106 protein-coding genes, 6 tRNA genes and 1 pseudogene (2 of these 113 only partly in view) are annotated in these 114,308 nt (G+C 68.1%); 64 read left to right on the top strand and 49 right to left on the bottom strand.

The annotated features are described in order from the left end of the window. Positions 1–856, bottom strand: the 5' portion of a protein-coding gene (locus tag OYT95_RS02725) for a YihY/virulence factor BrkB family protein (protein ID WP_268790807.1). 317 nt of this gene lie to the left of the window's left edge; only the first 856 of its 1,173 coding nucleotides appear in the window; the start codon lies at positions 854–856; the stop codon falls past the left edge of the window. 255 nt (positions 857–1,111) lie between these two features. On the opposite strand from OYT95_RS02725, the gene OYT95_RS02720 reads away from it, so the two are divergent. After that, positions 1,112–2,872, top strand: a complete 1,761-nt coding sequence (locus OYT95_RS02720) for a DEAD/DEAH box helicase (protein WP_054246693.1) — start codon at positions 1,112–1,114, stop codon at positions 2,870–2,872. 107 nt (positions 2,873–2,979) lie between these two features. Here OYT95_RS02720 and OYT95_RS02715 read toward each other — a convergent pair whose 3' ends face one another. After that, positions 2,980–3,174 carry a DUF7455 domain-containing protein gene (locus OYT95_RS02715; protein WP_005240831.1) on the bottom strand — a complete coding sequence of 65 codons (195 nt, stop codon included), beginning with the start codon at positions 3,172–3,174 and terminating at the stop codon, positions 2,980–2,982. A 260-nt stretch (positions 3,175–3,434) separates the two neighbouring features. Between OYT95_RS02715 and OYT95_RS02710 the strand changes: the two genes are divergently transcribed. From OYT95_RS02710 to OYT95_RS02700, 3 genes are read left to right on the top strand one after another with little or no spacing between them, the layout of a single operon-like run. Beyond that, complete coding sequence (locus tag OYT95_RS02710) at positions 3,435–3,788, top strand: DUF952 domain-containing protein (RefSeq protein WP_268790806.1); 354 nt, start codon at positions 3,435–3,437, stop codon at positions 3,786–3,788. 46 nt (positions 3,789–3,834) lie between these two features. Further along, on the top strand, positions 3,835–4,317 hold the full coding sequence (locus tag OYT95_RS02705; RefSeq protein WP_037232405.1) for a cation:proton antiporter regulatory subunit: 483 nt from the start codon (positions 3,835–3,837) through the stop codon (positions 4,315–4,317). A gap of 7 nt (positions 4,318–4,324) precedes the next feature. Beyond that, positions 4,325–5,497, top strand: a complete 1,173-nt coding sequence (locus OYT95_RS02700) for a cation:proton antiporter (protein WP_037232403.1) — start codon at positions 4,325–4,327, stop codon at positions 5,495–5,497. 63 nt (positions 5,498–5,560) lie between these two features. On the opposite strand, the gene OYT95_RS02695 is transcribed toward OYT95_RS02700, so the two are convergent. Then, positions 5,561–6,934 carry an RNA polymerase sigma factor gene (locus OYT95_RS02695; RefSeq protein ID WP_005569767.1) on the bottom strand — a complete coding sequence of 458 codons (1,374 nt, stop codon included), beginning with the start codon at positions 6,932–6,934 and terminating at the stop codon, positions 5,561–5,563. 121 nt (positions 6,935–7,055) lie between these two features. Continuing rightward, entirely contained in the window at positions 7,056–7,808 is a 753-nt protein-coding gene (gene ppgK, locus OYT95_RS02690; protein WP_112299169.1) for a polyphosphate--glucose phosphotransferase, read from the bottom strand. 156 nt (positions 7,809–7,964) lie between these two features. On the opposite strand from ppgK, the gene OYT95_RS02685 reads away from it, so the two are divergent. After that, positions 7,965–8,867, top strand: a complete 903-nt coding sequence (locus OYT95_RS02685) for an inositol monophosphatase family protein (RefSeq protein ID WP_052033201.1) — start codon at positions 7,965–7,967, stop codon at positions 8,865–8,867. A gap of 7 nt (positions 8,868–8,874) precedes the next feature. Here OYT95_RS02685 and cei read toward each other — a convergent pair whose 3' ends face one another. Next, complete coding sequence (gene cei, locus OYT95_RS02680) at positions 8,875–9,564, bottom strand: envelope integrity protein Cei (protein WP_112299168.1); 690 nt, start codon at positions 9,562–9,564, stop codon at positions 8,875–8,877. Positions 9,565–10,044: 480 nt separating this feature from the next. Between cei and OYT95_RS02675 the strand changes: the two genes are divergently transcribed. Then, the gene (locus tag OYT95_RS02675) at positions 10,045–10,347 is read left to right on the top strand and encodes a DUF4193 domain-containing protein (protein WP_005240850.1); all 303 of its coding nucleotides are present in this window, start codon (positions 10,045–10,047) and stop codon (positions 10,345–10,347) included. A gap of 46 nt (positions 10,348–10,393) precedes the next feature. Here the strand turns inward: OYT95_RS02675 and OYT95_RS02670 are convergent, their stop codons facing one another. Next, positions 10,394–10,864, bottom strand: a complete 471-nt coding sequence (locus OYT95_RS02670) for a DUF3093 domain-containing protein (protein ID WP_005240851.1) — start codon at positions 10,862–10,864, stop codon at positions 10,394–10,396. Between the two features lie 86 nt (positions 10,865–10,950). Here OYT95_RS02670 and dut point away from each other — a divergent pair, with 86 nt between their 5' ends. After that, on the top strand, positions 10,951–11,472 hold the full coding sequence (gene dut / locus OYT95_RS02665; protein ID WP_174484680.1) for a dUTP diphosphatase: 522 nt from the start codon (positions 10,951–10,953) through the stop codon (positions 11,470–11,472). Positions 11,473–11,474: 2 nt separating this feature from the next. Beyond that, positions 11,475–12,347 (top strand): DUF3710 domain-containing protein, encoded by an 873-nt coding sequence (locus OYT95_RS02660; protein WP_037232395.1) that lies wholly within the window; start codon positions 11,475–11,477, stop codon positions 12,345–12,347. 23 nt (positions 12,348–12,370) lie between these two features. Here the strand turns inward: OYT95_RS02660 and OYT95_RS02655 are convergent, their stop codons facing one another. Continuing rightward, a complete protein-coding gene (locus OYT95_RS02655) occupies positions 12,371–13,084 on the bottom strand; it encodes an alpha/beta fold hydrolase (protein WP_037232394.1) in 714 nt (237 codons plus the stop codon). A 136-nt stretch (positions 13,085–13,220) separates the two neighbouring features. On the opposite strand from OYT95_RS02655, the gene OYT95_RS02650 reads away from it, so the two are divergent. Beyond that, entirely contained in the window at positions 13,221–13,598 is a 378-nt protein-coding gene (locus OYT95_RS02650; protein WP_005240856.1) for an OB-fold nucleic acid binding domain-containing protein, read from the top strand. A gap of 28 nt (positions 13,599–13,626) precedes the next feature. Beyond that, positions 13,627–14,307 carry a DUF3159 domain-containing protein gene (locus OYT95_RS02645; protein ID WP_037232393.1) on the top strand — a complete coding sequence of 227 codons (681 nt, stop codon included), beginning with the start codon at positions 13,627–13,629 and terminating at the stop codon, positions 14,305–14,307. A 215-nt stretch (positions 14,308–14,522) separates the two neighbouring features. Here OYT95_RS02645 and OYT95_RS02640 read toward each other — a convergent pair whose 3' ends face one another. Continuing rightward, positions 14,523–15,182 (bottom strand): potassium channel family protein, encoded by a 660-nt coding sequence (locus tag OYT95_RS02640; RefSeq protein ID WP_268790805.1) that lies wholly within the window; start codon positions 15,180–15,182, stop codon positions 14,523–14,525. Between the two features lie 48 nt (positions 15,183–15,230). After that, positions 15,231–15,896 (bottom strand): potassium channel family protein, encoded by a 666-nt coding sequence (locus OYT95_RS02635; RefSeq protein ID WP_037232387.1) that lies wholly within the window; start codon positions 15,894–15,896, stop codon positions 15,231–15,233. Positions 15,897–16,058: 162 nt separating this feature from the next. Here OYT95_RS02635 and OYT95_RS02630 point away from each other — a divergent pair, with 162 nt between their 5' ends. From OYT95_RS02630 to OYT95_RS02620, 3 genes are all read left to right on the top strand, one after another. Then, a complete protein-coding gene (locus OYT95_RS02630; protein WP_037232378.1) occupies positions 16,059–18,053 on the top strand; it encodes an APC family permease in 1,995 nt (664 codons plus the stop codon). Positions 18,054–18,066: 13 nt separating this feature from the next. After that, positions 18,067–19,335 carry a class I SAM-dependent RNA methyltransferase gene (locus tag OYT95_RS02625; RefSeq protein ID WP_037232376.1) on the top strand — a complete coding sequence of 423 codons (1,269 nt, stop codon included), beginning with the start codon at positions 18,067–18,069 and terminating at the stop codon, positions 19,333–19,335. A gap of 81 nt (positions 19,336–19,416) precedes the next feature. Continuing rightward, the gene (locus OYT95_RS02620; protein WP_037232643.1) at positions 19,417–19,875 is read left to right on the top strand and encodes a MarR family winged helix-turn-helix transcriptional regulator; all 459 of its coding nucleotides are present in this window, start codon (positions 19,417–19,419) and stop codon (positions 19,873–19,875) included. Here the strand turns inward: OYT95_RS02620 and OYT95_RS02615 are convergent. The 4 genes from OYT95_RS02615 to glsA all read right to left on the bottom strand — a co-directional run bounded on the left by OYT95_RS02615 (position 19,872) and on the right by glsA (position 24,235). Next, positions 19,872–20,534, bottom strand: a complete 663-nt coding sequence (locus OYT95_RS02615) for an SIMPL domain-containing protein (protein WP_037232374.1) — start codon at positions 20,532–20,534, stop codon at positions 19,872–19,874. The two genes, OYT95_RS02620 and OYT95_RS02615, sit on opposite strands and share 4 nt — an antisense overlap. Continuing rightward, positions 20,531–21,370, bottom strand: a complete 840-nt coding sequence (locus tag OYT95_RS02610) for an ABC transporter permease (RefSeq protein WP_037232371.1) — start codon at positions 21,368–21,370, stop codon at positions 20,531–20,533. The genes OYT95_RS02615 and OYT95_RS02610 overlap by 4 nt, the downstream gene beginning before the upstream one ends. Continuing rightward, positions 21,367–22,329, bottom strand: a complete 963-nt coding sequence (locus OYT95_RS02605; protein ID WP_037232368.1) for a daunorubicin resistance protein DrrA family ABC transporter ATP-binding protein — start codon at positions 22,327–22,329, stop codon at positions 21,367–21,369. The genes OYT95_RS02610 and OYT95_RS02605 overlap by 4 nt, the downstream gene beginning before the upstream one ends. 97 nt (positions 22,330–22,426) lie before the next feature. Beyond that, complete coding sequence (glsA, locus tag OYT95_RS02600; protein WP_268790804.1) at positions 22,427–24,235, bottom strand: glutaminase A; 1,809 nt, start codon at positions 24,233–24,235, stop codon at positions 22,427–22,429. Positions 24,236–24,484: 249 nt separating this feature from the next. Here glsA and dxs point away from each other — a divergent pair, with 249 nt between their 5' ends. Beyond that, positions 24,485–26,434 carry a 1-deoxy-D-xylulose-5-phosphate synthase gene (gene dxs, locus OYT95_RS02595; RefSeq protein WP_037232363.1) on the top strand — a complete coding sequence of 650 codons (1,950 nt, stop codon included), beginning with the start codon at positions 24,485–24,487 and terminating at the stop codon, positions 26,432–26,434. 68 nt (positions 26,435–26,502) lie between these two features. Here the strand turns inward: dxs and OYT95_RS02590 are convergent, their stop codons facing one another. Then, the gene (locus tag OYT95_RS02590; protein WP_037232360.1) at positions 26,503–27,900 is read right to left on the bottom strand and encodes a sugar porter family MFS transporter; all 1,398 of its coding nucleotides are present in this window, start codon (positions 27,898–27,900) and stop codon (positions 26,503–26,505) included. Positions 27,901–27,996: 96 nt separating this feature from the next. Next, on the bottom strand, positions 27,997–29,013 hold the full coding sequence (locus OYT95_RS02585; RefSeq protein WP_037232356.1) for an iron-siderophore ABC transporter substrate-binding protein: 1,017 nt from the start codon (positions 29,011–29,013) through the stop codon (positions 27,997–27,999). A gap of 293 nt (positions 29,014–29,306) precedes the next feature. On the opposite strand from OYT95_RS02585, the gene OYT95_RS02580 reads away from it, so the two are divergent. Genes OYT95_RS02580 through OYT95_RS02555 form a run of 6 tightly spaced genes read left to right on the top strand, consistent with a single transcriptional unit; the run spans position 29,307 to position 36,089 of the window. Continuing rightward, on the top strand, positions 29,307–30,086 hold the full coding sequence (locus tag OYT95_RS02580; protein WP_037232352.1) for a GntR family transcriptional regulator: 780 nt from the start codon (positions 29,307–29,309) through the stop codon (positions 30,084–30,086). After that, positions 30,083–30,310, top strand: coding sequence for a 4Fe-4S dicluster domain-containing protein (locus OYT95_RS02575; protein ID WP_005240903.1), 228 nt, complete (start codon positions 30,083–30,085; stop codon positions 30,308–30,310). The genes OYT95_RS02580 and OYT95_RS02575 overlap by 4 nt, the downstream gene beginning before the upstream one ends. Before the next feature lie 16 nt (positions 30,311–30,326). Continuing rightward, positions 30,327–31,757, top strand: a complete 1,431-nt coding sequence (locus OYT95_RS02570; RefSeq protein WP_268790803.1) for an ABC transporter substrate-binding protein — start codon at positions 30,327–30,329, stop codon at positions 31,755–31,757. Further along, positions 31,754–32,614 (top strand): ABC transporter permease, encoded by an 861-nt coding sequence (locus OYT95_RS02565; protein ID WP_112299157.1) that lies wholly within the window; start codon positions 31,754–31,756, stop codon positions 32,612–32,614. The genes OYT95_RS02570 and OYT95_RS02565 overlap by 4 nt, the downstream gene beginning before the upstream one ends. Beyond that, on the top strand, positions 32,611–33,390 hold the full coding sequence (locus OYT95_RS02560) for an ABC transporter ATP-binding protein (protein ID WP_128638865.1): 780 nt from the start codon (positions 32,611–32,613) through the stop codon (positions 33,388–33,390). Before OYT95_RS02565 ends, OYT95_RS02560 begins: the two co-directional genes overlap by 4 nt. Then, on the top strand, positions 33,390–36,089 hold the full coding sequence (locus OYT95_RS02555; RefSeq protein ID WP_037232348.1) for a fumarate reductase/succinate dehydrogenase flavoprotein subunit: 2,700 nt from the start codon (positions 33,390–33,392) through the stop codon (positions 36,087–36,089). The genes OYT95_RS02560 and OYT95_RS02555 overlap by 1 nt, the downstream gene beginning before the upstream one ends. 51 nt (positions 36,090–36,140) lie before the next feature. Here the strand turns inward: OYT95_RS02555 and OYT95_RS02550 are convergent, their stop codons facing one another. The 4 genes from OYT95_RS02550 to OYT95_RS02535 all read right to left on the bottom strand — a co-directional run bounded on the left by OYT95_RS02550 (position 36,141) and on the right by OYT95_RS02535 (position 42,341). Then, entirely contained in the window at positions 36,141–38,249 is a 2,109-nt protein-coding gene (locus OYT95_RS02550) for a 3-hydroxyacyl-CoA dehydrogenase NAD-binding domain-containing protein (protein WP_037240529.1), read from the bottom strand. After that, on the bottom strand, positions 38,250–39,458 hold the full coding sequence (locus tag OYT95_RS02545; protein WP_268790802.1) for a thiolase family protein: 1,209 nt from the start codon (positions 39,456–39,458) through the stop codon (positions 38,250–38,252). A 149-nt stretch (positions 39,459–39,607) separates the two neighbouring features. Continuing rightward, the gene (locus OYT95_RS02540; protein WP_268790801.1) at positions 39,608–40,897 is read right to left on the bottom strand and encodes a ribonuclease D; all 1,290 of its coding nucleotides are present in this window, start codon (positions 40,895–40,897) and stop codon (positions 39,608–39,610) included. A 49-nt stretch (positions 40,898–40,946) separates the two neighbouring features. Continuing rightward, positions 40,947–42,341 carry a WS/DGAT/MGAT family O-acyltransferase gene (locus OYT95_RS02535; RefSeq protein ID WP_268790800.1) on the bottom strand — a complete coding sequence of 465 codons (1,395 nt, stop codon included), beginning with the start codon at positions 42,339–42,341 and terminating at the stop codon, positions 40,947–40,949. A gap of 165 nt (positions 42,342–42,506) precedes the next feature. On the opposite strand from OYT95_RS02535, the gene OYT95_RS02530 reads away from it, so the two are divergent. Continuing rightward, positions 42,507–43,757 (top strand): alpha/beta hydrolase, encoded by a 1,251-nt coding sequence (locus OYT95_RS02530; RefSeq protein ID WP_037240586.1) that lies wholly within the window; start codon positions 42,507–42,509, stop codon positions 43,755–43,757. On the opposite strand, the gene OYT95_RS02525 is transcribed toward OYT95_RS02530, so the two are convergent. Further along, positions 43,758–44,351, bottom strand: coding sequence for a DUF3000 domain-containing protein (locus OYT95_RS02525; protein ID WP_037240540.1), 594 nt, complete (start codon positions 44,349–44,351; stop codon positions 43,758–43,760). 161 nt (positions 44,352–44,512) lie between these two features. Between OYT95_RS02525 and hemE the strand changes: the two genes are divergently transcribed. From hemE to OYT95_RS02505, 4 genes are read left to right on the top strand one after another with little or no spacing between them, the layout of a single operon-like run. Next, positions 44,513–45,580, top strand: coding sequence for a uroporphyrinogen decarboxylase (hemE, locus tag OYT95_RS02520; protein WP_174233834.1), 1,068 nt, complete (start codon positions 44,513–44,515; stop codon positions 45,578–45,580). Next, a complete protein-coding gene (locus OYT95_RS02515; protein ID WP_268790799.1) occupies positions 45,577–46,938 on the top strand; it encodes a protoporphyrinogen oxidase in 1,362 nt (453 codons plus the stop codon). The genes hemE and OYT95_RS02515 overlap by 4 nt, the downstream gene beginning before the upstream one ends. Positions 46,939–46,942: 4 nt before the next feature. Continuing rightward, positions 46,943–47,638 carry a hydrogen peroxide-dependent heme synthase gene (gene hemQ, locus OYT95_RS02510; RefSeq protein ID WP_037240550.1) on the top strand — a complete coding sequence of 232 codons (696 nt, stop codon included), beginning with the start codon at positions 46,943–46,945 and terminating at the stop codon, positions 47,636–47,638. 15 nt (positions 47,639–47,653) lie between these two features. Further along, complete coding sequence (locus OYT95_RS02505; RefSeq protein ID WP_268790798.1) at positions 47,654–50,002, top strand: molybdopterin-dependent oxidoreductase; 2,349 nt, start codon at positions 47,654–47,656, stop codon at positions 50,000–50,002. On the opposite strand, the gene msrB is transcribed toward OYT95_RS02505, so the two are convergent. From msrB to OYT95_RS02485, 4 genes are read right to left on the bottom strand one after another with little or no spacing between them, the layout of a single operon-like run. Then, positions 49,962–50,399, bottom strand: coding sequence for a peptide-methionine (R)-S-oxide reductase MsrB (msrB, locus tag OYT95_RS02500; protein WP_005264000.1), 438 nt, complete (start codon positions 50,397–50,399; stop codon positions 49,962–49,964). The two genes, OYT95_RS02505 and msrB, sit on opposite strands and share 41 nt — an antisense overlap. A gap of 58 nt (positions 50,400–50,457) precedes the next feature. Continuing rightward, the gene (locus tag OYT95_RS02495) at positions 50,458–51,795 is read right to left on the bottom strand and encodes a glycosyltransferase family 87 protein (RefSeq protein ID WP_268790797.1); all 1,338 of its coding nucleotides are present in this window, start codon (positions 51,793–51,795) and stop codon (positions 50,458–50,460) included. A gap of 34 nt (positions 51,796–51,829) precedes the next feature. Next, positions 51,830–53,386 (bottom strand): alpha/beta fold hydrolase, encoded by a 1,557-nt coding sequence (locus OYT95_RS02490; protein ID WP_442972542.1) that lies wholly within the window; start codon positions 53,384–53,386, stop codon positions 51,830–51,832. 23 nt (positions 53,387–53,409) lie between these two features. Then, positions 53,410–54,198, bottom strand: coding sequence for a pyrimidine reductase family protein (locus OYT95_RS02485; protein ID WP_268792335.1), 789 nt, complete (start codon positions 54,196–54,198; stop codon positions 53,410–53,412). Positions 54,199–54,232: 34 nt separating this feature from the next. On the opposite strand from OYT95_RS02485, the gene zapE reads away from it, so the two are divergent. Beyond that, positions 54,233–55,249 (top strand): cell division protein ZapE, encoded by a 1,017-nt coding sequence (zapE, locus tag OYT95_RS02480; RefSeq protein ID WP_037240557.1) that lies wholly within the window; start codon positions 54,233–54,235, stop codon positions 55,247–55,249. A 9-nt stretch (positions 55,250–55,258) separates the two neighbouring features. Here the strand turns inward: zapE and OYT95_RS02475 are convergent, their stop codons facing one another. From OYT95_RS02475 to OYT95_RS02465, 3 genes are read right to left on the bottom strand one after another with little or no spacing between them, the layout of a single operon-like run. After that, positions 55,259–55,789: a GNAT family N-acetyltransferase gene (locus tag OYT95_RS02475; RefSeq protein WP_037240560.1), complete on the bottom strand. Its 531-nt coding sequence runs from the start codon at positions 55,787–55,789 to the stop codon at positions 55,259–55,261. Next, on the bottom strand, positions 55,786–56,220 hold the full coding sequence (locus OYT95_RS02470; protein WP_268790795.1) for a hypothetical protein: 435 nt from the start codon (positions 56,218–56,220) through the stop codon (positions 55,786–55,788). Before OYT95_RS02470 ends, OYT95_RS02475 begins: the two co-directional genes overlap by 4 nt. Positions 56,221–56,242: 22 nt before the next feature. Further along, a complete protein-coding gene (locus OYT95_RS02465; protein ID WP_268792334.1) occupies positions 56,243–57,463 on the bottom strand; it encodes an MFS transporter in 1,221 nt (406 codons plus the stop codon). 452 nt (positions 57,464–57,915) lie between these two features. Between OYT95_RS02465 and OYT95_RS02460 the strand changes: the two genes are divergently transcribed. After that, positions 57,916–58,404: an alpha-isopropylmalate synthase regulatory domain-containing protein gene (locus OYT95_RS02460; RefSeq protein WP_128638856.1), complete on the top strand. Its 489-nt coding sequence runs from the start codon at positions 57,916–57,918 to the stop codon at positions 58,402–58,404. A gap of 73 nt (positions 58,405–58,477) precedes the next feature. Here OYT95_RS02460 and OYT95_RS02455 read toward each other — a convergent pair. From OYT95_RS02455 to OYT95_RS02435, 5 genes are all read right to left on the bottom strand, one after another. Beyond that, positions 58,478–58,552, bottom strand: a tRNA-Val gene (locus OYT95_RS02455). 17 nt (positions 58,553–58,569) lie between these two features. Beyond that, positions 58,570–58,642: transfer RNA gene (locus OYT95_RS02450), tRNA-Gly, on the bottom strand. A gap of 77 nt (positions 58,643–58,719) precedes the next feature. Then, positions 58,720–58,791 (bottom strand) — tRNA-Val (locus tag OYT95_RS02445). Position 58,792: 1 nt separating this feature from the next. Continuing rightward, a tRNA-Cys gene (locus tag OYT95_RS02440) sits at positions 58,793–58,863 on the bottom strand. A 24-nt stretch (positions 58,864–58,887) separates the two neighbouring features. Further along, positions 58,888–58,960: transfer RNA gene (locus OYT95_RS02435), tRNA-Gly, on the bottom strand. 242 nt (positions 58,961–59,202) lie between these two features. Here OYT95_RS02435 and OYT95_RS02430 point away from each other — a divergent pair. From OYT95_RS02430 to OYT95_RS02380, 11 genes are all read left to right on the top strand, one after another. Next, positions 59,203–59,274 (top strand) — tRNA-Val (locus OYT95_RS02430). Between the two features lie 152 nt (positions 59,275–59,426). After that, entirely contained in the window at positions 59,427–60,632 is a 1,206-nt protein-coding gene (locus OYT95_RS02425; protein ID WP_128638855.1) for an RtcB family protein, read from the top strand. A gap of 112 nt (positions 60,633–60,744) precedes the next feature. Further along, positions 60,745–61,170, top strand: a complete 426-nt coding sequence (locus OYT95_RS02420; protein WP_037240571.1) for a TIGR02611 family protein — start codon at positions 60,745–60,747, stop codon at positions 61,168–61,170. Positions 61,171–61,265: 95 nt separating this feature from the next. Beyond that, positions 61,266–63,323 carry a threonine--tRNA ligase gene (gene thrS / locus OYT95_RS02415; RefSeq protein ID WP_268790794.1) on the top strand — a complete coding sequence of 686 codons (2,058 nt, stop codon included), beginning with the start codon at positions 61,266–61,268 and terminating at the stop codon, positions 63,321–63,323. A gap of 5 nt (positions 63,324–63,328) precedes the next feature. Continuing rightward, a complete protein-coding gene (locus OYT95_RS02410) occupies positions 63,329–63,904 on the top strand; it encodes an HIT family protein (RefSeq protein WP_005240964.1) in 576 nt (191 codons plus the stop codon). Positions 63,905–63,983: 79 nt separating this feature from the next. Next, positions 63,984–64,649 carry a phosphatidylinositol phosphate synthase gene (pgsA, locus tag OYT95_RS02405; protein ID WP_268790793.1) on the top strand — a complete coding sequence of 222 codons (666 nt, stop codon included), beginning with the start codon at positions 63,984–63,986 and terminating at the stop codon, positions 64,647–64,649. Beyond that, the gene (locus OYT95_RS02400; protein WP_268790792.1) at positions 64,646–65,551 is read left to right on the top strand and encodes a phosphatidylinositol mannoside acyltransferase; all 906 of its coding nucleotides are present in this window, start codon (positions 64,646–64,648) and stop codon (positions 65,549–65,551) included. Before pgsA ends, OYT95_RS02400 begins: the two co-directional genes overlap by 4 nt. Next, complete coding sequence (locus tag OYT95_RS02395) at positions 65,548–66,675, top strand: glycosyltransferase family 4 protein (protein ID WP_037240582.1); 1,128 nt, start codon at positions 65,548–65,550, stop codon at positions 66,673–66,675. Before OYT95_RS02400 ends, OYT95_RS02395 begins: the two co-directional genes overlap by 4 nt. Beyond that, the gene (locus OYT95_RS02390; protein ID WP_037240584.1) at positions 66,672–67,694 is read left to right on the top strand and encodes an NUDIX hydrolase; all 1,023 of its coding nucleotides are present in this window, start codon (positions 66,672–66,674) and stop codon (positions 67,692–67,694) included. Before OYT95_RS02395 ends, OYT95_RS02390 begins: the two co-directional genes overlap by 4 nt. A gap of 151 nt (positions 67,695–67,845) precedes the next feature. Further along, on the top strand, positions 67,846–68,748 hold the full coding sequence (pdxS, locus tag OYT95_RS02385) for a pyridoxal 5'-phosphate synthase lyase subunit PdxS (RefSeq protein ID WP_011598631.1): 903 nt from the start codon (positions 67,846–67,848) through the stop codon (positions 68,746–68,748). Positions 68,749–68,907: 159 nt separating this feature from the next. After that, positions 68,908–69,729: an acyl-CoA thioesterase gene (locus tag OYT95_RS02380; protein ID WP_009480128.1), complete on the top strand. Its 822-nt coding sequence runs from the start codon at positions 68,908–68,910 to the stop codon at positions 69,727–69,729. A gap of 6 nt (positions 69,730–69,735) precedes the next feature. Here OYT95_RS02380 and OYT95_RS02375 read toward each other — a convergent pair whose 3' ends face one another. Beyond that, complete coding sequence (locus OYT95_RS02375; protein WP_112300692.1) at positions 69,736–70,359, bottom strand: hypothetical protein; 624 nt, start codon at positions 70,357–70,359, stop codon at positions 69,736–69,738. 56 nt (positions 70,360–70,415) lie between these two features. Here OYT95_RS02375 and OYT95_RS02370 point away from each other — a divergent pair, with 56 nt between their 5' ends. Both OYT95_RS02370 and pdxT read left to right on the top strand, forming a co-directional pair. After that, complete coding sequence (locus OYT95_RS02370; RefSeq protein WP_037239911.1) at positions 70,416–71,270, top strand: acyl-CoA thioesterase; 855 nt, start codon at positions 70,416–70,418, stop codon at positions 71,268–71,270. After that, positions 71,267–71,875: a pyridoxal 5'-phosphate synthase glutaminase subunit PdxT gene (pdxT, locus tag OYT95_RS02365; protein ID WP_037239913.1), complete on the top strand. Its 609-nt coding sequence runs from the start codon at positions 71,267–71,269 to the stop codon at positions 71,873–71,875. The genes OYT95_RS02370 and pdxT overlap by 4 nt, the downstream gene beginning before the upstream one ends. Here pdxT and OYT95_RS02360 read toward each other — a convergent pair. Together OYT95_RS02360 and OYT95_RS02355 are read right to left on the bottom strand one after the other, a co-directional pair. Continuing rightward, a complete protein-coding gene (locus tag OYT95_RS02360; protein WP_128638851.1) occupies positions 71,872–72,792 on the bottom strand; it encodes a hypothetical protein in 921 nt (306 codons plus the stop codon). The two genes, pdxT and OYT95_RS02360, sit on opposite strands and share 4 nt — an antisense overlap. Then, positions 72,789–73,145 carry a GntR family transcriptional regulator gene (locus OYT95_RS02355; RefSeq protein WP_037239917.1) on the bottom strand — a complete coding sequence of 119 codons (357 nt, stop codon included), beginning with the start codon at positions 73,143–73,145 and terminating at the stop codon, positions 72,789–72,791. Before OYT95_RS02355 ends, OYT95_RS02360 begins: the two co-directional genes overlap by 4 nt. A gap of 144 nt (positions 73,146–73,289) precedes the next feature. Between OYT95_RS02355 and OYT95_RS02350 the strand changes: the two genes are divergently transcribed. From OYT95_RS02350 to OYT95_RS02305, 10 genes are all read left to right on the top strand, one after another. Beyond that, positions 73,290–74,042, top strand: a complete 753-nt coding sequence (locus OYT95_RS02350) for a YebC/PmpR family DNA-binding transcriptional regulator (protein WP_128638850.1) — start codon at positions 73,290–73,292, stop codon at positions 74,040–74,042. Between the two features lie 136 nt (positions 74,043–74,178). Further along, entirely contained in the window at positions 74,179–74,748 is a 570-nt protein-coding gene (gene ruvC / locus OYT95_RS02345) for a crossover junction endodeoxyribonuclease RuvC (RefSeq protein WP_037239920.1), read from the top strand. Beyond that, positions 74,745–75,347, top strand: a complete 603-nt coding sequence (gene ruvA / locus OYT95_RS02340; RefSeq protein WP_037239923.1) for a Holliday junction branch migration protein RuvA — start codon at positions 74,745–74,747, stop codon at positions 75,345–75,347. Before ruvC ends, ruvA begins: the two co-directional genes overlap by 4 nt. Beyond that, positions 75,344–76,441: a Holliday junction branch migration DNA helicase RuvB gene (gene ruvB / locus OYT95_RS02335; protein WP_037239926.1), complete on the top strand. Its 1,098-nt coding sequence runs from the start codon at positions 75,344–75,346 to the stop codon at positions 76,439–76,441. Before ruvA ends, ruvB begins: the two co-directional genes overlap by 4 nt. 136 nt (positions 76,442–76,577) lie before the next feature. Next, complete coding sequence (yajC, locus tag OYT95_RS02330; protein ID WP_128638849.1) at positions 76,578–76,955, top strand: preprotein translocase subunit YajC; 378 nt, start codon at positions 76,578–76,580, stop codon at positions 76,953–76,955. Between the two features lie 142 nt (positions 76,956–77,097). Then, entirely contained in the window at positions 77,098–78,768 is a 1,671-nt protein-coding gene (gene secD, locus OYT95_RS02325; RefSeq protein ID WP_128638848.1) for a protein translocase subunit SecD, read from the top strand. Continuing rightward, positions 78,765–79,997, top strand: coding sequence for a protein translocase subunit SecF (gene secF / locus OYT95_RS02320; RefSeq protein ID WP_128638847.1), 1,233 nt, complete (start codon positions 78,765–78,767; stop codon positions 79,995–79,997). Before secD ends, secF begins: the two co-directional genes overlap by 4 nt. Position 79,998: 1 nt before the next feature. Continuing rightward, positions 79,999–81,735: an ABC transporter substrate-binding protein gene (locus OYT95_RS02315; RefSeq protein WP_268790791.1), complete on the top strand. Its 1,737-nt coding sequence runs from the start codon at positions 79,999–80,001 to the stop codon at positions 81,733–81,735. Next, entirely contained in the window at positions 81,732–82,265 is a 534-nt protein-coding gene (locus tag OYT95_RS02310; RefSeq protein WP_105419926.1) for an adenine phosphoribosyltransferase, read from the top strand. Before OYT95_RS02315 ends, OYT95_RS02310 begins: the two co-directional genes overlap by 4 nt. A gap of 103 nt (positions 82,266–82,368) precedes the next feature. Next, the gene (locus OYT95_RS02305; RefSeq protein WP_005241006.1) at positions 82,369–84,744 is read left to right on the top strand and encodes a RelA/SpoT family protein; all 2,376 of its coding nucleotides are present in this window, start codon (positions 82,369–82,371) and stop codon (positions 84,742–84,744) included. 70 nt (positions 84,745–84,814) lie between these two features. On the opposite strand, the gene OYT95_RS02300 is transcribed toward OYT95_RS02305, so the two are convergent. Together OYT95_RS02300 and OYT95_RS02295 are read right to left on the bottom strand one after the other, a co-directional pair. Further along, positions 84,815–85,606: a peptidylprolyl isomerase gene (locus tag OYT95_RS02300; protein ID WP_128638845.1), complete on the bottom strand. Its 792-nt coding sequence runs from the start codon at positions 85,604–85,606 to the stop codon at positions 84,815–84,817. A 21-nt stretch (positions 85,607–85,627) separates the two neighbouring features. Beyond that, entirely contained in the window at positions 85,628–86,506 is an 879-nt protein-coding gene (locus OYT95_RS02295; RefSeq protein ID WP_037239952.1) for a peptidylprolyl isomerase, read from the bottom strand. A 177-nt stretch (positions 86,507–86,683) separates the two neighbouring features. Between OYT95_RS02295 and OYT95_RS02290 the strand changes: the two genes are divergently transcribed. From OYT95_RS02290 to OYT95_RS02280, 3 genes are read left to right on the top strand one after another with little or no spacing between them, the layout of a single operon-like run. Further along, complete coding sequence (locus tag OYT95_RS02290; protein WP_174233832.1) at positions 86,684–87,364, top strand: MBL fold metallo-hydrolase; 681 nt, start codon at positions 86,684–86,686, stop codon at positions 87,362–87,364. Positions 87,365–87,379: 15 nt separating this feature from the next. After that, a complete protein-coding gene (gene hisS / locus OYT95_RS02285; protein ID WP_005260893.1) occupies positions 87,380–88,651 on the top strand; it encodes a histidine--tRNA ligase in 1,272 nt (423 codons plus the stop codon). Beyond that, complete coding sequence (locus OYT95_RS02280; protein WP_052033580.1) at positions 88,614–89,273, top strand: hypothetical protein; 660 nt, start codon at positions 88,614–88,616, stop codon at positions 89,271–89,273. Before hisS ends, OYT95_RS02280 begins: the two co-directional genes overlap by 38 nt. Positions 89,274–89,277: 4 nt before the next feature. On the opposite strand, the gene OYT95_RS02275 is transcribed toward OYT95_RS02280, so the two are convergent. From OYT95_RS02275 to OYT95_RS02265, 3 genes are read right to left on the bottom strand one after another with little or no spacing between them, the layout of a single operon-like run. Then, positions 89,278–90,672 (bottom strand): hypothetical protein, encoded by a 1,395-nt coding sequence (locus OYT95_RS02275; protein WP_268790790.1) that lies wholly within the window; start codon positions 90,670–90,672, stop codon positions 89,278–89,280. Then, complete coding sequence (locus OYT95_RS02270; protein ID WP_037239961.1) at positions 90,669–90,998, bottom strand: type VII secretion target; 330 nt, start codon at positions 90,996–90,998, stop codon at positions 90,669–90,671. Before OYT95_RS02270 ends, OYT95_RS02275 begins: the two co-directional genes overlap by 4 nt. Positions 90,999–91,058: 60 nt before the next feature. Next, a complete protein-coding gene (locus OYT95_RS02265) occupies positions 91,059–91,766 on the bottom strand; it encodes a TetR/AcrR family transcriptional regulator (protein ID WP_037239964.1) in 708 nt (235 codons plus the stop codon). A 221-nt stretch (positions 91,767–91,987) separates the two neighbouring features. On the opposite strand from OYT95_RS02265, the gene OYT95_RS02260 reads away from it, so the two are divergent. From OYT95_RS02260 to OYT95_RS02245, 4 genes are read left to right on the top strand one after another with little or no spacing between them, the layout of a single operon-like run. Beyond that, complete coding sequence (locus OYT95_RS02260; RefSeq protein WP_268792333.1) at positions 91,988–93,532, top strand: amino acid permease; 1,545 nt, start codon at positions 91,988–91,990, stop codon at positions 93,530–93,532. A gap of 1 nt (position 93,533) precedes the next feature. Continuing rightward, positions 93,534–94,379 carry an urea amidolyase associated protein UAAP1 gene (locus tag OYT95_RS02255; protein WP_268790789.1) on the top strand — a complete coding sequence of 282 codons (846 nt, stop codon included), beginning with the start codon at positions 93,534–93,536 and terminating at the stop codon, positions 94,377–94,379. Then, positions 94,376–95,032, top strand: a complete 657-nt coding sequence (locus tag OYT95_RS02250; protein WP_112300682.1) for an urea amidolyase associated protein UAAP2 — start codon at positions 94,376–94,378, stop codon at positions 95,030–95,032. Before OYT95_RS02255 ends, OYT95_RS02250 begins: the two co-directional genes overlap by 4 nt. Beyond that, the gene (locus OYT95_RS02245; protein ID WP_268790788.1) at positions 95,029–97,014 is read left to right on the top strand and encodes a 5-oxoprolinase/urea amidolyase family protein; all 1,986 of its coding nucleotides are present in this window, start codon (positions 95,029–95,031) and stop codon (positions 97,012–97,014) included. Before OYT95_RS02250 ends, OYT95_RS02245 begins: the two co-directional genes overlap by 4 nt. 6 nt (positions 97,015–97,020) lie before the next feature. Here the strand turns inward: OYT95_RS02245 and OYT95_RS02240 are convergent, their stop codons facing one another. The 4 genes from OYT95_RS02240 to OYT95_RS02225 form a co-directional block, all read right to left on the bottom strand. Further along, positions 97,021–97,644: a dihydrofolate reductase family protein gene (locus tag OYT95_RS02240; RefSeq protein ID WP_128638840.1), complete on the bottom strand. Its 624-nt coding sequence runs from the start codon at positions 97,642–97,644 to the stop codon at positions 97,021–97,023. 15 nt (positions 97,645–97,659) lie between these two features. Further along, positions 97,660–98,136, bottom strand: a complete 477-nt coding sequence (locus OYT95_RS02235; protein ID WP_268790787.1) for an SRPBCC family protein — start codon at positions 98,134–98,136, stop codon at positions 97,660–97,662. After that, complete coding sequence (locus OYT95_RS02230; protein ID WP_037239983.1) at positions 98,133–98,489, bottom strand: ArsR/SmtB family transcription factor; 357 nt, start codon at positions 98,487–98,489, stop codon at positions 98,133–98,135. Before OYT95_RS02230 ends, OYT95_RS02235 begins: the two co-directional genes overlap by 4 nt. Before the next feature lie 64 nt (positions 98,490–98,553). Beyond that, positions 98,554–99,639 (bottom strand): NAD(P)H-dependent amine dehydrogenase family protein, encoded by a 1,086-nt coding sequence (locus OYT95_RS02225; protein ID WP_268790786.1) that lies wholly within the window; start codon positions 99,637–99,639, stop codon positions 98,554–98,556. 459 nt (positions 99,640–100,098) lie between these two features. On the opposite strand from OYT95_RS02225, the gene OYT95_RS02220 reads away from it, so the two are divergent. After that, complete coding sequence (locus tag OYT95_RS02220) at positions 100,099–101,691, top strand: HD domain-containing phosphohydrolase (RefSeq protein WP_268790785.1); 1,593 nt, start codon at positions 100,099–100,101, stop codon at positions 101,689–101,691. A gap of 38 nt (positions 101,692–101,729) precedes the next feature. Here OYT95_RS02220 and OYT95_RS02215 read toward each other — a convergent pair whose 3' ends face one another. Then, complete coding sequence (locus OYT95_RS02215) at positions 101,730–103,418, bottom strand: ABC transporter ATP-binding protein/permease (protein WP_268790784.1); 1,689 nt, start codon at positions 103,416–103,418, stop codon at positions 101,730–101,732. A 273-nt stretch (positions 103,419–103,691) separates the two neighbouring features. Here OYT95_RS02215 and OYT95_RS02210 point away from each other — a divergent pair, with 273 nt between their 5' ends. Continuing rightward, positions 103,692–104,816, top strand: coding sequence for a serine hydrolase domain-containing protein (locus OYT95_RS02210; RefSeq protein ID WP_268790783.1), 1,125 nt, complete (start codon positions 103,692–103,694; stop codon positions 104,814–104,816). Positions 104,817–105,189: 373 nt separating this feature from the next. Here OYT95_RS02210 and OYT95_RS02205 read toward each other — a convergent pair whose 3' ends face one another. Continuing rightward, entirely contained in the window at positions 105,190–106,533 is a 1,344-nt protein-coding gene (locus OYT95_RS02205; RefSeq protein ID WP_037239997.1) for an NAD-dependent succinate-semialdehyde dehydrogenase, read from the bottom strand. A gap of 514 nt (positions 106,534–107,047) precedes the next feature. On the opposite strand from OYT95_RS02205, the pseudogene OYT95_RS02200 reads away from it, so the two are divergent. Beyond that, positions 107,048–107,471: pseudogene (locus tag OYT95_RS02200) on the top strand (MmcQ/YjbR family DNA-binding protein). Positions 107,472–107,908: 437 nt separating this feature from the next. On the opposite strand, the gene OYT95_RS02195 reads toward OYT95_RS02200, so the two are convergent. After that, on the bottom strand, positions 107,909–108,490 hold the full coding sequence (locus OYT95_RS02195) for a TetR/AcrR family transcriptional regulator (RefSeq protein WP_268790782.1): 582 nt from the start codon (positions 108,488–108,490) through the stop codon (positions 107,909–107,911). 165 nt (positions 108,491–108,655) lie between these two features. On the opposite strand from OYT95_RS02195, the gene OYT95_RS02190 reads away from it, so the two are divergent. Together OYT95_RS02190 and OYT95_RS02185 are read left to right on the top strand one after the other, a co-directional pair. Next, positions 108,656–109,807: a carboxylesterase family protein gene (locus tag OYT95_RS02190; RefSeq protein WP_268790781.1), complete on the top strand. Its 1,152-nt coding sequence runs from the start codon at positions 108,656–108,658 to the stop codon at positions 109,805–109,807. Between the two features lie 391 nt (positions 109,808–110,198). Next, the gene (locus tag OYT95_RS02185) at positions 110,199–111,167 is read left to right on the top strand and encodes an arabinofuranosidase (protein ID WP_378494048.1); all 969 of its coding nucleotides are present in this window, start codon (positions 110,199–110,201) and stop codon (positions 111,165–111,167) included. 213 nt (positions 111,168–111,380) lie between these two features. On the opposite strand, the gene OYT95_RS02180 is transcribed toward OYT95_RS02185, so the two are convergent. Both OYT95_RS02180 and OYT95_RS02175 read right to left on the bottom strand, forming a co-directional pair. Next, complete coding sequence (locus tag OYT95_RS02180; protein ID WP_268790780.1) at positions 111,381–111,587, bottom strand: three-helix bundle dimerization domain-containing protein; 207 nt, start codon at positions 111,585–111,587, stop codon at positions 111,381–111,383. 667 nt (positions 111,588–112,254) lie between these two features. Beyond that, positions 112,255–112,542 carry a hypothetical protein gene (locus OYT95_RS02175; RefSeq protein WP_218027719.1) on the bottom strand — a complete coding sequence of 96 codons (288 nt, stop codon included), beginning with the start codon at positions 112,540–112,542 and terminating at the stop codon, positions 112,255–112,257. A gap of 161 nt (positions 112,543–112,703) precedes the next feature. Here OYT95_RS02175 and OYT95_RS02170 point away from each other — a divergent pair, with 161 nt between their 5' ends. Both OYT95_RS02170 and OYT95_RS02165 read left to right on the top strand, forming a co-directional pair. Next, on the top strand, positions 112,704–112,979 hold the full coding sequence (locus OYT95_RS02170) for a hypothetical protein (protein ID WP_268790779.1): 276 nt from the start codon (positions 112,704–112,706) through the stop codon (positions 112,977–112,979). 479 nt (positions 112,980–113,458) lie between these two features. Further along, positions 113,459–114,308: the 5' portion of an aldehyde dehydrogenase family protein gene (locus OYT95_RS02165; RefSeq protein WP_268790778.1), read on the top strand. The gene runs 635 nt beyond the window's last position; the window shows 850 of its 1,485 coding nt (coding positions 1–850); it begins with the start codon at positions 113,459–113,461; its stop codon lies beyond the right edge, outside the window.

Genomic DNA, 114,308 nt, shown 5'->3' with positions numbered 1-114,308 from the left:
CGAAACCGAGGAAGAACGTGAACAGCAGGAACGCGATCGGTGTGGCCAGCGCCCCGTACGTGTACCCGGTTCCGGCCACCCAGGAGAGGTAGCGGCGCAGGCAGGTGCTCGCGCCGAGGAAGAAGATCCCCGCGACGAGCGCGCCGCCGAGGAGTCGGTGCCAGGGCAGCGACCGGGGGAGCGCCACCTTGTACAGCGTCGTCAGGCCGACGATGAGCAGCAGTCCCACGCCGGGGTAGTAGAACGTGTCGACGATCTCGGTCCCGATCGTGCGCCAGGCCTCCGGGAGCACCCTGCCGACGAGTGTCGGCCCCAGCGCGACCAGCGGCAGGGTGAACACTGCGAGGATCAGGAACATCACGTAGAGCAGCAACGCGAACACGCGCTGCCACACGGGGTGCCGCGCCTCCTGCTGGCCGTGGGCCTCGACGATCGAGTCCACGAACGTGGAGATGGCGGACGACCCGGCCCACAGGGACAGCAGAAAGCTCAGTGACACGATCTCGGGACGCCCGCGTTCGAGTACGTCGCCGACCGTCGGGCGGATGATCTGTTCGACGACGCTGTCGCTGAACACCGTCCCGCTGAAGTTGATGATCTTCGACTGGATGATGTCGACGGTGTCGGGTCCGAACCACCCGCCGACATAGCCGAGCATCCCGAGGAGCCCCAGCAGGAGCGGGGGCAGCGACAGCGTCTGCCAGAACGCCGCCGTGGCCGCCTTTCCGAAGATCGAATCGTCCCAAGCCTTGCTCGCTGTGCGACCGATCACGCTCAGTGTGCGACGTAGCGGATGCCACCCGGACCGGGGTGGGTCACCGCCACTGCGCGGCGTTGTCGAGGGTGTTTCGGTCATGATGTTTCCAGCATCCCTGACGACACGCCCGGTTGCCCACCGCTGCTGTCCTCGTGTCGCGACAAATCTGTCACTATCGGAACTCGCGAATGCGGTTCGCGTCGGATCCGGGCGCTAGGCTCCTTGACGGACAGCGCCTTCGGGTCTGGACCCGGACATGTCGATCGAATACCGAGGAGTGCGAGCAAACAGTGCCATGCCAGCGGAGGGCAGCCCGTGAGTGCTGAGACAGTGGGCTCCCAGTCGGCGCCGAGAATGGAAACCGAGGCCGCGCAGATCGTGGGCACCGAGGCCTACCTCGCACAGACCGAACCTGCCAGACCCGCAGGATCGCTGCGCGCCTGGCAGCGTCGTGCGCTGACGAAGTATCTGTCCACCGGACCGCAGGACTTCCTCGCGGTCGCGACGCCGGGCGCCGGTAAGACCACGTTCGCGCTGCGGGTCGCGTCGGAGTTGCTGCGCGACCGCACCGTCGATCAGGTGACCGTGGTCGCGCCGACCGAGCACCTCAAGCACCAGTGGGCCGAGTCCGCCGCGCGCAACGGCATCGCGCTGGACTCGTACTTCTCGAACTCGACCGGGCAGACGTCCAGCGACTACCAGGGTGTCGTGGTGACGTACGCGCAGGTCGCCTCGCACCCGTTCAAGCACCGGGTCCGCACCGAGAGCCGGCGCACGCTGGTCATCCTCGACGAGATCCACCACGGTGGCGACGCGAAGAGCTGGGGTGACGCCATCCGGGAGGCGTTCGGTGACGCCACCCGCCGTCTGGCCCTGACCGGTACGCCGTTCCGCAGCGACGACAGTGCGATCCCGTTCGTGACGTACGAACCCGACCGCGAGGGTCTGATGCGGTCGAAGGCGGATCACTCCTACGGGTACTCGGACGCCCTCGCGGACGGCGTCGTCCGGCCTGTCGTGTTCCTCGCGTACTCCGGCGAGGCACGCTGGCGGAACAACGCGGGTGAGGAGTTCTCCGCGCGACTCGGCGAGCCGCTCAGCGCGGAACAGACGGCCCGGGCGTGGCGAACCGCTCTGGACCCGTCGGGCGACTGGATTCCCGCGGTCCTGCACGCCGCCGACACCCGGCTGGGCCAGCTGCGTACAGGCGGCATGCCCGACGCCGGAGGTCTCGTGATCGCGACCGACCAGACTGTGGCCCGTGCGTACGCGCAGACACTGAAGGCGGTCACCGGGGAAGACCCGGTCGTGGTGCTCTCCGACGACCCGACGGCGTCCAAGCGGATCGCCGAGTTCGGGGCGAGCACCCAGAAGTGGATGGTCGCCGTCCGCATGGTGTCGGAAGGCGTCGACGTTCCCCGCCTGGCCGTCGGTGTGTATGCCACCAGTGCGTCCACCCCGCTGTATTTCGCGCAGGCGATCGGGCGTTTCGTGCGGTCCCGCCGCAAGGGCGAGACCGCGAGCGTGTTCCTCCCGTCGGTTCCGGTGCTGCTCGACCTGGCCAGCCAGCTCGAGGCGCAGCGCGACCACGTGCTCGGCAAGCCGCATCGGGAGAAGGACGGCTTCGACGACGACCTCCTCGCCGACGCGAACAAGCAGAAGGACGAGCTCGGCGAGGAGGAGAAGGCGTTCACCTCGCTCGGCGCGGACGCCGAGCTCGATCAGGTGATCTACGACGGATCGTCCTTCGGGACGGCCACGTTCTCGGGCTCCGACGAGGAGGCCGACTACCTGGGTCTGCCCGGGCTGCTCGACGCCGATCAGATGCGCGCGCTGCTGCGTCAGCGTCAGTCGGAGCAGCTGGACAAGCAGGAGCCTGCACCCGCGCCCGTGCACACGCCCGTTCCTCAGGTCGCGGACCGGGTGGCTGCCGCCGGACAGCTCGCGCAGCTGCGCCGCGAACTGAACAGTCTCGTCGCGATGCACCACCACAGGACGGGCAAGCCGCACGGCACCATCCACGGCGAACTGCGTCGTGTCTGCGGGGGACCGCCCACGGCGATCGCCACCGTTGAGCAGCTCACCGAGCGGATCTCCACCCTGCGCCAGTGGTGACCGGCGTCATCCGGTGACTCGAACGCAAAGAGACCGGCGAGTGCATCGCACTCGCCGGTCTCTTTGCTGACGAGGTGAGCCTGGGACGGGTCACCCGGGCTGACGTATCAGATTGCAGCTTCGGCTTCGGACACGATCGTGGCGTTCATCTCGCGAAGACGGTCTGCGTGCTCGTTGGCGTGGTGACCGCAGAAGAGCAACTCTCCTCCGGTCGGAAGAACCGCGCGAACGCGGGCTCCCGCACCGCACCGGTCGCACCGGTCGGCTGCGGTCAACGGGGGGCTGGTCAGTGTTCCGGGCATGACTCCTCCGTACTGGCTTCGACTGATGCCGAGTGCCTGGGGCCTTGGTCCGCCGCGTCGGGGGTGGCGCGGTGGATCTACTCTGTCAGACGTTTGGGGTTTACGCGTTGTTCCCGTCGGCGTTTCTCAGTGTTGCATCACACACGAAACGCGCCGGAAACGCGCCGTCAGGGACGTGACGAGCGCAGATGTGAACAGACCGCACGGTCCGAGTTCGCTGACAGCTGATTCGTTTTCAGGCGTGACGCTAGTCTCACCGAGTGAAATCCGAAGACCAGCTGGTCCACATCTGCAGCCGCGACGAATGGCGCACCGCGGAACGCGAAGGCACCCGAGTGCCCGCGACGTTCGCGACGGACGGTTTCGTGCACCTTTCGACGCCCGCCCAGGTACATCTGCCCGCCAACAGGTTGTTCGCCGGCCGCACGGACCTCGTTCTGCTGAGACTCGACCCCGCCGCGCTCAGTGCGCCGGTGAAATGGGAGCCGGGCGTACCGGCCGATCCGGCGTCGATGCTGTTTCCACACCTGTACGGGCCGCTGCCCGTCACGGCGGTCACCGCGGTCGAGGAGTACCGCCCCGACGCCGACGGAACGTTCCCGGCCCGGCGCTGACGCGAGCCTTCCGCGGTGGGCACACCGATCGGTCTACCGTGGAGGCATGAACGTTGAAGTGACGCCACTACCGGGTATCGGGGTGCGTAAGGACTTCGAACTCGCCGCCGGTCGCCGCATCGGTGTCATCACCCATCGCGACGGTCGCACCGATCTGATCGTCTCGAAGGCCGACGATCCCGATGCGTGCGCTGCGTCCGTGCCGCTCACCACCGAGGAGGCGGCAGTCCTCAGCAATCTGCTGGGGGCACCGCAACTGGTGGCGCAGCTGGAGGAGGAGCACCGGGACCTGCCCGGCATCCGCACCAAGCAGCTGTACATCAAGGAGGACTCCCGGTTCGACGGCCGCTCGCTCGGCGACACGGCGATGCGCACCCGCACCGGGGTCTCGATCGTCGCGGTCATGCGGGCCGGTCAGGTGTACCCGTCACCGAAGCCCGACTTCCTGCTCACCTCCGGTGACCTCCTGGTCGCCGTCGGAACCACAGACGGACTGGACGCGTCAGCCAAGCTCCTGGCCAACGGCTGACGGTCCCGTGAACACCACCACGCTCGCGCTCATCGAACTGGGCGCGGTGTTCTTCGCGCTCGGATTGCTGGGCCGTCTGGCCGCTCAATTCGGCATGTCGCCGATCCCGTTCTATCTCCTCGGCGGACTCTGCTTCGGCAGCGGCGGATTCGTCAACCTCGGCGACATCAGCGAGTTCAGTCACCTGGCGAGCGAGATCGGGGTGGTTCTTCTCCTGCTTCTGCTCGGGCTCGAATACACCGCGTCGGAACTCGTCACCGGGCTGCGACGGTCGTGGATGGCCGGTGTCGTGGACGCCGTCCTCAACGCCGCGCCCGGCGCGGTCGTCGCCCTGATGCTGGGGTGGGGGACCACCGGCGCGGTCGTGATGGCCGGCGTCACCTACATCTCGTCGTCGGGCATCATCGCGAAGGTGCTGAGCGACCTGGGTCGGCTCGGTAACCGTGAAACGCCGGTCGTGCTCTCGATTCTCGTGTTCGAGGACCTCGCGATGGCCGTCTACCTACCGATTTTGACGGCCCTCCTCGCCGGCGTCAGTTTCGCCGGTGGACTCGAGGCGGTGGGCATCTCCCTCGTCGTGATCTCGGTCGTCCTCGTGATCGCCCTGCGGTACGGCCGCTATGTTTCCGCTCTGCTGGACAGCCCGGACAGCGAGACCCTGCTCCTGAAACTGCTCGGTGCCGCACTACTCGTGGCGGGGATCAGCTCGGCGATGCAGGTCTCGGCCGCGGTCGGGGCGTTCCTCCTGGGGATCGCGATCTCCGGTACGACCGCCCACAACGCGAGCCGTGTCCTCGAACCGCTCCGTGATCTGTTCGCGGCGATGTTCTTCGTGGTGTTCGGGCTCAACACCGATCCCCGTGCGATCCCGCCGGTGCTCGGCTGGGCCGTCCTCCTCGCCGTCGTCACGGCGCTGACGAAGATGATCACCGGCGCGTGGGCGGCGAAACAACAGGGCGTCGGGCGGCTGGGCCGGGCCCGGGCCGGAGTCGCGTTGATCGCGCGCGGCGAGTTCTCGATCGTCATCGCCGGCCTGGCGTTGTCGGCCGGAGCGGTGGAGAGCGAACTCGTGGCACTCGCCACCGCGTACGTCCTCCTGATGGCCGTCATCGGCCCGGTGGCGGCCCGCGTCGTCGAACCGGTGGCAGGTGTCTGGATCCGGGTTCGCACCAGCGCGTAGCGGGCCGCAGACGACAATGCCCCCGGACTCGCTCGGAGTCCGGGGGCATCGAGGTGTGTTTCGTCAGTCCAGGTAGTCGCGCAGCACCTGCGACCGGGACGGGTGGCGCAGCTTCGACATGGTCTTGGACTCGATCTGACGGATGCGCTCACGCGTGACCCCGTAGACCTGGCCGATCTCGTCGAGGGTGCGGGGCTGTCCGTCGGTCAGGCCGAAGCGCAAGCGCACGACGCCCGCTTCACGCTCGGACAGCGTCTCGAGCACCGACTGCAGCTGATCCTGCAGCAGGGTGAACGACACGGCGTCGACGGCCACGACGGCCTCGGAGTCCTCGATGAAGTCGCCGAGCTGGCTGTCGCCCTCGTCGCCGATCGTCTGGTCGAGGGAGATGGGCTCACGAGCGTACTGCTGGATCTCCAGCACCTTCTCGGGCGTGATGTCCATTTCCTTGGCGAGCTCTTCGGGAGTGGGCTCACGGCCCAGGTCCTGCAGGAGTTCACGCTGGATGCGGCCGAGCTTGTTGATGACCTCCACCATGTGCACCGGGATGCGGATGGTGCGGGCCTGGTCGGCCATCGCGCGGGTGATGGCCTGACGGATCCACCAGGTGGCGTAGGTCGAGAACTTGTAGCCCTTGGTGTAGTCGAACTTCTCGACGGCACGGATGAGGCCCAGGTTGCCTTCCTGGATCAGGTCGAGGAACGCCATGCCGCGGCCGGTGTAGCGCTTCGCCAGCGACACGACGAGGCGGAGGTTCGCCTCGAGGAGGTGGTTCTTGGCGCGGTTTCCGTCGCGGCAGATCCAGCTCATGTCCCGGCGCTGGGCGGCGGGGAGCTTCTCGCCGGAATCGGACAGCTCCTGCATGATCTGGGTCGCGTAGAGCCCGGCCTCGATCCGCTTGGCGAGCTCGACCTCCTCTTCGGCGTTGAGGAGGGCGACCTTGCCGATCTGCTTGAGGTAGGCACGGACCGAGTCGGCGGACGCGGTCAGTTCGGCGTCCTTGCGGGCCTGGCGGAGTGCTTCGGACTCCTCCTCGTCCCACACGAAGTCGCCGGAGGCCTTGTCCTTCTCGGACGGCTCCTCGGTCTCCTCGTCTTCGCCGACCGCGACGACCTCGACGACATCGGACTCGACCTCGGCGAGGTCGCCCTCGGTGATGTCGATGTCTTCCATGTCGGCGGAGTCTTCGTCGACGTCCTCGCCGTCCGCGCCCTTACCGGCCGTGGCCTTCTTGCCGCCCGCCTTCTTGGCTGCCGCCTTCTTGGCGGGAGCCTTCTTCGCTGCTGCCTTCTTGGCGGGAGCCTTCTTGGCCGCCGGCTTCTTCGCGGGAGCTTCCTCGGCTGCCGGAGCAGTGCCGGTGGCTGCCGCTCCGACTGGTGCTTCCGGTCCTGACTCCGAAGTCGAATCAGCAGTCTGACGTGTATCGGTGGCTGCCACGTACGCCCTTTCGTGACGGTGTCGTGCGGCGTCACGCCAGAGTGGTCATCCGGCGGAGAGGTCTACTGGTTTCGCCGGCGCGCAGCCGGGCTCTTCCATTGTAACGACCCATCCGAATTAGTTACGGAGCGATGCCCGTTTCCACTGCGAGCGCAGCACCGACGATGCCTGCCGTATTCAGCAGCGCAGCAGGTACGACGGGTGTCCTGTTGGTCAGATGCGGGATCCACTTCTCGTTCTTCCGGCTGATTCCGCCGCCCGCGATGAACAGATCCGGCCACAGGAGGTTCTCGAAGCGGGTGAGGACACGGCTCACCTCGCCGGCCCATTCCTTGTACGACTGATCCTTCTTCTCCTTGACCGAGGAAGCCGCCCGGTGCTCGGCTTCCTTGCCGTCCACCTCCATGTGCCCGAACTCGGTGTTGGGGAGCAGGACGCCGTTGTGGAGGATCGCCGAGCCGATGCCGGTGCCGAACGTGAGGAGGATGACGACCCCCTTCGCGTCCTTGCCGGCGCCGAGCGCGTCCTCCGCTATCCCCGCGGCATCCGCGTCGTTGAGGACGGTGACGAGCCGGCCGCCGAGTGCGTCGGAGAACAACGCGCGGGCGTCCGTCCCGATCCACTTCTTGTCGATGTTGGCGGCGGATCGCGCCACACCGCCGGTGACGACGCTCGGCAGGGTTATACCGACCGGTCCGTTCCATTCTGCCTGGCGGATGATCTCGGCGACGGTCTCCGCAACCGCCTCCGGAGTGGAAGGCTGGGGAGTGAGAAGCTTGATGCGGTCCCCGACCAGCTGGCCAGTCTCGAGATCCACGACGCCACCCTTGACGCCACTGCCTCCGACGTCGACACCGAACCCCGTTTTGGTCATGGCGTGTGCTCCTTCGTGTCGACGACGACGTGTTCTCCGGCGCTCTGCTGCTGTCCGTCACACTAGTGTGTCGGCGCGTGTTCGGTGGGCGATGACACCAGCTGTGCGAAACGTCAGCGGTGGTGTGAGGCAGCGAAAGTGTGTTCCGATGGGTGGGTGCATGCAGCCCAGAGTTCAGAGTCCGCGCCAGGCCATGTCGGCACCGATCCCCGGCGACTGCTCGAGGTCGCCGTGGCGGTGGCCGAGGAAGCCGCCGCCCATGTCCGGGCGCGACGGCCCGAGGTCTTCGGAAACGTCGGGAAGCGAGCGGGATCCGGCGATTCCGTTGCGTCGAAGAGCACCCCGACCGACCCGGTCACGGTGGTCGACACCGAGAGCGAGCAGGTCATCCGCGACCGGCTCGCGGAGCTTCGCCCCGGCGACGCGATCCTCGGCGAAGAAGGTGGGGGAGAGGAGGATTCCGCCGCCGAGGTGCGGTGGATCGTGGATCCGATCGACGGCACCGTGAACTTTCTGTACGGCGTCCCGGCGTACGCCGTCTCCGTGGCCGCCCAGATCGACGGCGTGTCCGTCGCCGGGGCCGTCGTCGACGTGGCGGCCCGATCGACCTACGCGGCAGCACGCGGCGGCGGGGCAACCCTCACCGACGCGGACGGACGGGTGAGCAACCTCCGGTGCAACCCGGTCACCGACGTGTCGATGGCGTTGCTCGCCACCGGATTCGGGTACGGCGCGGCGCGGCGCGAGGCGCAGGGCGCTCTCATCGCGGACATCCTGCCGAGGGTGCGGGACATCCGCCGGATCGGCTCGGCGGCCCTCGATCTGTGCATGGTCGCGGCCGGCCGTGTCGACGCCCACTTCGAACACGGGCTGAGCCCGTGGGACTGGGCCGCGGGGTCGCTGATCGCCACCGAGGCGGGGGCCCGCGTGCGAATCCCCTCCCCGCAGACGTCGAGTGCGGACGGCGACGTGGTGGTGGCCGCGGCCCCCGGGATCGCGGACGCGCTGGACGCGCTGTTCGCCGAGATCGGGGTGGACGCCCCGATCCCGGAAGGGTGACCGCCGGTCAGCAGCGGGCGGTGCGCGCCGCCTTGAGGAGGTCGATGTCGAGGGGGGCGGGCTGGGTTCCGGGCGGCGGATCCTTCAGGGACCGCAGGACTTCTTCGGCGTCGGTGTTCGGCGAGATCTTGCGGAAGTAGGTGCCGAGGGCGAGGTCGACCGTGTCGTCGGTGCGGGTGTCCTGGATGAGTTCGGCGCACGGGGCCACCAGCCAGAGTGCGCTCGCGGCGGCGGCGCCGTCGGGTCCGAACCGCAGCTGCCCCTGGCACTGCATGTTCTGGTCGACGTAGACCGGGTCGTTGCCCGCCTGGACGTCGGGTGCGCTCGCGAACCCGTAGTCGCTGAGCTGTGCGGCCACCTGCGCCGCCTGGCCGTGCTCGCCGTTGGCGTTGAACACGCGCACCTTGGTGGCGGACAGTGCGGCAGGCTCCACGTCCCGCAGGGTCGAACCGTCGACCTTCTCGCCCAGTGCCTGCTGCGGCGGGGCGGCGGGGTCGACGGGCTGCGCGGCCGGCTGCGGAGGGTTGCAGTCGACGGTGGTGGCCAGATCCTCGTCGTCGCCGAGGACGCCGATCCACACGACGGCGCCGAGCAGGGCGAGGACGGCGAACACCACGAGGATCGGCATCGCCCGCCGCCGCCGGAACGGACGACCCTTGTCGTCGAGCGGGCTGCCTTCGGTGATCAGTGAAACCACAGTGTGCCTCGACCTCTCCTACGAACTGCGCTTCGTACGTTGCACCCGTACAGCGCACCGATACAGGGCCCGGCCACACGTCGTGGCGCAGGTTCGGCACCTACCTTAGATCCCTGGCACGTCATAACCCCGAACCCGTCCCCGTTGTGGAATGTCACAGCTTGCTGTGGTGTTGGTGACGATTAGCAGACAATTTGCGCGATCGGTCGATTCGGTTACGACTTTTGTACTTCCTTCGGCTACTGTCTGGCGGCCCCAGTCGTTCAAAGCGTGCAGAACGAGGGTCGGCAATAGATGACAAAAGAGGCGTAGATCATGTTTCCGGGGCCTGGTTCCGGGCACGAACCCATCCGCTGCAGCGTTGTGCAGCCGCAGGGTGTGATCTGCGCCGAGGCGGTTTTCGTGTGGGCGGTCGACCGGCAATCGGTTCGACGTACCGCACGGGCCGGGATACACGGAAGAGGATGAGGGGAAGGCGACATGGCAACTGACTACGACGCACCGCGGCGAACAGAGTCCGACGAGGTTTCGGAGGATTCGCTGGAGGAACTGAAGGCGCGACGCAACGAGGCTCAGTCGGCTGTTGTCGACGTCGACGAGTCCGACACCGCGGAATCGTTCGAACTGCCCGGCGCGGATCTGTCCGGTGAAGAGCTCTCGGTGCGGGTCGTTCCGAAGCAGGCCGACGAGTTCACGTGTTCGAGCTGTTTCCTGGTGCACCACCGCAGCCGGCTCGCCAGCGACGCGGGCGGAGTGCTGGTGTGCAGGGACTGCGCGGCCTGAGCGGCGGCGAGTACGAGAGGCGGACGGTGGGAGGCCCACCGTCCGATCAGTCTCCGTCCGCCTGCGGGCGGGCACGGTTGACGGCGGCCAGCAACTCGGCCGGCCGTCGTGTGCTGATCAACCAGTAGGGGGTCGGGTCCTCGGGGTCGTCGAGCACGATCAGTGCCATCGGCTTGACCCAGACCCGGTGTTGCACGAAGGCGGCGGGGTCGAGCTGGCGACCGAGAGCCGCGCTCTTCGCCGAACCGGGAACCTCGGCGACCCGCGCGATGACGTCCAGCGGCAGATGCGCCTGTCCGACCCGCAGGTGGACACCGTTCGGTTCCTCCACGACCTCGACGCGGAGACGGCTGAGCCAGACGAGGCCCCACACGGGCAGAGGGAGCAGGAGGACGTACGGCAGCCACGCACGCAGTCCCGGCGCACCCATGTGCACCTCCGCAGCGAGCAGACCGGCGACGAACAAGCCCACTGCCCACCACCAGACGGGCACCCACAGGCGCTCGGAGTACAGCACGGGCGAGGTGTTATCGGTGGGCGCGACTTCGGGCCGGGACGTTTGTGACACCCGACCAGGATAGTCGGTGTCTGAGAGTAGGCTCGGTGCACGTGAGCGACCTATCTCCCGGCCATTCTCCCGCCGCGACCCCCGCCCTTCCGCCCGTCGCCCTCCAGCGGCTGGACCCCGACATTCCGGTCCCGCAGCGTGCGCACGACGGCGACGCCGGTGTCGACCTGTGCAGCACCATCGACGTGACCATCGAGCCGGGGCGCCGAGTCCTCGTCGGAACCGGCATCGCGATCGCGCTGCCCCTGGGCACGGTCGGGCTGATCCACCCCCGATCCGGGCTGGCCGCAAAATCGGGTCTGTCGGTGGTCAACACCCCCGGCACCATCGATGCCGGGTACCGCGGCGAGATCAAGGTGTGCCTGATCAATCACGATCTCGAGACCCCGATCGAGATCCGCCGGGGCGACCGGATCGCCCAGCTTCTCGTGCAGCGTGTCGAACTGGTGTCGTTCGTCGAGGTCCAGTCGCTCGACGGCACCACCCGCGGCAGTGACGGGCACGGGTCGAGCGGAGGCCACGCCAGCCTTGTCGGCAATGCCAGTGAAGGAGTCTGATCATGTTCGGACGTCGTAAGAAGAAGGAAGCCGAGGACGACCGGTCCGGTTTCTTCGAGGACGCCGAGACGGACGCCGCGGCCGGCGACGGCGACGCGGATTACGAGGAGGCGGATTACGAGGACGACTACGACGCCGTGACCGAGGTGGACGGCGGTCCGTACGACGCCGACGACCTCGAGTCGGGCGCCGATCTCACCGTCGGCGAGGTGGGAACCCGCCTCGACCTCGGTTCGGTCCTCGTGCCGATGCCCCAGGGCGCCCAGTTGCAGGTAGAGATGGCGCCGGACGGTTCGCCGCAGGCCGTGCATCTCGTCACCCAGCACGGGCGCATCACCGTGGCGGCGTATGCCGCCCCGAAGTCTCCCGGCCAGTGGCGGGAAGTCGCGGGCGACCTCGCCGAATCGCTGCGCAACGACAACGCGACGGTGAGCGTCGAGAGCGGACCGTGGGGGCGCGAGGTCTTCGCCGTCACCCCGAACGCCGACCTGCGCTTCATCGGCGTCGACGGCTACCGGTGGATGGTGCGCTGTGTGGTCGCGGGACCGAGCGGCGGCAACACGGCCGACTCGGAACTCGTCGCGACCGCCAGGGCGATCCTGCGCGACACCGTCGTGAAGCGGGGAAACGAGCCGAACCCGGTGCGGACCCCGCTGCCGGTGGTCCTGCCCGAGGCCCTCGCCCAGCAGCTGGCCGCCGCACACCAGCAGCAGTTGGCGCAGCAGCAGGGTGCCGTTCCGCAGCAGCCCGCTCCGCAGCAGCCGGCTCCGGCGGGTCCGCAGGGCGAACAGCAGGCGCCGCCCGCGGAAGCCCCGGCTCAGCCGCAGCAACGTCGCGGCGAATCGGGTTCGGCGATGCAGCAACTCGGTCGCTGATCCCGGCCCCGGAGATTCGCGGCTCAGGTCGTGTGCAGGACCGAGTCGAGCGCACTGAGGGTGGCGTAGCCGAGAACCGCCGGGTCGGCGCCGATCTCGTCCAGCGACACCGTGACGAGGCCCGCGTGCGGTAGTCGTTCGGACCACGTGCGGGCGACCTCGAGGGGATGCACGGCGTCGTCGGTGGCGGCAGCGATCCCCACCGGCGCCGTGATGCGCTCGAGGTCGCCCACACCGGGGGCGTGATACTCGGACGCCTCGTCCAGCGCGGCGGGAAGGTGCGGCCACTGCGATCGCCAGGATTTCGCCAGTTCCCGGCCCAGCCAGGCCGGGCTGGAGGCGATCATCTCGGCGGTGACCTGTTCGAGGCCGTCCGCCCGCAGCCGGGCCGCGGTGAACCGGGCGCTGGCGGCGGCGGGAGCGTCCGCGGCGGTCCCGGTCCACGCGGGCAGCGCCGCGAGAACCCCCGCGACGCGATCCGGGTGTGATCCTGCCCACTGCAGCGCCACGGCGGCCCCGATGGAGACCCCGCCGACGAGGATCCGCCCGTGCTGCGCGGCCGCGGCGTCGAGGGCGTCGACGTAGCTTCCGACGACTCGACGGGGATCGGGTTCGACTGCGGCCGTGTGAACTCCACGGCAGGTCAGAGGCTCGGTGAAGGCGCGGGCCACGAAGTCCGCGTCGGATCCCGTACCCGGGAGCACAACGGCCACGGACGGCCGATCATCAGAGGGCATGAGATGATCCTGCCTCGTCCGTCACAGCGCTCTTCCGGTGGTGTGGTTGACGGGAACCAATGGGTCTACAGTGGCGAATACACAGCCCTACGAGCGGCGCGAAGATCTCGCGTCGCACATGCTCCAGGAGCGCGCAATGGCACCCGCCACGGCAGGATATTTTCGTCGGCTGACTCGCAGGCTCACCGAGGACCTCGAGCAGCTGGACGCCGAGGAAATGGCCGAGACGTCTCAGGCGTCCGGCGCACAACGTGCCTGCGACTGCAGCCGCGGCGAAGAGGTCACCATGCTGGGACGGCTCCGTAGTGTCGAAGCCTGTCCGAAGTCCGGGAACGCCAGCATCGAAGCCGAATTCTTCGACGGCACGGAACAGATCAAGTTGGTGTGGATCGGCCGACGGAGAATTCCGGGCATCGAGCCGGGGAAGACCCTGCTCGTTCGTGGCCGTGTCGGCGAACGCGACGGCCAGAAGGTGATCTTCAACCCGTATTACGAGCTGCGCGGCGAATCGTAGCGGCCGTCTCGTGTGGCACTCTCGTTGAGTGACCGAAACGAAGCAGCAATCCATACTCGAACAGCTCGGTGGGATCAGCGGGCTGATCTATTCGACCCTGCCCATCCTGGTCTTCGTTCCGGTCAACGGTGTGTGGGGCCTGGGTCCGGCGATCTGGGCGGCCCTCGGTGTCGCCGTTGCCATTCTCGTCTGGCGCCTCGTCCGCCACAGCCCCATCCAGCCCGCGGTGTCCGGGTTCTTCGGTGTCGGCATCTCCGCGTTCATCGCCTACCGCACGGGCGATGCCAAAGGGTACTTCCTGTTCGGGATCTACACGAGCCTCGCGTACGGGGCGGTGTTCCTGATCTCGATTCTTGTGCGCTGGCCGCTCGTCGGCCTGATCTGGGGATTCCTCAACGGCCACGGCAACCTCTGGCGGCGCCATCGCGGCGCGGTACGTGCCTACGACGTGGCCACTGCCGCCTGGGCGCTGGTGTTCGCGGCCCGGTACCTGGTGCAGTCGCAACTCTATGATTCGGACCAGACCGGCTGGCTCGCGTTCGCGCGCATCGCGATGGGCTGGCCGCTGGCGGGATTGGCTCTCCTGGTGACGATCTGGGCTGTGCGCCGGGCAGACCGGATCGTCGAACCGGGACCCTCGGACGACGCCGTCGAGCCGACGGACGACACGGAATCGGGCGGCCCCCGCGACGAGCCCGGCCGCACCTGAGCGCGGCCCTCGGCGGGGACCGCGGGGGCGCAGACCGGTTGTGCCGGAGACGAAGTCGCCGAACCGATCAGGCCACGAGGTCCTGGCACTCGGGATGCTTCGACGCGAATGTCATGACGTAAAGGCACACCGGGTGCACCCGCAGGTGACGACGGTGCTCTCGGGTGTTGCGGCGGTACTCGACGGATCCCGGGTGTCGATCGGTCCCTGCCGGATCAGGAGAGCCCGACGGCCGTGCGCAGGTCGTCCTCGACGTCCACCGACGCGACGAACAGCAGTTCGTCGCCGCCCTCGAGCGGATCGTCCTGCTGCGGCACGATGACCCGTCCGCCGCGGAGGATGGTGACCAGTGCGGCATCGCGGGGCAATTGCAGCTTGCGGACGGGTTTCCCGGCGAGCGGGGTGTTGTCGGGCAGCGTGACCTCGACGAGGTTGGCCTGCCCCTGGCGCAGCGTCATCAGCCGCACGAGGTCGCCGACCGACACCGCCTCCTCCACCAGTGAGGCGAGCATCCGGGGGGTGGAGACGGCGACGTCGACTCCCCAGGATTCGTCGAACAACCACTCGTTGCGGGGGTCGTTGACGCGGGCGACCACACGGCTGACCCCGAACTCGGTCTTCGCGAGGAGGCTGAGGACCAGGTTGGCCTTGTCGTCACCGGTGGCCGCGATCACCACCTCGTAGGTTTCGAGGGACGCCGCTTCGAGGCTGCTCAGCTCGCACGCATCGGCGTGGACCCAGGTCGCCTCGGGCACCGACTCCTGCTCGACGTGCTCGAGCTTGCGCTCGATAAGCATGATGTCGTGTTCGCTGCGGACCAGTTCGCGCGCGATCGAGCGTCCGACTGCGCCGGCTCCTGCGATTGCGACTCTCATCGATTGCTTCCGTTCGGGTGGTCGATCGTGAACATTCTCACTGCCGTCTCAGTTGTCCGAAGGCGGGGGATTGCCCGCGAGCGCGACGGCCTCCGCCACCGTTCCCGACACAGCCGCGATGTACACCTGGTCGTCGGCCTGGAAGACGGTCTTGCGGTCGGGAAGGACGCCGGTGCCGAAGCGGATGATGAACGCGACACGCGAATTCGTCGCGGCCTCGAGTTCGGCGACCGGCCTGCCGATCCAATCCTCGTGCAGGGACAACTCGGTGACCGCGACGGTTCCGGACGGATCGCGCCACTTGGCGGTCTGGCTGTCGCGGGTGAGGGTGTGCAGGAAGCGGTCCGTCGACCACGGGACGGTCGCGACGGTGGGGATCCCGAGCCGCTCGTACACGGCGGCACGCTTGGCGTCGTAGATCCGGGCGACGACGCGTTCCACGCCGAACGTCTCCCGGGCCACACGCGCGGAAATGATGTTGGAGTTGTCTCCGGACGACACCGCGGCGAATGCCTCTGCGCGCTCGATACCGGACTTGACCAGCACATCACGGTCGAACCCCATCCCGACGACGGTATGGCCGGGGAAGTCGGGTTCGAGACGCAGGAATGCGGCAGGGTCGCGGTCGATGACCGCGACCTCGTGGCCGATCCGGGTCAGCGAGCCAGCGAGGGATGAGCCGACCCGGCCGCATCCCATGATGACCACATACACCTTGTACTCCGTTCATGGGCTCTGGCGTCACGTCTCGAGTACGTGCGTACCGAATCGAACCGTACAGTGCCCAGGCGGAAGAGCAACCGAGACAGAGATCGCAATCCGGACACATTGGTGGGTGAGGGTCCAGGTTTTCTGCGGACGGCTTACGCTTTGGCAGTGTCAAAGCTCTCGACCGCCACAAAGCGGCTACTGCTAGGCAGACCCTTCCGGAGCGACAAGCTCGGGCACACGCTGCTTCCCAAGAGGATCGCCCTCCCGGTCTTCGCCTCCGACGCGATGTCGTCGGTGGCCTACGCCCCCGAGGAAATCTTCCTCGTGCTGTCGGTGGCGGGCATCTCCGCCTACGCCTACACCCCCTGGATCGGACTCGCCGTCGCCGCGGTGATGGCGGTGGTGGTCGCCAGTTACCGGCAGAACGTGCACGCCTACCCGTCGGGCGGCGGCGACTACGAGGTCGCGACCGTCAATCTCGGTCCCAACGCGGGTCTGACCGTGGGTAGCGCCCTCCTGGTGGACTACGTCCTCACGGTGGCGGTCTCCATCTCGTCGGCCGCGTCCAACATCGGTTCGGCGGTGCCGTTCGTGGCCCAGCACAAGGTGCTGTTCGCGGTCGCGGCCATCGTGCTGCTGACCGCCATCAACCTGCGGGGCATCCGTGAATCCGGTGCCGCCTTCGCGATCCCGACATACGCGTTCATCGCCGGCATGGCGCTCATGCTGCTATGGGGGTTCTTCCAGATCTTCGTGCTGGGCGACGACCTGCGCGCCGAATCGTCCGGATTCGAGCTGGAGGCAGAAGACTCCCACCTGTACGGGATCGCGTTCGCGTTCCTGATCGCGCGGGCCTTCTCCTCCGGCTGTGCGGCACTGACCGGTGTCGAGGCGATCAGCAACGGTGTTCCCGCGTTCCAGAAGCCCAAGTCCCGCAACGCGGCCACCACGCTGCTGCTGCTGGGATCGATTGCCATTGTGCTGCTGATGGGCATCATCATCCTGGCCCAGAAGATCGGGATCGTGTACGCGCACAGCCCGGCCGAACAGCTGATCGGTGCCCCCGCCGGGTATCACCAGAAGACGCTGATCGCGCAGATCGCGGAGACGGTGTTCGGCGGGTTCCCCATCGGCTTCTACTTCATCGCCATCGTGACGGCCCTGATCCTCGTGCTGGCCGCCAACACGGCCTTCAACGGATTCCCCGTGCTCGGCTCGATCCTCGCGCAGGACCGCTACCTGCCCCGTCAGCTGCACACCCGCGGCGACCGCCTGGCGTTCAGCAACGGCATCCTGTTCCTGTCCGGGGCCGCGATCGCGTTCGTCGTCCTGTTCGGCGCCGAGGTGACCAAGCTGATCCAGCTGTACATCGTCGGCGTGTTCGTCTCGTTCGTGCTGAGCCAGACGGGCATGATCCGGCACTGGACCCGGCACCTGAAGACCGAGAACGACCCGGCTCAGCGCCGGCGGATGCATCGCTCCCGGGTGATCAACTCCATCGGCCTTGCCATGACCGGAGCCGTCCTGATCATCGTGCTCATCACGAAGTTCGCGGCAGGCGCCTGGATCGCGATCGTGGCCATGGTCGCGATCTTCGTCGTGATGAAGATGATCCGGAAGCACTACGACAGCGTCGCCCGGGAGCTCGAGGAACAGGAATGGGACGGGGTGCTGCCCAGCCGGACTCACTCCATCGTCCTCGTCTCCAAGCTGCACATGCCGACCATGCGCGCGCTCGCCTATGCCCGGGCCACACGGCCGGACACCCTCGAGGCGATCACGGTCAACGTCGACGAACCCGACACCCGGGCACTCGTGCGCCAGTGGGAGAAGAGTGACATCGCGGTGCCACTCAAGGTGATCGAGTCGCCGTACCGCGAGATCACCAAACCCGTGCTCGACTACGTGCGGCGCGTCCGGAAGGACTCACCGCGGGACGTCGTCACCGTGTTCATCCCCGAGTACGTGGTGGGGCACTGGTGGGAGCAGATCCTGCATAACCAGAGTGCGCTGCGGCTCAAGAGCCGCCTGCTGTTCCAGCCGGGTGTGATGGTCACCAGCGTTCCGTGGCAACTGAACTCGTCCGAGAAGGCGAAGACACTGAACATCGAATACACGGCCGGGGCCTCACGCCGCGGCTACGAACCCGACGACAAGTGACGGGTGAGAAGCGTTGAGTGAGAACTGGTCGGACCGCCGCCTCGAACTGCGGCTGGGAAATCCCGGGCACGGCGGTTTCGTCGTCGCCCGGCACGAGGGCCGCGTGGTCTTCGTCCGGCACGGACTACCCGGCGAGCGAGTGATCGCCCTCGTCACCGAGGACCGCGGCGGGTCTTACTGCCGGGCCGACGCGGTCGAGATCCTCGACGCGTCCCCGGAGCGGGTCACCCCGGTGTGCCCGGTGTCGGGTCCGGGTGGCGCGGGATGTTGCGACTTCTCGCACGCGAGCCTGCACGTGCAGCGGGACATGAAGGCGCAGGTCGTGTCCGAGCAGTTGGCTCGGCTCGCGCGATTGCAGTGGGAAGTGGACGTCGAGGAACTGCCCGGCACCGGCGACGGCACCGGCTGGCGCACGCGGGTACGGCTGGCCGTCGACCCGGACGGCCGCCCCGGCTATCACCGCCACCGCAGTTCCGGGATCGTCACGGACCTCGCGTGCCCGCAGATCGAGTCGTCCGCCTACGACGGTGTGGGCGAGCATGATTGGAAGCCCGGCAGCGAGGTGCAGATCGTTGTCGACGGCGCGGGGGAGCGGCACGTGGTCGAGATCGCTCCGCCGAAGGTGTCGCGGACCGGCCGCACGAGTCCCGGGCGCCGCGGTGCCATGGCCCGCCGCGCTGCCAGCGGTGCGCCACGCGCCGAGCGGGTGGTCGTCGGATCGGGTCGCCCGGTGGAGCGGGTGCGCGACCGCGAATGGGCGCTGGCCGCCACCGGGTTCTGGCAGGCGCATCGCGGGGCCGCGGAGACGTATTCGGCCGTGGTCTCCGAATGGGCCGGGATGTCCGGGGGCGAGACCGCATGGGACCTGTACGGGGGAGTGGGTGTGTTCGCCGCCGCCCTCGCCCACGGTGCCGGGCCGGCCGGTCACGTGGATTCCGTCGAGTCCTCGCGCCAGGCCGTCTCGGACGGGAAGGCCGCGCTCTCCGACCTCCCGCAGGTACGCTTCCACGCGGATCGGGTCGAGCGCGCGATCTCCGGACTCGCCTCCCCGCCACGGGTCGTAGTGCTCGATCCGCCGCGTGCGGGTGCGGGACGTGAGGTGATCGAGGCGGTCGCCGCCGCGGGCGCCGAACGGGTCGTGCACGTGGGGTGCGACCCGGCGTCGTTCGCCCGTGACATCGGTCTGTACCTCGCGCAGGGATATCATGTCGACGAGCTGCGCGCGTTCGATGCGTTCCCTCTCACCCACCACGTGGAGTGCATTGCGTTGCTGGCGCGCTGACACCGGCGCATCGATGTTTACCGAACGCAACAAAACGCTATAGTCGGCCCGCAAGTAGTGGGTGTGTGGGACGGGGACTGGATGTCGGTACAGGCAGATACTGCGCAAGCGCTCGTCGATGCGGTGTTCGCACTCGGGCGATCACTGCGGGCGGTCGTCTCCGCGAGCGGCGAGACCCCGATCCCGCCCGCGTTGACGAGCGTGCTCTTCGTGCTCGCCGCACGGGGGGAGTGCCGCCAGAACGAACTGGCCGCCGACCTGTGCGTCAGCCAGTCCTCGCTGAGCAGGCAGATTTCCGAACTGGTCGACGCGGGATACGTGTCGCGCGCCGCCGACCCCCACGACAAGCGTGCCTCCCGCATTCGGGTGTCGCCGAACGGGATGGACATTCTGCGCGAGACGACCGAGCGCCGGGCCGAACGGCTGCGCGGCATGCTCGAAGGCTGGTCGCAAGAACAGGCGCTGGCGGCGGTGACGTCGCTGACTCAGCTCAACGACACGTTCTCCGCGTCGGTCCAGCAGCGGGGCCCCCGGGTCTAGGCGAGACGCCACCGCACCCGAACGTCGACCCGGGTCGGCTTCTCGCCGCGTTCGACGGCGATCGGGGAGTCGGCCGCCGCGAACGCCTTCGCGACCGGCCGCGGGGACACGTCACCGATGTCGACTTCCGAGACGTCGAGCACCTCGCCCAGCACACGACGTGACAGCGAGGCGTACTGCTCCGCCTTGGCGAGAGCATCGGCCCAGGCCCGGTCCCGGGCGGTCGCCGTCAGCGCGGCAGGATCGGAGAAGTCGAATTCGAGTCCGCCGAGACGGATGGCGTCGCCGCCCGCGCCGACACAGGCCGCCACCACCTGCGCCGGTGACGATGCGGACGCTCCGGCCTCGCGGACGGTGATCTGCAGCGTCGTCGCGGCGGTGTAGCCGGTCACCTCGCTGCCCCGGCCCTCGGTCCAGGTGGTCTCGGAATGCACGGAGAGCCCGGTGGTCGCGAGGTCGGGCCCCGAGACGCCGTACCCGCGCAGGGTGTCCGTGACGGCAGTGGTGGACCGGGCGACGGCCTCGAACGCCTCGGCCACCGCGGCACGTGTCGCGGTCACGGTGACGGTGGCGCGGACGAGATCTGGAACCGCCGAGACGATTCCGGATCCCCGTACCGTCACCGATCTCTCGGCGTGATCGGTCGTCGCCACCGTCACGACTTACGGTTGTACAGGCGCATCGTGAGCGGTCCGAAGATCACCACGAACCCGGCGCACCACCCGAACACGATGGCGAGATCCGCCATCTCCACCGTCCCGGCCATGAGCCCGCGAATGGATGTCACCAGCATGCTGATCGGGTTGACGCCGACGAACGCCTGCAGCCAGCCCGGCATGGTCGCGGGGTCGACGAAGATGTTGCTGGCGAATGTCAGCGGGAACAGGATGAACATCGAGACGCCCATGACGGCCTGCTCGGTGCGCATGAGCATCGCGAACATCGTCCAGATCCAGGACAGGCTGAACGAAAACAGCAGCAGCAGGCCGATCGACGCCACCACACCGACGAGCCCGCCGTCCGGGCGGAACCCCAGCACGAGCCCCAGGATCAGGACGATGATCGAGGCGATCGTGTAGCGGACGACGTCACCGAGCAGCGCGCCCACCAGTGGGGAGGGACGCCAGATCGGGAGCGACCGGAACCGGTCGAACACCCCCTTCTCGATGTCCTTGTTGAGCGTCAGCCCGGTGTACATGGTGATCATGACGACCGTCTGCACGAGGATGCCCGGCAGCAGGAACTGGACGTAGGCGCTGGTCGAACCGGCCAACGCACCCCCGAAGAGGTACGTGAACATCAACGTGAACATGATCGGGAACATCGTCACGTCGAACAGTTGCTCGGGGACGTGCTTGATCTTGAGCAGAGCCCGCCAGCCGAACGAGAGGGACGTGGACCACGCGGTGGGTCGTGCGGGCCTCGGGCCGGGCATCTTCAGGACGTCGGCGACAGCGGTGGCGGTGTCGGCGGTCCGGTCGGTGGTGGAGGTCATGAGGCATGCTCCTCGGTGGGTCGGCCGGTGAGGGAGAGGAAGACTTCGTCGAGGCTCGGTTGCCCCAATGCGAATGTGCTGACGGCGATTCCGGCGTCGTCGAGTGCGGGCAGCGCCCGCGAGACCCGGGCCGGGTCGTCGATACGGGCGGTGAGTGCGGCCGGATCGGCTTCTTCGGTGATCGGCACCTCGAGCACGTCCCGCAACAGCGCCGCCGCCGCCGGACGGGTCGCGATGTCGGTGACCCGCACGTGCAGTGCACCCGATCCGACGGAGGCCTTCAGTTCGCCGGTGGTGCCCTCGGCGATCACCTTGCCGTGGTCGATGACGGCCACCCGGTCGGCGAGTTGATCGGCCTCGTCGAGGTACTGCGTGGTCAACAGCACCGTCGTTCCGCCGGCGACCAGTGCGCGGACGATCTCCCACACCTGGTTGCGGCTGCGGGGGTCGAGACCGGTGGTGGGCTCGTCGAGGAAGATCATCTCCGGAGTGACGATGATGCTGGCCGCGATGTCGAGCCTCCGGCGCATGCCGCCGGAATAGTTCTTCACCTGCCGGTTGCCTGCTTCGTCGAGCCCGAAGGCGGTCAGCAACTGTTCGGATCGGGTACGCGCCGCCGCGCGGGTGTACCCGTACAGCCGGCCGAGCAGCAGCAGATTCTCGCTGCCCGTCAGATCCTCGTCGAGCGAGGCGAACTGTCCGGTGAGAGAGACCTTGCTGCGCACGGCGTCGGGCTCGCTCGCGACGTCGTGCCCCAGCACGGTGGCCGTTCCACCGTCGAGGGGCAGGAGCGTGGCCAGCATCCGAATCGCGGTGGTCTTGCCCGCGCCGTTCGGTCCGAGTACGCCGTACACGCCCCCGAGGGGGACGGCCAGATCCAGACCGTCGACCGCGTGGGTGGATCCGAATGTCTTGACGAGTCCCGTCGTCTCGATGGCCAGCTTGTCCGCTGTGAGCATTGCACCCTGCTTTCGATTCGAGCGTCGTCGATTCCGAGCCCCAAGCCTGTCCGATTTTTCCGATTCGGGCAATCGGATTTCCCGTGGCGTTCCTCGATCAGGGCCGCAGCAGCGACCGCAGCATCACGTCGAGTTGCTCGTAGGCACCGGCGGCCAGTCGTTCGAGGAGAGCGAGTTTGAGTCCGGGCTCGGTGGCGGCCATGTCGGCGTACCGGTCCGCGGGGAGTACGGCGACGGTGACCTCGGAGTCGGCGCACACGTCATTGAGAAAGCGCAAGTCGAGCAGCATCGTCATCTCGCCGAAGGTCATGCCCGTCGACAGGGTCATGATCCGGTACACGGCGCCCCCGGAATCGGCGACTCTCATGCTGACGCGGCCCGACAGGATCAGGAACAGCCCGCAGGCCTTGTCGCCCCGGTGGATGATCTGTTCGTCGCGAGCGAACGTGCGGATATCGAAGTCGCGGGTGAGTCGCCGCAACTGCTCCGGTCGAAGCCCGGCCAGCACCGGATGTTGCGCGACGTCGATCGCTGCCGGTTGGCGAAGGGCGGCGCAGTGTCGATCGAGGAGGGTGTCCTCGGACCACTGCAGTGCGGCTTCGAGGTCGGCGAACACGCGGCCACTCGTACCGCTGAGATCCGAATGCGTGTAGCCCAGCATGCCCGCCGGATCGACGAGAGCGACAGCGCAGCCGCGACGGGTGAGTTCGTCGCGCAGACTGTCGAGCATGCGGCCCGCGATGCCGCCGACGTCGTCCACCCGCCGGACGTCGACCACCACGACCTCGAGTTCGGTCTCGACCCCGCCGATCTCGCGGACCGCGGACTCTGCACCGGCGAAGAGCAGGTCCCCGTGCAGCTCGTAGATCCGGCTGCGCTTGCCGACGTCGTCGAGAGCGGCCCGCTCGGCGGGAGTGCGCCGCATCCGCGACGGACTGTCGACGACGGAGTAACTGGCACGGATCGCGGAACGGGCGGCACGGGTGACATGGAGGAAATGCAACTCCAACTCGGCCGACAAGGCCCGGCACGCCTCCACCCCGCGCACGCTGTTGCCGTGCTCGTCGAGGCGCGGCGAGTAGACGGCGATGCCGATCTGTCCCGGCAGGACCGCGATGATGCCGCCGCCGACGCCGCTCTTGGCAGGCAACCCCACCTCGTACACCCACTTGCCTGCGGCGTCGTACATGCCGCACGTCGACATCACGCTCAGGACCCGCTCGACGAGGGCCGGTTCGAGCACGGTCTCCCGGGTGACGGGGTTGACGCCGTTGTTCGCCATCGTCGCAGCCATCACGCTCAGGTCCCGGCACGTCACGTCGATGGAGCACTGGCGGAAGTAGAGGTCGACCGCCTCGTCGGGGTCGCCGGTGATGATGTCGAACGAGCGCAGCATGTGGCCGATGGCCCGGTTGCGGTGCCCGGTCCGAGACTCGGACTCGTACACCGACCGGTTGAACGTCAGGTCCCGTCCCGCGTACCGCGAGTACGTGGCCCGGATCCGTTCGAACCGGGTGTCCAGGTCCGGCCCGGCCACCAGCGACGCCGCGGTGATCGCCCCGGCGTTGATCATGGGATTGCGCGGTCGTTCCGTCCGCGGGTCGAGGCTGATCTCGTTGAACGGTTCCCCGGACGGTTCGACGTCGATCTTCTCCGCGACGGCGGCGGACCCGCGGTCGGCGAGCGCCAGGGCGTACGTGATCGGTTTCGAGATGGATTGGATCGTGAACGGCAGGCGGGTGTCGCCGACCTCGTAGACGTAGCCGTCCACGGTGGCGATGCAGATTCCGAACGAGTCGGGGGCGACCGCGGCGAGTTCGGGAATGTAGTCGGCGAGCTCGCCGCTGCGGTTCTCCCGGGTCGCGGCGAAGACGTTCCCGATCAGCGCGTCCACGACGGTGCTCATGAGTCGACCCTAGAGGCTGTTGACGACGCTGTCGGGTGTTCCGAGGGGCCCGTCCGGCGTCACAATTGTGTGAAGCCGGTCACGGCCGTGGCCGGGATGCCCGAGGACGAGCCCGCGATATGGGGCCGCACCGGCCCATACCGCGTGTCCCGCACTCCGGCGGCTCCGTAGACTGGTTCCACTGTGACGTGACACGAAGCCACGGCAGAGGCACGCAAGGCGGCGTGCATCACGGAGGGAGCGATCTCGTTGGGTGTTCTTGCCCGTATCCAGACGCCTGACGATCTTCGTCAGCTGAATTCGGCGGAGATGAAGCAGCTCGCCGCGGAGATTCGTGAGTTCCTGGTGCAGAAGGTCGCGGCGACCGGTGGGCATCTCGGCCCCAACCTGGGCGTCGTCGAGCTGACCCTCGCGTTGCACCGCATCTTCGAGTCGCCCGCCGACCCGATCATCTTCGACACGGGCCACCAGGCGTACGTCCACAAGATCCTCACGGGCCGCAAGGACGATTTCGACTCGCTCCGCAAGCAGGGTGGCCTGTCCGGGTACCCGTGCCGGGCGGAGAGCGATCACGACTGGGTCGAGTCCTCGCACGCGTCGGCTTCGCTGTCGTACGCGGACGGCCTCGCGAAGGCCTTCGAACTGACCGGTCAGGACCGCCACGTCGTCGCCGTCGTGGGTGACGGTGCGCTGACCGGCGGCATGTGCTGGGAGGCCCTGAACAACATCGCGGCGGGCAAGGACCGCTCGGTGGTGATCGTCGTCAACGACAACGGCCGCTCGTACGCGCCGACCATCGGTGGTCTCGCCGACCACCTCGCCGCCCTCCGCCTCCAGCCGGGATACGAGCGCATCCTCGACAGCGGTCGCCGGATGGTGAAGAAGCTTCCGTGGGTCGGCCGCACCGCCTACTCGGTCCTGCACGGCATGAAGGCGGGCCTCAAGGACGCCGTCGCCCCGCAGGTGATGTTCACGGACCTGGGCATCAAATACCTGGGACCGGTCGACGGGCACGACGAGGCCGCGCTCGAATCCGCGCTACGCCGCGCGAAGGCGTTCGGTGGCCCGGTCATCGTCCACGCCGTCACCCGCAAGGGCATGGGTTACGCGCCCGCCGAGAACCACGTAGCCGATCAGATGCACTCGACCGGCGTGATCGACCCGCTCACCGGTAAGTCGGCCGGATCGGCGTCCGCCGACTGGACGTCGGTGTTCTCGGCCGAGCTGATCGATCAGGCGAGTCACCGGCAGGACATCGTGGCGATCACCGCGGCGATGGCGGGCCCGACCGGTCTCGCCGCGTTCGGCGAGAAGTACCCCGACCGGATGTTCGACGTCGGGATCGCCGAACAGCACGCCGTCACGTCGGCGGCCGGCCTCGCGCTGGGCGGTCTGCACCCGGTGGTCGCGGTCTACTCGACGTTCCTCAACCGCGCGTTCGATCAGCTGCTGATGGACGTGGCGTTGCTGAAGCTTCCCGTCACCCTCGTTCTCGACCGCGCGGGTATCACCGGCAACGACGGCGCCAGCCACAACGGCATGTGGGACATGTCGCTGCTGGGCATCGTCCCCGGTATGAAGGTCGCGGCTCCCCGCGACACCGCCACCCTGCGGGAGGAACTGGACGAGGCACTGGCCGTCGACGACGGCCCGACCGCGCTCCGGTTCCCGAAGGGCACGGTCTGCGAGGACGTGCCCGCGGTGAGCCGCCTCGACGGCGTCGTCGACATCCTTCGCGCCCCCGCCGGTCGGAACGACGTGCTCATCGTGTCGGTCGGCGCGTTCGCCGGCCTCGCGCTCGCCGCGGCGGAACGCCTGGAACAGCAGGGCATCTCGGCGACCGTCATCGACCCGCGGTGGGTCCTTCCGGTCCCGGAGTCGTTGGTGAAGCTCGCCGAGGACTACACGATGGTGGTCACCGTCGAGGACAGCGGACTGCACGGCGGTATCGGTTCCACCGTGTCCGCCGCGCTGCGGTCGGCCGGGGTCGACGTCCCCTGTCGTGATCTCGGCGTTCCGCAACAATTCCTCGACCACGCCTCGCGCGCACAGATCCACGCCGAGCTGGGCCTCACCTCACAGGACGTCGCCCGGCAGATCACCGGATGGTTCGCCGGCCTCGGGAACCTGCGCCCCGAGCAGCAGAACGGCGTCGTCGCCGACCTCGACGCGCAGCGCGCGGAGAACAGCGGCCAGTAGTACCGAGCCCCCACGCAGAAGTCCGGCCGAATCACACTGTGATTCGGCCGGATCCGTATGTGCGTGGGTCAGGTGTGCATCTCCTCGAGCTCCATCCCCTTCGTCTCCCGGACCTTCGACCGGACGAAGAAGAAGGACAGCAACGCGAAAAACGCGAACAGGCCGTACAGGAACCACAGCCCCACCGAGCGGGTGAGCGGCGGGAACGCCAGCGTGACCGTGAAGTTCGCGATCCAGTTCGCCGCCGTGCTGATGCCCAGTGCGTAGGCGCGCATGTTGTTGGGGAACATCTCGCCCAGCATCACCCACATGACCGGGCCCCAGGTGGAGGCGAAGAAGATCACGAACAGGTTGGCGCCGATCAGGGCGACCGCCCCCCACGGGCTGGGGAGCACGACGTCGTCGCCGCTGCCCGTCGCCTGGGAGAAGGCGATTGCGGCCATGAGCAGGCTCGCGAACATGCCGAGCGAGCCGACCATGAGCAGGATGCGCCTGCCGATCCGGTCGACGAACAGGATGGCGACGAACGTCATGCCCACGTTGATGATCGCGGTGATCACCGACGTGGTGAACGACTCGTTCTCGGTGAAGCCCACCGACTTCCAGAGCGTGGTGGAGTAGTAGAAGATCGCGTTGATACCCACGAACTGCTGGAAGATGGCCATGAAGATGCCGACCCAGACGATTGGCTGCAGCCCGAACTTCGGGCCGCGAATATCGTCGAACGACGCCGTCGATTCGTGGCGGAGGGTCAGCCGGATCTCGGAGACGCGCTCCTGCGGGTCGACCTCGCCGGTGATGTTCGCGAGGATGTCGGCCGCTTCCTGATCGAGGTGCTTGCCCACGAGGTACCGCGGAGACTCGGGAATGAGCAGGGCGAGAATGCCGTACACGACCGCGGGGACCACACCGACGATGAACATCCAGCGCCAGGCCTCGAGGTTCAGCCACAACTCGTTGGAGGCGCCGCCCGCGGCGTTCTGCAGCACCGCGTCCGAGAGCAGCGCGGCGAAGATGCCGAGAGTGATGGCCAGCTGCTGCAGCGACGCCAACGCGCCGCGGTAGCGGGCGGGTGCGATCTCCGAGATGTACGTGGGCGCAATGACCGACGCGATACCGATGCCGAGGCCGCCGAGGACGCGCCACAGCATCAGGTCGGGGACGCTGAACGCGAGACCCGCTCCGAGCGAGGACACGACGAACAGCACCGAACCGAGCAGCATCACTTTCTTGCGGCCCCAGCGGTCCGCGAGGCGACCCGCAAACCACGCGCCCACAGCACATCCGAGCAGGGCGATCGCCACAGCGAAGCCCGTGAAGAACGACCCCAGCTCGAAATGGCCCTGGATGGAGTCGACGGCGCCGTTGATGACCGAGCTGTCGAAACCGAAGAGAAATCCACCTACCGCGGCGGCGACGGTGACGCCGATGACCTTCGCGGTGTGTCTTTCGGACATCTGCGTCATCGCATACCTGCTTTCGGCGAGCGTTCCTGATGCGGGCACAGCGGAAACTTGTGTCCCGGATTACGCTACGCCCGACACCGCCTGTCAGGCGGGAGTTCAGGCACCCGCTTTCTTCGCCGCCTCGCTCAGCTGCGGTGTCAGCTTGTCCAGAACCCACGGAGTCGCGAGAACGCTGGTCTGGCTGAGGCCCGAGATGATCTTCGTGTCCGACAGCGCGACCGCGGTTCCACGCCCGATGGCACCGAGATTCGCGTAGGCCGGGTTCGCGGCAACGGTGGTGTTCTCCGGGACGAACGCGACCACGACGTCGGCGTCCACATCGGAGATGTTCTCCACGGAGATGTCGGCGAAGAACTTGTCCGGATCATTGGTCGCGGCCAGCTTCTGCACGCCGGGTGACACGGTGAACCCGAGCTGGGTCAGTACCTGGACCCGGGGATCGGAGGGCATGTAGACGTTGACCGTCGCGGCGTCGGTGTCGAAGTTGATCACCGAGATCGTCTTGCCGGCGAACTCGGGATGCGCGGCGGCGGTCTGAGTGAGGGTGTCGTCGAGACCGGCCACCAGCTGCTCGGCCTCCGCGCTCTTGCCGAGCGCGTGCCCGACCAGCGTGGTCTGGTCCTGCCACGTGGTCTGCCACGCCTTGTCCGGGTATGCCACCGTCGGGGCGATTCCCGACAGCTTCTCGTACGTCGCCTGGTCGAATCCCTCGTACGGGGCGAGAACGACATCGGGCGCCAGCGAGGCGACGGCCTCGATGGGGGTGGACGTGGCCGTGTCGAGCAACGTGGTCGCGGACGGATCGAATCGGTCCTGCAGCCAGGGCATCACACCGTTCGCTTCGGCGCCGTACGTGTACTTCGGCATGCCGACCGGTGTCTCGCCGAGTGCGTAGACGACGTCCTGGGCGTTCCATCCGAGCGTGACGATCCGTTCGGGTGCCGCGTCGAGGGTCGTCGATCCGAACGTGTTCTCGATCGTGACCGGAAACCCCTCACCGGACGCTTCCGTGGTGCCTCCGCTGTCGCCGGACGAGCACGCGGCGAGGAAGAGGGACGAACTGGCCACAGCGAGTGCGACGGCGATCTGACGTCGTGCGGTGGGTACGAACACGGCAACGGCTCCTTCGGGACGAAAACAGAAGGTAAGCCTAACCTAGACTTGATCGCTCGACGGGCGGACGTCGCGACTTCGAATCACCCTGATTGAAACTTCCGTACCCGGCCCGGCCTGGCGTATTCCCGGGCCGGTGCCGTGTTCGCGCTGGTGAGGCGGTCCGGTCCCGGCGCGGACCCGGCCGAATCACGGGGGCGCCCCGAGCGGCTGTTCGCGGCGACTCCGGGCCCCGCCGACTGCCGTTAGCGTGTGTCTTCGTCCAGCTCACACGCACTATCGACGAAGGAACCATGGTGGTGAATCCAACTCCTCTCCAGACGGCGTCGCGCAGTTCCCGTGCGGACCATGCGCGCAGATTCGCCGACCTGCTCCGCCAGCAGATTCACACGGACTCCTTCGCCGAACGCGGACTGCCGTCGGAATCGGAGTTGGCCGCCGAGTTCGGCGTGTCGCGCAATGCGGTACGCGACGGACTGGCACTGCTGAAGCAGGAGGGGCTCATCGACCGGGCCCCGCGCGTGGGAACCCACGTGGCCCAGCGCAAGTACGACCACGGTCTCGACGCCCTGCTCGGGCTGAAGGAGACGCTGAAGGGGCACGGCGCGGTCCGCAACGACGTCCGCGCGGCCGTGGAGATCAGCCCGCCGCCCGCCGTCGCCCGCCGCCTGCAGTTGGAGCCGGGCGAACCCGCCGTCTACATCGAGCGGGTGCGCTATCTCGGCGACCTGCCGCTCAGCCTGGACCTCACCTACCTCGTCCCCGACATCGGAGCCGAGATCCTCGGCCACGACCTCGAAACCAACGACGTGTTCGCGCTGATCGAGGAGGTCTGCGGTCAGCCCCTCGGCTCCGCCGATCTGGCGATCGAATCCGTGAACGCCGACGCCCATTCCGCCGCGAACCTCCAGACGCCCGAGGGAGCGGCGCTCCTGTTGCTCGAACGCCTCACCCGGCTCGTCGACGGACGTCCCGTCGACCTCGAATACATCCGCATGCGCGGTGACCGAATCACCCTGCGCAGCAGCCTCGCCCGCCGACCCGACATCACGAACTGGGAGCTCACCTCATGACCTTGGTCAATCAACGAGCCGACGTACCCGTCACCATCGACGAGTCGCTGTGCATCGAGGGCTGCACCCTGTGCGTCGAGATCTGCCCGCTCGATTCGCTGGCCATCAACCCGGAGAACGGCAAGGCCTTCATGCACGTCGACGAATGCTGGTACTGCGGTCCGTGCGCGGCTCGCTGCCCGACCGGCGCGGTCACCGTGAACATGCCGTACCTCCTCCGCTGAGCGAAAGACCACACAGATGAAGCGACGCTCCTCCACCTTCGCGATCGCCGCCGCGGCACTGACACTCGTGGCGACGAGTTGCTCCCTCGAACCCGCGGCCGACGACGGTGATGCGGTCACGCTCGTGATCGGGTACCAGTCCAAGACGATCAACACCGTCACCGCCGGAACGCTGCTACGCGCGCAGGGATACCTCGAACAGCGCCTGCAGGACGTGACGGAGCAGACCGGCACGAAGTACTCCGTCGAGTGGCAGGACTACGACACCGGTGCGCCGATCACCGCGCAGATGGTGGCCGAGAAGATCGACATCGGATCGATGGGCGACTACCCCATGCTGATCAACGGCTCCCGCACGCAGGCGAACCCGCGCTCGAAGACGGAAATCGTCTCGGTCACCGGCTACAACCCCGAGGGTGCCCTGAACATGGTGGTGGTGCCACCGGATTCACCGGCGACCACACTCGGCGATCTGGCCGGCAAGAAGGTGTCCGCGAGCGTCGGCTCCGCAGGCCACGGCACCCTCGTCCAGGCACTCGACCGCGCAGGAATCGACCCGGGCACCGGCGTCGAAGTGCTCAACCAACAACCCCAGGTCGGATCCTCCGCCCTGGAATCCGGTCAGGTGGCGGCGCTGTCGCAGTTCGTCGCCTGGCCCGGGCTCCTCGTCTTCCAGGACAAGGCCAAGCTGCTGTACGACGGCGCCGAACTCCGAACCCCGACCCTGCACGGTGTGGTGGCCCGTGAGGCGTACGCGGACGAACACCCCGAGGTTCTCGACGCGTTCCTCCGGGCGCAGCTCGACGCCACCCGGTTCGTCCAGACGCAACCACTCGAGGCATCGAGGATCGTGGCCGACGCGAGCGGCCTGCCTCAGGAGGTCGTGTACCTGTACAACGGCCCGGGCGGCACGTCGTTCGACACCACGCTCAAGCCGGGCCTGATCGGTGCGCTGAAGAACGATGTGCCGTACCTGAAGTCGATCGGCGACTTCGCCGACCTGGACGTCGACGGTTTCGTGAACGACGCTCCGCTCCGGTCCGCGTTCGAGGCCGACGGGCAGGACTACGACGCCACGCTCGCGTCCACGGCCAACCCGACGTCGGTCACCGGCACCGATCCCGTGTGCGCCACCGCCCCGAGCGATCCCGCGCTGGCCGGGGAGGTCTGGTTCGACGGCGCCACCGAGACACAGCCGGCCGCGAACCCGACGTGCCTGCTCCGGGCGGTGAAACAGGCCCGGGCCGAGGGCCGCACCGTCCGCGCCGCGTACGTGCCCGACGCCGAACTCGGCACCCGGTGGTTCGCCGACAAATCGGTGTGGGTGCGCGACGGCGACAACTTCCTGCCCTTCACCACCGGCGCGGCGGCAGACCGATATCTGCGCGCCCATCCCACGGGCGGCGTGACCACGTACGACCGCGCGGTCGAGGAGGTGCGGCAGTGACAACCCTGCAACAGTCGACGGTCCTGGTCGACACCGAAGCCGCTGTCGAAGAACATGATCCGGTATCGACGCGCCGACGAACCTCGCCGTGGCGGTCACGTCTCGTGCGGGTCACGTCCGTGGTCGCGGCAATCGTCGCGTGGCAGCTGCTGACCGCCAACGACGTTCGGGTGTGGTTGCGGTTCGACACGCTCCCCACCGTCACCGACGTCGTGTCCGCGTTCGGCACCCAGCTGCAGAGCGACCTGTTCTACCTCGACCTCGGGCAGTCGCTGATCCGCATCCTCAGCGGATTCGGACTCGCCACCGTGGTCGGTGTGGCCACCGGAATCGCACTCGGCAGATCGGAACTGTTCGCCGACGTCCTCGGTCCGCTGACGGAGCTCGCACGTCCGATCCCCGCCATCGCGGTGGTACCCGTCGCGATCCTGCTGTTCCCCAGCGACGAGGCGGGCATCGTGTTCATCACGTTCGTTGCCGCGTTCTTCCCGATCATGGTGAGCACCCGGCACGCCGTCCGGGCCCTCCCGACATTGTGGGAGGACTCGGTGCGCACACTCGGTGGCGGACGCTGGGACGTGCTGTCCCGGGTGGTGCTGCCCGGAATCCTGCCCGGCGTGTTCGGCGGACTGTCGGTCGGGATCGGGGTGGCGTGGATCTGCGTGATCTCCGCCGAGATGATCTCCGGCAGGCTCGGAGTCGGGTACCGCACCTGGCAGGCGTACACGATCGTCGACTATCCCGGCGTCTTCGTCGGCATGATCACCATCGGCATCCTCGGATTCGCGACGTCCGGCGCAGTCGAACTGCTCGGCAGGCGCGTCACCCGCTGGCTGCCACGAGGGGAGCGCGCATGACCGCCACCGCCGGAGCGTCCGTGGCCGCCGGCATGTCGCTGGTCCTCGACGACGTCACCCTGTCCTACACCGGGAACCCCGTCATCCGTTCGCTGTCGCTGACCGTGGTCCCCGGCGAGATCCTCGTGCTCACGGGACCTTCGGGGTGCGGAAAGTCCACCGTCCTGCGAGCCCTCGCCGGCCTGCTGCCGCCGGATTCGGGCCGCGTCGTCGCCGACGGCGCGGCGGTGGAGTCGACGTCCCGGGACCGGGCCGTCGTCTTCCAGGACAACGCGCTCCTCCCGTGGCGCACCGTGCGCTCGAACATCGAACTGGCCCTCTCACTGCGCGGCGAACCCCGCAAGGGCCGGCGTGAGACCGCCGATCGCTGGATCGCGGAGGTGGGTCTGACCGGGTTCGGCGACTTCCTGCCCAAGAACCTGTCCGGCGGCATGCGCCAGCGAGTGCAGTTGGCGCGCGGCCTCGCCGGGGCACCGCGGGCCGTGATGATGGACGAGCCGTTCGGCGCCCTCGACACCCAGACCCGCGGCGTCATGCAGCGACTACTCGTCGACACGTGGAGCACTCACCCGACCACGGTGGTGTTCGTGACCCACGACGTGGACGAGGCGGTGCTGCTCGGTGACCGCGTCGCGGTCCTCGGCCGGGCCGGCGAGCCGCTGCGGGCACTCGTCGACATCCCGCACCCCCGGGACCGCGACCACCTCGACCACCCCGGCACCCGTGCCGCCCGCGCCGACGTGCTCGCCGCGCTGAACCACACTCCGGAGACCTGATGGACATCCCCGACCTCGCCGACACCGTCCGTCTCGATTGCGACGTACTCGTGATCGGCGGCGGCACCGCCGGCACCATGGCGGCACTGACCGCCGCCGAGAACGGCGCGAACGTGCTCCTGCTCGAAAAGGCGCACGTGCGCCATTCCGGCGCGCTCGCGATGGGAATGGACGGCGTCAACAACGCCGTCATCCCCGGCAAAGCCGAACCCGAGGACTACGTCGCCGAGATCACGAGAGCCAACGACGGAATCGTCAACCAGCGCACCGTGTACCAGACGGCGACCCGCGGTTTCGCGATGGTGCAGCGCCTCGAGAAGTACGGCGTGAAGTTCGAGAAGGACGAGTACGGCGAATACGCGGTCCGCCGGGTGCACCGCTCCGGCTCGTACGTGCTGCCGATGCCCGAGGGCAAGGACGTGAAGAAGGCCCTCTACCGGGTGCTGCGGCAGCGGAAGATGCGGGAGAAGATCCGCATCGAGAACCGTCTGATGCCCGTCCGGGTGCTGACGGAGAACGGCCGGGCCGTCGGGGCCGCGGCGCTGAACACCCGCACAGGTGAGTTCGTCGCAGTCGGGGCGAAGGCGGTGATCCTCGCGACCGGTCCGTGTGGCCGGCTCGGGCTCCCTGCGTCGGGGTACCTCTACGGCACGTACGAGAACCCGACCAACGCCGGTGACGGGTATTCGATGGCCTATCACGCGGGAGCCGAACTCAGCGGCATCGAATGCTTCCAGATCAACCCGCTGATCAAGGACTACAACGGCCCGGCCTGCGCGTACGTCGCGAACCCGTTCGGCGGCTACCAGGTGAACGCAGAGGGGGAGCGGTTCGTCGACTCGGACTACTGGTCGGGGCAGATGATGAGCGAGGTCAAGAGCGAGATCGAATCCGCCCGCGGGCCCATCTATCTCAAGGTCAGCCACCTCCCGGAGGAAACCCTCGATACCCTCGAGTCGATCCTGCACACCACCGAACGCCCCACCCGCGGCACGTTCCACGCGAACCGCGGCCACGACTACCGCAGCCACGACATCGAGATGCACATCTCCGAGATCGGCTTGTGCAGCGGGCATTCTGCGTCCGGGGTGTGGGTCGACGAGCACGGTGCGACCACCGTTCCGGGGTTGTACGCGGCAGGCGACCTCGCGTGCGTGCCCCACAACTACATGATCGGCGCATTCGTGTACGGCGACCTCGCCGGATCGCACGCCACCGGCACCCTGCCCGACGTCGAGGCGCCGACCGCGCTGCCCGCGGAACAGCTTGCCGCCGCGCACGAGCTGATCTACCGGCCGCTGCGCAACCCGGACGGGCCGCCCCAGCCGCAGGTCGAGTACAAGCTGCGCCGCTTCGTCAACGACTACGTCGCGCCGCCGAAGACGGCGACGAAGCTGTCGATCGCCGTCGAGACGTTCGAACGGATGGCCGGGGAGATCGCCGGAATGGGTGCGACCACCCCGCACGAGCTGATGCGCTGCGCAGAGGTCACGTTCATCCGGGACTGCGCGGAAATGGCGTCCCGCAGCTCCCTCACCAGAACCGAAAGTCGCTGGGGGCTCTATCACGAACGCGCGGATCTCCCGGAGCAGCGGGACGACGAATGGGGATACCACCTGAATCTGCGGCGCGGCGAGAACGGCGACATGGAGTTCCTCAAGCGCCCCGTGGAGCCGTATTTCGTGCCGGTGCCCGGACTCGATTCCCTTCCGCCGGTGGACCGGTCGGTCGTACCCGTGGCGCAGCCGCCGCTGGTCGGGGGCCGGGCACCGGTGGAGGAACGTTCGCGCATCGCGGCGCCGGTCCGGCAGGAGCCGTCGTCACCGGCCCTCGTCGCGGTCCTCGGACTCGACGCGCCGAGCGTCGCCGAGCTCGCACCGTATCTGGGCGACGCCGACCCACAGGTCCGCGTCACGGCGCTCTCGGTGCTGACGGAAGGAACCCCCGACGGATTCGGGGCAGCCCTCGTCGGCGCCCTCGGCGACGGTGCGGTGACGGTGCGCCGCGCCGCCGCCGACGGCCTGCGCGAACTCGTCGAGGTGCTGCCGTCCGCCGACGGACTGGCCGACCACCTGGGGTCGGGTGACGCCGTGGTCCGGGCCGCTGTCGTCGACGTTCTGCGCGCCCTGCACGCCGGTTCGGCGGAGCAGTTCCTGACCGCACTGTCCGACGGCGATCACCACGTCAGAATCGAAGCGGTGCGGGCGCTGGTGTCGCTGGACCGGTGGGAGTCGGTGGCGGAGGGGGCACGCGACGAGAACCGTGAAGTGCGGATCACCGTCGCACACGGCCTGGCCACCATCGGGCTCGGCGGTGTCGACACGGTGCGCTCGCTGGCCGGCGACCGCGATCCGCTGGTGCGCGCCGCCGCGCTCACGGCGTTCGCGAGCCTGGGCTGCCACGGCGACGACGTGAGCCGCGCGACGGCGGCGCTGCGGGAGTCGGCCTGGCAGATCCGGCAGGGCGCCGCGCGGGCACTCGCCGGAGCGGACCCCGGCGTCGCGGTGCCCGCACTGGCGGACGCCCTGACGGATGCGCACCTCGACGTGCGGAAGGCAGCCGTCCTCGCACTCGGCCGGTGGTCCGGCGACCGCGCCGCCGTCGCCGCGCTCACCACTGCCCTCGAGGACACGGACGCCGACGTGCGGGCGTACGCCCGCCAGGCGCTCGCCGCCGCCGACCACGTCCCCGTCCCCTGAGCACGTGAGTGGGGAAGCGTGCCGGGGCACACTTCCCCACTCACATGGGGGTCAGACGCTCGCTACGCCCGGCGCCAGGAACCGCTTGCCGTTGACGGCCTCGGAGGTGCCGGTGCGGTCCAGGTACGGGGTTATGCCACCGTTCCAGAAACCGAACCCGCCGCCCAGGATCAGGCAGAGGTCGATGTCCTCGGCCGCGGCGACGACACCCTCGTCGAGCATGATCTGGATCTCCTCGGCGAACGCGCGACGCGTGCGCTCCAGAACCTCTTCGGACGTGGATGCCTTGTCGCCCTGCTTCCACAGTTCGGCGACCTCGGGGTCGACGACCTGCTTGCCGTCGGCACCGTAGCTCCACACCGCCGACTTCTTGGCCTCGACCAGCGCCTCGAGTCCGGGGGAGTTGTGGAAGCGCTCGGGGTACGCCTCGGCGAGGGTCTCGCCGGTGTGCAGCGCGACCGCCGGCCCGACGAGGGCCAGCAGGGTGAACGGGGTCATCGGCATGCCGAGTTCGGCGATGGCGTTGTCGGCCACCTCGAACGGGGTGCCCTCGTCGACCGCGTTCATGACCTCACCGAGGGTGCGGATCAGGAGCCGGTTGAAGACGAACCCGGGCAGGTCGGCGGAGCCGACGGCCGACTTCTTGAGCGCCTTGGCGGTGGCGAACGCCGTTGCCAGGGTGGCGTCGTCGGTCTTCTCGCCCTTGATGACCTCGAGCAGGGGCAGCACGGCGACCGGGTTGAAGAAGTGGAAGCCGACCACCCGCTCCGGGTGCTTCAGGTCCGCGGCCATCTTGGTGATCGACAGCGAGGACGTGTTGGTCGCGAGGATCGTCTCCGGGGCGATGTGCTCCTCGAGTTCCGCGAAGATCTTCTTCTTCAGATCGAGGTTCTCGAACACGGCCTCGATGACGAAGTCGGTCTTCGCGAACGCGGCCTTGTCCAGCGATCCGGACACGAGACCCTTGAGGCGGTTCGCCGCGTCCGGCGACAACCGGCCCTTGCCCTGCAGCTTGTCGATCTCGCCGTGGACGTAGCCGACACCCTTGTCGATACGCTCCTGGTCGATGTCGGTGAGGACGACCGGAACCTTGAGCTGGCGGACGAACAGCATCGCGAGCTGGCTGGCCATCAGACCGGCACCGACGATGCCGACGCCGGTGACCTTGCGCGCGAGGGACTTGTCCGGTGCGCCGGCGGGACGCTTGGCGCGCTTGTTCACCAGGTCGAACGCGTACAGGCCTGCGCGGAGCTCGTCGGCGAGCAGCAGGTCGGCGAGCGCCTCGTCCTCGGCGGCGAAGCCCTTGTCGAGCGACGCGGGATCGGTGAGATCGGTGGTCCGGGCCAGCTCGAGGAGTTCGACGGCCTTGACCGGTCCGGGGGCGTTGTTCTTGGTCTTGCCCTCGACGACGGCCTTCGCGCGGGCGATCGCGTCGTCCCAGCCCTTGCCCCGGTCGATCTCGGGACGCGCCGGCGTGATCTCGCCGGCCAGGACCTGCGCGGCCCAGGCGAACGACTGCTCGAGGAAGTCGGCCGAACCGAACACCGCGTCGACGACGCCGAGTTCGAGGGCCTTCTTCGGGTTGAGTGTCTTGTTCTGGTTCAGCGCGTTCTCGAGGACGACGGTGACGGCGTTCGAGGGGCCGATGAGGTTGGGCAGCAACTGCGTTCCGCCCCAGCCGGGAACCAGTCCGAGGAACGTCTCGGGCAGACCCAGTGCGCCCGCGCTCTCGGATGCGGTGCGGTAGTGGCTGTGCAGCGCGACCTCGAGCCCGCCGCCGAGTGCGACGCCGTTGACGAACGCGAACGTCGGCACGGACGATTCGCGCAGCCGGCGGAACACCTTGTGCCCGAGCCGGCCGAGTTCGAGCGCCTGGTCACGGTTCGTGATGCTCGGAACACCCTTGAGGTCCGCGCCCGCGGCGAAGATGAAGGGCTTACCGGTGATCGCGATCGCGACGGGATGGGCGGCGAACGCCTCGTCCAGAGCGGCGTCGAGGGCCTTCAGGCCGCCCGGGCCGAACGACGACGGCTTGGTGTGGTCGAAACCGTTGTCGAGGGTGATCAGCGCGACCGGGCCCTCGATGCCGGGTACGGCGACGATCTTGGTGTACGCGTTGGTCACGACCTCGTCGGCGAATGCCGTTGCAATGTCGGTCATCTACTTGGCTCCATCGAAGTTCGGGTTCTCCCAGATCACGGTTCCGCCCATGCCCAGACCGATGCACATCGTGGTCAGGCCGTAGCGGACGTCGGGGCGCTGGGCGAACTGGCGGGACAGCTGCGTCATCAGGCGGACACCGGAGGACGCGAGGGGGTGGCCGCACGCGATGGCGCCGCCCCACTGGTTGACTCGCGGATCGTCGTCGGCGATGCCGTAGTGCTCGAGGAACGCGAGAACCTGAACGGCGAAGGCCTCGTTGATCTCGAACAGGCCGATGTCCTCGATCTTCAGGCCGGTACGGCCCAGCAGCTTCTCGGTGGCCGGCACCGGGCCGATGCCCATGACGGCGGGGTCGACGCCCTGGAACGCGAATCCGACCATGCGCATGCCGATCGGCAGTCCGAGTTCGAGCGCGGTGTCCTCACCGGCGAGGAGGGCGGCGGTCGCGCCGTCGTTCAGACCGGCCGCGTTACCGGCGGTGATGCGGCCCGCGGGACGGAACGGCGTCTTCAGCTTGGCGAGGTCCTCGAGCGTGGTGCCCGGCCGCGGCGGCTCGTCCTCGGTGGCCAGACCCCAGCCCGCGGCGGAGCGGGTGGCGACGGGCACGAGGGTGTCGGCGATGAAGCCGGCCTTGCGGGCGGCCTCGTACTTGTTCTGGCTCGCGACGGCGTACGCGTCGGTGCGGTCCTTGGTGATGGTCGGGAACCGATCGTGCAGGTTCTCGGCCGTGTTGCCCATGACGAGCGCGCTGGGGTCGACGAGGCGATCGGCGAGGAACCGGGGGTTCGGGTCTGCGCCCTCGCCCATCGGGTGGCGGCCCATGTGCTCGACGCCGCCCGCGATCACCACGTCGTACTGGCCGAAGCCGATGCCCGACGCGGTGGTGGTGACGGATGTCATGGCACCGGCACACATGCGGTCGATGGCGAAACCAGGGACGGTCTCGGGGAGCCCGGCCAGGATCGCGGAGGTACGGCCGATGGTGAGACCCTGATCGCCCGTCTGCGTGGTCGCGGCGATGGCGACCTCGTCGATGCGCGCGGGGTCGAGCTGCGGATTACGGCGAAACAGCTCGCGGATGGTCTTGACGACGAGGTCGTCCGCGCGGGTCTCCGCGTAGATGCCTTTGGGGCCGGCCTTGCCGAACGGAGTGCGGATGCCGTCGACGAACACGACGTTGCGTTGAGTTGTGGTGGATGGAGCCACGCGAATTCCTCCTGATGGAGCAGTTTGGTTCCGGATCACGGCCAGGCGTCCGGCCTCCAGACCAGCGTACCCCTACCGTTACTCGCGGGTAACTTAATGGGTACCTCATCGGGAATTCACGCGCTCACCCCGCGTGTCGGTGCAGTCGATCAGTCGCCGCCGGAACCCTTCCGCTCGGCGGCGGAGAGCAATGCGCTCGCCAGCACGGGCACGGTCAGCATCCGCTGCCAGGGGCGCGCTCCACCCGCATCGAGCACCCGGTCGATTGCCGGCTCGACCTCGCCGTCCGCGGGCGTCGTCCAGTCCCAGCACAACCTGCGGACGAGTTCCGGGGTCACCAGGTTCTCCACCGGCACCGACACGTCCGCGCCGAGGGCGGCCAGTGCGGCGCGGGCCGCCGACAGCCGCTCGGCGGCGTCGGGGTCGTGCCGCGCCCACCGGCTCGCGGGCGGCGGTCCCGTGAACGGCGGGGTCTTCGGAGGAAGTTCGGAGTCCGGCAGTGCCCGGGCGTCCTCGAGCGCCTGCAGCCAGATCCGGGAGTGCCGCCGCTGGCGGGGACCGCCGAACACGGGCAGCGCCCGGAGTGCCTCGATGCTGCGGGGGTCCTTCGTCGCGGCGTCGATGATCGCCGAATCCGGAAGGACCCGGCTGGGGGAGACGTCGCGTTTGCGGGCGAGGTCCTCGCGGGCCTGCCACAGGGAGCGTGCGCCGGCGAGTTGCCGTTGCGTCTTCAGTGACGTGATGTGCGACGTCCGCCGCCAGCGGTCGGCCTTGGGTTTCGGTGGCCCCGCGAGCCGGATGTGCTCGAATTCCTGTGCGGCCCAATCACTCTTGCCCTGCTCGTCGAGTTCCGCGGCCATCACGTTCCGCAACTCGACGAGAACCTCGACGTCGAGGGCCGCATAGTTCAGCCAGGAGTCGGGCAGCGGCCGCTTCGACCAGTCGGCGGCGCCGTGGCCCTTCCGGAGTTCGAGACCCAGCGTCCGCTCGACGATCGCGGCGAGACCGACCCGTTCGAACCCGGCGAGGCGCCCCGCGAGTTCGGTGTCGAACAGTGTCGCCGGCGCCAGGCCGATCTCCGCGAGCCCCGGCAGATCCTGGTCGGCGGAGTGCAGGATCCACTCCAGCGGGTTGATCACCTCCGCCAGCGGGGCGAGATCGGCGGCGGTGGGGATCGGGTCGAGGAGCACCGTTCCCGCACCCTCCCGGCGCAGCTGCACGAGATACGCCCGCGCCGAATAGCGGAAGCCGGACGCCCGCTCGGCGTCGACAGCCAGCGGCCCGGTGCCCTCACTCAGCGCGGCCGCGGCCTTCGCGACGCCCTCCGCCGTGGTCACGACATCGGGCACGCCGTCCCGGGGTGCGAGCAGGGGAACGATCTGCCGGCCGGGCTCTTCGGCGGGGACGGGTGACGAGGCGTCGTCGGTGACTTCGGACATGACAGCTGACTCTACGTCGCTTCGGGATTCCCGCAGCGCACCGGCGGGTTCACGACCGGTTCTCCGCTGCCTCGACGAGCTCGTCCAACGCTGCGGGAAACGCGTCGACGAGGTCCCAGAGGTGGGGTGCGAGTTCCGGGCAGCTCATCAGGCCGACGTCGAGCTGACCGTTCAGCGACATCACCGTCACGTTGAGCCCGGCGCCGTGGAAGATCGGGCCCAGCGGATACATCGCCTTGATCAGAGCGCCCAGGAAATACAGCGGGACGGACGGTCCGGGCACGTTGGAGATCACCAGGTTGTGGACCACCGGATGCCGTTCCGCCAGGCCGAGGGTCGAGTAGAGGCGCATGGCGGTGCCGAACACGGCCTGGCCGGCGAACTGGGACCAGTCCTGCAGCAGGCTCGCGCCGAGGGTCTCGTTGTGTTCCTTCGACGTCGAGTTGTGCTCGCCGATCGCGAGCAGGCGTTCGGCCGGGTCCTCGATCTGGGTGCCGAGTTGGGTGAACATGCCGGACACCTGGTTGGTGCCCGGCCGGTCCGACTTTCCGTGGACCGAGACCGGGACGATGGCGACCAGCGACTTGTCGGGCAGCTCCCGGCGGTTCTGCAGGTATTTCCGCAGTGCGCCCGAGCACAGCGCGAGCACCACATCGTTGACCTTGACGTCGAACGCGTCCTTGACGGTCTTGACCTTCTCGAGGTCGAGCTGGGTGAACGCGAGATTGCGGTGACTGGTCAACGTGCCGTTCAGGGACGTGCGCGGCGCGGTGAACGGTGCGGGCATCGCCTCGCCGCGCCGGGCCCGGCCGATCCAGCGGGGGAGCAGAGTCAGGCTCTGCGGGACGATTCTCAGCAGTTTCGCCGGCCGGGACGCGACCGCGAGCAGCCCGCCCACGGCGATGTCGAGTGTGCTCGCCTGCCCCGCGCTCTCGGCGGAGTCGTCGGGGCCGGGTCGTGGTGCGTCCGCTTCCAGGCCGCACAGCTGCGCCATCATGTTGGCGCCGGTGATGCCGTCGACCCCGGCGTGGTGCATCTTCGACATCACGGCGACGGAACCGTCCTCGAGGCCTTCGATCATCCACATCTCCCACAGCGGCCGGGCGCGGTCGAGGGGAATGCCCGCGATGTCGCCGCACAGCTCGGCCAGTTCGTCGCGGCCGCCGGGGGCGGGGAGTGCGACGCGATGGCAGTGCCGGTCGATGTCGAAGTCGGTGTCCTCGACCCACACGGGGTGGTCGAGGTTGAACTTCGAGTCCTGCAGCTTGCGCCGGAACGAGGGAATCGCTTCGGTGCGCGCGCCGAGCTCCGCCTTGAGCTGGGCGAACGTGTAGCCACCCGGAACCGTCGACACGTCGAGAACGATGACTCCGCAGACGTGGAGGAGTTGCGTCGACGTTTCGAGGTAGAGGAAGGACGCGTCGAGACCGCTGAGTCGCTGCATGGTCCGATACTAGAACACGTTCTAGAAGTTGGTCCATCGAATCGCGGAACTGTGAGGTCGGCGCGGTGTCCGACCCTGCGAGATGCCGCCCCGTGTCGTTCTCGATCCGGCGCCCGCCGGCACGCCGGTCAACCGATTGATTAGAACATGTTCTACGGTTGGGGTATGACCCGAGGTTTCGTTCTCCGGCAGGCCGTCGGCGCGGCACTCGCCGCCAACGCCCTGCGTCCCCTGCCCGGTGCGCCCACGTCGGTGGTCGCCTTCTTCTCGGGGTGGCTCACCACCGAACTCGCGCCGCACCTCCTCGCCGTGACCGCGGCCGACGCCGCCCAGCACGCCGCGCGTCACGGAACGCGAACCCGAAGTGACCGTGTCGGCCTCGCGCTGGCCGCCGCGTCCGCCGCCGGGCTCGCCGCCGTGATCGCCACCGGCCGGGGCGCCGGAGCGGAAGCCGAATCCGCTCTCGTCGAGACGCTCGGCGAGAACTACACCGACCGCGACAGGGCCATCGAACACCCCGGACGACCCGTGTGGCGGCAACTCCTCAACCCGTTCTGGATGCGGAACAAGGCGGTCACCCGGGTCCGAAACCTGGCGTACGGGCCGGGCGGGCGCCGGGCCCGCCTCGACATCTACCACCGGCAGGATCTGCCGTCGAAGAGCCCGGTCCTCCTGCAGATTCACGGCGGGGGGTGGGTGATCGGGAACAAGGATCAACAAGGTCTGCCGCTCATGCTCGAGATGGCCTCGCGGGGGTGGGTGTGTGCGGCGGTCAACTACCCGCTGTCACCGAAGGCGAAGTGGCCGGAACACCTGATCGCGATCAAGCAGGCCCTGGCCTGGCTCCGGGAGCACGTCGAGGAGTACGGCGGCAACCCCGACTTCATCGCCGTCACAGGTGGTTCGGCGGGTGGCCACCTCGCCGCCATGGTGGGACTCACCGCGAACGACAGCCACCTGCAGCCGGGGTTCGAGGACGTCGACACGTCGGTCCAGGCGTGTGTTCCGTACTACGGCGTCTACGACATCGCCGGCGATACCGGAATCAAGGCCGTCCTCCAGCGCGTGCACTCCGGGCTGATGCCGATGGTGCTCGGAAAGCAGGCCAAGTTCCCCGACGACTACCGGGCCGCGTCGCCGCTCGCTCACCTCCGGGCGGACGCACCGCCGTTCTTCGTGATCCACGGCACGAGCGATTCGCTGATCCCCGTCGCCGAGGCGCGGATCTTCGTCGACGAACTCCGGCAGGTGTCCGACAACCCCGTCGTCTACGCGGAACTGAAGGGCGCGCAGCACGCGTTCGACGTGTTCCCCTCGATCCGCAGCATCTCCGTCACGCAGGCGGTCGGGCGATTCCTGGAATGGTCGCGCAGCGCCACCACCGACGTGCCCGCGGCGGGCACCGAATCGGCCTGACTACTTGCCGCCGAGCGTCCGCAACTGCGACACCCCTGCGGGCGGCAGACCGGCCGCGTACGCCAGTACCTCGCAGAACGCCTCGACGTGCGTGGCCAGTTCGACCGACGTCGCCGTCCACGACGCGCGCAGTTCCAGCTGATGCGCATGCGGGGGACCGGCGATGTCGCCGTAGCGCACCGACGTCGTCGCGGTCACCGTCCCGCCGAGCGCGTTGAGGGGTTCGTGGCGCGACTCGAGGGCGTCGACGAGCCAGCTCCACGCCACCTCGGGAAGAAGGGGGTCGGACGCCACGGCGGCGTCGAGATCGGCCTGAATGTAGGCGACCAGCCGCATCGTGCCGTTCCACGCCTCGTCGCCCTCGGGGTCGAACAGGAGGATCAATCTGCCGAACGCGTCACCCTCGCTCTGTTCGGCGACGACCCCGGTGTCCTCGTGCACGACCTCTGCGCCGACGGCGTAGCTGTACGGCGCGAGCCGTTGCGGGGGCCGGATGGGGCCCAGCTCGATGTCCGCGCGAACCTGCGCGGAATTCATCGCTTCGACGGCGGCGCGGAACTCGGCCGGTTCGGCGGGCGATCCCGAAGTCGTCACAGCTCGGGACGTTAGACCCGGACCTGCACATCTCGTCGGAGGCGCGCCGAGCAGGGCCGATCGGCGGCGGAGTCCCGGCATGGCAGCATGAGAGCTGCCGAAATTCGAGCAGGCAGAGAGCGCGAGGACCGATGAGCGGGTTGGAAAGCACCAATGCAGGCATGAGCGAACGGGCGACGTACACGTCGAGGCGGGTGCTCCCCGACGCACCCCTCCTGGCGGCCGCGGAAGGCCGTACCCCCGGCCGCCGCCCGGTGTGGTTCATGCGGCAGGCGGGCCGCTCGCTTCCCGAGTACCGCAAGATCCGGTCGGGGATCGGCATGCTCGAGTCGTGCTTCGATCCGGCACTCGTCTGCGAGATCACCATGCAGCCCGTGCGCAGGCACGGCGTCGACGCCGCGATCCTGTTCTCCGACATCGTGGTGCCGCTCAAGGCCGCCGGCATCGATCTCGACATCGTCGCAGGCACCGGTCCCGTCGTCGCGAACCCCGTCCGGTCGATCGCCGACGTCGCCGCCCTGCCCCGCCTCGTGCCCGAGGAAGTCGGCGCCGTCGCCCAGGCCGTGCAGCTGCTCACCGCGGAACTCGGCTCGACGCCGCTGATCGGCTTCGCCGGAGCCCCGTTCACCCTCGCGTCGTACCTGGTCGAGGGCGGTCCGAGCCGCAACCACGAGCGCACGAAGGCGCTGATGCACTCCGACCCCCGGACATGGCACGCGCTGCTCGGCTCCCTGGCCGACACGACCATCACCTTCCTGCAGACCCAGCTGCGCGCCGGCGTCGACGCGATCCAGCTGTTCGACTCCTGGGCCGGGGCGCTGTCCCTCGCCGAGTACCGGGAGTTCGTGCTGCCGCACTCCGAGCGGGTGTTCGCCGAGGTGGAGAACGCGAAGGTGCCGCGCATCCACTTCGGCGTCGGAACCGGTGAACTGCTCGGCGCGATGGGCGAAGCGGGCGCCGACGTGGTGGGCGTCGACTGGCGCATCCCCCTGGACGTGGCGGCGCGCCGGGTCGGCCCGGGCAAGGCGCTCCAGGGCAACCTCGACCCCGCGGTGCTGTTCGCGGGACCGGCGGCAGTCGAGAAGCAGGTCCGCCGGATCACCGCGGAAGCCGACGCCGCCCTCGCCGCCGGCGCCACGGGACACATCTTCAACCTCGGGCACGGCGTCCTGCCCGACACCGACCCGGGCGCCCTGACCGCGCTGGTCGAGCTGGTGCATTCACTGTGACCGGGTCGTCGCCGAACGTTCTCGTCGTCGGCGGCGGTATCTCGGGGCTCGTTGCCGCGTACCGGCTGCGGCAACGGCTCGGCGCCGAGGCCCGGATCATTCTCGCCGACGGCGCGGAGCGGCTCGGGGGCAAGCTGCGCACGGTGGACCTGGCGGGGGAACCCGTCGACGTCGGGGCGGAAGCCTTCATCGCGCGGCGCCCGGAACTGCCCGCCCTGCTCGGTGAACTCGGCCTCGCCGACCAACTGGTGTATCCGGCGGGACTGCGGCCGCTCATCTGGTCCGAGGACGCGCTGCACCCGCTGCCGGCCGGCACGCTCATGGGGATACCCGCGGACGGGAACAGCCTGCGCGGTCTCGTCGACGACCGGACACTCGCGCGGGTGGCGGGGGAGCGGACGGTGCCCCTCGACTGGACACCGGGCGCGGACATCGCCGTCGGCGCACTGGTCGGTGACCGGTTCGGCGCGCAGGTGGTCCAGCGGTCGGTGGATCCACTTCTCGGAGGGGTCTATTCGGGTCTGGCGGACACCATCGGCGTCCGCGCCGCGCTCCCCACACTCGCGGCGGCGCTCGACCGCGGAGCCACGAGCCTGTCCGCGGCCGTGGCGGACGCCCTCCCCGCCCCGACCCCCGGGCCGGTGTTCGGGGCGCTGCGTGACGGCTACGGCGTCCTGCTGCGCGCCCTGACGGAGGCCGCGTCGCCGGAAATCGTGCACGAACGGATCCGGGCACTGGGCCGGGACGGCGACGGCTGGTCGGCCGACCCGGTGGGCCGCGTCGACGGGGTCGTGCTCGCCGTGCCCGCCCCCCAACTCGCCGACCTGCTCACCGGCATCGCCCCCCGCGCGGCGGCGGCCGCCGCGGACATCCCGCTGGCCTCCTCGGCGGTCGTCGCTCTGGCCCTGCCGATCCGGGTGGACCTCCCGCAGAACTCGGGGATCCTCGTCGCCACCGACGCCGCGCTCGGCGCGAAAGCGTTCACCCTGTCGAGCCGCAAGTGGCCGCACCTCGCCGAGCGGGAGGTGACTCTCGTCCGGGCGTCGTTCGGACGGTTCGGCGACGCCGCCGTCGTCGACGCACCCGACGACGAACTGATCGCCGCGGCCCGGCGGGACCTCGCGACGGTCACCGGGGTGTCCGCGGAGCCCGTCGCAGCGCATGTCCAGCGCTGGCACGGCGGCCTGCCGCAGTACGGTCCCGGCCATCTCGAGCGGGTGGCGGTGATCGAGCAGGAAGTCGCAGGTCTGGACGGTCTCGAGGTGTCCGGGGCACTGCTCCACGGGGTCGGTGTTCCCGCGTGTGTGGCCGCTGCGACGACGGCGGCTGCACGGCTCGCCGGGCGAGTGGCACGATAGACCCATGGCACGCCTCGACTTCGACGCATTGAACTCTGAAATCCGCTACCTCATGTTCTCGGTGTTCCAGGTGGAACCCGGTGTACTCGGGGACGACCGGGAAGCTGTGATCAAGGAGGCACGGATCTTCTTCGAAGGTCAGGCCGACAAGGGTGTCGTGGTGCGCGGGCTCTACGACGTGGCCGGCCTGCGTGCCGACGCCGACTTCATGATCTGGACGCACTCGGCGAGCATCGAAGCCCTCCAGGCCACCTACGCCGACTTCCGCCGCACCACCGCACTGGGCCGCGCGAGCAAGCCCGTGTGGAGCAACGTCGCGTGCCACCGTCCCGCCGAGTTCAACAAGAGCCACATTCCGGCGTTCCTGGCCGGTGAGGATCCGGGCAACTACATCTGCGTGTACCCGTTCGTCCGCTCCTACGAGTGGTACCTGCTGCCCGACGACGAGCGGCGCAAGATGCTCGCCGACCACGGCATGGCGGCTCGCACGTACAAGGACGTCCGCGCCAACACCGTGCCCTCGTTCGCGCTCGGCGACTACGAGTGGATTCTCGCGTTCGAGGCGCCCGAGCTGTACCGCATCGTCGACCTCATGCGCGACCTGCGCGCCACCGAGGCCCGCCTGCACGTCCGCGAGGAGGTGCCGTTCTTCACCGGCCCGCGGGTGGATGTGGAGAAGCTGATCACCGCTCTGCCGTGATCTGAAGCACCACAGATGAATGACGCCGACGGGGCTCGCACCGCGCCCCGCTACCAGCACATGTCGCACTGGGGCATGTTCGAGGCCGAGGTCGCCGACGGCGACGTCGTCGCCGCCCACCCGTACACCGGTGACGCGAACCCGTCACCGGTGCTGGGCAACATCGCCGGGTCGGTCCGCAGCAAGGCGCGGATCACCGGCCCGGTGGTGCGCCGCGGGTGGCTCGAGAACGGCCCGGGACCCAGCAGTTCCCGAGGGTCCGACGAATTCGTGTCGGTCGACTGGGAAGAGCTGACCCAGCGGCTCGCGAACGAACTGCGCAGGGTCGTCGACACGCACGGCAACAGTGCGATCTACGGCGGTTCGTACGGGTGGGCCAGCGCGGGACGGTTCCACCACGCTCAGAGCCAGGTCCACCGGTTCCTGAACACCCTCGGTGGCTACACCCGGTCGGTGCACAGCTACTCGCTGGGCGCGACGGGCGTCATCATGCCCCGGGTGGTGGGCACCCACTGGAAGATGTTCGCCCGCTCGACGTCCTGGAAGATCATCGCCGAGCACACCGATCTCATGGTGTGCTTCGGTGGCGTCCCCCTCAAGAACACCGGCGTCAATCACGGCGGGACCAGCGACCACCCGACGCGCGACGCGCTCGACGCGCTCCGGCGCCGCGGCGGCTCCGTCGTGTCGTTCAGTCCGCTGCACGACGACGTGCACGGCGCCGCCGAGCGCCACGCCCCGGTGCCCGGAACCGATGTCGCGATCATGCTCGCACTCGCGTTCGTCCTCGCGACCGAAGACCTGCACGACACGGCATTCCTGGGCAGCCACTGCGTCGGCTACGACCGCTTCGAGGACTATCTGCTCGGGCGATCCGACGGCGTACCCAAATCACCCGCATGGGCCGAGCAGATCTCCGGTATCGCCGCCGCGGACCTGGTCACCCTGGCCCGGCGGATGGCGTCGGGCAGGACGATGGTGACCGTCACCTGGTCGCTGCAGAGGGTCCGGCACGGCGAGCAGGCTCCGTGGATGGGGGTCACCCTCGCTGCGATGCTGGGCCAGATCGGCCTTCCCGGTGGGGGTTTCGGCCACGGCTACGGTTCCATGAACGAGCCCGGGCTCGCCCCCGTCCCGTACCCGCTGCCCACGCTTCCCCAGGGGCTGAACCCCGTCCGCGACTTCATCCCCGTGGCCGCGATCTCGGACATGCTCCTGAACCCGGGCGCACCGTTCGACTACGACGGTCAGCGGCTGACGTACCCGGACATCAAGATGCTGTACTGGGCGGGCGGCAACCCCTTCCACCACCATCAGGACATTCCCCGTCTGCGCCGGGCGCTGGCTCGTCCCGACACGATCGTGGTCCACGACCCCTACTGGACGCCGATGGCCCGGCACGCGGACATCGTCGTCCCGTCCACCACGTCCCTCGAGCGGGCCGATCTCAGCTGCACCCGCAACGACCCCCTGCTCGTCGCCATGCACGCCGCCGTCGGGCCGTACGCCGACGCGCAGGACGACTACGACACGTTCGCCGCCGTCGCCCGGAAACTGGGTGTCGGGGAGACGTTCACCGAGAGGCGCTCGTCCGAGCAGTGGCTCGAGCACCTGTACGGGCAGTGGCGAGACTTCGTCCGCGCGGACGGCGGTACCGCCCCGAGTTTCGACGACTTCTGGATGCAGGGTCACGTGCGGATGCGGACCGAGGACGACCTGATCCTGTTCGGCGACTTCCGGGCCGATCCGGTGAAGTTCCCGCTCGCCACCCCGAGTGGGCGGATCGAGATCTTCTCCGCCGACATCGACGGCTTCGGCTACGACGACTGCGCCGGACACCCACGCTGGTACGAGCCCGAGGAATGGCTCGGAGGCAGGCGGGCACGCCAGTTCCCGCTGCATCTGATCGCCAACCAGCCGCGCACCCGCCTACACAGCCAACTGGACCACGGCGGCACCAGCCAGAAATCGAAGATCCGGGGCAGGGAACCGCTGCGAATCCATCCGGACGATGCCGCCGACCGCGGTCTCACCGCAGGCGACGTCGTCCGCGTGTTCAACGACCGCGGCGCCTGCCTCGCCGGTGTGGTGGTGGACGAGGGCGTCCGCCGCGGTGTGGTCCAGCTGTCGACGGGAGCCTGGTACGACCCGCTCGACGCCACCGACCCGGATTCCCTCTGCGTGCACGGAAACCCCAACGTGCTGACCCCGGACGTGGGGACGTCGTCACTCGCCCACGGCTGCACGGGTCAGCACGTGCTCGTCGAGATCGAACGCTACGAGGACGAGCTGCCGCCGATTCGGGCGTTCGATCCGCCGACGATCATTCGCCGGTCGGTTCCAGGGTCAGCGAGATCGAATTGATGCAGTACCGCTGATCGGTGGGGGTGGGGTAGCCCTCCCCCTCGAAGACGTGGCCCAGGTGGCTGTGGCATGTCCCGCAGACCACCTCGACGCGGCGCATGCCCAGCGACGTGTCCTCGCGGAGGACGACGGCGTCCGAGTCGGCCGGATCGAAGAACGACGGCCACCCGCAGTGCGATTCGAACTTCTCCGTGCTGCGGAACAGCTCGGCGCCACAGGCCCGGCAGTGATAGACGCCTTCCGTCTTCGTGTCGGTGTACTCGCCGACGAAGGGGCGCTCGGTACCGGCCTGGCGCAGCACCGCGTACTCCTCGGGAGTCAGTTTCTCGCGCCACTCGCTGTCGGAGAGAGCAACCTTCGGGGCGGACTGCGTGGGATCCTGCTGCTGCGAACTCATGGCTCCACGCTAATACGTTTCGCCGATTCCGGCCGTGACGCCCGGCGTGGGACGCGACCTACGTCTTGGCGGCGGCCGACTCGACCTGCGGCTGCTCGTCCGGTTCCGGATCCCGCGGCGGGGCCTCGGGGGTCTTCACGTCCGGTTCGAGGAGGAACGCCGGATCGATGCCCTGGTCGAGTCGCCCGTCCCGCCGTGCGGCGACGTAGCGGACGGTCAGCACACCGAAGATCACGAGGAGTATCAGACTCCACCCCAGTGTGGTCTTCATGTACTCGGCGGTCCGGCCGGCCTCGATGAACCGGCTCGACAGCCAGCTGTCGTAACTCATGAACCCGTACACGGCCAGCCACGCCGGCCAGTTCCGCATCACCGAATTCTTCAGCACCACGGACATCAGGAGCGGGAACAGCATCATCGAGTAGTACATCTGGCCCAGCGAGCCGAGCAGCCACGACGCCGTCAGCAGAACCCCGGACGTGGTGACGACGAAGAACAGCTCGTCGTGGCGGTAGTAGCGGTAGAGCAGCCACAGAGAGCTGAGCACGATGGCGGTGAAGACACCGCGCAGGGTCCAGATCATGGCGGTGGGGAGACCGTAGTACTTGCCGTTGCCGACGATCGCGCTGTTGAAGTAGTCGCGTGACTCCATCAGGTACGGCACCGTGTGGCGCACGAAGTCCATCGGGTCCGCGGACAGCGGCCACGCCACGGCGGTGAGGATCAGCGGGATTCCGATCGCGGTGACGAACACCTTCCACTGTCCCCGCACCAGAGGCAGCAGCAGGAGCGGGGCGAGGATCGGTTTGACCGCGAACGTCAGCCCGATGGCGACACCGGACCACATGTCCTTGCGCTTCATCAGCAACACGAGGAACGCGATCTCGCCGAGCAGGACCAGACCGTTGATGTTGGTGAAGACGAGGGTATTGGTGACGGTCTCGGACGAGAACGTGGCGAGCAGCAGGATCGGGGCGGCGATGGAGTTCAGTCCCAGCCCGAACAGCCGCAGGAGCAGGTACAACGCGATCACGATGGCGATCGCGTTGGCGATGATGAACAACCACCGGGACTTCTCGGGGTCGATCACCGCGATCGGCGCCATCAGCAGCGTGCCGGACGGCGGATACAGGTAATGCGGATCGACCCAGTTGAAGTTGGCGGTGTAGACGGGCCGCCCGTTCAGGAAGGCCAGCGCAGCGTTGTAGACCGGGCGGAAGTCGTCGGTGATGTACCCGTTGACCGCCTTGACGACCACTCGATGCAGCACAGTCATGACGGCGATCGGCCACAGCGCGAAGTTGATTACCTCGTTGGCAGTCCGCCCGGTGCGCGGTTCGAGTTGTCGAAGGAACACCACGGCACGGTACACCGAGAAGCTCTGACGTGCGGTCACGCACCCCCTGTGGGTGTCGGGCGGAACACGTCGGCTAGGCGGGGCAGGCGCTGCCGTCCGGGGGCAGCACGCCGTCCGAGACGTAGGTGACGATCGACTTCTGCGCGCAGTCCGAATGGGTGGCGGGGTGACCGCTGCCGTGCCACGTCAGCGTCGCCGTCGCGGCGCCGACGCTCGACACGGCCCCGGTCACCGTCCCCACCCCGGCGTTCCCGACGACCGGGTCGGCGGTGCCGCTCAGCACCAGGACCGGCAGTGTCAGCTCGCCGGGCAGGGCAGGCGGCGCGGTCGCGGGCCAGGAAGTGCACGCGAGCAGTCCGACTGCGGCGTTGGGACCGAAGAGCGGGAACCGCTCACCCCACAGTTTCTGCAGTTCGCGGACCCGGTCGGGTGCGGGCCACTGCTGACCGTCCGTGCATCGGGTGATGAATTGGCCGTCGCTCTCGTAGGCTGCCTCGGCCTGCGCGACCGCCGCGAGGATCGGCGCCGTGTTTCCGGCGAGGGCGGCGGACACCGCATCGGACAGGGCGCGGACGCGGCCCTGCTGGTCGCCGCCCGCCGCGGCGAGCGACCCGGACACCGCGGTGAGGAGGGCGTTCGCGGAGACGCTAGGGATCTGGCCGTTCGCGGCGCGGGTGACGGCGTCGGCCATCGCGGCGCGGGGGTCGGCGCCGAGAGAACAGTTCAGGGCGGTGCACTGGCGGGCGAACGCGTCGAACGCCGCCTCCTGACCCGCGACCTGCTGCTCGGTGGCGGTCGCGGCATCCACGGTGGTGACGGCGGGGGAGTCGAGGACCAGCCGGCCGACCCGATCCGGGTACTTGGCGGCGTAGCTGAGCGCGACGGCACTGCCGTTGCCGGTGGCGAGGATCCCGAGCGCATCGACGTCCCAGGTGCGGCGCAACTCCTCGATGTCGTCGGCGGCGTGGGTGCTGTCGAACGCGAGTTCCTGCGGCTGCAGGTAGTCGGTGCATGCGATGGTGGCGTCGCGGCCCAGCGCGGTCACCTTGTCGACCTGGTCACCCGTCCCCGGGTCGAACTGCCCGAGATCCGCCAGGCTGCTGCGGAGCTCCGGGGTGAGGCATTCGATCTCCTGCGAGGAGGCGATGCCGCGGCGGTCCACCGCGACCACCGGTCGCGTCGACAGCAGGGACGTCAGACCGCCGGTGCTCAGCGCTGCGAGCGTCGCGGTCGACGACCGGTCCGATCCCGACGTGAGCACCAGCGGGGCCGCGCCGTCCGGGGTGTCGGCGAGCCGCGCTCGCATCGCGCCCATCGTGAAGGAGCCGGGCAGAGTGCCGCTCTCGTCGACGGCCGACTCGTACGAGCCGCATTCGAAGACGAGCCCGGCGGGCGGTGTCGTTCCCGGGCCCAGGGTGCCGAGGGTGCTCTGCGTGCAGTCGGTCCACGCCAGATCGTTCTTCGGGGTCTGCAACACGGGTGGGGGAGCGTCGGGGTTCTCGGTTTCGGTCGCGGTGGGTTCGCTGCCGCCGCCCTCGCGTTCGACCGCCACGTGCGGCCGGTTGGACGGTCCGGCTCCGCACGCGCTGCACACCACGAGAACCATTGCGAGCAACACCGATCTGCGCATGGCGACCACCCTGCCAGGTTCCCCTACGGGCGGGGCAGCCGCACCCACCTGGTGAGGACGGTGCCGTCGGTGTCGGTGAGGATGTGCGCGGGAGTCATCGCGGTGATCCGGGTACCCGGCGAGGTGGCGACGCGACCCGCGGTTCCGCCGACGAGCACGGGCGCCGTGGTCAGGCAGACCTCGTCGACGGCGTCGTCCGCGGTCAGCTGCCCGAACAGGCTCGGGCCGCCCTCGCAGAGCACCCGGCGCAGTCCGAGATCCTCGAGGGCGGCGATCAGCCCGTCGCCGGTGACCTGCCCCTCGCCGGCCGTCACGATCCGCGCACCCGCGTCGGCGAGCGCCCGGACCCGCGCCGGGTCGGCGTCCGTGCACGTGACGACGATCGGGGCCACCTCGGTGTCGGTGAACAGGCGCGAATGCGGGTCGAGGTGGGCGCGTGCCGACACGACGGCGATCGGCGGGACCTCCGGCATCCCCGACGCCACCCGACGTCGCCTGCCCTCCGCGCCCACGCGCGCCCCGCCGTAGTTCTCCGCCCTGACGGTTCCGGCCCCGACCAGCACGACGTCGGCCAACTCCCGCAGGGTTTCGAAGACCAGCCTGTCCGCGGGTGTGCCGAGCGCCCCGCTGACGCCGTCGACGGAGACGGCGCCGTCGATGCTGCTCACGAAGTTGACGCGGACCCAGGGCCGCAGGGTCTCCCTCGGGTAGGCATACAGGTCGCGCAGCGCGTTCGCGGTCGATTCACTGGACTCCTCCCGGGCGGGCGGACTGTCCGGTGTGAAAAATGTCGCAATATGTACACGGTGCATGTTGGTGATCACAACACGTGGATACCCTGCTTGTATGCATGCACGTCTTGTCGATCGCAGCCCCGTGGTACCGGCTGATCAGTTGGTAGCTCAGATGGTGCCCCCGGCCATGTTCGACGAGGTGAGCTTCGCGTCGTACATTCCCGATCCCGCAGAACCCAGCCAGGCCGCCGCGGTCCAGACGGCCGAGGAGTTCGCGAAGAAGGTCGTGAAGATCCGCAGCGGCGGACGACGCGGCCTGTTCGGGAAGAAGACGCAGGCCACCGGTGCCGGTCTCTACCTCGACGGCGGCTTCGGCGTCGGCAAGACCCACCTCCTGGCCTCGATCTTCCACAGCGTCCCGTCGCCCAAGGCGTTCGGCACGTTCGTGGAGCTGACGCACGTCGTCGGTGCCCTCGGTTTCAACAAGGCCGTCGAGCAGCTGTCCGACCACAGCGTCCTCTGCATCGACGAATTCGAACTCGACGACCCGGGCGACACCATGCTCGTGTCCCGCCTGCTGTCGGAACTGTCGGCGCGCGGCGTGTCCATCGTGGCGACGTCGAACACCCTGCCCGGCCAGCTCGGTGAAGGACGATTCGCGGCACAGGACTTCCTGCGGGAGATCAAGAAGCTCGGATCGATCTTCGAGACGATCCGCGTCGACGGCCCCGACTACCGGCACCGCGACCTGCCGCCGGCCCCGGACCCGATCTCCTCGGAGGAGCTCGCCGAGCGCGCCGACAGCATCCCCGGCGCCACACTCGACGACTTCGACGCGCTGTGCAAGCACCTCAGCACGCTGCACCCGTCCCGCTACAACAAGCTGGTCGAGGGCATCCCGGCCGTGTTCCTCGACGGCGTCCACCCCGCCGAGGACCAGTCGGTCGCGCTGCGCCTGGTGGTCCTCGCCGACCGCCTGTACGACGCGAGCATCCCGGTCACCGTGGCAGGGGCCAAGCTCGACGCGATCTTCACTCCCGAGATGCTGGCCGGTGGATACCGGAAGAAGTACCTGCGTGCCACATCGCGCCTGCTGGCGCTGTCGCGCTTCGAGGTCGCCGCGAGCTGACGCCGCTCGTCACAGCGCCCGCTGCATCACGAAATCGTGGTGCAGCTGGGTGCCGACGAGGAAAGTCTTCGTTCCGACCTGCGTGAATCCGTGCTTCGCGTAGAAGCGTTGGGCGCGCACATTCTCCTGATTGACGCCGAGCCACAGCCCGGCGAACCCCGCGGCGACGGCGCGTTCGACGATGGCGTCCATCAGGGCGGACGCGACGCCGGTCCCGTGATTACCGGGCAGCACGTACAGCTTGCTGATCTCGGTGGTCGGCCGCAGCGTCACGACCCTGCCGACGTCCGGATCGGCGGGTTCACCGTCGATGAGCATCGCGTAGCCGACGATCGCCCCGCCGTGGGTGACCTTCAGGACGGTGCGGTTCGGGTCGGTGAGGTACTCGGAGAACCGTTCGGCCGACAGCACGTCGTCGATGAAGGCGGCGATGTCGTCCTGTGTCGCCCCGGGCGGGCACGCGAGCGGGAACGTTGCCGCGGCGACGTCGGCGATCGCCTCGGAATCCCAGATCCCCGCCGGGTCTATTTCGACAGTCACAGCTGATCCACCGCGTCCTTCGCTTCCCGGAGTGTCATTCCCGTACTGTCCCGCAGCAGGGTGATCGCCGCAACGTTCTTGCCCTCGCTCTTGAGGTCGCGAAGCCTGCCCTCGATCGGCGCCGTGTCTCCGCAGGAGCGGATCCCGGCGGGGACCGGCCGGGCCTGGAGCCGGCCGTACTCGACCGTGGCCTTCGCGTGCCGCACGCCGATCCCGTCCCGTGCGACGAGAATCTTGGTCGCCTCGAGCGTCCTGCCCCGGTCGAGCAGACAGCTCACCTCGTCCCGGACAGCGTCGTCGAGTTGTCGCCAGGTCGATGCGGGATGCAGGTCGTGTGGGGTGTGCGAGCCGCCACGAGCGGACCGTGACGAGACCAGAACCGCGACGTAGACGATCGCCACGGCGATCACGAACCATCCCCAAGTCGGCATGTCCTAAGTAGAACATCTGCTGTCAGTCGGGATCCGGGGCCCACTCGGATTGCCTGGCGCGGTCCCGGTCCGGGGCGAACGCCGGGGCGAGCAGGATGAGCCCCACCGCGAACAGGAGCGGGACGACGAACCCGATCCGCAGGCTGGTCGCCGCGGCGACGCCGCCGACGATCGCCCCGCCCACGAGGGTTCCCACGTAGTTGAACAGGTTGATCCGCGCCACGACGTCGTCCACCTGTCCGCCGGGCGCCAGCCGCCCGGCGGCACTGAAACACAGGGGAGCGACGACCGGCACGCCGAGGCCCACGACGAGGAATCCGGCAATCGCGACGGCCGGCGACGGGGCGAGCACGACGATCGTCAGTCCGGCGACACCGACTGCCGAACCCGCACGGACTACGGCGATCTCGCCGTACTTCGCCACCCAGTGGTCGCCGCTCAGCCGCGACACCAGGGCCGAGCACTGGTATGCGGCCAGCGCCAGGGCAGCTGTGCCGGCATCCGCGAGCAGAACGTTCCGGACGTACAGCGCGGACCAGTTGCCGACACCGAAATCGATCGCGTAGAACAACGCCATCGCGGTACCGAGCGCGAGCAGTGCGCGGATCGGAACCGGCACGGGCACAAAGCCGGTCGCCGGCGCGGCGGTGCCCGCCGGCTCCCGGCGCACGAGGAGCCGGGGGCCGCAGACGGCGAGACCGACGGCCACGACGAGCGCCGCCACCAGTTGCGCGGTGGCGACGCCCACGCCGAGGGCGGAGGTGGCGGCGACGAAGAGTGCACCCGCAATCGCGCCGACGCTCCACACTGCGTGGAACGACGACAGGATGAAACGGCCGTAGGCGTGCTGGATCGACACCGCCTGCATGTTGGCGGCGGCGTCGACGATGCCCAATCCGGCGCCGTACACGGACAGGCAGACGAAGAACGCCGCGGTATTCGGGCTGAAACCGAGGGCGCCGCCGGCGACCGTGATGGTCGCGAGGCCGAATCGCAGGGCCGACCGGCTGGAGAATCGGCGGGCCAGGTGCTCGGCGAGGACGCTTCCCGCCCCGGCAATGAGAGACACCGTCACGACCGCGACGACGATGGCGGTGTCGTCGAACCCGAATCTGTCCTGGTACTGCGGCAGTTGCGTGAGGACGGCCGCGAGGAGAAAACCCTGCAGGCCGAATGAGCCCGCTGCGGCGATCCGTGCCGAGCGGTGATCCGCGGACACATCGGGGCGTCGTGAATCCGTCATGGGTCGGCCTTCGGTAGTGGACATCCAATCGATTGGACGAGTGTCCAATACTTTGCGGGGATGTGCAGCGTTCTCCGAACAGGCGGGCGAAATGTCCTGATGCGCGCGGTGCGTGAGGTGCCCGGAACAAGACTGAGCCCCAGCCTTGGATGGGGGGTCATGGCTGGGGCTCATTGCCATCGGGGGGGTGGATGGCAAGTTCGACGATACATGAGGAATTCCTCACGTTCCAGAGGCAGCGGTAACGATTTCGTCACCCGCCCGTCACCGGTGGTCGGGCGTGCGACAGGTGAACCGGGGGTTGTCTCTGCGGACGGTTGTCGCTTACAGTGTGATCCATGCAGCGCATTCTCGTAGTTCTCCGCCGTAGCGGGGTCTGATACGGACCGACCCCTCGCTGCGGGTCGTTGAGCTACGCGTTGGTCCTCCCTTCTTTCAGGAAGACCACGAGAATGAGTACCAACACTTCTTTCGCTTCATCTTTTCCCTCCTCGACCCCGGCCGCCGACCCGTTCGCCGCGCGCTACGGCAAGTCGCTGCCGCGGGAACTCCGCAACGAATCCGCCGGAATGGCATGGTCCGCGTTCGAAGCCGTCTACGCGCCGTCCAGCGGACCGTTCCGTCTGGGCAGTTGGTCGGAAACGAAGACCGGCCCCGGAATATGGGATTTCGAAGCGACACTCGGTATCGGCGAATCGATCTGCCAGACCGCTGCGAGCGCTCCCGGCCCGGTGGCCGCCATGACCTCGATGCTGTACGACGCGGGGTGTGCGATGGAGATCCTGTCGTTTCATCAGCACGAGATCGGGCACCGCACCGCGACATTCCTGCTCTGCGAGCGCGCCGGCATCCGCCTCTGGGCGATGGGAATCGGCGAATCCCACACGGAATCGACTTTGCGCGCAATGATCTCCGGCGCCAACCGGCTCCAGCCTGCCTGAACCCGGAACGACAGTTCAGCCCCGGTCATCGACCGGGGCTGAACTGTCGTGAACTGTTCGGTTGAAAGTGAACTGGTGCGCGATACTGGGATTGAACCAGTGACCTCTTCCGTGTCAGGGAAGCGCTCTCCCGCTGAGCTAATCGCGCGGGATGAAAAAGAAGAGAGCGGACGACGGGATTCGAACCCGCGACCCCAACCTTGGCAAGGTTGTGCGCTACCAGCTGCGCCACGTCCGCATTCGTGAAAGCCCCCGTCCTGGCGGGCCTCACTGGTCGAGCAAGTAAAACAGTCGTACATCTATCATCTATCTCGGTGCGCGATACTGGGATTGAACCAGTGACCTCTTCCGTGTCAGGGAAGCGCTCTCCCGCTGAGCTAATCGCGCGAGGTGGAGACGGGAATCGAACCCGTGTGCACGGCTTTGCAGGCCGTTGCCTCACCACTCGGCCACTCCACCGCGAAGGTTGAGTCCAACCTCTCGAGCGGACGACGGGATTCGAACCCGCGACCCCAACCTTGGCAAGGTTGTGCGCTACCAGCTGCGCCACGTCCGCATGCACCGTGTAACTCGCGGAGAATGTTCTCCGTGGTGCGGTTGAGAACATTAGCCGACCATCCGCGATAGTTACAAATCTGCAGGTCAAGCCCTCAGACGGTGAACTACGCATGAACGACGCCGGGTCGCGGGTGTGCCGCGGGCAAGAGTCGACACGAATCCCAACGACGTGATTTTCGTTCGGCCGCTCGGTCGTGTTAATGTTCCAACTCGTTCGAGCGCGAGTGTTTGGCGCGCTTCGGTCCCGTGGCTCAGTGGAAGAGCGTCCCGTTCACACCGGGGAGGTCGCTGGTTCGATCCCAGCCGGGACCACAGAGAAGAAGAGGGCGTTTCCGAAATCGGAAACGCCCTCTTTTTTCGTGTGGCGCACCCGAATAATCGGTTGTTCCGGCTCTCCGGCGCGGCGGACAATGAACTCAGCCGGCCGAATTCCCGGGTGATCCGCTATCGAAGGACTGAGTCCCATGTTCCCCGTGAGGCTGGAAGGCACCGCCGCGCCCACCTTGATGTGGGCGGAAGAGTGGACCATCGAGCAGGCTGCGTTGCAGCAGCTGCGGAACATGGCCGACCTGCCGTGGGTACACGGGGTGCGGGTCATGCCCGACGTCCACGTGGGCAAGGGTGCGACGGTCGGTTCCGTCATCGCGATGCGGGAGGCGGTCGCCCCGGCGGCGGTCGGCGTCGACATCGGGTGCGGAATGACGGCGGTCCGGACCGATGTGACCGCGAGCGATCTGCCCGACAGCCTGCGGTCGATGCGGTCGCGGATCGAGCGTGCGGTGCCGGTCGGGTTCGCCATGCACGAGCGTGCGGTGAACGTCGGGGCACTGGACGTCGCGGACGCCGGGGGAGTGAAGAAGGGATGGCACCGCTTCTGGCAGGACTTCGGTGACCTGCACTCCGGCGTTCAGGCCCGCGAATCCAAGGCGATGAAGCAGATCGGCACCCTCGGCGGCGGCAACCACTTCATCGAGGTGTGCCTGTCCGACGCCGACGAGGTCTGGCTGATGCTCCACTCCGGGTCGCGCAACATCGGCAAGGAACTGGCGGAGCGGCACATCGCGGTGGCGCGGGCGCTGCCGCACAACCAGCGGCTGGTCGATCGCGATCTGGCGGTGTTCCTCACAGGCAGTAAGGAGATGGACGCGTACCGCCACGACCTGACGTGGGCGCAGGAGTACGCGGCCCGCAACCGTGCCGTCATGCTCACGCTGGTGATGCAGGCGTTCCGGCAGGCCCTCCCCGGCAGGCCGGTGCGGTTCGACGAGCCGATCTCCTGCCACCACAACTATGTGTCGGAGGAGGTCATCGACGGTGAGCCGATGCTCGTCACCCGCAAGGGCGCGATCCGGGCCGGGCGGGGTGATCTCGGACTCATCCCCGGCTCCATGGGCACCGGTTCCTACGTGGTGCGGGGCCTGGGCTCCGAGCTGTCCTTCAATTCGGCGTCGCACGGGGCGGGCCGGACGATGAGCCGCACGAAGGCGAAGAAGCGTTTCACCGTCGACGACCTCGTGCGGCAGACGTCCGGAGTCGAATCGCGCAAGGACGCGGGCGTGATCGACGAGATCCCCGGCGCCTACAAGGACATCGAGCAGGTGATCGAAGCGCAGGCCGATCTCGTCGAGGTCGTGGCCCACCTGCGGCAGGTCGTCTGCGTCAAGGGATGACCCGCGTGCGACTGCGGCGGTGCGACGGCGCGCCGTCGCAGGTCGCGGTCGGTAGGGTGGACTGGTGACTAGCGGAGAAGCTCGGCCGGGACCCGCGCCCGAGAACGTGGACGTGGACGACTCGGATCTGTCGCCGTTCCAGGAAGCGGAGAGCCGCTGGCGTCGGTGGCGAGCACACATCGCCGCGCGGCCGAGCCTCAACCTGGCGTACCGCATCGCGGTGGGGGTGATCGGCGCACTCGTGCTGGCCGCGGGCATCGTCGCGATTCCCTACCCCGGCCCCGGCTGGTTGATCGTGTTCGCGGGGCTCGGAATTCTCGCGTCCGAGTTCGCGTGGGCCCACCGGCTGCTGCACTACGCGCGGCAGCGGTACGACAAGTTCATGGACTGGTTCTCGCGGCAGTCGCTGGTGGTCAAGGGGGCGGGCGCGCTGCTGACGTGTGCCGTCGTCCTCGCCACGCTGTGGTTGCTCGGGACGTTCGGTCTCGTCGGAACGTGGATCGGCCTCGACTACCCGTGGCTGGAGAGCCCGCTCTAGCCGGACGCATGGTTGGGTGTGACTGCTGGGCCGATAACATGGGCTGGCACATTCACCATGTCTGCACCGCACACCTCACCTAGGAGAACATCGCCGTGAGCACCCCCGCATCCGCCGCCCCAGCCGCCCTCGTCCGGGTGCCCGCGGGGACTACGGCCGGTACAGCGGTTCGGGAGGCCGGCTACCCGAGCAAGGGCCCGGACGTCGTCGTCGTGGTCCGTGACGCGGAGGGCCAGCTCAAGGACCTGTCCTGGGTGCCCGACGCCGACGTCGAGGTCGAGCCGGTCGCGGCGAATACCGACGACGGCCGCAGCGTCATCCGCCACTCGGCGGCCCACGTGCTCGCGCAGGCCGTCCAGCAGGAATTCCCCGAAGCCAAGCTGGGCATCGGCCCGCCGATCAAGGACGGCTTCTACTACGACTTCGCCGTCGATCGCCCGTTCACCCCCGAGGACCTCGCGAGCCTCGAGAAACGGATGAAGAAGATCATCAAGGGGTCACAGCGGTTCTCCCGTCGCGTCGTCGAGTCGCTCGAGGAGGCCCGCGCCGAGCTGGCGAAGGAGCCCTTCAAGCTCGAACTCATCGACGACAAGTCGGGAATCGACGATCCGGAGATCATGGAGGTGGGCGGCAACGAGCTCACCATCTACGACAACCTGGACCCGCGGACCGGCGAGAAGGTGTGGGGAGACCTGTGCCGCGGCCCGCACATCCCCACCACCAAGCACATCCCGGCGTTCAAGCTCACCCGCAGCTCGGCGGCGTACTGGCGTGGCAACCAGGACAATGCCGATCTCCAGCGCATCTACGGCACCGCGTGGGAGTCGGCGGAGGCGCAGGATCAGCACCTGGAACTGCTCGCCGAGGCCGAGCGTCGCGACCACCGCAAGCTGGGGTCGGAACTCGACCTGTTCAGCTTCCCCGACGAGCTCGGCTCCGGACTGCCCGTGTTCCATCCGCGGGGCGGGATCATCCGCACCGAGATGGAGGACTACTCCCGCAAGCGTCACGTCGAGGAGGGGTACGAGTTCGTCAATACCCCACACATCACCAAGGGGCACCTCTACGAGGTGTCGGGTCACCTGGACTGGTACCGCGACGGCATGTTCCCGGCGATGCACATCGACGAGGAGCTGAACGAGGACGGCAGCGTGCGCAAGCCGGGCCAGGACTACTACCTCAAGCCGATGAACTGCCCGATGCACAACCTGATCTTCCGCTCCCGCGGCCGGTCGTACCGAGAACTGCCGTTGCGGCTCTTCGAGTTCGGTTCGGTGTACCGGTACGAGAAGTCGGGTGTGGTTCACGGACTCACCCGTGTGCGCGGCATGACGCAGGACGACGCGCACATCTACTGCACCCGCGAGCAGATGCGCGACGAACTGGCGACCACCCTGCAGTTCGTCCTCGGACTGCTGAAGGACTACGGACTCGACGACTTCTACCTCGAGCTGTCCACCAAGAACCCGGACAAGTTCGTCGGCGACGACGCCGTGTGGGAGGAGGCGACGGCGACACTCGCCGAGGTCGCGGAATCGTCGGGGCTGAACCTCGTTCCCGATCCGGGCGGCGCCGCGTTCTACGGACCGAAGATCTCGGTGCAGGTGCAGGACGCCCTGGGCCGCACCTGGCAGATGTCGACCATTCAGCTGGACTTCAACCTGCCGGAGCGTTTCGACCTCGAGTACACGGCCACCGACGGCACCAAGCAGCGTCCGGTCATGATCCACCGGGCCCTGTTCGGTTCCATCGAACGGTTCTTCGGCGTGCTCACCGAGCACTACGCGGGTGCGTTCCCGGCGTGGCTGGCGCCCGTCCAGGTGGTCGGCATCCCGGTGGCCGAGACGTTCGCCGATCACCTCTTCGACGTGGTGAAGCGGCTGAAGGCTGCCGGTATCCGCGCCGAGGTCGACGCGAGTGACGACCGCATGCAGAAGAAGATCTTCAACAACACGGCGCAGAAGGTGCCGTTCATGCTGCTGGCGGGTGCGCGCGACGTCGAGGCGGGCGCCGTCAGCTTCCGATTCCGGGACGGCACCCAGGTCAACGGTGTGCCCGTGGACGACGCCGTGCGCATCGTCACCGACTGGATCGGTCGCCGCGAGAACGCCTCGCCGACGGCGGAACTGCTGCAACCCGGTAAGGAAGGGTGACGCACATGACCGGAGGTGACGACGTGACGGCCGACGAGATGCTCGGCGGCCCCGGCCGCCTCGTCGACCGCGGCCCCGGCGAACCCGATCACCTCCAGCGGATCTGGTCGCCGCACCGCATGTCGTACATCGCCGAGGCGCCGAAGTCGCGGGACACCCCGAACGAGCCGTTCATCGACATCCCGAAGATGGACGACGAGGACGGGTTGATCGTCGCCCGGGGTGAGCACGTCTACGCGGTCCTCAACCTGTACCCGTACAACCCGGGGCACCTGATGGTCGTTCCCTACCGCAAGGTCGCGGCGCTGGAAGACCTGACGGAAGAGGAAAGCGCCGAGTTGATGTCGTTCACCCAGCAGGCCCTGCGGGTGATCAAGCGGGTGTCGCGGCCGGACGGGTTCAATGTCGGCCTCAATCTCGGTGCGGCGGCAGGCGGTTCGCTCGCCGAGCACCTGCATCAGCACATCGTTCCGCGGTGGGGCGGGGACGCGAACTTCATCACGGTCCTCGCCGGGGTCAAGGTCATGCCGCAGTTGCTGCGCGAGACCCGGGGGCTGCTGGCGAAGGCCTGGAATGAATGACTCGATAGATGAATGACGCGCGAGTCGCTGACTCACGCGTTCGGGGTTCCTGGCAGGAAGTGAAGAACGGGGTGGAGAGGTGCTGAGCTTCTTCGGACGGGCATCCGTGTCCAAGGTGACGGCGCCATTGGGGAAGGCCCTGGTCAAGACGGGGCTCACTCCCGATTCCGTCACCGTCATCGGCACCGTGGCGACCGTGGCCGGTGCGGTCACGCTGTTTCCCAGCGGACATCTGTTCTGGGGAGCGATGTTCATCTGGCTGTTCGTGATGTTCGACATGCTCGACGGTGCCATGGCCCGCGCCCGCGGCGGCGGAACCCGGTACGGCGCCGTTCTCGACGCCACCTGCGACCGGGTGGCCGACGGTGCGATCTTCGCCGGTCTCGCCTGGTGGGCGGTCTACCACGAGAACAGCAAGCCGCTGCTGATCGCGACTCTGCTGTGCCTCGTCACCTCCCAGGTGATCTCGTACGCCAAGGCGCGCGCCGAGGCGAGTGGACTGTCCGCCGACGGCGGACTCATCGAACGACCCGATCGGCTGATCATCGTGCTGGTCGGCGCCGGGGTGACCGGGCTCGGAGTCCCATGGGCGATTCATGTCGCGATGTGGTTGCTGTCGGTCGGCAGCGTCATCACCGTGTTCCAGCGGGTCCTGGCGGTCCGCAGGTCGCCAGGCGCCCGCGACGTGCTGCCCCTGCCTCCGGCTGACACGACGCCGGAAGACGGACAGGCGAGCACGCAGTGAGCGGACTGTCGGAACGCATCAGCGACCTGGGGTACGCGGCCGGCTGGCGGCTGGTCCGTGCGCTGCCCGAGAAGGCCGCGGTCACCCTGTTCGACAGGGGAGCCGACCTCGCCGTCCGGAACGGCGGCCCGGAACAGTTGCGCCGCAATCTCGCCCGTGTGCTGGGTGTGTCCGCGGCCGATGTGCCGGACACCCTGATGCGTGCCTCGATGCGGTCCTACGCGCGCTACTGGCGGGAGGCTTTCCGGCTGCCGTCGATGGACCTCGTGAAGACCGGCGCCGCCCTCGACGAGCTGATCGAAGGGCAGAAACATCTCGACGCCGCGAAGGAAGCAGGCCGAGGCGCGATTCTGGCACTGCCGCACAGCGGCAACTGGGACATGGCAGGCGTGTGGTGCGCCCAGCACTGGGGCGGTCTGTCCACGGTCGCCGAGCGTTTGAAGCCCGAGTCGCTGTACCAGCGGTTCGTCGACTACCGCGAAGGGCTCGGTTTCGAGATCTTCCCGCTCAGCGGGGGAGAGCACCCACCTTTCGTGGAACTGTCGGCGCGACTGCGCGGCAACGGGATCGTGTGTCTGCTCGGTGAACGCGACCTGGCGAAGAAGGGTGTCCCGGTGACGTTCTTCGGGGAACCGACGCGCATGCCCGCCGGTCCCGCCAAGCTGGCGATCGACACCGGCGCGCCGCTGCTGCCGGTGCACTGCTGGTTCACGGACGGCGGGTGGGGTTTCCGCATCGACCCGCCGATCGACACCACCGACGGGGTGTTCGCGGCGACCCAGGCCCTGGCGGACCGGTTCGAGGCCAACATCGCGGCACATCCCGAGGACTGGCACATGCTCCAGCCGCTGTGGCTCTCCGACCTGTCCCAGGCGAGGCTCTCCCGCATGGAGAACTCGTGAAGATCGGAATGGTCTGCCCGTACTCGTTCGATGTCCCGGGCGGAGTGCAGGCCCACGTCGTCGACCTCGCGGAGGTCCTGATCGAGCGTGGGCACAAGGTGAGCGTCCTGGCCCCGGCGTCCGACGACATCGACCTGCCGGACTTCGTCGTCTCCGCAGGACGTGCCCTCGCCATTCCCTACAACGGTTCGGTCGCCCGGCTGAGTTTCGGCCCGGCCGCGAGCGCCCGCGTCAGGCGCTGGATCTCGGACAACAACTTCGACGTCCTGCACATCCACGAGCCCAACGCGCCGAGCCTGTCGATGCTCGCCATGCGCGTGGCCGAGGGGCCCATTGTGGCGACGTTCCACACGTCGACCACGAAGTCGTTGGTGCTGAGCACGTTTCAGGGTGTGCTCCAGCCCTACCTGGAGAGGATCAGCGGACGAATCGCGGTGTCTGAACTCGCGCGACGCTGGCAGGTGGAGTCACTCGGCTCCGATGCGGTCGAGATCCCCAACGGCGTCGACGTCCCTGCGTTCGCGAACGCGGAGCCGCTGCCCGGCTACCCACGACCCGGAAAGACCATTCTCTTCCTCGGACGCTACGACGAGCCCCGCAAGGGCATGGCGGTGCTGTTGAAGGCGCTGCCGACCTTGGTGGAGAAGTATCCCGACCTCGAGGTGCTGGTGGTCGGCCGCGGTGACGAGGACAAGCTGCGTCGCGAGGCCGGCCCGGTATTCGGGCACCTGCGACTTCTCGGCCAGGTCGACGACGCCGAGAAGGCGTCGGCGCTGCGGAGCGCCGACGTGTACTGCGCACCCAACCTCGGCGGGGAGAGCTTCGGCATCGTGCTGGTGGAGGCGATGGCCGCGGGAGCTGCCGTCGTGGCGAGCGAACTGGACGCGTTCCGCCGGGTTCTGCGGGACGGGCAGGCAGGCGTGCTGGTGCCGGTCGGGGATTCGGCGGCGCTCGCCGCCGGGATCGACTCGGTGCTCGGCGACCCCGAGCGCAGCGCCGCACTCACCGACGCCGGCCGGACGGTGGTCACCGAATACGACTGGCCGGTGGTGGCCGAACAGATCCTGCGTGTCTACGAGACCGTCACCGTCGGCCGCGACGGCGTCCGGGAGGTTGGCTCGTGACGTTCTCCGCCCTCACGATCCTGGTCCTCGCCCTGGTCGCCGCCGTCGTCCTGGCGATCGGCCTGTGGGCGTACGGAACGGCCAACCGCCTCGACCGCCTGCACGTCCGCTCCGACCTGTCCTGGCAGGCCCTCGACGCGGCTCTCGCCCGGCGGGCGGTGGTCGTGCGGGCGGCGGCCGCGGCGATGGACCCACCCGAGGGCAGGTCGCTGGCCGCGCTGGCGGCCCGGGCCGAACGGTCGGACCGGGCCGACCGGGAGATCGCCGAGAACGCGTTGTCGAGTGCGCTCTCGTCCCTCGACCCGGAGACCCTGCGCCCCCAGTTGGTGGCGGAACTCGCCGATTCGGAGGCGCGGGTGCTGATCGCCCGCCGTTTCCACAACGACGCCGTCCGCGACACCCTCGCACTCCGCACCCGGCGTCCTGTGCGATGGCTGCACCTCGGGGGCACGGCCCCGCTGCCGACGTACTTCGAGATCACCGAACGCTCGTCCGCCGCGGCGGTCACCGAAGGTCTGGCTCTCGACTCCGTCCGGACCTCCGCCCGGGTGGTGCTGCTCGACGGTGAGGGCCGGGTCCTGCTGCTCCGGGGGCACGACCCGACCGTCCCCGACATCTACTACTGGTTCACGATCGGCGGCGCCGTCGAGAAGGGGGAGAACCTGCGGGCCGCCGCGGTCCGGGAGATCGCCGAGGAGACGGGGCACACCGCGTCGCCCGAATCGCTGCGCGGACCGATGTGGCGGCGGGTGGCCATCTTCTCCTGGAACGGGCAGCTGATCCGCTCCGAGGAACTGTTCTTCGCGCTGCGCACCGACGGGTTCGAGCCGCACCACGGGGGCTTCACCGAACTCGAGAACCGCACCATCACCGGTCACCGGTGGTGCACCGCGGACACGGTGCGTGAACTGGCGGCAGCAGGTGAAGCCGTGTACCCGCACGACCTCGCGGACCTCCTCGACGAGGCAGGCGCGGTGGCCTCGGCCGCGGACGAACCCGAGGTGCGCGCGATCACCTGAGCCGCCCGCAGATCCGGAGAAAGCCAGCAATCGCGGACTGGCTACGGAACTGGACCGCCGCTCGTCCTAGAATCGGGTACTGCAGCGTGAACGTCGTCGCTCACGCATGCCGCTTTCGAAGTCAATCCACGCCACAACCCAGGAGTTCGCTGTGAGCACCCCCGACACCACCCCCACCACCGGTACGGCCCGCGTCAAGCGTGGCATGGCCGAGATGTTGAAGGGCGGGGTCATCATGGACGTCGTCACCCCCGATCAGGCGAAGATCGCCGAGGATGCCGGTGCGGTCGCGGTGATGGCGCTCGAGCGGGTGCCCGCGGACATCCGCGCGCAGGGTGGGGTGTCCCGGATGAGCGATCCGGACATGATCGACGGCATCATCTCCGCGGTGTCGATCCCGGTGATGGCCAAGGCCCGGATCGGGCACTTCGTGGAGGCGCAGATCCTGCAGTCCCTCGGGGTCGACTACGTCGACGAGTCCGAGGTGCTGACCCCGGCCGATTACGCGAACCACATCGACAAGTGGCAGTTCACGGTTCCGTTCGTCTGTGGTGCCACCAATCTCGGTGAGGCGTTGCGCCGGATCACCGAGGGTGCGGCGATGATCCGGTCCAAGGGTGAGGCCGGTACCGGTGACGTGTCCAACGCGACCACGCACATGCGGACGATCGGTGGGGAGATCCGCCGGTTGACCTCGCTGAGCGAGGACGAGTTGTATGTGGCGGCGAAGGAGCTGCAGGCGCCGTACGACCTGGTCGTCGAGGTCGCGAAGGCCGGGAAGTTGCCGGTCACGATGTTCACCGCCGGTGGTATCGCGACCCCGGCGGATGCGGCGATGATGATGCAGCTCGGTGCGGAGGGTGTGTTCGTCGGGTCGGGCATCTTCAAGTCCGGGAACCCGGCCGAGCGGGCCGCGGCGATCGTGAAGGCGACCACGTTCTTCGACGACCCGGACGTGCTGGCGAAGGTGTCCCGCGGTCTGGGTGAGGCGATGGTCGGGATCAACGTCGACGACATCCCCGTCCCGCACCGGCTCGCCGAACGCGGCTGGTGATCCCCGCGATCGATCGGTGATCGATCGCGGCGCTCCCGGCGCCGCACTGCTTCCGTTCGCACCGCACGAGGTCCCGACCCGGGCCTCGTGCGGTGCGGTGTGCCGGTGCCCGGGACCCGTGTGAGAGTGTCAGCGGACGAGCATCGGAAGGGGCCGTGAATGGCGACGATCGAAGAGATCCTGGAAGTGGAACGCCTCGAGGAGAACATCTTCCGAGGCATAGCGACCGAGACCATGCTTCCCCGCACATTCGGTGGGCAGGTGGCCGGTCAGGCGCTGGTGGCGGCGGTCCGCACGGTCGACCCCCGCTTCATGGTGCATTCGCTGCACGGCTACTTCCTCCGCCCCGGAAACCCCACGATGCCCATCGTGTACCTCGTGGACCGCATTCGGGACGGCCGGTCGTTCGTCACCAGACGGGTCAGCGCCGTCCAGGACGGTCAGGCGATCTTCACGATGTCGGCGTCGTTCCAGGTCGAGGACGAGGGCATCGAGCACCAGGACGAGATGCCCGTGGTCCCGCCGCCCGACACGCTGCCGTTCGCCAGTGACTCCGACGACCCGGAGATCGCCTGGCTCGCCCAGGAGTGGTCCGACTGGGACATCCGGATGGTCGGACACGGCGAGGTCGACCGCCGGCGCGGTGCGGCCGCCCAGCAGCAGGCGTGGTTCCGGTCCCGCAAGACGCTGCCCGACGACCCCGTCTTCCACGTCTGCGCACTGGCCTACATGAGCGACATGACGCTGATCGGTTCCGCCATGACCCCGCACCCCGGAGTCGAGATCAACGGTGCCTCACTCGATCACGCGCTGTGGTTTCTGCGACCGTTCCGGGCCGACGAGTGGCTGCTGTACGACCAGACGTCACCGTCCGCCGGTTTCGGTCGGGCGCTCGCGCAGGGGCGGATCTTCGACCGGAAGGGCAACCTGGTCGCCGCCGTCGTGCAGGAAGGGCTGACCCGGTTCCTGCGCACGACGTGAGGGGGCTCAGCGGCCCGCCCGGACGGCGGGCCTCGGCGGATGGTCGTACCGCACCAGCAGGTCGGGTTCGACCGTGACGTCGGCCGCGCGGCGCAGCAGGGCGGGCACGGTCCACCGTTGATCGGCCGGGGTTCGGCGCATCAGGGCTCCCTCACCGAGATGGAGTTGCACGGTGACGTCGAAGTCGAGGTCCCGGCCGAGCAGCATCGGGCCGGCGACGAGAAGCACCTGACCGTCGGCCGCGGGAACACGGGCGCAGCGGGCGGAGCGATCCTCGTCCTCGTCCCACAGGCGCGGCAACCACCGGCGGTCGGTGCGGATCGACCGCACCACCTCCCGGTTCAGGGCGTCGTAGTCGAACCAGAGGGTGCGGTAGCTGAGTTCGTCGTCGCGTCCGTGCTCGAACCGCAGGGAGGCGGGCCGGACGTAGTCGTGGAGGGACACCACGTCGCATGGGCGGCCCTGCTCCCGCAGCGACGCGCACACCGCGTCCGCGAGGGGCAGGGGGTGCGCGCCGTCGGGAGCGTCGATCGCGACGACGGCGTTGCCGTGAACGGCGAGGCATCGTTCGGAGACGAGGGCGACGAGGCCGTCCGGGCTCGTCGGTGTGAACATCGTCATGGCACCCATGGTGCCTCGAGCCCGAACCGGGCGGATAACCTTGACCAGGCACAGAAGGAGGGCTCATGGCAAGCATCGAGGACGTTCTCGAACTCGAAGCGCTGGAGAAGGACATCTTCCGCGGCGCGGTTCATCCGTCTGTTCTGACGAGGACGTTCGGCGGGCAGGTCGCGGGTCAGTCGCTGGTGTCCGCGGTCCGTACCGTCGACGAGGCATTCAAGGTCCACTCCCTGCACGGGTACTTCCTGCGCCCCGGAAATCCGGCGAAACCCACCGTCTACCTGGTCGACCGGATCCGGGACGGCAGATCCTTCTGCACGAGGCGCGTCACCGGAATCCAGGACGGCAAGGCGATCTTCACCATGTCGGCGTCGTTCCACAGCGAGGACGAGGGCATCGAGCATCAGGACACGATGCCGTCCGTCCCCGCGCCGGAGGAACTCGTCGACGCACAGACCCTCGAGGAGTTCGCCGCCACCGATCTCTACCGGGAGTGGAAGGAATGGGACGTCCGCATCGTTCCGCCCGGATCCACCGGGAAGACCCCCGGAATCGCCGCGCAGCAACGGGTGTGGATGCGGTACCGCAGCAAGCTGCCCGACGATCAGGTCTTCCACATCTGCACGCTCGCCTACCTCAGTGACATGACGCTCCTCGGTGCGTCGAAGGTCCCGCACCCGGGAGTGGTCACGCAGACGGCGTCGCTCGATCACGCCATGTGGTTCATGCGCCCGTTCCGCGCCGACGAGTGGCTGCTCTACGACCAGACCTCGCCCTCCGCCGGCTTCGGCCGCGCCCTCACCCAGGGCCGCATGTTCGACCGGAACGGCACCATGGTCGCTGCCGTCGTCCAGGAGGGGTTGACCCGCATCCAGCGCGATCAGGACAAGCGCGACATCGAGACAGGAAACATGGCATGACCCGTCCCCTCGTCGGAGTACTCGCCCTGCAGGGCGACGTCCGTGAACACCTTGCGGCACTGAACGATTCGGGTGCCGACGCCGTCGGCATCCGGCGCCCGGAGGAGCTCGACAAGATCGACGGCCTCGTCATCCCGGGCGGCGAGTCGACCACGATGAGCAAGCTGCTGCAGATCTTCGAACTGCTCGAGCCGCTGAAGGCGCGTCTGCGCGACGGGTTGCCCGCCTACGGGTCCTGCGCCGGGATGATTCTCCTCGCGAGCGAGATCCTCGACACGAGACCCGACGCGCAGCACCTCGGTGCGATCGACATGACGGTGCGCCGCAACGCCTTCGGTCGTCAGGTCGACTCCTTCGAGTCCGACCTCGAATTCGAGGGCATCGTCGGCGAGCCGATCCGGGCCGTGTTCATCCGGGCTCCGTGGGTGGAGCGCGTCGGCGACGACGTGCAGGTCCTTGCCCGCGTGCCCGAGTCGGGTGGCGCGGCCGCCGGACGGATCGTGGCCGTCCGGCAGGGCGCCGTGGTGGCCACGTCGTTCCACCCGGAGGTGACGGGCGACCGGCGGGTGCACGAGTTGTTCGTCGACATCGTCCGCGGGGTCTAGCTCGCCGGACGGGGTGCGACGAGCGAGTTGAGGAGCGCCGCACCCTGCGCGGCGCCGTCCACGGTGACCGCGAACGGGCGGCCGCCGGTGCGGGTCACCACGATGCCGTCGCCGGCGCGGATCACGACCGCGGTCCCGCGCGGCGTGAAGCGGTAGCCCCAGCCGCCCCATTCCGCGGGCCGGATCTCGGTGACCCGGGCCTCGTCGACGGAGTCGAGCGGGATCCTCCGCCAGCGGACGTTCCACGACGACAGGGTGAGTCCCGTGCGGTCGATCTGCACGGTCACGGAGGCGAAGCCGCCGGCGGCGACCGCCAGGCCGAGGAACAGGACGGCGAGCCAGAGCGCTCCCACCAGCCCGGAGACGACGGCGGCCACGGCCATGGCGAGAGCGAGCACGCCCGCCCACCGCCCGCGGGCAAATCCGGTCCAGGCTGCGCGTTCGCCGGGACCCAGCGGGACGGGCAGCGTCGGCGCTGCACCGTTCTCCGTGGAATGCGACGTCCGGGGGAGCAGGGCGAACGTCGCGATCGCCCACAGGATTCCCAGGAGGGGAACGACGATCCACCAGCCCAGCGTCGCGGCCTCGGGCGAGCCCGCGTCGATCGTGGCAGCGACGCTGACGATCCAGGCGGTGGCCACCGTCCACCCGATGAGAACGGTGGCGGGAAGCCAGAGCGCGGCGTCGGTGCGGACCCGCGCCGCCACGACGCCGGCGGTCACGGCGGCGGCCGCGCAGACGGCGGCAGCGATCCAGAAGTAGGTGGTCGTGTCGCTGAATCGGTCGGGTTCGGTGCCGGACCAGTGGCTGGCCACCACCGGCGGCAGTTCGCCGCTCCACGCGAGTCTCGCGATCACGAGCGCGAGGAGGGGCACAGCCGAGGTCGCGGCGAGGAGCCGCGTGCGGGAGGTCGTCATTGTCTGGTGGTCTCCTTGATCACGTCGAGCATCTGTTCGGTGTCGAGTCCGAGGCGTCGTGCCTCGGACACGAAAGCGCGTGCGGCTTCGGTCAATCCGGTGCGTACCGGGTCCGTGTCGGCGCGGACGACCGCGCCCCGGCCCCGGCGGAGGTCGATCAGGCCCTCGTCGCGCAGCGCGGCGTACGCGCGCAGCACGGTGTGGAGGTTGACGTCGATGGACTCGGCCAGCGCCCGGGCAGAGGGCAGCCGGTCGCCCGCGCCGATCTCGCCGCGCAGGAACGCGCCGCGCACATTGGCCGCGATCTGTTCACCCAGTGGGGTGGTGGAGCTGTGGTCGACCCGCATCAACATGTTTGCATTCTATGCAAACAATGCCGACTTATGCGAGTTGTTACCCCGGGAACGCACGGGGGCGGCCGGGCTGCGGGTAACATCGTCAAAGCTGAAACCGCGCATTCGGCGTGCCAAAGGCAGCAGGAAAGGGGCTTGAATCGCATGAGCGGCCACTCCAAATGGGCCACCACCAAGCACAAGAAGGCTGTGATCGATGCCAAGCGTGGCAAAGCCTTCGCGAAGCTGATCAAGAACATCGAGGTGGCGGCCCGTACCGGCGGTGGCGATCCTGCGGGAAATCCCACCCTGTACGACGCCATCCAGAAGGCCAAGAAGACGTCGGTCCCCAACGACAACATCGAGCGCGCGCGCAAGCGCGGCGCCGGTGAAGAAGCGGGCGGCGCCGACTGGCAGACCATCATGTACGAGGGCTACGGACCCAACGGTGTCGCCGTCCTCATCGAGTGCCTGACCGACAACCGCAACCGCGCGGCCGGCGAGGTACGTACCGCGATGACCCGCAACGGCGGCAACATGGCCGACCCGGGTTCCGTGTCCTACCTGTTCACGCGCAAGGGCGTCGTCACCCTGGAGAAGGGTGACCAGTCCGAGGACGACGTGCTGATGGCGGTCCTCGACGCGGGTGCCGAAGAGGTCACCGACCTCGGCGACACGTTCGAGATCGTGAGCGAGCCCACCGACCTCGTCGCCGTCCGCAGCGCACTGCAGGACGCGGGAATCGACTACGACTCCGCCGAGGCCGACTTCCGCGCGTCCGTCGAGGTCCCGGTCGACGCCGACGGAGCCCGCAAGGTGTTCAAGCTCGTCGACGCGCTCGAGGAGTCCGACGACGTCCAGAACGTCTACACCAACGTCGACCTGTCCGACGAGGTGCTCGCGGAGCTCGACGACTAGATCGCACGACGCACGGCGCGGGGTGGGGGAGCGGTGCTCGCCCGCCCCGCGCCGTCCTGCGTGTTGGTGCGCCGACTCGTCCGACCCCACGGCTAAGCTATCGAACAGCTGTTCGGCGTGGGAGAGGTGGCTTTGCGTGCGTGTGCTGGGTGTGGATCCCGGTCTGACCCGGTGCGGATTCGGAGTGGTGGACGGCGGCAGCGGCCGCACCGTCACCCCGATCGCCGTCGACGTGGTCCGAACCCCGGCAGACCTCGAGCTGTCGTCCAGGCTGCTGCGGATCTCCGAGGCGGCCGAATCGTGGATCGATCTGCACAGGCCCGAGGTCGTGGCGATCGAGCGGGTGTTCTCCCAGCACAATGTGCGCACCGCGATGGGCACCGCGCAGGCGGGTGGCGTCGTCGCCCTCGCCGCCGCGCGCCGCGGCATCCCCGTGTGTTTCCATACCCCCAGTGAGGTCAAGGCCGCCGTCACCGGGAGTGGCTCGGCAGACAAAGCTCAGGTGACGGCCATGGTGACGCGCATCCTCAAACTGGCGGCCGCACCCAAACCGGCCGACGCGGCGGACGCGCTGGCCTTGGCGATCTGCCATTGCTGGCGGGCGCCGATGATCGAACGCATGGCCCGCGCCGAAGCCGCGGCCGCCGAACAGAAACGTCGCTACCAGGCCCGACTGGCCGAAGTGAAGAAGGCAGGTACACGATGATCGCGTCCGTCCGCGGCGAGGTGCTCGAGATCGCCCTCGACCATGCGGTGATCGAATCCGCGGGAGTGGGATACCGCGTGAACGCGACGCCGGCCACTCTCGGCGGACTGCAGCGGGGAACCGAGGCCCGGCTGGTCACGGCGATGATCGTCCGCGAGGACTCGATGACCCTGTACGGGTTCCCCGACTCGGAGTCCAAGGAGTTGTTCGGGCTGCTCCAGACGGTGTCGGGTGTCGGCCCGCGCCTGGCGATGGCGACCCTCGCCGTCCTCGAACCCGACGCGTTGCGGGCGGCACTGGCCGAGGGCAACGTCACGGCCCTCACACGGGTGCCGGGCATCGGCAAGCGCGGGGCGGAGCGGATGGTCGTCGAACTGCGCGACAAGGTCGACGCCGTCGCGTCCACCGCCGGGGCGGTGCCGCTCGGTGCGGGCGGCGGCGGATCGGTCCGCGACCAGATCGTCGAAGCCCTCGTCGGGCTCGGATTCCCGGCCAAGCAGGCCGAGCAGGCCACCGACGCCGTCCTCGCCGAGGCGCCCGAGTCGACCACCTCGTCCGCGCTGCGCTCCGCCCTGTCGCTGCTCGGGAAGACCAGATGAATCCCGAACCCGGCGGCGACTACGACGAGGAATCCCCGGTCTCGGCCGATCTCGTCGCCGGCGACGGCGACATCGAGGCCAGCCTGCGGCCGAAGAATCTCCACGACTTCATCGGGCAACCGCGGGTCCGCGAGCAGTTGCAACTCGTCCTGACCGGCGCCAAGATGCGCGGCGGCACCCCCGACCACATCCTGCTCTCGGGCCCGCCCGGGCTGGGGAAGACCAGCATGGCGATGATCATCGCCGCCGAACTGGGCTCCTCGCTGAGACTGACGTCGGGTCCGGCGCTGGAACGTGCCGGCGACCTGGCCGCCATGCTGAGCAATCTCGTCGAGGGCGACGTGCTGTTCATCGACGAGATCCACCGCATCGCCCGGCCTGCCGAAGAGATGCTCTACCTCGCGATGGAGGACTTCCGGGTCGACGTCGTGGTCGGCAAGGGTCCCGGCGCCACGTCCATTCCCCTCGAGGTCGCGCCGTTCACCCTGGTCGGGGCCACCACCCGCTCGGGGGCGCTCACCGGGCCGCTGCGCGACCGGTTCGGCTTCACCGCCCACATGGACTTCTACGAACCCGCGGAACTACAGCAGATCCTCATGCGATCGGCGGGCATTCTCGGAGTGCAACTCGGCGAGGACGCCGGCGCCGAGATCGCGAGCAGGTCCCGGGGCACGCCCCGCATCGCGAACCGCCTCCTCCGCCGTGTCCGCGACTACGCCGAGGTCCGGGCGGACGGCGTCGTCACCCGCGAGATCGCCCACGCGGCCCTCGCCGTCTACGACGTCGACCAGCTGGGACTCGACCGCCTCGACCGGTCCGTTCTCAGCGCTCTCGTGCGCAGCTTCGGCGGTGGCCCGGTCGGGGTGTCCACCCTGGCCGTCGCGGTGGGTGAGGAGCCCGCCACCGTCGAGGAGGTGTGTGAGCCTTTCCTCGTCCGTGCCGGAATGATCGCCCGGACACCTCGCGGTCGTGTCGCCACGGCCGCCGCGTGGACGCAACTGGGCCTGACCCCGCCGCCGGACGCTGTGACCGGCGGAATCGAGGTTCGCGTCAACGAGCCGCAGGCCTCCCTGTTCGATCCGGAAGACCCCTGAGCGTCCCCCGGAGAAACGCCCGCCTCGTGCCGACCGAACCGGTGTCCGGGCCGGTGATGGCACACTGGTGTATTGCATCGGTCCAACCGGGACCAGTGCTTCGGACCGTGCGACATACCTCGAGGTTGACTTACAGATGGATTTTCTCTTCCCGCTCCTGATTCTGGCGCTGCTCGTCCCCATGTTCCTGGGGATCCGCCGACAGAAGAAGGAGGCGGCCAAGGTGACCGCTCTGCAGGACTCGCTCTCGGTCGGCGACCGCATCCTCACGACTGCCGGTCTGCACGGAACCGTCGTCGCACTCGGCGACGAGACGATCGATCTCGAGATCGCTCCCGGCGTGGTCACCACGTGGTCGCGTCTCGTCGTCCGTGAGCAGATCGTCGACTCCCCGCTGCAGGGTGACGGTTCCATCGACCACGAGTCGATCGACGCCGAGGCCCCCGCCACCGACATCGTGCGCGAGGATCGTGAGAACGGCGGCGACACCCCGCCGCGGCTGAACAAGGATTGATCGACGCTTCCGCGGCGTACCCGCGCAGCCGTCGCGTCGCAGACGCCGGGCGTGGCAACCGGGGCACAGCCCTGCGTCTGCCGGCCCGGTGCGCTGTGAACGTTCCCACCCGAACTGCACGTACTGAGGAGACATAGAGATCGTGGCACCTTCCACAGGATCGGTGCATCCCGTCCGCTACCTCACCGTTTTCGCGGTGCTCGTGGCGGTTCTGTATGCCCTGGTGTTCTTCACCGGCGACAAGTCCGCGACACCCAAGCTGGGCATCGACCTGCAAGGTGGGACCCGAGTCACCCTCACCGCACGCACCCCGGACGGCAGCAAGCCGACACCGGACAGCCTGCGGCAGGCCCAGGAGATCATCGAGACCCGTGTGAACGGACTCGGTGTGTCCGGCTCCGAGGTTGTCATCGACGGCGACAACCTCGTCATCACCGTCCCCGGTGACGACAGCGCACAGGCGCGTTCGCTCGGCCAGACGGCGCGGTTGTACGTCCGCCCCGTGCAGACGTCCCAGGCCGCGGCCGCTCCGGGCACGCAGGCACCCGCCGCGGGTGAGACGCCGGCGCAGACTCCCGCTGGAGCCGAGAGTCCCGCGCCCCAGAACCGGCCGTTCCCGGCTCAGGATCCGTCCACCTCTCCCGAGCCGGCTCCGACGGCGGAACCGGCGCCCGCCGACGCGTCCGGCACCGAGACCGCCGAGGCGGCCGACGAGATCGCGGCAGCGCGCGCGACGCGTCAGAGCACCGACCCGGCCGTGCAGCAGCAGGCCATGGCGACGCTCGACTGCAGTGTGCCCGATCCGCTGCGCGGCAACGACGACCCGGCGCTGCCACTCGTCGCGTGCTCGACCGACGGTCAGGCCGTGTACCTGCTGGAGCCGGCGATCATCGACGGGCAGGAGATCGCCGACGCGACATCCGGCTACAACTCCCAGCAGTCGCGGCACGAGGTGAGCCTGACGTTCAAGTCCGAGGGCAGCAACACCTGGGCCACGTTCACGTCGCAGAACATCGGCAAGCAGGCCGCGTTCACGCTCGACTCCAAGGTGGTGAGCGCACCGGTCGTCCAGGGCGCGACACCCGCGGGCAGCTCGACGTCGATCACCGGCTCGTTCACCGCGGAAAGCGCGAAAGAACTCGCGAACACCCTGAAGTACGGCTCACTGCCGCTCTCGTTCGCGGCGTCGGAGGCGGAGACCGTGTCCGCGACGCTGGGTCTCGCCTCGCTGGAGGCCGGTCTCATCGCCGGTCTGGTGGGTCTGGTCCTGGTGCTGCTCTACTGCCTGCTCTACTACCGCATGCTCGGGGTGCTCACGGCGCTGTCGCTGGTGCTGTCCGGTGTGATGGTCTACGCGATCATGGTGCTGCTCGGCCGGTACATCAATTTCACCCTCGATCTCGCGGGCATCGCCGGTCTGATCATCGGTATCGGTATGACCGCCGACTCGTTCGTGGTGTTCTTCGAGAGAATCAAGGACGAGATGCGGGAGGGCCGCAGTTTCCGGTCCGCGGTTCCGCGCGGCTGGGCCCGTGCGCGCCGCACCATCCTGTCCGGTAACGCGGTCAGCTTCATCGCCGCCGCGGTGCTGTACGTCCTCGCGGTCGGCCAGGTGCGCGGCTTCGCGTTCACCCTCGGCCTGACCACCATCCTCGATGTCGTCGTGGTGTTCCTGGTGACGTGGCCGCTGGTCCACCTGGCCTCGAAGTCGCCGTTCTGGTCGAAGCCCGGTGTCAACGGGCTGGGTGCCGTGCAGCAGATCGCCAAGGAACGCAAGGCTGCCGCAGCGTCGGCGAAGGAGTCACGAGTATGAGCGAATCGACCACGTCCCAGTCTGCGTCGCAGACGGACCCCGAGTCTTCGCTGTCCGATTCGGGCGTCAATCAGTCGTCGATGCCCCAGCACAGCCTGCTGTCGCGGCTCTACACCGGAACCGGCGCCTTCGAGGTGGTCGGGCGTCGCCGCTTCTACTACATCCTGACCGGCACGATCGTGCTGATCTCGTTGCTGAGCATCCTCGTCCGCGGGTTCACCCTCGGTATCGACTTCGAGGGTGGATCGCGGATCCAGTTCCCCGCCGGCGCCGGGGTGGAGACCTCGCAGGTGGAGGACGTCTACTCCCAGGCGCTGGGCATGGACCCCGTCTCGGTGCAGACGGTGGGCTCGGGGTCGAGCGCGACCGTGCAGATCCGCTCCGAGGCACTCGACGCGGCACAGGTGGTGACTCTTCAGGACGCGTTGTACGACACGTTCCAGCCGAAGGACAGCGACGGCAACGTCAGCAAGAACGTGATCAGCGTCGCCGACGTCAGCGAGACGTGGGGCGGGCAGATCACCCAGAAGGCGCTGATCGCGCTGCTTGTGTTCCTGGTGATCGTGAGCGTGTACATCGCCGTCCGGTTCGAGCGGGACATGGCGATCGCCGCGATCGTCGCGCTGTTCTTCGACATCGCCGTCACTGCCGGTGTGTATTCGCTGGTCGGCTTCGAGGTGACCCCGGCGACCGTCATCGGCCTGCTGACGATCCTCGGTTTCTCGCTCTACGACTCGGTGGTGGTGTTCGACAAGGTCGAGGAGAACACGCGGGGGATTCTCCACCTCACCCGTCGCACCTACGCCGAGCAGGCGAACCTGGCGATCAACCAGACGCTGATGCGATCCATCAACACCACCCTGATCAGCGTGTTGCCGGTGCTCGCGCTGATGGTGGTCGCGGTCTGGATGCTCGGTGTCGGAACGCTGAAGGACCTGGCGCTGGTGCAGCTCGTGGGCATCATCGTCGGTGCCTACTCGTCGATCTTCTTCGCGACACCGCTGCTGGTCACGCTGAAGGAGCGGTGGGGTCCGGTGGCCGCGCACACGCGCAAGGTCCTCGCTCGCCGGGCGACGCTGGCGCAGGGCGGGGCGCAGAAGGCCGGTACCCCGGCCGCCGAGGTCGCAGCGTCCACGGCGGACGTCACCGTCCAGCGCCGCCGGTCGGCGGCGACCGCACCCACTCCAGGCTCACGTCCCACCGGGAAGCGCAACAAGAAGAGGCACTGACATGCCCGCATCGCACAGCACCCGGCGCGGTGCGCCCACCCGACACGGCCGTACGGCGGCCGTGTCGGGTGCCGGCCTCCTCGCGACCGTGCTCCTCGCCGGATCGCTCGTCGGATGTTCCGAGGAGGGGGAGCAGATCCCGTCGATCGGGTACGCCATCGACAACACCGTCACCACCTACAACGCCAACAGCGTCGCGGGTGCGGTGTCGGGGGCGCGTCAGGCGTTCGCGCGGGTGCTGCCCGGGTTCAACTACACGGGACCGGAAGGCGGACCGGTGGCCGACACGGACATCGGCACCGCCAACGCGATGCCCGGGGACGCTCTCACGATCCAGTACAAACTCAATCCCAACTCCGTCTACTCCGACGGCGTACCGATGTCCTGCGACGATCTGGTGCTGACGTGGGCGGCGAACAGTGGCCGCTTCCCGATGTTCGAGGCGGCGAGCACCGCCGGCTACTCGGACATCGACCGGATCGACTGCCAGACCGGCGCGAAGGATGCCGTCGTCACGTTCAAGGCTGGACGCAACTTCACCGACTGGAAGTCGCTGTTCGGCGCGACGTCGATGATGCCGGCGCACACGGTCGCCGGCGCTGCCGGTGTGCCCGACATCGTGGCCGCCGTGCAGAATTCGGACCAGGGGGCGCTGACCCGCGTTGCGGACTTCTGGAACGACGGATGGACGATGGCACCCGGCGACCTCGACCTCGCCCTGTTCCCCGCGTCCGGCCCGTACAAGGTCGAATCGTTCTCCGAGGACGAGGGTCTCGTGCTGGTGGCCAACGACCGCTGGTGGGGGAACCGCCCGGCCACGTCCCGGATCGTGGTGTGGCCCAAGTCTTCCGACGTGAGCGCGCGGATCGGTGACGGCTCGGTCGAGGTCGTCGACGTCGCCGCGGGATCGGCGCCCGATCTGGACCTCGGCGGGTTCGACGTGACGGAGGTGCCCTCGCGCAGCGTCGAGCAGTTCGTCCTGTCCACCTCGGGCTTGTTCGAGGACGCAGCCGGACGGCGGGCATTCGCGGCGTGCCTTCCCCGGGAGGAGCTCGCGTCGAAGTTCGGGATCGCCACGGAGTCGGACGAGGCCGGAGCCGCAACCGGAGGCCCGGTCGACACGCGAGTCACCGCCCCCGACAGTCTCGTTCACCAGTCGGTGGCCGACGCCGTCGGTGGACGGTACGAGACGGCGGACACGGCAGCGGCGACGGACGCACTGGCCGACACCGGCAACACGTCGGCGACCGTCCGTGTCGGATATCTCGGTCCGAACCCGCGCCGCGCCGAGATCGTGTCGGCCGTGGCGGCGGCATGTGCCCCGGCCGGCATCACCGTGCAGGACGTCGCCTCGCCCGAGTTCACGCCGACCATGTTGCGCGACGGGCAGGTGGACGTGGTCCTCGCGGGCACGGCCGCGGCCCCCGGAGCCGCGGGCACAGCGGCGGCAACGACCGCGATGTACGCCCTCCGCAGCGGAGTCCGATCGAACTTCGGGGACTACAGCAACGGCCGTGTCGATCAGATCGTCGATCAACTCGCCGTCGACAGCTCGACCGCCACCCAGCTGTCGTTGTCGACGGAGGCGGAGAACATCCTGTGGTCGGACGTGCCCACGGTGCCGCTGTTCGACCAGCCGCGGACCGTCGCGTTCGCAACAGGGCTGCAGGCGGGAGCAATCAATCCGACGCGCTCGGGCGCCGGATGGAACATGGACAGGTGGGTTCTGCGCAGGTGATCGACCATTCTCCGGCCCGTGACGCCGTCACCCGGCTCACCCGGTGGGCCGACGACTTTCCGCAACCCGGGGTGCGGTTCGCCGATCTGACGCCGGTCTTCTCCGACGCGGACGGTTTCCGTGTCGTCGTCGACGCGCTCGCCGCCTGCGCGCCGGAAGCGGACGTCATCGCCGCAGTCGACGCACGAGGGTTCCTCCTCGGCGGCGGCGTCGCCCGGGAACTGGGATCCGGGGTGGTGGCCGTGCGGAAGTCGGGCAAACTGCCGCCGCCCGTGCTGTCGCAGTCGTACACCCTCGAATACGGCACGGCGACGCTGGAGATTCCGGCCGGATCGATCGGCCTGGACGGGCGTTCCGTGCTCGTCGTCGACGACGTCCTGGCCACCGGTGGAACCCTCGACGCCACGGCGCGACTGGTGGAATCCGCAGGTGCCCGGGTGATCGGTGTCGCCGTGGTCCTGGAGATCGCCGCGCTGGGCGGGCGGGAGCGACTCGGAAAGTACCCGCTCACGTCCCTCGTCACGGTCTGAGTACTAAAGTTGTGCCTGGTGGTCGTCACGGCCACCGGGGCGCATGCCCGAGACCAACCAGGGCCGCACGGCCCGAGCCATTTCAGTGGTAGGAGGTGACGGCATGACTTCGAATCTTGATCGGTCGCAGAACACGGGATCAACCTCGTCTGCGCAATCCGATGCCGAGTCACCTGCAGCGAACCCGGCTTCCGGTAACAACCGTGGAGCACAGGGATTCGCCGTTCCGGCGTCCGCATCGCGCCGGGTACGAGCGCGACTCGCCCGGCGCATCACGGGTCAGCGGAACACGACCATCCGGCCGGTTCTCGAACCCCTCGTCAGCCTGCATCGCGAGCTCTATCCCAAGGCGGACCTGGCGCTGCTGCAGCGCGCTTACGACGTCGCGGAGGAGCGGCACGCGAGCCAGCGCCGCAAGTCGGGCGACCCGTACATCACGCATCCGCTCGCCGTCGCCAGTATCCTCGCCGAACTGGGGATGGACACGACCACGCTCGTGGCGGCCCTGCTCCACGACACCGTCGAAGACACCGGGTACTCCCTCGAGCAGCTGACCGACGAGTTCGGCGAGGAGGTCGCCCATCTCGTCGACGGCGTCACCAAACTCGACAAGGTGGTGCTCGGCAACGCCGCCGAGGGCGAGACCATCCGCAAGATGATCATCGCGATGGCCCGCGATCCCCGCGTCCTGGTGATCAAGGTGGCCGACCGGCTCCACAACATGCGGACCATGCGGTTCCTGCCGCCCGAGAAGCAGGCCCGCAAGGCCCGCGAAACCCTCGAGGTGATCGCGCCCCTGGCCCACCGGCTGGGCATGGCGACCGTGAAGTGGGAACTCGAGGACCTGTCCTTCGCGATCCTGCATCCCAAGAAGTACGACGAGATCGTGCGGCTCGTCGCCGACCGGGCGCCGTCCCGCGACACCTACCTCGCGAAGGTCCGTGCGGAGATCAACGCGACACTGACGGCGTCGCGCATCAACGCCGTCGTCGAGGGCAGGCCGAAGCACTACTGGTCGATCTACCAGAAGATGATCGTCAAGGGCCGCGACTTCGACGACATCCACGACCTGGTCGGCGTGCGGATCCTGTGCGACGAGGTCCGCGACTGCTACGCGGCCGTCGGTGTCGTCCACTCGCTGTGGCAGCCGATGGCGGGTCGGTTCAAGGACTACATCGCGCAGCCGCGCTACGGCGTCTACCAGTCGCTGCACACCACGGTGGTCGGGCCGGAGGGCAAACCCCTCGAGGTGCAGATCCGCACCCACGACATGCACCGGACCGCCGAGTTCGGTATCGCCGCGCACTGGCGGTACAAGGAGACCAAGGGCAGGCACTCCGGTGACGTCGCCGAGGTCGACGACATGGCCTGGATGCGTCAGCTCCTCGACTGGCAGCGTGAGGCGGCCGACCCGGGGGAGTTCCTCGAGTCGCTCCGCTACGACCTCGCGGTCAAGGAGATCTTCGTCTTCACACCCAAGGGCGACGTGGTGACGCTGCCCGCCGGGTCGACGCCCGTCGACTTCGCGTACGCGGTGCACACGGAGGTCGGGCACCGGTGTATCGGCGCCCGGGTCAACGGCAGGCTGGTGGCGCTCGAACGCAAGCTCGAGAACGGCGAGGTGGTGGAGGTCTTCACCTCCAAGGCCGTCAACGCCGGCCCGAGCCGCGACTGGCAGACGTTCGTCGTCTCCCCGCGCGCCAAGACGAAGATCCGGCAATGGTTCGCCAAGGAGCGCCGTGAGGAGGCGCTCGAGGCGGGCAAGGACGCCATCGCGAAGGAGGTGCGGCGGGTCGGTCTGCCGCTGCAGCGTCTGATGAACGCCGAATCGATGGCGTCCATCGCGCACGAACTGCACTACACCGACGTGTCGATGCTGTACACGGCCGTCGGTGAGAGCCACGTGTCGGCGCAGCACGTCGTCCAGCGTCTGGTGGCCCATCTGGGTGGTGTCGGCGACGTCGAGGAGGAGCTGGCCGAGCGGTCGACTCCGTCCACGATGCCGATGCGGCCGCGGAGCACCGGCGACGCGGGTGTGCTGGTTCCCGGTGCGGAGGGCACGGTCGCGAAGCTGGCCAAGTGCTGCACACCCGTTCCCGGCGACGAGATCATGGGCTTCGTGACCCGGGGCGGCGCGGTCAGCGTCCACCGCACCGACTGCACCAACGCGGGCTCCCTGCAGGAGCAGTCCGAGCGCATCATCGAGGTCAAGTGGGCGCCGTCGCCGTCGTCGGTGTTCCTGGTGGCCATCCAGATCGAGGCACTCGATCGGCACCGGCTGCTGTCGGACGTGACGAAGGCACTCGCGGACGAGAAGGTCAACATCCTGTCGGCGTCGGTGACGACGTCCGGCGACCGGGTGGCGATCAGCAAGTTCACGTTCGAGATGGGCGACCCGAAGCATCTCGGGCACGTGCTGAACGTGGTCCGCAACGTCGAGGGCGTGTACGACGTGTACCGGGTGACGTCCGCCGCGTAGCAACGACGAACGGGACGGTGGTTCGATCAGATCGAACCACCGTCCCGTTCGTGTAGCCGGGGGAGAGGGTTCAGCCGACCTTCGCGGTCTCGATCTGTACCGGGGTGTTGGGCTTGCCGCCACCCGCGGCCATGGATCCGTCGTCGCCGTCCGCCGCGATCTTCTCGACCGTCGCGAGGCCCTCCTCGGAGATCGAACCGAACACGGTGTAATTGGGCGGGAGCACCGAGTCGGCGTAGACGAGGAAGAACTGGCTGCCGTTGCTGCCGGGGGTCCCGCTGTTCGCCATCGCGACGGTGCCGCGGGGGTAGACCACCGGATTCGCGAGTGCCGGATCGTTCGGCGCGAACGCGGTCTCCGGGTACTCGGTGGCGAAGCCGTAGCCCGGTCCGCCGGTGCCCTTCCCACTGGGGTCGCCGCACTGCAGGACCTGCAGTCCCAGCTCCGTCGTCAGCCGGTGGCAGGGTGTGTCGTCGAAGTAGCCCTGCTGGGCCAGGCTCGTGAAGCTGTTGACCGTGCACGGGGCCTCGGCGCGGTCGAGGACGAGGCCGATCGGTCCGGCGCTCGTCTGGAGATCGACGGGAACCGTGCCCTCGGTGGAGACACCGGTGGTGGGCGGCGGGGTGACGTCCTTGGCGGCGGGCTGCCCTTCCGGGTACGCGCAGTCCACGGTGGCAGCCGCGGGCGGCGGGACAGCAGGCAGCGTGCCGAACTTGGACAGATCGAGCGACTGTTCCGCCGCGCTCGTGGACGCCGCCTTCGAGGTGCTGGTCGACGAGCCGCCGGAGTCGGACGAATCCGAACAGCCGGCGAGGAGGACCGCGAGGCTCACGCCTGCGACGAGGATCGAGGTGCGTTTCATCGGTCCATCCTCACACGAGACCTAGTCCATCCGGACGGACGTGATGTCGATGGGCAGGTTGGGCTTGCCGCCGCCGGCCTGCATCGATCCGTCGTCACCGGCCGCCGCCACCTTCTCGATGGTCGCCAGACCCGTCTCGTCGACCTTCCCGAACGCGGTGTACTGCGGGGGCAGCTGCGAGTCGGCGTACACGAGGAAGAACTGGCTGCCGTTGCTGTCGGGCTGACCGCTGTTGGCCATCGCGATGGTGCCGCGCGGGTACGTCACCGGCACCTGCAGGGACGGATCCGATGCCTCGTACTGGTCGGTGGGGAATTCGTTGGCGAACCCGTAACCGGGGCCGCCGGTGCCTGCGCCCGTGGGATCACCGCACTGCAGGACCTTCAGTCCCTCGGACGTGACGAGCCGGTGGCACGGCGTGTTGTCGAAGTAGTTCTGGCTTGCCAGGCTCAGGAAGTTGTTGACGGTGCATGGGGAGTCGGCGTTGTCCAGGATCAGGCCGATGTTGCCCTGCGTCGTCTGCATGCTGACGCTGACTTCCTGGAGGGTGGTGTCGATGTCGTCGGTGCGCGGTGGGTTCACCTGCTTCGCGGGTGGCTGAGTGCCGGGGGTGTACGTGCACGACACCTTCTCGGGCAGCGGTTCGGACCGGCCCGCGGGCATCACGCCGGGCGACTGCGGCGACGCCGACACCGACTCGGCCGCCGACGCTTCCGTCGTGTCGTCGTCGCCGCTGGTGAGGGCGAAGACGACGGCGCCCGCCGCCACCACGAGCACGACACCGAGCACCGAACCGGCGATCGTCAGCTGTTTACGCTTGCGTGCTCTGTCGGCGCGGCGTTCGAGCTGACGCTCGAGCTTTCGTTTGGCTGCTTCCCGGCGCTGCTCGTTGCTCGGCACTGCGGTGGTCCTCCCGTATCGGTCTGTCTGGCAGTCGGTCGATATAGCAGTTGGTCGGTGCGCACTACCCCCGGCACACGACCTCCAGAGTCTGCCATCCGAACCTGAGAACATCCTGGCGGGGCGGCGGCTTAGGCTGTAGCGACTGCAATGTCCACTCGAACAGGAGCCTCACAGGTGCTCGTCACAGGATTCCCGGCCGGGATGTTCCAGACCAACTGCTACATCCTCGCGCAGGACGATGCCCAGGAATGCGTCGTCGTCGACCCAGGACAGGACGCCGCCGAACCGCTGTTCGAATTCCTGGACCAGTCGAATCTCACGCCGACCGCGGTGCTCCTGACGCACGGTCACCTCGACCACGTCTGGAACGCCTACGACGTCTGCGAAAAGTTCGGGATCCCCGCGTACATCCATCCCGAGGACCGGTACATGCTGTCGGACCCCGGCCGCGGCATCGGCCCGACGATGAAGCCGTTCATCGAGGGCATGACGTTCGTCGAGCCCGGCGAGGTGATCGCGCTGGCCGACGGCGACGTGATCGAGCAGGCCGGGATGTCGTTCGCCGTCGACCACACCCCGGGGCACACGCAGGGGTCCGTGGTCTTCCGGACCCGGGTCGACACCGAGAACGGTCCCGTCGAGATCGCCCTCACCGGTGACACCCTGTTCCAGGGGTCGATCGGTCGCAGCGACCTGCCCGGCGGCAACCACGAACAGTTGCTGCGGTCCATTGCCGACAAGCTTCTGATCCTCGCCGACGACACGGCGGTCCTCCCCGGGCACGGCGGGTCGAGCACCGTCGGTGCCGAGCGTGGGTCGAACCCGTTTCTCGTTGGACTCTCGGGATCGAAATAAGGAAAAGTAACGACAGTGAGCAAAGCCAGCACCTTCTCCGCCCCCAAGGGCGTCCCCGATTACGTCCCGCCGCAGTCGTCCGAGTTCGTCGCGGTCCGTGACGGACTCACGCGCGCTGCGCGACTGGCCGGATACGGCCACATCGAACTTCCCATCTTCGAGGACACCGGGTTGTTCGCCCGCGGCGTCGGCGAGTCCACCGACGTCGTCAGCAAGGAGATGTACACGTTCGCCGACCGCGGTGACCGTTCGGTGACCCTGCGGCCCGAGGGCACGGCGGGCGTCATGCGCGCTGTCATCGAACACGGCCTGGACCGCGGCCAGTTGCCGGTGAAGCTGAGCTACGCCGGACCGTTCTTCCGCTACGAGCGTCCGCAGGCCGGTCGTTACCGCCAGCTGCAGCAGGTCGGGGTCGAGGCCATCGGCGTCGACGACCCCGCCCTCGATGCCGAGGTCATCGCCATCGCCGACGCCGGGTTCCGCGGCCTGGGTCTCGACGGGTTCCGGTTGGAGATCACGTCCCTCGGTGACGACACATGCCGGCCGCAGTACCGGGAGCGGTTGCAGGAGTTCCTGTTCGCCCTTCCTCTCGACGAGGAGACGCGTCGCCGGGCGGAGATCAACCCGCTGCGTGTTCTCGACGACAAGCGCAAGGAGGTGCGCGAGATGACGGCGGACGCACCGCTCATGCTCGATCACCTCTCGGACACGGCGAAGGCGCACTTCGACGAGGTGCTCGCACACCTCGACGCGCTGGGTGTGCCGTACGTGGTGAACCCGCGGATGGTCCGCGGCCTCGACTACTACACGAAGACGACGTTCGAATTCGTCCATGACGGTCTCGGCGCGCAGTCGGGTATCGGCGGCGGCGGACGGTACGACGGTCTGATGGCGCAGCTCGGCGGGCAGCCGTTGTCCGGCATCGGTTTCGGGCTGGGCGTCGACCGGACCGTCCTGGCGCTCGCTGCCGAGGGCAAGACCGCGGGCTCGACCGCCCGCTGTGAGGTCTTCGGTGTTCCGTTGGGCGAGGAGGCGAAGGCGAAGCTGGTGGTGATCGCTCAGCAACTGCGCGCCCAGGGGATTCGAGTCGATCTCGCCTACGGCAACCGCGGGGTGAAGGGCGCGATGAAGGCCGCCGATCGATCCGGCGCCGCGCTGGCGCTCGTGCTCGGCGACCGCGACATCGCCGACGGGACGGTGGGAATCAAGAATCTCGCCACCGGAGATCAGGAATCGGTCTCCTCGGCGGATGTCGTCGCACGCGTCGGAGCCATCCTTGGCGCGTGACGACACCGCGCCGGTGTCACTCGACCTCGTTCCGATCGAGTTGATCGCACCGCGGCTCAAGCGGGTCGCGGCGATCGCCGTGCTGATCGGTGTGGTGGTCGGCGTCATCGTCGGGTTCTTCGGGCCCGTGTGGGTCGGGGTGACGGTGGGGGCCGTGATCGCGGTCCCCACCGCCGCGTCCGCTCTCCTCACGTTGCGGCGTCGCGTCACATTGCAGACCGGGCGAATCCGGTCGACGGGGGGACTGCGTAGCCGGCACGTCGACGTCACGAGGGCGGTCGCGGCGGAGCTGGTGGTCCGTTCGGCTCGGGTGAGCGAGGTGAGCGTCCGGATCACGGATCCCGACGGGAGCCTGGCGATTCCACTCGCCCTGTACACGACCGACGGGGGTCGTGAACTCGAGATCCTCGGGCTCCGCAGGCTGGCCGACGCGCTGACGACGAGCGAGTTGGTTCCGGCAGCCGCGATCGCGTCGGTGCTCATCGAGCAGCTCCGTGCGGAAGCGCGCGGCGCGGCCCTTCCCGAACGCCCCCTGTTCCGGGCCGTGGAACTGGTGCGTTCGGAAGGCCGCGTGCCCACCACCACCCTCACCGATCACGAGGTGGCAGCGCTACTCGACTGAGCGATCAGCTCGGGTCGCCGAACGCAGCCTCGTCGAGGTCCTCGCCGCCGATCACGGCGGGCGCGACCATCGGAAGGTCGCCGACGAACGCGTTGTTCTCTCCGGCGTTGACGAGGTAGCTCGGTGAGGACCGGCCGCTCAGCTGTTCGTCGCCCCCGCGCCCGGCGCCCGCCATCCCGGCGCCGCCCATCGCGCCCATCCCGCCCATGGCTCCGCCGGGTGCGAGGGGTGACGAGGCGGTGGCCGGAGTGGCGCCGGGTGTCGGAGTGGTCCCCGGCGGCGCCGGCGGCGCAACCGGTCCCGTGACCGTTCCACGGGGCACGGAACCGCTACCCGCGGATACGCTTCCGCCGCCGTACATGCCGATGCCCGCGCCGCCGGCCATACCCACTGCACCGGGAACGCCGCCCGCTGCCCCGTGTGCCGGGGTGACGGCTGATTTCGCCGACAGGGCGTCGGCGGGCAGGTCGGACGAGGAGACGCTCGCCGCCTGGGTGCCCGCCGACACGAGGTCGCCGACACTGTCGGTGACGGTGGAGATCATCGGTGCGCCCACGCCCTCGATGACGGTGGACGCGATGGCGAACGGTGACGTCGGTGCGGCCCCCGCCGCAGCTCCGGGCGCCGGGGGCGGCGGTACCGGGACCGGCGCGGCCAGACCGTTCATCGTGAGGGTCTGCTCGTTGAGTTCGGTGCGCGTCTGCGTCACGACCCCGATGGCCGCCTTCAGGTGCTCGGCCGCGGACGCGAGAAGCATCGCCTGCCCGGGCGGCGTCATCACCATCGGCGCGGCGGCGACCGCAGTGGCCGCGAACGACTCCGAAATCGTCATGAGGTTCGCGTTGCCCCGCGCCACGGACGCGGCGGCGGTCTGCGTGGTAGCCGAGATCTCCGTGCCGCGTTCGCTCAGTTCCGTGCCGCTCGACTGAGCCTGCAGGCCCTGCGCCTGCGCCGCCTGCGCTGCCTGGCTCTGCCAGATCTGGTCGAGCACCTTCAGCCCCGACAGGCTCATCGACATCGCCTGGTCGATCATGCCCGAGGACATGTCGAGCAGCGACGTCGGATCGACCGAGCCGAACGTGCCGGTGCCGAAACTCCCGGCGAGATCGGTGAGCGGCTTGAACAACTCGTCCACCCCCGGCAGTCCGGGCAGCCCGTGCCCCTGCAGCAGCGCCTCCACCGGGTTCGGCGGTAGTGGCGGCAGCGGCGGAAGGGCCGGTAGTGGCGGCAGGTCACCGAGCGGCGCATCGAGGAACGGACCGAGCGGTGAGTTCTGCAGGGCCTCGAGCGGAGTGCTCGGCAGTGGTGTGGCGAGGGCGTCGCCGACGGGCGTTCCCTGGATCAGGTCGAGGATCGATCCGCGCTCCGCAGGACTTCCGGCGGTTTCGGGAGACGTCATGCGAGGCCTCCGATTCCGTCACCGGCCGCACCGAGCGCAGCGCCGTTGGCGCCGTCGACGGAGTCGTAGGAATCGGCGGTGGCATGGGCCGCGATCGCGGTCTGCGCGTAGTGAGACGCGAGTTCGGCGACCGACCTGGCGTGATTTGCCTGTGCGGCGGCGAAGGACGCGAGGAAGTCGGCGCCGATGGGACCGAACACGGGCGCGAGTGCCGCGAGATTCGCGCCGAGGTCGAGTGCGGCGGCGCCGCTGATCTGTTCGGCGGCCTGCGCAGCGGTGGCGCCGTAATTCCTGATGCCGTCCGTGACGACGAAGACATCGCTCAAGATAACCCCCCAGTGATTAAGCGTTCGCCAGACTTTATCTCACGGGAACGACGTGCACGGCTAGAGGCGAAGGGGTGTTCCGCCCGCCGTCTCGGCGAGCAGTGCCCGCGACTTCACCCGGATTTCGTCCATCGGTTTCGTCCACCCGAGGGCTCGGAGGCAGGCGTCGGCGAGGAGTTCGGCGGCGCCCTCGTTCTCGGGCCCGGGAAGCAGCCCGCGCTCGATGTCGGCACGGGTTGCGATGGCGCTCTCGACTATTCGGAACGGCAGGTCGGTCAGGGCGGGGGAGGTGTCGCCGGAATGTTCGGTGATCTCCGTGAGGGCCCGGTCCGCCAGCTGCCGGTAGTGCCGGCGCAGCAGGGTTCGCTGGGCGCGGAACGGCTCGAATCGCTCGGTCAGCAGTTCCGGAAGAAGATACAGCGCACCGAGATTCCATTTGGTTGCGGTGAGTTGCGTGACGTCGTAGGTGGCCAGCGCGTGCAGGCGCACCGTGGCGGGCGCGGCGGCGTCGGCGAGCCACCCCGCGGCGGCGAGCGCGGGGGACACCGTCTCCTCGAGGAGTGCCACCAGGATCTCCTCCTTGTTGGGGAAGTGATGGTAGAGCGATGCCTGCCGGATGCCGACCATCTCGGCGATCTGCCGGGTCGAGGTGGCTGCGAAACCCTTGGTGGTGAACAACTCTCCGGCGGCGTCGAGTATCTCCTCGGGAGTGGTCTGCCCTGGTCTGCGCTGACTGGTCAGTCGGGGTCGTCCCGGCCCTGTGGTCACCGCTCCATGATGTCAGGTCGCTCCCGGGATCGACGGTTCCCACCCGTCGTGAGGGTTTCGTCATGCTCCCGAAACGTAGGCAACGATGCTGTTACGGCCGGGCGCGATCTGGATACGCGGGCGTCACCCATCGAGGCCTTTCCGCGAGAAAACTATCGAGCGACAGATATTGCTCTCGCCGAAGGAGTAAGCCCTTGAGTACACCCACAAGGACTGCGCAAGTGCTGACCGCGCCGGCCGCACCTCCCCGCGCGTCCGGCGGAACCGGCGTCGACGACACGGGCGACCTCGGCGAATTCGGCTACGAGCAGCAACTTCACCGTTCCCTGGGTAAGTTCGCGTCGTTCGCCGCCGGCTTCTCGTTCGTCTCCATCCTCACCACCATCTTCCAGCTCTTCGGGCTCGGATTCGGATTCGCCGGACCCGCCTTCTTCTGGACGTGGCCGGTGGTGTTCGCCGGCCAGTTCATGGTGGCGCTCAACTTCGCCGAACTGGCCGCCCGTTACCCCATCTCGGGGGCGATCTACCAATGGTCACGCCGGATGGGCGGTGAGGTGGTGGGCTGGTTCGCCGGATGGTTCATGATCCTCGCGCAGATGGTGACGGCCTCCGCCGCGGCCATCGCCCTGCAGGTCGTGCTCCCCAACGTGTGGAGCGGATTCCAGATCATCGGTGACGACAGCACGTTGACGTCCGCGAGTGGCGCCGCCAACGCAGTGCTGTTGGGCTCCGTCCTCCTCGTGCTGACCACGTTCATCAACTGCATCGGCGTCAACTGGATGTCCAGGATCAACAACATCGGTGTGACCTGCGAGATCGTCGGGGTCATCGCGGTCATCGGGATGTTCCTCACCCACACCCAGCGCGGACCGGACGTCGTGTTCGACACGGGCACGGCCGGTGCGTCACCCGGGTACGGGTGGGCGTGGATCGTGTCGGGTCTGATGGCGGCCTACGTGATGGTCGGATTCGGCTCCGCGGGCGAACTCGCCGAGGAGACGCGGAACCCGCGCCGGGTGGCGCCGCGCACGATCCGCCTCGCGCTGTCCGTGTCGGCGCTCGGCGGTGGGCTGATGATCATCGGCGCGCTGATGGCCGCGCCCAGCCTGACCGACGGGCGTCTCGCCGCCGAGGGCCTGCCGTACGTGCTCTCGTCGATCCTCAGCTCGCCCTGGGGCACCCTCCTCCTCGTCGACGTCGCGATCGCCGTGTTCGTCTGCACGCTCGCCATTCAGACGGCGGCGTCCAGGCTGGTGTTCTCGATGGCCCGCGACGGACGGCTGCCCGCCTCGCAGATTCTGTCGACCGTGAACACCCGCACCGGAACGCCCATCGCGCCGTCCGTCCTGATCGGCCTGGTCTGCATCGGCATCCTCGCGGTCAACGTCGGGAACTCCGCGATCTTCGCGACCCTGTCGAGCGTGTGCATCATCCTGATCTACCTCGCCTACCTGATGGTCACCGTGCCGCTCCTGCTGCGCCGGCTGAAGGGCTGGCCGCACGGTGGACCGCAGGTCGACGCGGACGGCCGGAAGCTGTTCTCGCTCGGACGGATCGGGCTCCCCGTCAACATCCTGGCGGTCGGCTACGGCGCGCTGATGGTCGTCAACCTGTCCTGGCCGCGCGCTGAGATCTTCGACCCCAGCGGCGACTACCCCCTCCTGCGGTGGGCCGCCCCCGTCACCGTCGCCGCCGTGGTCGCGCTCGGAGTCGCGTGCTTCCCGCGCGGCCGCACGACCCCCAACCCCGTCACGATCGGAGCCTGACATGACCTCAGTGGACACCTCGACCACCAGTGCCGCGAAGGAACACGCGCGTGCCCAGTCGGGAGTGGTCACCGACTCGATGCCGGTGGTCCCGGCGTCGTCCTGGCCCACTCCACCGTCCGACGTCGATCCGGCGCAGCTCACATGGGCGGAGACGGTGCCCGGTGGCCGGTACACCACGAAGGTGCTGGGCCGTGGCACACGACTGCGACTGCGTGACCTCGACGGCCGGGCATGTGCCCACCTGCTGCTGTACCGGGCGGACGCGCCGTGGGAGCGGCTCAACGTCGCCGACACCGTGAAGGTGCCGTGGCAGGCGTACCTGGGGGAGGGGCATCCGCTGCTCTCCGACCAGGGGCGCGTGCTCGCGACGCTCGTTTCGGACGGGTCCGGGCGACACGACGCCCTGTGCGGCACCACGTCGCTCGCCTCGAACACCGCGAAATACGGTGACGGCAGCCTGCATTCGGCGTCCCCGGCCGGGCGTGAACTCTTCACCGTGGCGGCGGCGAAGCACGGACTCGAGCGGCGCGACCTCCCGCCGTCGCTGTCGTTCTTCCACGGGGTGCGGGTGGGGGAGGACGGGTCGCTCGGCAGCATCGGATCCGCCGGCGCGGACACCGCGGTCGACCTCGTGATCCACCTCCCGGTGATCGTCCTGATCGCCAACACGGCGCACCCGCTCGATCCTTCGCCGACGTACGACACGACCGCGCTCGAAGTGCTCGCCTGGACCGGCGCCGATGTGGCCGAACCCGTCGACGCCGACCCGGAGTACCGCCGGGCCTTTCTCAACACCGAAGACGTCTGGGCTGCCACGCAGTTCCAGGGACGGGAGCAGGCATGACCACCACCATCGAGACCGCACCGCTGGTACCGGGAACGGTGATCCTGGACGAGGAAGTCGGCGCCCGCGGCCCCTGGTCTGCCGTCGTCGAGGCCGGTGACGTCCTGACCGTCGTCGATCTGTGCGGCAACCAGGCCGTGGACACCCTGATCTACGCGGCCGACGATCACCGGGCACGCTACTCGGCCGCCGCGACGGTGGCGGCGCAACGAAATCTGTTCCTGACCACGGGAAGTGTCCTCCGCACCGACGATCACGACGCGCTGATGACGCTCGTCGCGGACGAGGTCGGCTCCCACGACACAGTGGGCGGTGCCTGCTCGCAGGAGTCGAACACTCTGCGGTACGGCCACCACACCAAGCACCAGCACGCCTGCGTCGAGAACTTCCTCGCGGAAGGGTCCCGCTGGGGGATCGGCAAGCGCGACCTGGTGTCGAACATCAACTTCTTCATGAACGTTCCCGTCGACGCCGACGGCACGCTCGGAATCGTCGACGGCCTGTCCGCACCCGGCCGCCGCCTCGCACTCCGCGCGGAGCGCGACGTTCTGGTACTGGTGTCCAATTGCCCGCAGATCAACAACCCCTGCAACGGTTTCGACCCGACCCCGGTGCGGATGATCGTGACCCGGCCGACGGGAGTGCAGGCATGAGCGCCAAGATCACCGTGCACCGTCCCGGCATGCTCACCACGGTGCAGGACTACCCCGGACGGACCGGGTACTGGCACGTCGGCGTGCCGCCGTCGGGGCCCATGGACGACCTGTCGTTCCGGCTCGGTAACACCGCACTCGGCAACGACGAGGGCGCCGCCGGAATCGAATGCGCCATGTCCGGTCCCGCACTGCAGTTCGACGAGGACACGGTGGTGTGTGTGACCGGCGCGCCCGCCCCGGTCACCGTCGACGGAGTGCTGCAGGCGCAGTGGCGGCCGGTACGGGTTCCTGCGGGCGGAGTACTGGACGTCGGCGCGGCGGCCGGACCCGGCCTCCGGATCTACGTACTCGTCCAGGGCGGGCTCGACGTCGACGACTTCCTCGGCAGCGCCTCGACGTTCACGCTCGGCAAGTTCGGCGGACATCAGGGCCGCACGCTGCGGCAGGGTGACGTTCTCGCGGTCGGCGAGCACACGGGCGCCCGCGCGGCCGCCGTTCCCGCCGAACACGTTCCGGCCCTGTGCAGTCGCTGGGAGATCGCGGTCACCGAGGGCCCGCACGGCGCACCCGAGTTCTTCACCCGCGCCGACATCGACACGCTGTACCGGACCGACTACGAGGTGCACTTCAACTCGGACCGTACCGGGGTGCGGTTGATCGGACCCAAGCCCGACTGGGCGCGCACCGACGGCGGCGAGGCGGGACTGCATCCGTCCAACATTCACGACAACGCGTATTCGGTCGGCGCCCTGGACTTCACGGGGGACACCCCGATCCTCCTGGGCCCGGACGGACCGAGCCTCGGCGGGTTCGTGTGCCCCGTCACGGTCGTCGCGGCGGAACGCTGGAAGCTCGGACAACTTGCGCCCGGCGATGCGGTGCGCTTCGTGCCGATCAAGGCCGACCGGGCCGCGTCCACGCGTGCGCTGGGTCCCGCGCGGCGGGCGGCGCATCCGACCGTCTTCTCCACCACCGGTGACCGCGACGACGGCGTGATCGCCCGGCGCGACGGCGAGACCGCCGTGACGTACCGGCGGTCCGGTGACGACAACGTCCTGGTCGAATACGGCGACATGACCCTCGACCTCGCACTGCGGGCCCGCGCCCACGCGCTGCACCAGCGTCTCGAGGTCGAGAAGCCGGCCGGGCTGCTCGACCTGACACCGGGCATCCGATCGCTGCAGGTCCGCGTCGACCCCGACGTGCTGCCGATCCCGAAGCTCATGGGGCTGCTCGGCGAGGCGGAGGACGCGCTGCCCGCGGCGAACGAACTCGTGGTACCGAGCCGATCGGTGCGGATGCCGCTGTCGTGGGACGATCCCTCGACGCGTGAGGCGATCCAGCGCTACATGCACGGCGTCCGTTCCGACGCACCGTGGTGCCCGTGGAACATCGAGTTCATCCGCCGCATGAACGGACTCGGCAGCGTCGACGACGTCTTCGACACCGTCTTCGGAGCGGAGTACATGGTGCTCGGCCTCGGTGACGTCTACCTCGGCGCACCCGTCGCGACACCACTCGACCCGCGGCATCGGCTGGTGACCACGAAATACAACCCGGCCCGCACGTGGACGCCGGAGAACGCGGTCGGGATCGGCGGGGCGTACCTGTGCATCTACGGAATGGAGGGTCCGGGCGGCTACCAGTTCGTCGGACGAACCACCCAGGTGTGGAACCATCGGCATCCCGAGAAGTCGGGACCGTTCGAGGACGGCACCCCCTGGCTGCTGCGCTTCTTCGACCGGATCTCCTGGTACCCCGTCGAACCGGACGAGCTGATGGACCTGCGATCCGACGTCGCGGCCGGTCGCGGCGGCGGTATCGAGATCACCGAGGGCACGTTCTCGCTCGCCGAGCACCAGCAGTTTCTCACTGCCAATGCCGAATCGATCGGTGACTTCCGAGCCGAACAGGCTGTCGCGTTCGCCGCCGAGCGGCAACGATGGTCTGCGGCAGGGGAGTTCGCGACGGTGGGCTGATCCGCGTTACGCGAGCATGTCGGTGAAGCTGTCCGGCCTGGGTGCGTCCGCGCGTTCCCTGGGCACGTAGTGCAATTCGACCACCCCGTTGCCGTACGACTCGGTGCCCACCAGTCGGAGGCCATGCTGGTCGGTTATCGCCGAGAACCAGGCAACACCGGGGGACACGACCGGATAGACGAAGAAATACAACTCGTCCACCAGCCCCAGTGCGAGGACCGATCGCGCGAGGGACGATCCGCCGGACAGGTGAATGTCCTTGCCCGGCTGTCTCTTCAGATCCTCGAGGTACGCTGCGAGCTCGCCGTCGGTGGCCGCGACGACCTGTTCGGTGTTGGTCCATTCGGTCACCGGGTCGTCGCCGGAGCGGGAGAACACCAGCTTCCGGTAGGTGTTCATCCGTTCGGCCATGACCTGATTGGTTTCGGTTCCGGCGTGCTCGGACAGCGCGCGAGGCCAGTAGGCGGCCATCTCCTCGTAGGTGGTGCGCCCGACCAGCACCGTGTCGTAGCTCGAATAGATTCGATCGATCTCGCGGTACTGGTCGTCGACGACGTCGTGGACCCACGCTGCGGGGTCGTCGAGGCGGCCGTTGAGTGTCGTCATCATCTGCAGGACGATCTTGCGCATGTCCGGTCTCCTCCGTTATGCCTGTCGCTCAGCCAGTTCGGCGAGCTGCTCCGTGACGGTGCCCCAGCCGTCATAGAAGCCCATTTCTTCGTGGGTGTTGCGGTCGGCGTTGTCCTTGTGCATCACGTGGGCGACGTACTCCGTGCCCGTCGGATGGTCGTTCAACGTGATGATCGCGGTCATGAACGGCTGCTCGGCGGGTCGCCAGCCACCGACCAGCGAGTTGGTGAACACGATGCGCTCGAGTTCGTCGACGGCGAGGAAGCAGCCACTGATGTGTGGCACGAATTCGCCACCGCCCTCGCTGATCTGGGTGGTGAACGCCCCACCCGGGCGTAGCTCCATGTCGACGACCCGGCACCGGGACGGCGCGGGGACCCACCATTGCTCGAAGCTGGCGGGGTCGGTCCAGGCGCGCCACACGACCGGACGGGGTGCCCGGATGATGCGCGAAATCGTGAGGTCGAGATCGGGTCTCGCAGTGTCGGTCATTGCGGTGTGTCCTTTGCGTGTGTCGTGACCGTGTGTTCGGTGACGAATTGTTCGAGTCTGTCGGTGCGGCTCTCCCACAGTTCCTGTTGCTCCGCGAGCCACGACTCGACGGCCGTGAAGGGCGCCTTCTCGATCGCGCACGTCCGTACGCGGCCCTCCTTGTGTGTCCGGATCCATCCGCTGTCCTCGAGGAAGTGGATGTGCTTCATGAAGGAGGGCAGGGCCATGTCGAACGGTTTCGCCAGTTCGCTGACCGTCGCCGGACCCCGGCTCAGACGGCCCAGCACGGCCCGCCGCGTGGGGTCGGCGAGCGCTTGGAAGATGCCGTTCAGCCGCTCCGGATACTGAGCCATAAGGAAAAGTATCCACTGCACCAATGGTTAGCGCAAGGGCTAAGTGTGGCCCTGGCGGGTGGTGTCAGGCGAGCTTGCCGTGACCGGGGGTGAGCGGGACGTCCAGGGCGTCGTAGAGCCCCGGCGCGGCCGTCCGCAGCCACGGGATCGCGTTGACCAGGCGCCCCACCGCGGTGGCATTGCCGCCGGCCGCTCGGTTGCCGCCCTCGTCGGTGGCCTCCACGTTCACCTCGATGCGCGGCCTGCCTTCGATGATCACCTTGTGCGCGCCGTCCCCGCCGTCCGGCGGCACAGGCCAGTCCGGGGCGCACGACGGGTGGATCCGCGTGACGTGCTCGATGACGATCAGGGGCTCGCCGCCCACGATGCCCTGGACTTCGAAACGCAGCGCCCCCTGGGTACCGGCCTCGAACTCGCCCATCAGTTCGGTGGTGATCGTCTCGTCCAGCGGCCGGCGCAGCAGCGTCTCACGGATCCCGTCGAGCTCCACCCCGAGGGCGCGGGCGATGAGCCGAACCTGGCCACCCCACACCATCGTCGGCACCGTCGCCGCCACCATCGGCGGTTCGTAGTCCATCGGCTGGCCCATGCCGACGAGGTACCGCACGGAATCGTGCTGGTCGTACGTGGTGTAGTCGAAGATCTCCTGGCAACGGATCTGATCGATCGTGCCGGCCAGACCCGTCATCAGGATCGGCAGGATGTCGTTCCCCCATCCCGGATCGACGCCCGACACGAACAGGGCGCCGCCGCCGGACTTCGCGGCCGCCTCGATCGGGTCGCGCAACTCGGCCGGCGCGTTGCGCTGGTCGTAGAGCGCGTAGATCGACGGAGTCACGACGACGGCCCCCGCGGAGAGCGCGCGGATGATGTCCGCTGCCGCATCGTCCGGGCGAATCTCCCCCGACGCGGCGTAGACGACAGCGTCGGGGGACGTCGCGAGCACGGCATCGGCGTCGTCGGTTGCTGTCACTCCCAGTGCGTGGCCCGAGCGGGCGAGGTCGCCGGCATCGCGTCCGACCTTCTCCGGGTTCGCCACGACCACCGCCGTCAGCTCTAGGGCGGGGTGTGCATCGATTGCGCGGATCGCGGCCCGCCCCACATTCCCGGTGCCCCACACCACGGTCCGGATCTTCCCCTGGTCAGCCATGGAATCGGACCCTACCGAGTGTGGAGGTGGACAGTGGCTGAATCGGGCAACATCGTGGTACTCGGGCCACGCCGGCGGAGTGGCCCGCCCGTGCGAGGGTGCTTCGCACGGGCGGGCCATCCCCCGACTCGCACCGGTCGGCGATGCGTCCTCGGGGTGCAGCACTGATCCCTCATAAGGGGGCGCATGTTGCCTGTCTGCGCGGGGTGTGCTGCCTGCGTGTCTGCGAGTGAAGTTGTGGGTCGGAAGCTGTGTCCGGCGGCCTCCTTGCTGTGGTTCGGCGTATCGGGTGGTCACAATTGTGGGTTGACCTGCGAGCTTTCACACCGGTCGTTCGGCGTATGTGGGTACCTGTCTTTTCGGGGTGCGTGTGCACAACCACCGCTGCGCGCGCGGGGCTCAGGGGCGGTGGCACGTCTTTCGCGCCGACACGTCCGTGTTCAGGTGGACAATGGGGAGATGCACCCGCACGGGACGCTGCCCGGCTCGGGAAAAGGTCTGAGCAGAGCCGAACTGCTGGCCGCGGTATCGCTGGCGATCGACCTCGGTCTGGGTCAACCGATGGAACACATGCTTCGGTCGTCCCTGATCGCGACACGAATCGCCGAGCGGATGGGACTCGACCCCCGACAGCGAGCGACCGTGTACTACGCCAATCTGGTCGGGTGGATCGGCTGTCACGCCGACTCCCACGAACTCTCGGCGCTCTTCGGCGACGACATTGCCTTCCGAGCCGACACCTACGCGGTGGACATGACCGGTCTGCCGTTTCTGCGGCTGATGATGAGTCACGTGGGACGCGGATTGCCGGGCTGGGAACGCGGCATCCGTGCCGCTGTCTTTCTGGTCGCGGCTCGCGGCCAGGTCGCCACGCTGATCCATTCGCATTGCAGTTCTGCGGGGGTTCTTTCCGATCGGATGGGCTTGGACGGGCAGGTCGGAAAGGCGCTGGCCTACGCCTTCGAGCGCTGGGACGGCCGCGGGTTGCCCAACGGCTGTCGCGGAGAGGGTATCCCGGTCGAGATCCACATCGCTCACGTGGCTGACGTCGTCGAGGTGCACCTGCGGACGGGTGGGCTCGAGCACGCGAAGGACGTTCTCCGTTCCCGGCGCGGCAGTCAGTTCAGCCCGGCCGTCGCGGACCTGTTCGAACGTGACGCGGCGGCGATCGTGGACGGGCTGCTGGACACAGACGTGTGGATCGCGGCGTTGGCCCAGGCGCCGGATCGTGACCGAACCCTCATGGCCGACGAAAGCGACGAGTTACTCGGGGCCATGGCCGATTTCGTCGATCTCAAATTTCCGTTCACCCTGGGGCATTCGCGTGGCGTCGCGAATCTGGTAGGCGGGGCGGCCCGACACCTGGGCATGTCGCCGTCGGACATCACGCAGCTCTACCGTGCCGGCCTCGTGCACAGCCTCGGCAAAATGGGGGTGTCCAACCAGATCTGGGAAAAGAAGGGGCCGCTCACGACGGCCGAATGGGAACGGGTACGGATGTATCCGGATCTGACCGGCCGGATACTGAACCGAGTCAACGGCTTGGAGTCGGTGGTGTCCGTGGCGATGAAGCACCGGGAACGTATCGACGGGTCCGGCTTTCCCCGGGGCATCACGGGCGCGGAGTTGACCGCGAAGGACCGGCTGCTGGCCACGGCGGAGGCGTATCAGCGACTGCTCGAGCCGCGTCCGCAACGGCCGGCGCTCGATCCTCGCGGCGCTGCCGATCGGTTGCAAGTGGAGGCGCGTGCCGGACGCCTCGACGCCGAGTCGGTGGCGGCCGTGCTGGCGGCGGCCGGGCAGCGGGTGTCGCGGCGGACGCCCTGGCCGGCCGGGTTGACCGACCGCGAGGTCGAGATCCTGCGACTCGTCGCGCAGGGCCGGTCGAACCGAGAGATCGCCGCCGAACTGTTCATCGCCGAGAAGACGGCACGCAACCACGTCGAACGTGTCTACGCCAAGCTCGGGGTGAACAACCGCACGCAGGCCAGTCTCGCCGCGATCGATCGGGGCCTGGTGGGCTTCCCCGTCAGTGCGGTTGTGGGGAAGTGAGGCATCCGCCGTGTGGCGGGACCGGCTGTGCGGGGCCGTCATCGACGGGATGCGCCGGGCCGCGACCGCCGGTCCAGTACCCACACGGTGGCCAGCATGAGAGCGACCGCAAATGAGGCGAGCGCGATGAGACTGGCGCCGGTGCCTCCGCGGAAGGTGTCGCCGTAGGCGGCCATGGCCGGGAGGGTGGCGCTGTACCGGTCGAGATCCAGGTCGCGACCCAAGGCTTCGAATGCGTGGCGGTTGGACAGGCCGAGGCTCATCAGGCGTCCCGGGAGGGCCATCTCGTCAACCGGGACGATGGCTCCACCGAACAGAACCTGAGGGAAGCAGAGCATCGGCAGGGCGAGGGCGGCCTGCGCGGCGTTGGAGACCGCGGCCGAGGCGAGCAAGCCGAGGGCCAGTGCCGAGATCGCCTCGATGACGATCGTCACGAACAGGAAGGCGGACACGTCCCATCCGACGGCGGGGAGCCGACCGAGCGCCCGCAGCACACCGAGCAGCAGCGCGCTCACTCCAGCCAGCACCGGCAGCAGGGCTGTCACCTTGGATGCCACGTACGCGCCGACGCTCAGCCCGGCCAGGCGCTCCTGCCGGAAGACGGCCATCTCCCCGACGATCTGGAGGAGGCCGTACGTAAGGCCGAAGAAGAAGCCTGCGAATGCGATCCAGAACACGATCTGGGCCGGGCCGAGGTCGGCTGCGCTACGCGGATCGAACGCGCCGCGCTGGAACAGCGTCGCCATCATCGCCGTGACCAGCACCGGTGAGCCGAGCAGGACCGCGAGGGTCAGCCGGTTGCGAAGAAGGACGTCAACATTGCGTCGCGTGAGTAGCCACCATTGCCGCACCGCGCCTGTGCGGTCGACGTCGGAACGGGTGGCCGGGATGGGCGGTTGAGCCGGGTCGGGCCGGGGTTCCGACTTTCCACCGATGCCCGCGAATCGCTCGGCCCAGATCTGAGGGGTGTGCTCACGAGCCAGCCGGTCGTACACCTCGGCGAGATCCTCCACATCGAAGTAGCGCCGAGCCTCGGCAGGGCTGCCGGTGAAGGCCAGGTGGCCGTCGCGGGCCAGGAATACCACCCGGTCACATCGGTCGATGCCGGCCGGTTCATGCGTCGTGAGGACGACTGTGACCCCGCGCCGGCTGAGTCGGCGCAGCAGGCGCATCACGTCGGCTGCGGTCGAGGGGTCGAGCCCGGAGGTGGGTTCGTCGAGGAAGAACAGGTGTGGCCGGGTCAGCAGCTCCACGGCGATACTGGCCCGCTTGCGCTGGCCGCCGGACAGCGCACGGACCGGCACCTCCGCCCGATCGGCCAGGTCGAGGTCCTGCATGGTCTCCTCGACTATCCGGTTCGCTTCGGCTGCCGATGTGCCCGCGGGCAGCCGTAGTCGCGCCGCGTAGCGCAGTGTGCGGCGCAGGGGCATCTCGAGGTGGATGATGTCGTCCTGGGGCACGTAGCCGATCCGGGAATCGACGCTGACTCGGGCACCGCGAACGACGCCGTCGTGCCGGACCACCCCGGCCGACGGTGGTTGCAGTCCTGCGAGGATCTCGAGCAATGTGCTCTTTCCCGCTCCACTGCCGCCGGCAATGGCGACCAACTCGCCGGGTTCGACCGACAGCGACAGCTCCTGGAGAATCTGACGCGCCCCGACGTGCCGGCTCACGTCGACCGCATCGACCCGCCCGACGGCCGGTGGTTCGAATGTCGATTCGGTCATGTCCGGTGATCTCAGTGCTTCCTGAACTCTTTTTGTCATGCTCTGATCATCGGTCGGCCGGTTCCGGGGTCGCATGGGGCGTTTGCCTCAAATCGCTAGGTCCGTCCGGCTGACCTGGTGGTGACCAACCCCCGTGCAGTGTCCTGTCGCTGATGCCGGTGGAGTCGGCCGCAGGCTTCGCGATGAACGAGGCGCCCGAAAACCGATCCAAGTCGGAGCCGATAAGGCAAGCTTTGGACAGATCGATGTTGCAGGCATGGATTGGGGAGCGGGGTGGCACAGACATTCCGGGGGCGGCGAATCGTCGCCGTCGTGGCGATCTCGATGACGGGACTGGTGGGATGCGGTGAGTCGGCGGTTCAACCAGCCGTGCCCGACAAGCAGCTCACCGAAACGATTCCGCCGGCGATGGAGCACGCCTCGATACCTGGGGCCATCGTCGGTGTCTGGCAGGACGGCGCCGAGCCCTACGTCCAGGCGTTCGGGGTGGGCGACACGGCCACCGGCGACCCCATGGCGCCCGACCTGTTCATGCGCATCGGCAGCTTGACCAAGACCTTCACGACCACCGCCGTGCTGCAACTGGTCGATCAGGGAAAGGTCGGCCTCGACGATCCGATCGACAGGTACGTGCCCGACGTCCCCAACGGGGACTTGATCACCATCCGCCAGTTGGCGGCCATGCGCAGTGGGCTTCCCGACTACTCGGAGGTGGTGATCCCGGCGCTCCCGAGTCAGCCGCAGCGTCAATGGACGCCCCAGGAACTGCTCGAGATCAGTTTCAGCCGTCCACCGCTGTTCGCACCGGGCACCGAGTTCGACTACTCCAACACCAATACCGCGCTCCTGGGCCTCGTGGTCGAAAAGGTCTCCGGCCAGCCGCTGAACGAATACATCGACGAGTCCATCACGCGACCCGAGGATCTCGGCCACACCTCGGTCCCGACCGATGCGGCCCTTCCGTCACCGCACGCACACGGATACACGAAAACAACTGACGGCGAGACGGTGGACGCGACCGACTGGAACCCGTCGTGGGGATTCGGTGCGGGAAACATGATTTCCACGCTCGACGACCTGAGTGTGTGGGTGCGCGACTTGGCGACTGGAACGTTGCTCTCGCCGGCTACTCAGCGCGAACGGGAGCAGTTTCAGCCGGCGCCGTCGGAAGGTACGGGTTCGCTGTACGGACTTGGAGTCGAGTACCAGAACGGCTGGATCGGCCACAACGGAAATATCGCGGGTTACCAGACCTACGCCTATTACCTTCCTTCCGAGGGCAAGACGGTGGTGATGCTGGTCAATACGAACGCCGACCCGCTGGGCGTGTGGAACTTCTTCAGTGAGATCGTGAAGATCATCAGCCCCGACCATCCCTGGCCGGCGCCTCCGTCGTAGAGGTCGGGTGAAAAGGCTTGCAGCCGAACGGGTTAGGTAGATCTTCGTCTTCGGAGTCGGGCTCCGTGGCCAGTAGGGATTTCCGATCCCGGGCGTGCCGCTTCCCTGGGGCGCCGTAATTCCGCCTGTCCGGCGGCGACGTTGCCCAGAACTAGGTAGGGGGGACGATTGTGCTGGCACAGTAGGATGATGCGGTGCCCGTTCGATGGCTCCAAGCGTGGGCGCGGGTGTCTGCAGAACACAGAGAGAAGTCTGCATCGCTGGCTGCAGTCCGAATTCTGGCCAGTGAGCACAGGGATCCATCCGCTGCGGGTTCTCTCGCATCGAGAGAACCCGCAGGCACCGCTGGTGCTGTAATACAGGAATCGCTGGTTCAGCTGACGCGGATGAGTTTCTTGTTCACGAACTCGTCGATCCCGTATTTGCCGAGTTCGCGACCGAAACCGGAGCGTTTGACGCCGCCGAACGGCAGTTCAACTCCTTCGGCGCCAACGGCATTGACGAATACCATGCCGGCCTCCAATGAGTCGGCGACGCGGTAGGCCTGATCGGGGTCGGTGGTGAAGACATAGGAGCCGAGGCCGAACGGGGTGTCGTTGGCCAGCTCGACAGCCTCTTCCTCGGAGCGCACCTTGTAGACAGTCGCTACCGGCCCGAACAGTTCCTCCCGGTAGGTTCGTGAATCCCGTGACACGTTCGTCAGCACGGCCGGCGGGAAGAAGGCGCCCTTCCGTTCCCCCTCGGACACCAGTGTGGCGCCCTCGGCGATCGCCTGCTGGACCTGATCGGACAACCGGTCGGCGGCGGAGACCGACGACAGCGGCGCGAGTTCGTCTGCGGTGGCGAGCACCTCCGTGGTGAATCTGCCGACGAAGTCGTCGTAGAGGTCCTCGGCGATGATGAATCGCTTCGCCGCGTTGCAGGCCTGTCCCGTGTTCTCGAAACGACCTTCCACTGCCGCTTGTACGGTGGCGTCGAGGTCATCGGTACTGAGGACGATGAACGGATCGGAACCGCCGAGTTCCAGTACCACCTTCTTGAGATTGCGGCCGGCGATCTCGGCGACGGCTGCGCCTGCACGTTCGGATCCGGTCAATGACACACCTTGGACCCGGGGGTCGGCGATCGCGTCGGCAATTTGGTCGTTGGTGGCGTAGACGTTGACGTAGGCGCCCTCCGGATATCCGGCGTCGGTGAAGATCTGGTGTAGCGCTGCTGCCGATTCCGGACACTGCGGTGCGTGTTTGAGCACAATGGTGTTGCCCAGTGCCAGATTTGGACCCGCGAACCGGGCGACCTGGTAGTAGGGATAGTTCCACGGCATGATGCCGATCAGCGCACCGATCGAGCTGCGGCGGATCAGCGCGGTACCCGTGCCGTCGACCAGGTCGATTGGCTCGTCGGCCAGGAACTTCTCGGCGTTGTCGGCGTAGTACTGGTAGATCGCAGCGCTGAAGTCGACTTCCCCCAACGACTGGTCCAGGGGCTTGCCCATCTCCCGCTGGATGATCTTGGCCAGTTCGTCGCGGCGTTCGGTGTGTAACTCGGCGACCTTCTTCAGTAGTCCGGCGCGCTCGACCACCGTCGAGTGTCGCGACCACTCACGGTGCGCCTTCTCCGCCGCGGACAACGCCGCCTGCATCTGGTCGTCGGTCGCGGTCGGGTATTCGCGCACCGTCTTTCCGGTGGCGGGGTCCACTACTGCGTACAGGCTCATACTCACGTCTCCTTGAAATGTCGGGCATCCCAGTATTGCTTGCGAGGAGCGCTGTGGGTTGGTTCTCAGGGTCGGTGTTCGAGTAAATATCTCAGGAGTCTGCGTGCCGAAGGCAATCGCAGGGTCTTGCAGGCGCCACGTGGGATACATCGGATACGAGTTCGAATACATGTTCCCTACATACGCCGCACCGTTGCCGACTTCGGGCTCACCGTTCATCGTCGGGGCAGAATCAACATGGTCGCGACATGCTGTCACGCCACCGAAGAGAAGAACTTCGATGAGGGCGAATTCTGCCAGGTCGAAGGCAACGAGTTCGTCACTGGGCATGGAGCCAGTGGTTCGGCATCGAACGGTTGCGCAGCCCAGTCGGTCCTGTCGTTTGAGACCGTCTTCGACGGCCGCTCGTGCCGACGCGTGGAACGACATCGAACATGACAGTTCAGGGCCCCCGCGTGTGGTTCCCTCCGGTCCCGATCGCTGCGGAGGCGACAACGAGACCTACACTGCTGTCATGTCGGCAAAACTGCGCTATGCGCGGGTCGAAGATGTCCATGACCTTGCCCTGGGCATGCCCTATGTCAAGGTCGAATACGGGCCCGCGAGGCAACCCCATCTACCAGGTCGGCGGCAAATCGTTCTTGTTCTTCCGAACCCCTCGCCCCGACGCCGCTGATCCGCACACCGGTGAGCGATACACGGACGTGATCGTCTTCTGGGTGCCCTCCGAGTCGGACAAGCGAGCAATGGTGCAAGACTCCGCATCGCCGTTCTTCACCACGGCACATTTCGATGGCCACTCTTCGGTACTGCTGCGGGCGAGCATGATTGGTGACCTCACGCTCCAGGAACTGACCGAGGTAGTGCAGGACGCGTGGCTCTCCCGTGCCTCGCCCACCCGGGCTGCCGCTTGGCTCGGTGGGCAGAGTCGCACGTAGCGAGTGCTCGGTCGGTTCGGTCGCCGAAAATCAGTGAGCCGCCGCAACGCGTGGCAATGTGTGGTCCCGCACAGTTGCATCGCTCAAATATGTTGCGTCGAGGTATATTACGAATGATCTTGTCGGGATAGAGTATTCCGACTCGATGTGCAATTTCGAGTGCGCCGAGGCCTGCGAACTCGCGGAACAGAGCCGCTGTGCCCTCCGCGACCGGCAGGGATGCGCGCGCCGATTTCTCCGAGACCGAGACCGAGACCGAGGCCGTAGTGAGACCATGCCGTTGGTCCACAGATCACTTACGTTCACTCTATGCACTGGTCCATCAGGCCCGCAGTGACGTGTGGCGGAAGCCTCCGCAAATCGAGGCACGAACCGTCACTTCATCGATCCCTGTGTGCCTGGGTCGTGGGCAGGGGAGTGGGGCACTGTTCGTCGTATCACGACGTTGGTGGCGGCGTCGCTCGGAGGGTTTGATCGATCAGCTGTCGAGCGGCTCTGTCGGTGCGGGCTGCGTCGCCGGTGACGAGCCGATCCAGCAGCACTCCGCGTAAGCCTGAGACCAGGATTGTCGCCGTGGCCGTCGGGTCCTCGACCGGGGGTTCGAGTCGACCCAGTACCTGGGCGATGGCCGTCACCAGGAGCTCGACCGCGGACGTAGCGTAGTCGAGGAATGGGCCGCGCTGCACGCAGGCGTCTCCGAGAACTTGGAGCACAACGCTTGCGCTGGTCGCGGAGTCGCCGCTTGTGTTGGCAGTCCATCCCTCGTGCAGCCGCTGTCGCAGTGCGTCGGCGTCGGCGACATCGGCGAATGCGGCAGCAATGTCAGGGCGCTGGGTTTCCAGGGCGGCGATGAGCATCTGCTCCTTCGATCCGAAGTAGTGAATCAGCATGCGCGCGCTGGTTTCCAACGATGCGGCCAGAGGGCGGAGCGAGAGCTCACTGAGCCCGTGCTCGCCGATGTAATCGATGACGCCGGAGAGGAGCTTGGCGCGTTTGACGCGATCGAGTGGCGGAGGCATGCGTTGACTGTAACGACTGTTCCAGGTACGAATGAACCCATGGATGTAACGAGTGTTTCATCATCGTCGGGTCGCGGTGAGGCTGTCACCGGTAGCGCGGCCGCGGGGGCGATTCGTACCGCCCCTATCCGGTACGCCACCGCACGTCGATTCGAGCGACCCCACATGACCACCGGCCCCGACTGCGGCGGTCCATCCAGCGGGCAGATCTGTCCGCAGTTGCCCGGTCGCCTCTCGCCGGTGATGGGACCGAACAAGACCGACCCTGTCCAAGGCGAAGATTGCCTCAACCTGTCGATCGCGACACCCGGACACGACGCCGACGTCCGACCGGTCATGGTCTTCCTCCACGGCGGCGCGTTCAACAGCGGTGCGGGACTGATGGACTGGTACGACGGCAGCTCGCTGTCCGCGGAAGCCGACGTCGTGGTGGTCAGCGTCAACTATCGACTCGGCGTGTTCGGGTATTTGTGCCTGGACGGTGTCAGCAGTGGAAACCTCGGGCTCTACGACCAAGTGGAGGCCCTGCGCTGGGTGAAGGCGAACATCGCGGGGTATGGAGGCGACCCGGGCAACGTGACCGTTTTCGGACAGTCCGCCGGAGCGGTCTCGATCCGGCTGCTGATGGAGATCCCGGACGCGTGCGGGCTGTTCACCCGCGCGATCATGCAGAGCGGTCCGGGACCGGACATCGTCCGACCGCGCGAGTTAGCGGAGGACGTCGGAAGGATATTTGCCGAGATCGTTGGGGGAGACCCTCGAACTGCCAGTGTCGCTTCACTGCTCGATGCGCAACGTAAGACCGCGGCCGTCTGGGCGGAACGATCCGGCCCCGTCGGGGCGCCACCCTTCTCTCCAGTCTCGGGCACTGATCCCCTCCCGGTGCTGGGAGCGAGCTTCAGCGAGAACGTGCAGGATCTCGATGTGATCTGCGGCTGGAACGCCGACGATGTATCGGCGTTCACCGGTCCCGGGCCCGACACGGTCGAGATAACGCATCGAATGCTTGCTGACCCGCTGAGCGAATTCAGAGATCGCCTGGTCCAAGCGGGTGCTCGGGCGTCTACCTACCGCCTCGATTGGCGGCCCCGTGGGTCTCGCTACGGGGCAACACACTGCGTGGAGCTGCCGTTGCTCCTCGGAACACGCGAGGCATGCGAAGGCTCTCCGATGCTCGGTGACACCGAGTGGGGCGAGGTCGAGCTGCTCGGCAAGACGCTGCGCAGGATTTGGGGACGGTACGCGCACACCGGCGTGGTCGAGCCCGAACCGGCGCTGCCTATGGCCTGGGACCCGGCGATTTCACACTCCGTGTGACCGACTCTCGTGGCCATTGTCGCCTCCGTCGGCATCCGCGGCGAGAACCTCGCGCAGTTCGCTCTCGCCCACCGTCGCTATGGCGCGGATTCGTCCCACCGCGGGCTTGCGGTACGACGCCGTGCCCATTCGATTGGACACCGATGCGACGGCGGCGATCCACCACGGCACGCGGGTCCGAGCTCGGTGATGGTGGTGCCCACCTGGATGCCGAACGGCCAGCGGGTGGTGACCGTCGCGGCCAGTTCGGCGTACGCAACCTTCGTCGCCGGCGGCAGCTCTGCAATGTCGAACGCCTCAGCGTCATATCGCCGTCGGAAACGATCCGTACGCTGCGCCTGCGGCCAAAGTTGCGCATGGTGCGCCTGCTGTCATAGATACTGCACCAGTGATGCTGACCAAACGAACCAGCTTTTCCGCCATATCGATGGTGATGCTCGCAGTCGCGGGCTTGCTGGTCGCGGCCCCGGGGAACAGTGGCGCCGCACCGCCCGCCTGGCGATACACGATGGTGGCGTTCAGCAACACCAGCGACCGCGACTTGGATGTCTACGAGTCGGGGGACGCCACTCACTTTCAGCCCCTCCGACTGTCGGCGTATCAGCCCCCGTCAGGGGTGGTGCGTGACTCGAGCATCTTCCGGCACACGGACGGGTTCTACTACCTCACCTACACGACAGTCGACGGGGCGAACATCGGCTTCGCGCGCAGCAGTGACCGCATCGAGTGGACGTTCCTGGGGGCCTGGCCGGTCCCGTTCTGCTGCGCGTTCCTGCCGGGCACGGGAGACGGAACGGGCTCGGCGAGCCCGCCGGGCTCCTCGGGGTCGGCCGGGTTCAGCGACGGACCGTCGCTGTCGCCGTTCACCACGAAGGCCTGGGCACCCGAATGGTTTGTGGACGGCGATCGCGTCCACGTCATCCTGTCGATGTCGACCGGCGGCGGATTCGTGCCGTATCTGATGACCGCGCTGGAACCGTCGCTCCGAATCTGGGGCCCGCCCACTCGGCTCGACGGGGTCGGCGCGGACCACATCGACACCACCGTGGTCAAGGTGGGATCGACGTACCACGCGTTCACCAAGAACGAGACGAAGAAGGTGATCGAGCATGCGGTCGCGCCGTCGGTGACGGGACCCTATTCGTTCGTCCCGCCTGGAGATTGGGGCTCGCTGCTGGAGGGTCCAGCCCTGGTTCAGTTGCCGAACGATGCCTGGCGGATATATCTCGACGCCTATACCGAAGGAAAGTATCTCTATTCAGACAGCACCGATGGGCTGCGCACCTGGTCGCCCGTGCAAGAGGTTCCAGGCCTTTCCGGGACGGTGCGCCATCTCGGCGTGATGAGAGAGCCGGCATAACGACGACTCGATGACGGTCACGTCGTCAGCAAACGTGAGAGTCCGATCAGACCGAGGACGATGATCACCGCACGCAACGCGGCGGGGACAGGCGGGGCCCGTATTGCGCACCGACGACACCACCACCGTTACCGAGGCGCCACCCCGGCAGGCCCTGGTGATTGCCGCGGAGTCCTCGTCGCCGTCGACTCAACGACGTGTCGGGGCCTGTGGTTACGGAGCCTCGGGCACTGTCGGGTACGCCGTGGACGGCGTGATTGTCAGGGAATCGTCGAGGGCGCGGGTGGCGGCGCGTTGGACGAGCAGAGGCACGAAGTCCCGGATCTGGCATCCGTCGAATCGGTGGTGGGCGGCATCGATCGCATGGTCGACCCGGTCGGTGTCGAGGAACTGGTACCGCCGGATCAGATGTGCGCGCACCGCGTCGATGCTGTCTTTCGGTGACGTCCATGACAAAGATTGTGGTCCTGTCGACGGCGGTCGGGAAGAGCCTTTCATGAGTCCACCAGCTGGTACACCCACGTGACGTCGGGTCGTCGGACTCGACAACGATGTGGCGTTGCATCGCAGCGGCGCAGCCTTCTCACGCCCCGCGGCAGCAACGTCTGGATCGGGCCGCACCGAGCAGGAGAGCACCGGATGACACCGACGGTGCACGACCTCGACCCTGATCTCGCCCCGGTGCGGGTGTTTCGCGCCCCGCTGCACGAGGAGATCGCTGCGCTGATTGCCCGGAATCGAAACCTCCGAAGGGGCGCGCAGGCCCCGCCGAGGATCGGGAGCTATTGCATGTCTGCGCTGGCAGCTCGCGAAGGTGCGTCAGCTCGTGGCCGGGCTGACAGCCCCGTACCCGGAATTGCGCGGCATCATCCGACCCGCCGGCCGGTGACCGGCGTCCGGGGGATCAGGTGTGGCGGTGCGTCGACGGCGCGTGATCAGGCCCAGCTCCAGGGGCTCGCGGACAATAGAAGACGGGCCAAACGGCTGTACGCGTGAGTATCCTGGATTGGTCAGGCATTCGGGTCGCCTGCTGGAGGGCAGGGCGCTTATGCTCCAACCCTGAAGGTCACCGAGCAAAAGAGGTGCCTCAGAGGGCCCACAGAAAGCGTTCTTGCGGCGCATCCGCGAAGGTGGCGGCGTCCCGGCCCACGGCTTCCTCCTGCAGCCGCGCCCGCACCACCTCGGCCGGATCCCAGTGTTGGGCCCTGGCGGTCGCGAGCGATGTAGGGGCGGCCTTGCGCAGATACGGCAGTCGCATGCGGGTGCAGATCTTGGCCAGCTCGTCGGGGAGGTGCGGCGCCGAATTGCTGCGTGAGGCGGCGCGGTGAAGCCACCGGGGAGCCGGTCTCGGCCTCCGCGGTCCCAGCGGTCCCACCGTAGGAGCAGAACAGCACGTGGACGGGGTGCGTGGGAACCCGCGCTCGTGTTGACGTGGCCTGGGAGTACCTACACGATTTCACGCGGACCGCGCCGGCGCAGTCTTGTCCGAGCCCGCGGCACCCCGGAAGCTGCCGCGCCACGGGGGGAGATGACCGAATGACCGCGATGGAACCCGACCACGACACCGCCCAGGCACGCATTCTCCTCGACGCCTTGTGGGCGGAGATCGAGATCCTCACCCAGCGCATCGCAGACGCGCACGCCCGCGCCCAGTGGGCGCAGAACGACGACGACCAGTACGTGCTGGCCGAACGCTTCCGGGCGGAGGTGCCGTTACTGCGTGAGCAACTACTCGAGGCGAGGCGGATGGCGGACCGGCTGATGCTCAGGTACCCCGCTCTCGGCGACCGCGGTGACGCCTCGGCGAGGTGACCGCCGGACGATCAGGTTCGAGGCGTGTTCGCCGACGGCCAATCGGGCGCAGTGACTGGCACGGTGGTCGTGATCGGCGGCAGACCGATCTGTGGCCACTGCGCGGCCCTGGTGAAACGGTCAGTGTCATCGGGGACTGTGTCACGCCACGTCGCATTGGCCATGCCATTGCAAGGGGCTACCGCACCGGCACTGAACTCTTGGAGCCAGGGGCGTGCCGGTGTGAGAGCTCGGCCAGCAGCAGCCGTGCAAACAAATGATCAGAGAGTAGCCCAATGTGGTACGAGCGCAGCGACTGGACTGCGCCGTGACAACGGGCTTGTCCCAAAGAATCTCGGGCCGGACACGGGCATGGGCCGCGGTGTAGCAATGCTGCATGGGCAGCACATGCTTGTGACCTTTGACACAAATGATGTACCAAACTAAACTGAAGTCAGTTCGAGTACCAGTATTCATCGGAGTGAGGCGAGGAAACGTTCATGAATGAGTACCCCATCTCCAAGGCGGCCAGGCAAAGCCTGGCGCGTGACGTCTTCGGCCACGTCCTAGACGGGAGAGTGGTTCCTTCCCTCGACGGGAAGACGATGGACATCATAGATCCCGCTCGGGGAGAGGTCGTCGCACGTGCAGCACTCGGGGACCAGGCGGATGTAGAGCGCGTGGTGACCTCGTCTCGGCAAGCCTTCGACGACGGCCGCTGGCGCCTTCTTGATCCGCTTGAAAAGGAGCGGCGGCTGCGCAAGATGGGCAAATTACTTCTGGACCGTCGTGATGAGGTCGCCGAACTCGATGTCATCGATGCCGGGCTGTTGCGGTGGTACGTCGACTTCACGGTCGATTTCGCCGCAAATGGGATCGATTACTATTCTGGTTGGCCGACCAAGATTCACGGCAGCATTCCGCCCACACCGCCGAATTTCTCTGTGCGACAGGAACGTCTACCGATCGGCGTAATCGGGTTGATCACTCCGTGGAACGGGCCGATCAGTGTGTTCGGCTCCGTGGCGGCGGCCTTGGCGACGGGCAACACCGTGATCCTCAAACCAGCGGAACAGACGCCGATGACCGCTGTTCTCATGGGTGAGATCGCCTCCGAGGCAGGCATTCCGGCCGGTGTGTTCAATGTCTTGCAGGGCCGCGGCGCCACTGTGGGCGCTGCGCTCGTGGAGCATCCTGGTGTGGACGCCATCTCGTTCACCGGCTCGGTCCCGACCGGCAGTGCCATTCAGGCGGCGGCCGCCAAGCGGGTGAAGCGGGTTTCACTGGAACTGGGCGGCAAGAGCGCGTTCATCGTGTTCCCTGATGCCGACATCGCCGCAGCTGCAACGG

This window comes from Rhodococcus sp. JS3073, from assembly GCF_026810085.1.
Classification (GTDB): Bacteria; Actinomycetota; Actinomycetes; order Mycobacteriales; family Mycobacteriaceae; genus Rhodococcus_F; species Rhodococcus_F wratislaviensis.
The sequence above is the reverse complement of the archived record's forward strand: the minus strand, read 5'-3'. Positions and strand labels throughout refer to the sequence as shown.

Coding starts and splice junctions, on each gene's coding strand:
- OYT95_RS02225 (WP_268790786.1), bottom strand. CDS start 99,639: ATGGCTGACCAGGGGAAGATCCGGACCGTGGTGTGGGGCACCGGGAAT.
- OYT95_RS02220 (WP_268790785.1), top strand. CDS start 100,099: ATGCACCCGCACGGGACGCTGCCCGGCTCGGGAAAAGGTCTGAGCAGA.
- OYT95_RS02190 (WP_268790781.1), top strand. CDS start 108,656: ATGACCACCGGCCCCGACTGCGGCGGTCCATCCAGCGGGCAGATCTGT.
- OYT95_RS02620 (WP_037232643.1), top strand. CDS start 19,417: ATGTCGGTACAGGCAGATACTGCGCAAGCGCTCGTCGATGCGGTGTTC.
- OYT95_RS02715 (WP_005240831.1), bottom strand. CDS start 3,174: ATGCCCGGAACACTGACCAGCCCCCCGTTGACCGCAGCCGACCGGTGC.
- msrB (WP_005264000.1), bottom strand. CDS start 50,399: ATGAGTTCGCAGCAGCAGGATCCCACGCAGTCCGCCCCGAAGGTTGCT.
- ruvA (WP_037239923.1), top strand. CDS start 74,745: ATGATCGCGTCCGTCCGCGGCGAGGTGCTCGAGATCGCCCTCGACCAT.
- pdxT (WP_037239913.1), top strand. CDS start 71,267: ATGACCCGTCCCCTCGTCGGAGTACTCGCCCTGCAGGGCGACGTCCGT.
- OYT95_RS02235 (WP_268790787.1), bottom strand. CDS start 98,136: ATGACCGACACTGCGAGACCCGATCTCGACCTCACGATTTCGCGCATC.
- OYT95_RS02315 (WP_268790791.1), top strand. CDS start 79,999: ATGCCCGCATCGCACAGCACCCGGCGCGGTGCGCCCACCCGACACGGC.
- OYT95_RS02375 (WP_112300692.1), bottom strand. CDS start 70,359: ATGGGTGCCATGACGATGTTCACACCGACGAGCCCGGACGGCCTCGTC.
- OYT95_RS02490 (WP_442972542.1), bottom strand. CDS start 53,386: ATGCGCAGATCGGTGTTGCTCGCAATGGTTCTCGTGGTGTGCAGCGCG.
- secF (WP_128638847.1), top strand. CDS start 78,765: ATGAGCGAATCGACCACGTCCCAGTCTGCGTCGCAGACGGACCCCGAG.
- OYT95_RS02195 (WP_268790782.1), bottom strand. CDS start 108,490: ATGCCTCCGCCACTCGATCGCGTCAAACGCGCCAAGCTCCTCTCCGGC.
- OYT95_RS02555 (WP_037232348.1), top strand. CDS start 33,390: ATGGACATCCCCGACCTCGCCGACACCGTCCGTCTCGATTGCGACGTA.
- OYT95_RS02720 (WP_054246693.1), top strand. CDS start 1,112: ATGGAAACCGAGGCCGCGCAGATCGTGGGCACCGAGGCCTACCTCGCA.
- OYT95_RS02540 (WP_268790801.1), bottom strand. CDS start 40,897: ATGTCCGAAGTCACCGACGACGCCTCGTCACCCGTCCCCGCCGAAGAG.
- OYT95_RS02205 (WP_037239997.1), bottom strand. CDS start 106,533: ATGAGCCTGTACGCAGTAGTGGACCCCGCCACCGGAAAGACGGTGCGC.
- OYT95_RS02280 (WP_052033580.1), top strand. CDS start 88,614: ATGTCGTCGCACGCGTCGGAGCCATCCTTGGCGCGTGACGACACCGCG.
- OYT95_RS02380 (WP_009480128.1), top strand. CDS start 68,908: ATGGCGACGATCGAAGAGATCCTGGAAGTGGAACGCCTCGAGGAGAAC.
- OYT95_RS02570 (WP_268790803.1), top strand. CDS start 30,327: ATGAAGCGACGCTCCTCCACCTTCGCGATCGCCGCCGCGGCACTGACA.
- OYT95_RS02640 (WP_268790805.1), bottom strand. CDS start 15,182: ATGAGAGTCGCAATCGCAGGAGCCGGCGCAGTCGGACGCTCGATCGCG.
- OYT95_RS02660 (WP_037232395.1), top strand. CDS start 11,475: ATGTTCGGACGTCGTAAGAAGAAGGAAGCCGAGGACGACCGGTCCGGT.
- OYT95_RS02250 (WP_112300682.1), top strand. CDS start 94,376: ATGACCACCACCATCGAGACCGCACCGCTGGTACCGGGAACGGTGATC.
- OYT95_RS02575 (WP_005240903.1), top strand. CDS start 30,083: ATGACCTTGGTCAATCAACGAGCCGACGTACCCGTCACCATCGACGAG.
- OYT95_RS02550 (WP_037240529.1), bottom strand. CDS start 38,249: ATGACCGACATTGCAACGGCATTCGCCGACGAGGTCGTGACCAACGCG.
- OYT95_RS02170 (WP_268790779.1), top strand. CDS start 112,704: ATGACCGCGATGGAACCCGACCACGACACCGCCCAGGCACGCATTCTC.
- OYT95_RS02245 (WP_268790788.1), top strand. CDS start 95,029: ATGAGCGCCAAGATCACCGTGCACCGTCCCGGCATGCTCACCACGGTG.
- OYT95_RS02355 (WP_037239917.1), bottom strand. CDS start 73,145: ATGTTGATGCGGGTCGACCACAGCTCCACCACCCCACTGGGTGAACAG.
- glsA (WP_268790804.1), bottom strand. CDS start 24,235: ATGAGCACCGTCGTGGACGCGCTGATCGGGAACGTCTTCGCCGCGACC.
- OYT95_RS02255 (WP_268790789.1), top strand. CDS start 93,534: ATGACCTCAGTGGACACCTCGACCACCAGTGCCGCGAAGGAACACGCG.
- OYT95_RS02460 (WP_128638856.1), top strand. CDS start 57,916: ATGAGTACCAACACTTCTTTCGCTTCATCTTTTCCCTCCTCGACCCCG.
- OYT95_RS02300 (WP_128638845.1), bottom strand. CDS start 85,606: ATGAAACGCACCTCGATCCTCGTCGCAGGCGTGAGCCTCGCGGTCCTC.
- hemE (WP_174233834.1), top strand. CDS start 44,513: ATGAGCGAACGGGCGACGTACACGTCGAGGCGGGTGCTCCCCGACGCA.
- OYT95_RS02580 (WP_037232352.1), top strand. CDS start 29,307: ATGGTGGTGAATCCAACTCCTCTCCAGACGGCGTCGCGCAGTTCCCGT.
- OYT95_RS02185 (WP_378494048.1), top strand. CDS start 110,199: ATGCTGACCAAACGAACCAGCTTTTCCGCCATATCGATGGTGATGCTC.
- OYT95_RS02425 (WP_128638855.1), top strand. CDS start 59,427: ATGTTCCCCGTGAGGCTGGAAGGCACCGCCGCGCCCACCTTGATGTGG.
- OYT95_RS02305 (WP_005241006.1), top strand. CDS start 82,369: ATGACTTCGAATCTTGATCGGTCGCAGAACACGGGATCAACCTCGTCT.
- OYT95_RS02275 (WP_268790790.1), bottom strand. CDS start 90,672: ATGACGTCTCCCGAAACCGCCGGAAGTCCTGCGGAGCGCGGATCGATC.
- OYT95_RS02215 (WP_268790784.1), bottom strand. CDS start 103,418: ATGACCGAATCGACATTCGAACCACCGGCCGTCGGGCGGGTCGATGCG.
- OYT95_RS02610 (WP_037232371.1), bottom strand. CDS start 21,370: ATGACCTCCACCACCGACCGGACCGCCGACACCGCCACCGCTGTCGCC.
- OYT95_RS02240 (WP_128638840.1), bottom strand. CDS start 97,644: ATGCGCAAGATCGTCCTGCAGATGATGACGACACTCAACGGCCGCCTC.
- OYT95_RS02485 (WP_268792335.1), bottom strand. CDS start 54,198: ATGCACCGTGTACATATTGCGACATTTTTCACACCGGACAGTCCGCCC.
- ppgK (WP_112299169.1), bottom strand. CDS start 7,808: ATGACCAAAACGGGGTTCGGTGTCGACGTCGGAGGCAGTGGCGTCAAG.
- OYT95_RS02530 (WP_037240586.1), top strand. CDS start 42,507: ATGACCCGAGGTTTCGTTCTCCGGCAGGCCGTCGGCGCGGCACTCGCC.
- OYT95_RS02650 (WP_005240856.1), top strand. CDS start 13,221: ATGGCACCCGCCACGGCAGGATATTTTCGTCGGCTGACTCGCAGGCTC.
- OYT95_RS02655 (WP_037232394.1), bottom strand. CDS start 13,084: ATGCCCTCTGATGATCGGCCGTCCGTGGCCGTTGTGCTCCCGGGTACG.
- zapE (WP_037240557.1), top strand. CDS start 54,233: ATGCATGCACGTCTTGTCGATCGCAGCCCCGTGGTACCGGCTGATCAG.
- ruvB (WP_037239926.1), top strand. CDS start 75,344: ATGAATCCCGAACCCGGCGGCGACTACGACGAGGAATCCCCGGTCTCG.
- OYT95_RS02360 (WP_128638851.1), bottom strand. CDS start 72,792: ATGACGACCTCCCGCACGCGGCTCCTCGCCGCGACCTCGGCTGTGCCC.
- OYT95_RS02560 (WP_128638865.1), top strand. CDS start 32,611: ATGACCGCCACCGCCGGAGCGTCCGTGGCCGCCGGCATGTCGCTGGTC.
- OYT95_RS02370 (WP_037239911.1), top strand. CDS start 70,416: ATGGCAAGCATCGAGGACGTTCTCGAACTCGAAGCGCTGGAGAAGGAC.
- OYT95_RS02505 (WP_268790798.1), top strand. CDS start 47,654: ATGAATGACGCCGACGGGGCTCGCACCGCGCCCCGCTACCAGCACATG.
- OYT95_RS02465 (WP_268792334.1), bottom strand. CDS start 57,463: ATGACGGATTCACGACGCCCCGATGTGTCCGCGGATCACCGCTCGGCA.
- OYT95_RS02605 (WP_037232368.1), bottom strand. CDS start 22,329: ATGCTCACAGCGGACAAGCTGGCCATCGAGACGACGGGACTCGTCAAG.
- OYT95_RS02705 (WP_037232405.1), top strand. CDS start 3,835: ATGAACGTTGAAGTGACGCCACTACCGGGTATCGGGGTGCGTAAGGAC.
- OYT95_RS02410 (WP_005240964.1), top strand. CDS start 63,329: ATGACCGGAGGTGACGACGTGACGGCCGACGAGATGCTCGGCGGCCCC.
- OYT95_RS02230 (WP_037239983.1), bottom strand. CDS start 98,489: ATGGCTCAGTATCCGGAGCGGCTGAACGGCATCTTCCAAGCGCTCGCC.
- OYT95_RS02535 (WP_268790800.1), bottom strand. CDS start 42,341: ATGCAGCGACTCAGCGGTCTCGACGCGTCCTTCCTCTACCTCGAAACG.
- OYT95_RS02675 (WP_005240850.1), top strand. CDS start 10,045: ATGGCAACTGACTACGACGCACCGCGGCGAACAGAGTCCGACGAGGTT.
- OYT95_RS02350 (WP_128638850.1), top strand. CDS start 73,290: ATGAGCGGCCACTCCAAATGGGCCACCACCAAGCACAAGAAGGCTGTG.
- OYT95_RS02590 (WP_037232360.1), bottom strand. CDS start 27,900: ATGACGCAGATGTCCGAAAGACACACCGCGAAGGTCATCGGCGTCACC.
- OYT95_RS02470 (WP_268790795.1), bottom strand. CDS start 56,220: ATGCCGACTTGGGGATGGTTCGTGATCGCCGTGGCGATCGTCTACGTC.
- yajC (WP_128638849.1), top strand. CDS start 76,578: ATGGATTTTCTCTTCCCGCTCCTGATTCTGGCGCTGCTCGTCCCCATG.
- hemQ (WP_037240550.1), top strand. CDS start 46,943: ATGGCACGCCTCGACTTCGACGCATTGAACTCTGAAATCCGCTACCTC.